The following is a 115343-nucleotide window of genomic DNA, read 5'->3' on the forward strand; positions in this document are numbered from 1 at the left end:
CATGCTGCTTTCGCTGCTGGCGCGTTCACCTTGATCAAGCAGCCAGGCGGTGTGCGCCACACCAAGGCGTACATGGTGCAAGTCGATCTCGTTGTCGGCGAGCATGAAACCGACCCCCTCGTGGCTGATCAGCGGCCCGCCGAACGCCCGTCGTGTACGCGCATGTTCGCTGGCGATGTCGTGCGCACGTTGCGCCGCCCCGAGCCAGCGCATGCAGTGGGTCAGGCGCGCTGGCACCAGGCGCACCTGCGCATAGCGAAAACCTTGGCCAACCTCACCGAGCACCTGATCACGGGGTACGAACAGGTTGTCGAGGACAATCTGTGCATGGCCACCGGGGAACGACGAGTCCAAGGTGTCGAGGGTACGTTCGATGCGAAACGCGGGGTTCGGCAGGTCAACCAGAAACATGGTCGCGCCGACGTCCTCGCCATCGACCAGGGTGCGCGCCATGATGATGCTGAATGCCGCGCCCTCGGCGCCGGTGATCAACCACTTGTCGCCGTTGATGACAAAACCGTCGTCGGTCGCCACTGCGGTGGTTTTCATCTGTGAAGGGTCTGCCCCGGCCCCCGGGTGCGGTTCGGTCATGCAGAAGCAGGAACGGGTTTCGCCCGCCACCATCGGCGCCAGCCAACGGGCCTGCTGGGCAGGTGTCGCGACCTGCTCGAGCATGTGCATGTTGCCTTCATCGGGCGCCGCGCAGTTGAGTGCCACCGGGCCAAGCATCGAGTAGCCGGCGGCCTCGAAAATCACTGCCTTGTCCTGGTGCGACAGCCCCAACCCGCCCAGGTGCTTGCTCGCCTGGGGAGTCAGCAAGCCCGCTTCACGGGCCTTTTCCACCAACACCTGGCGCAGGCTCGCCTCGGGACCGTGGGCACCCCGGCGCGTGTCGTGCTCATAGGGCATGACGACATCGCGGATAAAGGCACGGGTTTTCTCGCGCAGGGCGAGTTGCTCGGGAGACAGGGAAAAATCCATGGGATGCTCTCTTTAGAAAATCGTGTCGCTGATGATGTCGAGGGTGAAGGTGTGCAGGTCGTTGGCCAGGGTGTCGAAACCGGCATAGCGCGGGTCATCGACTTCGCCGCTGCGGTAACGCTGGTAAAGCTGCTGGAACACGACCGCCAGCTTGAACTGGGTCAGCACCCGATACGGTTTGAACTCATCCAGCGAGCGGCCCGAGAGGCTGGCGTAGGCCCGGGCGACCTGCTCGCGAGTGAGAAAACCGGGCTGCGCCGTCGGCATTTGCCCCAGCGCCTGCATACCGGCGGGATCACCGGCCTCGGTCCAGTAGCTGAGCAATGTGCCCAGGTCGAACAGCGCATCGCCACGGGTGCCCATGTCCCAGTCAAGAATGGCCACCGGTTCGTGGCTCACAGGGTCGAGGAGGATGTTGTCGAACTTGAAATCGTTGTGCAGCAGCACCGGTGTCACAGGCTTGGGGTCGGCAACCTGCGCCAGCCAGTCCATGGTTTGCCGCGCAGCGGCACTCGGCGCCCCCAGGCTGACCCGCTCGCAGCGCGCGCTCCAGCCTTCGGCCGTACGCCGGAAAAAGCCCTCCGGACGCCCCAGCTCGGCAAGATCGACAGCGTGCACGTCGATCTGATGAAGGGCTGCGAGTGTCCTGACCGCCATCTGCGACAGCTGCAGGCCCAGCGCTTGCGTCTCGGGTAGCGGTGCCAGGCTCGCCCCTCGCACCGCCACGCCATCGCGGTACTCGAGCAACTGGAACGGTGCGCCGGCGATACTCGCGTCTTCACACAGGTGATAGCTGCAAGGCGCAAGGGCAAACCCCTGCGACAGCCTCGAAAGGATGCGGTGCTCGCGGCGCATGTCATTGGCGCCGGGGGGTAACGGGCCTGCCGGCGCGCGGCGCAGCACCATCCATTGGCCATTGACCCGTAGCAGGTAGTTGAAGTTGGCCAGGCCGCCGACAAACTGCCGGGGTGCCAGGTGGGTATCGACCTCCAGACCGTGCGCCTGCAAATAATGGCAAACCGCAGGCCAGTCCAGTGGATGCGTCTCGGCCAGGGAGCGCAAGGCTGCGCCTGGCGGGTAGTTGTCAACGGCGTGCAGCAACACAGGATCAAACGCGCCAGTCACAGTGACCTCACAGTGGTAAAAGAAAAGCGATCGCGGGAATCAGCCCCCGCGATCGGCCAGGTGTCAGCCGGTTTTCCAGACCGATGCCTTGGCATCCAGCGCCGCAAGGACCTGCTCGGTGTGCGCACCGGGCTTCGGTACCTCGCCAGGTGTCACGACCTGACCGTTGAAGCGCGGGGCCACACGGGTCTGCAGCAGCTCATCACGGGTGAAGTAGGTCTCGCGTGCCAGCAGATGGGGGTGTGTGGCCGCCTCATGGGGCGCCAGCACGGGGGCGAAGCAGACGTCGGTACCTTCCAGCAGCGCGCACCAGTAGTCACGGACGCGGCTGGCGAACAGCTCGGTGAAGTGCTGACGCTGCTCGGGCCATAACCCGCGATCCCATTGGCTGGCAAAGCGGCTGTCACCCTGCAGGCCCAGCTTCTCCAGCAGCAGCGCATGGAACTGCGGCTCAATCGATCCGAGGGTGACAAAGCCGCCATCAGCGCAGCGGTAGGTGGCGTAGAACGGCGAGCTGTCGTGCATGTTGTTGCCGCGCCCATCACCCATGTAGCCGACGTTGCGGGTCGACAGCATCAGTTGCAGCATGTGCGCCGAACCATCGACGATCGCCGCATCGACCACCGCACCTTCGCCGCTTGTGCGTGCCTTGATGATCGCGCTGAGCAACCCGATGGTCAGGTAGAGCGCGCCACCGGCGATATCGCCCAGGGTGGCAAACAGCGACGAAGGCGGCGTGTCGGCCGTGCCGTTATGGAACAGCGCGCCCGAAAGCGCTGCGTAGTTGTTGTCGTGTCCGGCGGCCTGGGCCATCGGTCCCTGCTGCCCCCAGCCCGTCATCCGCCCATAGACCAGCCTGGGGTTGCGTGCCAGACACTCCTTCGGCCCCAGGCCCAGACGCTCCATCACACCGGGGCGCATGCCCTCGATCAGCGCGTCGGCATCCTCGATCAGGCGCAGCACCAGCTCACGCCCTTCAGGAGTCTTCAGGTTGGCAAGCACCGAACGCTTGCCCCGGTTTAGCAGATTGACGCGCCCATCGTCTGCGCGCTCCACGGCGATCACCTCAGCACCCAGGTCGGCCAGGTGCATGGCGGAAAACGGCCCAGGGCCGATCCCGCAGATTTCCACGATCTTGATACCTTGCAGCATGAGTAAGCTCCGGCTCTTGAAGCACAAACGTCGAGTAGCGTGGCTGCTGAATTGCTCAGGCCACATCCATCATCTGGCTGTACACCTTGAGGTGGTGGTCGTCGTCCCCGAACTGGTGACTGAGCATCAACAGGTGCTTGGCGTGGTGTGCCAGTAAATATTCCCAGGTCAGGCCGATGCCCCCGTGAAGCTGAATCCCCTCGTCCGCGATCAGGCGCCCGGCCCGCACGATCACCCGCTTGGCAGCCGCAAGCGTGCGCGTGCGTTCGGCGCTGTCGGGCGCATCGGCGGCACAAGCCGCGAGAATGGCCATGGAGGTCGCCAGGTCCAGTTCGATACGCATGTCCACCATGCGGTGCTGCAGTGCCTGAAACTTGCCGATCACCTGGCCGAACTGCTTGCGGGTCTTGAGATAGTCGAGGGTCAGCGCGCAGGCCGCTTCCATGCTGCCTACCGCTTCGGCGCATTGCGCGGCAATCGCCCGGCCTTGCTGGTAGCGCAAGGCGGCCAGGGCCTGGCCTTCGTCGCCGAGCAGGCCGGCGGCGCTGACGAAGGCGCCATCGAGGTACAGTTCGCACGCCTTGCGCCCGTCCTGGGTGGCATACGCGCGGCGTTGAACGCCAGCACTGTTGGGGTCAAGCAGGAACAGCGAGATACCGGTTTCATCACGTGCCTGGCCGCTGGTACGCGCCGAGACCAGTATCAGGCCAGCGCTTTGCCCACCGATCACCACCGATTTACGCCCCTTGAGTTTCCAGCCGCCCTGCACTTTTTCGGCGACGGTCTGCACGTCGGGCAACTGGTAATGGCTGGTGGTCTCCATGAGCGCCGCCGCCAGTTGCAGTTGCCCGCTGGCGACCTGGGGCAGCAGTTCCTGACGCTGGGCCTCGCTGCCCAACTGTTCGATCAGGCCACCGGCGAGCACCACCGAGTGCAAGTAAGGTTCAAGGCACAAACCGCGGCCGAGCTCGGTGGCAATGAGCATGAGGTCAACGCCGTTGCCACCCATGCCACCGACGCGCTCGGAAAACGGCACGGCGGTCAGGCCCAACGCTGCCAGGAGCTGCCAGAACGTCGTGCTGAACCCCGCTTCGCTTTGCCGGCTTCGCTCGCGGTGCTCGAAACCGTAGTCATCGCGCACCAGGCGCGCGACGGTGTCCTGCAGCATCTTCTGCTCTTCGCTCAGTTGAAAATCCATGGTCGCTCTCCCCTTACAGCTCAAGAATCATTTTGGCGATGATGTTTTTCTGAATTTCATTGGAACCGCCGTATACCGAGGCCTTGCGCATGTCGAGGTATTGCGTCGCCGGTGTGGTGCTGTAGTCACGGTAAAGATCGGCCTGTTCGCCATAACCCAGCTCGTCTTCAATGAACGGCATGGCATACGGCCCCAGGGCCTTGCTCATCAGGTAGGTGATGGCCTGGCGAATTTCAGTGCCCTTGATCTTCAAAAACGAGCTTTCCGGCCCGGGCACGCCACCATCACGGGCGGCGGCGACAATGCGCAGGTTGCTCATTTCGATGGCCATCAGCTGGATCTCCACTTCGGCGATCTGCACTCGGAACAGCGGGTCGTCAATCAGGGGGTCGCCGTTGTGCACCTGGCTGCTGGCGATCTGCTTGAGGCGGGCGAGCATCTGCCTGGCCTGGCCGATGCCGGCAATGCTGGTGCGCTCATGGGTCAGCAGGTATTTGGCGCAGGTCCAGCCTTCGTTCTCGCGACCGACCAGGTTCTCGACCGGTACCCGCACGTTGTCGAAAAACACTTCGTTGACTTCATGCTCCCCGTCGAGGGTGATCACCGGTCGCACACTGATGCCCGGTGTTTTCATGTCGATCAGCAAAAAGCTGATGCCCCGCTGCTGTTGCGCCTGCGGGTCGGTGCGCACCAGGCAGAACATCCAGTCGGCGTAGTGCGCCAGTGTGGTCCAGGCTTTCTGGCCATTGACCACGTACACGTCGCCGTCACGCTCGGCGCGGGTGCGCAGGCTGGCAAGGTCGGACCCTGCTCCAGGCTCCGAGTAGCCCTGGCACCACCAGTCGTCACTGTTGAGAATGCGCGGCAAAAAGCGCGCCTGCTGCTGCGGCGTCCCGAACTTGATAATCACCGGGCCGACCATGTTGACCCCGAACGGCACGATGCCGGGAGCCCCGACAGCGGCGCACTCTTCTTCAAAAATGTGCTTTTGCACCACGCCCCAGCCAGTGCCGCCATGTTCGACCGGCCAACTCGCCGCCAGCCAGCCGCGCTCATTGAGCAAGCGCATCCAGGTCACCTGGTCGTGCTTGTTGAAGCGTTTGCCATGCCGGCCCCGGGCCGCAATCGCAGCGGGCAGCTGTTCATTCAGAAAGGCACGGACTTGCTCGCGAAACATCAATTCGTCGGGGGTATAGCGGATGTCCATCTTCGGCTCCTCAATTTGAATCACAAGGGCTCAAACGCCCCGATACACAGGGGGACGCTTTTCTTCAAACGCCTTGATGGCCTCTTTATGATCGGCGCTGAAGAAGTTTTCCTTTTCCAGTGCCAGTGAGGTATCGAGGACAAGGTTGACGGTGTCGCGCAGAATCTGGTTGACCGAGGCCTTGCTCGCCTGAATGGCCAGGCGCGGGCCATCGGCCAGGCGCCGGGCCATCGCCGTCGCTACCGTGAGTGTTTCGCTGTCGGCCACCACCTGGTTGACCAGGCCGATGCGTTCGGCCTCGCTGGCGCTCAGGCTGTCGCCGGTAAACAGGTATTGCTTGGCGCGCGCCGGGCCCACCAGCAGCGGCCAGATCGCCGAGCCACCGTCACCGGCGGCAACGCCGATGCGCACATGCGGGTCGGCGAGCTTCGCTGATTCGGCGACGTAGATCATGTCGCAGAACAACGCCAGGGTTGCCCCCAGGCCCGCGGCATGGCCGTTGACGGCGGCGATGATCGGCTGCGGCAGTTCGAGCATGTCGATGATGATCTTGCGTGCTTCGCGAAACAGCTGGTCGAGGCCGCGCTGGTCGATGTCACGGAACCAGGCCAGGTCGCCCCCGGCGCAGAAGCCGCGGCCCTCGCCGGTCAGTACCACGGCATGTACAGCTCGATTGCCGGCGATCTCGGCGAAGACCCGTGAGAGCTCTTCGTGCAAACCGGCATTGATGGCGTTCATCGCCTCGGGCCGGTTCAGGCGCAGCGTCAACACGCCGCGATCAAGGTCGAAGGTGATGAACTGATAGTGTTCAGCATTCATGGGGCGATCCTTTAAATCAATGTCAGTTGGAAATCAGGCCATCACGCCGGCATCGACCACGAAGTGGCCGCCGGTGGCGTACGAGGATTTGTCGGAGGCCAGCCACAGCACCATCTCTGCCTGTTCGCGCGGCTCGCTGAAACGCCGCAGGGCTGTGCTGCGCACCAGGGCTTCGGTGGCCTTGGCGTCGAAGTGACTGTCCGGGCCGACCACCATCGGGGTATCCACGAACCCTGGGCACAGGGCGTTGATACGCACGCCGTACTTGCCGTATTCGAGCGCTGCGCTGCGGGTCAGGCCGATGACCCCGTGCTTGGAGGCGCTATAGGCGGCACCGCCCGGGGTACCCTGCAGCCCCATGATCGATGCCGTGTTGATGATCGAACCGCCACGGGCTTTCATGGCGCGCAGCTCATGCACCATGCAGTTGAAGACCCCCGTCAGGTTGATATCCAGGACGTTGAGCCAGTTTTCCAGCTCGAGGTTCTCCGTCAGGCCAACGCCGCCACTGATGCCGGCATTGTTGAAGGCGATGTCCAGCCGACCGTATCGCCCCAGCGTGGCTTCGACCAATTCGGCGCAGGCGAAGTCCTGACGGACATCGGTGCGCTGGAAGAACGCCTGGCCACCGGCTTGTCGGATTTCTTCAACCACAGCCAGGCCGGCCGCCTCGCTCATGTCGGCAACCGCCACACGAGCGCCTTCCTGGGCGAACAGCAGGGCGGTGGCCCGGCCAATGCCGGAGGCGCCGCCGGTCACGATGGCAACCTTGTCGTGCAAAAGGGTCATAGCAACGTCCATTGAAAAGTGCTGATAAGTACTGATGAGAGGTGCGGGTATGCGGCTCAGGCCGACAGCCCGCCGTCGATCACGAAGTGGCCGCCGGTGCTGTAGGAGGAGCGATCGCTGGCCAGCCACAGCACCATTTCGGCCATCTCTTCGGCGCGGCCCTGGCGGCGCAGCGCGCTTGCTTTGATTGCGCCGTTGACCATCTTTTCGTTGAAGCCGCTGTCGGGGCCTGCGGTCATCGGCGTCTCGATCAATCCCGGGCACAGCGCATTGATGCGCACGCCATACTTGCCGTATTCCAGCGCCGCGCTGCGGGTCAGGCCGATGACCCCGTGTTTCGACGCCGAGTAGGCGGCGGCCCCGTAGGTGCCGCTGATACCGGCGACCGACGCGGTGTTGATGATCGAGCCCCCCTTGGCCTTCATCGCCAGCAGCTCGTGGACCATGCAATTGAACACGCCCGTCAGGTTCACATCGAGCATGCGCTGCCAGAGCGCCAGGCCCTGGTCCTCGGTCAAGGTCGGTGCGGCGAAGATGCCGGCGTTATTGAAGGCGATATCCAGTTGTCCGTATTGCAGCAAGGTCTGCGCAACCATGGCCGCACAGCTTTCGTCGCTGCGCACGTCGACATGCTCAAAGCAGGCAATGCCACCCGCCTGCTCGATGTCGCGCACCACCTGCTTTCCTGACGACTCGCTCATGTCAGCGACCACCACCTTGGCGCCTTCGCGAGCGAACAGCATCGCTGTCGCCCGCCCTATGCCGGAAGCGCCCCCCGTCACGATTGCAACCTTGCCTTGTAGATCCGCCATAAACACTCCTGGAAACGCCCGACTGCACAACCCGGCGCACGCACCGGACACTCGGCGAAATTGATAGAGGCATCTGTCGGGCCGGCTGAGATCGGCCCTGTCGCACAAGGCTACGGTAGCGATGAAAGGGCCTCCCCCACTCTCGCCGAGTGGCTGGTGAGGGGGCTGGTGGTGCGCGCTATCGCCTTGAACTACGCAGGTTTTGAGCCGCCAGTAGCAGGGTTACCCCCCCTCCGCGTCCACTCTTTGAGGGCAGGTCCCCCCCGCAAGGCCCACCCGTAAATTGGGGGGGTGAGCCGGCCCAGCCGCCTTGGCCTCGCCCAGCGTGCGAGGCACCACCAACCCGTAAGGAGCAAGCGATGTCTAAAGCGTATGTAGTCGGGGTAGGTATGATCCCGTTCCTCAAGCCAGGTGCCAGCGGGTCCTATATAGAGATGGGGGCAGATGCCACCCGCCAGGCCCTCAAGGATGCCGGGCTGGACTATCAGCTTGTGCAGCAGGCCTATGTCGGCTACGTCTACGGCGACTCGACCTCGGGCCAGTCGGCACTCTATGAGGTCGGTCTGAGCGGTATTCCGGTAGTCAACGTCAACAACAACTGCTCTACCGGTTCCAGCGCCCTGTTCCTGGCACGCCAGGCCGTGGAGAGCGGTGCGGTGGAATGCGCCCTGGCCCTGGGGTTCGAGCAGATGCAACCGGGCGCCCTGAAGAACCAATGGGAAGACCGCCCAGGCGCCATGGGCAAATGCAGCGAAATCGCCAGCCAGTTGACCGCCGACGCCGTGGGCGTGCCGATGGCCCTGCAGATGTTCGGCGGCGCCGGTCGCGAGCACATGCAGAAATACGGCACCCAGATGAGCACCTTCGCGGCCATCCGCGCCAAGGCCAGCCGCCATGCTGCCAACAACCCGCTGGCGCTGTTTCGCAAAGTGGTCAGCACCGAAGACGTCATGAACGACCAGGTGGTCTGGCCTGGGGTGATGACCCGTCTGATGGCCTGCCCGCCGACCTGCGGCGCCGCCGCCGCGATCATCTGCAGCGAAGCCTTCGCCAAGAAGCATGGCCTGCGCACTGACGTGGTGATCCTCGCCCAGTCGATGACCACCGATAAGCCGGTCTCGTACGAGCCGGCCTCGATGATTCAAATGGTCGGCTTCGACATGGCCCAGCGTGCGGCCCGCGAAGTCTACGAGAAAGCTGGCGTTTCGCCGCAGGACATCCGCGTGGCCGAGATGCATGACTGCTTCGCCCACAACGAACTGCTCACCTACGAATCCCTTGGCCTGTGTGATGTAGGTGGAGCCGAGCGCTTCGTGCTCGATGGCGACAACACCTATGGCGGCCAGGTGGTGACCAACCCGTCCGGCGGCCTGCTCTCCAAGGGTCACCCATTGGGTGCCACGGGCCTGGCCCAGTGCTACGAGCTGACCCATCAGTTGCGCGGCAGCGCCCAGGAGCGTCAGGTCGAGGGTGTAAACCTTGCCCTCCAGCACAACCTGGGGCTGGGCGGCGCGTGCGTCGTGACCCTGTACGGTCGCGGCTGATCCCCTTATTTCCTTACCCGCCGGAGAAAATCAAATGGCAGACAAGAGTCTGATCGGCCGTTCCCTGGGCGTCAGCAGCGCCGAAGTCGAAAAAGGCCGCTTGCGCTTTTTCGCCAAGGCCATTGGCGAAACCGACCCGGTCTACACCGATGAAGCCGTGGCAAAGGCCGCGGGCTACAAATCCCTGCCCGTTCCGCCAACGTTCCTCATGTGCCTGCAAAGTGAGGGACGCGACCTGGTCGAGCAACTGAACATCTACGGTTTCGACCTGGGCCGCATCCTGCACGCCGAGCAAGGCTTCACCTACCACAAACCCGCGGTCGCCGGAGATGTGCTGACATTCGATACGCGAGTCGTCGATGTCTATGAAAAAAGAGGCGGTGCCCTGCAGTTCGTGGTCAATGAAACCCGCGTGACCAATCAGGATGGCGAGCACATTGCCGACATCCGTTCCTCCCTTGTCCAGCGCTGAGGAGCCACCGATGACTACCCTTCAATACTCGGATATCCAGGTCGGTGACGAACTTGCAGCATTGACCTTGCCGGCGGTCAACCGTACCACCCTCGCCCTCTACTGCGGGGCTTCGGGTGACCACAACCCGATCCATGTCGACATCGACTTCGCTCGCAAGGCACGCATGCCCGACGTCTTCGCCCACGGCATGTTGTCTGCCGCCTACCTCGGGCGCCTGCTGACCGCCTGGGTGCCACAGGCACAACTGCGTGACTTTTCCATGCGCTTTACCGGCATCACCCAGCTAGGCCATGTGCCGACTTGCACCGGCAGCGTTATCGAAAAATTCGAAATCGCAGGCGAGAAGCGCGTGCGTGTGCAAATCCGCTGTGCCAACCAGCATGGCGAAGAGAAGCTGGCCGGCGAAGCCGTTGTCGCCCTGGCCTGAAGACCGCTAACACTCAAACAAGAAACGAGAACAGCTCAATGAAAAAGCTCGAAGGAAAAGTAGCCCTGGTGACCGGTTCCGGTCGTGGTATCGGCCGTGAAGTGGCGCTGCAACTGGCCGCCTATGGTGCCAAAGTCGTGGTCAACGACCTCGACGCCGCACCGGCTGAAGAAGTGGTCGCAGAAATTCGCAACGCCGGCGGTGAAGCGGTTGCCTGCGTCGGTAGCGTCACGGCCGTCGACTTCGCCGAGCGTTTCGTCAAGACCGCAGTGGAAAGCTACGGTGGCATCGACATCATCATCAACAACGCCGGCTACACCTGGGACAACGTCATCCAGAAAATGACCGATGAGCAGTGGTACGCCATCATCGACTGCCACCTGACCGCGCCGTTCCGTATCTTGCGCGCCGCCCAGCCGGTCATCAGCGCCCAGGCCAAGAAAGAGGCTGCCGAAGGCCGCGAAGTGTTCCGCAAGGTGGTGAACATCTCCTCCGTCGCCGCCGCCGGCAATGCCGGTCAGACCAACTACTCTTCGGCCAAAGCCGGCATCCTGGGCATGACCAAGACCCTGGCCAAGGAATGGGGACGCCTGAAAGTCTGCGTCAATGCCGTGGCTTTCGGCTTCATCGACACCCGCCTGACCCAGGCGCTGGCAGGCAACGAAAGCAAGACCGTCAGCATCGAAGGCCGGGAAATCAAGGTCGGCGTGCAACAGGCCATGATCGACGGCGCCAGCCAGGCCATTCCGCTAGGTCGCCCGGGTACGCCTGAAGAGGCTGCCGGTTCGGTGGTCATGCTGTGCCTGCCGGAAGCCAACTACGTTTCTGGCCAGACCCTGGTCTGCGGTGGCGGCCAAGGCGCGCTCTGATCGCTGCACACCGTTCACGCTTTTCCTGCGTACATCCCCCGGGTGTGCGCAGCCACTCATAACAACAACGAGATTTCCGAGGTTTCGCCATGCTGGAGAACTACCGTTCGCCCTGGCTCGACGATGACGTCAGCCCCTTCGCCGACAGTGTCCACCGCTTTGTCACCACCCACCTGGCACCGCTTGAAGAGCAATGGCGCGAACAGCACCAGGCCGACCGTGCGTCCTGGCTTGCCGCCGGCGAGATGGGCATGATCCTCCCCGATGTTGACGTCGAATACGGCGGCTCGGGCGGTACGCCGGCGCATTTGGCGGCGGTGATGAACGAAATGGCCTACGCCGGGGTAATGGGCCTGGGCCTGGGTATCAACCACATCGTCGGCCATTACATCCTCGCAGACGGCACCGAAGCCCAGAAGCAGCACTGGTTGCCGAAGATCGCTTCGGGTGAAGTCATCTGTTCGGTGGCCATGACCGAGCCGGGCACCGGCTCCGATCTGCAAGCGGTGCGTACCCGTGCGGTGAAACAGGGCGACAGCTACATCATCAACGGCGCCAAGACCTTCATCACCAATGGCCAGACCAGCGACATGGTGGCCGTGGTTGCCAAGACCGATATCAATGCGGGCTCCAAAGGCATTTCGATTTTCCTGGTAGACACCGCACTGCCTGGCTTTCGCCGCGGCAAATGCCTGGACAAGGTAGGCCAGCAGTCGGCCGATACCTCGGAAATGTTCTTCGACGATGTCGAAGTGCCCGCTGAATGCCTGCTGGGCGGCGTCGAAGGCAAAGGTTTCTATACCTTGATGAAGCAATTGCCGTTTGAGCGCGCGCAAATTGCCATCACTGCAACGGCGACCATGGAGCGCGCGCTGGCGCTGACCATCGAGTACACCAAGGAACGCAAGGTGTTTGGCAAACCGGTGCTGGACTTCCAGAACACCCGCTTCACCCTGGCCGATGTCAAGGCCACGGTTCTGGCATCGCGTACCTTCTGCGACCACCTCATCCAGCAATGGGTGGACGGCAAGCTCGACCCGACCCTGGCCTCGATGGCTAAATTCTGGCTGACCGAACGTCAGAGCGAAGTGCTTGACCGTTGCCTGCAGTTCTTTGGCGGCTACGGCTACATGAACGAGTACCCGATTGCCCGCATGTGGGCCGACGCGCGTGTTGCGCGCATCTACGGCGGTACCAACGAGATCCAGCGCGAGCTGGTCGGCCGTTCGCTTTAAGCGCCAGCCGCCATTACTCAAAGGCACTCGCAGGAGTGCCATTGGCTATTCCAGCGTTGCGAGATCAGTGACATGAGCGAAATAGACACTCCCGCGTCAAGCGAGCCGGGCAGAACACCGCTGCATACGCGCCAGGTCACCTGTAGTGGGTACTTGCGCGACGATGGCCTGATCGACATCGATGGCCACCTGCTGGACATCAAGCACCAGGATCACGATGCCTACTACAAGCTGATTCCGGCCGGTGCCCCGGTGCATCAGATGCGCGTACGCCTGACCGCCGACCTGCAGTTCGTGATCCACAACCTCGAGGCCGTTACCGAAGATGCGCCCACCCCGTACTGCCCTCAGGTGGCTGACGTCTACAAGCGCCTTATCGGTCTGAAAATCGGTCCGGGCTTCAAAAAGCAGGTCGCACAACGAGTCGGCGGTGCCCAGGGCTGTACCCACCTGACCGAATTGCTCGGCCCCATGGCCACCACGCTGTACCAGAGCACCTTCGACCTGATCTGGAATGCCGAACGTCAACGCGCGGCCAGCGACCCGGACTACGTCATCCCCACACCCTGGGTAATCGGCACCTGTCATGCCTATCGCCAGGACGGCGAAGCGGTACGCACCCGGTGGCCGCAAGCGCTGCCCGCCAACGAGTAATCAGACACCCGCACATCCTCAGCAGCTGGCAACTGCCCTGCGCTTTCAAGAACAATAAAAGACTGGAGTGACCGATGTACATTACCCAAGGATTGCACCGCCACCTGCAACGCTGCCCGCAGGCGACCGCCATCGAAACCCAGGACCGGAGTATGACCTACGCCCAGTTCGGCGACCGCGTCGCCCGCCTCGCCGGTGCCCTGAAGAACCTCGGCGTGGCCAGCGGCGAGCGTGTGGCGATGCTCTCGCTCAACTCGCATCGTTACATCGAGTACTACCAGGCGGTGCCTTGGGCCGACGCAGTGCTCAACCCGGTCAATATCCGCTGGAGCGTGGCCGAGATCGTCTACTCACTGGATGACTCGGACACCAGCGTATTGATCGTCGACAACAACTTTATCGCGTTGGCCGGGCACATCATTGCCGCGGCCAAGACCTTGCGTACGGTGATTTACGCGGGCGACGGCGAAACGCCAGACGGCATGCTCAACTACGAAGCACTGATTGCGCAGAGCGCGCCGGTTGCCGATGCTCGGCGCCACGGCGACGCGCTGCTGGGTATTTTCTACACCGGCGGTACTACCGGGTTCCCCAAGGGCGTGATGCTCAGCCATAACAATGTCTGTGCTTCCTCCCTGGCGTTGGTGGCAGCAAATTCCTGCCGTGCTCAAGAGCGTTACCTGCACGTCATGCCCATGTTCCACCTGGCCGACTTCGCGGCAATGACCGCCCTGTTCATCAGCGGCGGCACGCACCTGTTGCTGCCCTCGTTCAATCCGCAGAACGTGCTGCAGATGATCGCCAGCCAGCGCATCAGCGAACTGTTGCTGGCGCCGACCATGATCCAGATGCTGCTGGATTGGCGCGACAATCATCCAGACGCCGCAGCGCTGGACCTGTCGTCGCTGCAGATTATCGGTTACGGCGCATCACCGATTACCCCGGCGCTGCTCAAACGCACCCGCGAAGCGTTCCCCGCCGCCGGCTTGCGCCAGGGCTACGGCATGACCGAACTGGCACCAATGGCCACCCTGCTGCTTCCGCAGTACCACAGCGAAGAACACCACCATAGCGGCAAGATGTACTCCGCCGGCCTGCCGGCCATGTGCGTGGAAGTCCGTATCGTCGATGGCGATGACGTAGAAGTGCCCCGTGGCACCGTCGGCGAGATTGTCGTGCGTGGCCCCAACGTCATGCTCGGCTACTGGAACAAACCCGAGGCCACTGCCGAAGCGATCCGTGACGGCTGGATGCATACCGGCGATGGCGGCTTTATGGATGAAGACGGCTTTGTGCACGTTTGCGACCGCCTCAAAGACATGATTGTCAGTGGTGGCGAGAACATCTACAGCGCCGAAGTGGAAACCGCGATTGCCAGCCACCCGGCAGTTGCCCAGGTGGCGGTGATTGGCATCCCGTGCAAGAAATGGGGCGAAACCGTGCATGCGGTGATCATCCGCAAAGCCGATGCCGATGTCGCCGACGTCGAAATCGTTGCCCATTGCCGCGAACGTATCGCCGGCTACAAGTGCCCGCGCAGTGTCGAGTTCCGCGACAGCCTGCCCTTGTCCAGTGTCGGCAAGGTGCTCAAGACCGACCTGCGCGCCCCCTTCTGGGAAGGCCGCAAGCGCGGCGTGGCCTGAATGCCGATCCACTCAACCACAAGGACAGTCAATCATGGGATTTCAGCGTTTGCGTCATCACGCTGCAAGGTATAAAAACCTGCTCGCCATCGCCCTGCTGGGGGCGCTGGCCATCGCGGCCCTGCCTCAGGTCAAACAGGCCAGTGCCAGCCTGACGGCGAACCAGCTGCACACCCGCATGCTCGAACGCCGCGCTGTCGAAGCGGCGATCTGGGGCATGCCACTGGCCAACTTCGACGCCATGCGCCAGGCCTACTTTCGTGATGCCGGGGCTCAGTACAACGACATCATGTACTGGTCCAGGCCATCGGACTGGAAGAACCAGACCACGACGCCGAACCACTCGACGCTCTATGTGATGCTGTTCGTCAACCTCAAGGATGGCCCGGTGGTGGTCGACATTCCGGCCACCGCCAACGCCGGCCTGTATGGCAGCTTGCTCGATGCCTGGACCATTCCGCTGATCAACGTCGGCAGCCTTGGCCAGGACAAGGGCCAGGGCGCGCGCTACGTTCTGCTGCCCCCGGGTTACCAGGGCCAGGTGCCGGACGGTTATGTGCCAGTGCACAGCACGACCTTCAACAACTACAGCCTGCTGCGCGTCATCACCAAAACCACCAGCGACGCAGACCTGGCCACTGGCGTCGACTACCTCAAATCGCTGAAGGTCTATCCGTTGGCCAGCGCCAAGGCACCTGCCGCCAACCGCTTCCTGGACATGGCCGACAAGGTGCTCGATGGCATCACCCCGTACGATGCGCGCTTCTTCGATTCGGTCGCGCGCATGGTCGCGGAAGAGCCGGTGCAACCGCGTGACCTGAGCATGATGGGCCAGCTCAAGGCCCTGGATATCGGCAAAGGCCTGAGTTTCAACCCGGACAGCCAACGCAAGCAGTTGCTCGACGCCGCTGCGGGCGAAGCCCATGCCTACCTGATGGAAGGCTATGCAGGGTCTGGCGAGGCGATCTGGAGCGAACAGCGGCAATGGCGCTCGCTGGCCAGCCGTGCAGTGTCGATGGGCACCCGGCTGAGCTTTATCGAGCCGGACAAAGGGCTGTACCTGGACGAACGCGCCTATGCCTGGTTCGCCATGTTCGCCCCCATCGTGCCGCCAGGCCCGCACGTGTACATGAAAAGCTACCAGACCGACCGGGGCGAGCGCCTCGATGGCAGCCACACCTACAAGTTGACCATCCCGGCCAATGCCCCGGCTCGCGATTTCTGGGCGGTCGATGTCTACGACGCGCAAACCGCCGGTTTCATCCGCGAAGCCAAAGTCGTCGGCCTTGACTCCTACAACGCGCAGCTGAAGAAGAACAGCGATGGCAGCATTGACCTGTACTTCGGGCCAACACCGCCGCCGGGGCAGGAACACAACTGGATCAGTACCCGACCGGGTAACCCGTTCTTCACCCTGTTCCGCATCTATGGACCGGATAAAGGCATCATCGACCGCAGTTGGGTGCTCAACGATATTCAGCAGATCGACTAGGACGTCAGTGTGAAACGGCGGGCGCCTGCCGTGGCGCTTGCCTTCAAAACAACAATAAGGAACTCCGAAATGCCAAACGCCCTGCCCTTTTCCCGTGCACTTGCCACCCTGCTGTGCCTCGCCCCGTTGTGCGCTGCCCAGGCACAAAGCCTTGAGGCACCCTATGTGTTCAACAATGGTTTTCCGACCCGCGAAACGGTCCAGCGCGTCTACGACGACGTCGACCTCAACCGCGCGCTGCAAAGCTACCGGTTCTTCTATCCCAACGTTGCCATGATGCATTTGTGGAACGCCAACCTGGCCCTGGGCCAGGTCCCCAACAAAGTATTCACGGTGCTGCAAGGCACACCGAAAAAGCGCGTCTTCACGGCAAACTCCGACACCCCTTACGCCGGCCTGATGCTCGACCTGTCCAACGGGCCGATGGTCGTGGAGTTGCCCAAAGGGCCGATCATGAGTGTGGCCAACGACCTCAACCAGCGCTGGGTCGCCGATCTCGGCCTGCCTGGCCCGGACAAGGGCCAGGGCGGCAAATTCCTGTTCCTGCCGCCGGGCTACCAGGGTTCCCTTCCCCAGGGCTACTACACGGCCACGCCGACTACCCAGCGCCTGCTGGTGATGTTGCGCGCCCTGCCCAAGGACGGGCTGGACGCTGCAATCGCCTTGATGAAATCGGTCAAGGTCTATCCCCTGCACCCGCCCGCCGACTGGCCCGCGGCCCAATGGATTGATCAGGCTGGCAAATCCAGCGATATCTCGCCGATTAGCGTCGAAAACACCTTGCAGTACTGGCGCGAACTGCACGAACTGATCAACAACGAACCGGCCCTGCCCGAGTACCGCAATTACTATGGCGAACTGGCGGCATTGGGCATCGCCAAGGGCAAACCGTTCGCACCGGATTCGCGGATGCAGGAAATCCTTATTGAGGCGGCCCAACGCGGCAACGCGCAAATGCGCGTGCAATCGTTGGCCGACCGGCGCAGCGACCGCCTGGCCTGGCCTGACCGCCAATGGGAATGGGCGGTGCTGCGTCCGGAGAACGGCAGCTTTGAAATCAATGGCCGGGTCGATCTCGAGGCGCGCGAGAAGTGGTTCTATCAGGCCATGATCGCCTCACCGGCGATGTTCCGCCGCGAACCCGGCGCCGGGTCGCTGTACTGGCTCGGCAGCCGTGATGCCCAGGGTGCGTTCCTCGATGGCAGCAAGACCTACCGCCTGAAAGTGCCGCAGCCTGTGCCGGCCAAGCTGTTCTGGTCAGTCACCGTGTACGACAGCGAGACCCGCTCCCAGATCGAAAACCCGCAGAACCAGGCCGCCCTGCGTTCGATGATCGAACTGCAGGGTTTGGCCAAGGAGGGTGTCAACGAGCTTTACTTCGGCCCTTCCGCGCCACCCGGCCATGAAAAGCAATGGATCAAGACGTCACCGGGCAAGGGCTGGTTCACCTACTTCCGGATCTATGGCCCAGAGGCCATGGCCTTCAATGGCGAGTGGAAACCGGGTGATTTCGAGGAAGTGAAGTAATACCGCCCGGCGCCGGTTCCCCCGGCGCCTGGCCCAGGCGCGTGTCGGTTGCCAGCAAGCCCGACATGTATGGACATGCCATTGCTCAATCCCTCATAGTCGCGGGTACAAATTAGCGCATTGCCAATCAAACGCGCCCCTCCTGCAGAGGGGCAACACGCACCCGTTGGCCGCCCATAAAAACGACTGTCCATGAAGCCGATTTCCTTGCTCGTTACCACCAAGTTCGCCCCCCCTCGACTTTCCAGCCAAGCGGTACCGCGCGACGCGCTGATATCCCGTTTGAATGAAGCACGCCACCACCGCCTGGTGTTGATCACCGGCAGCGCCGGTTTCGGTAAAACAACCGTGCTCACCCATTGGCGAATGGAGCTATTGAAGGACGGTGCCACGGTTTCCTGGCTGTCGCTGAACGCTGAGGATGACGCACCAGAGGTGTTCTGCGCCGGGTTGATTGGGGCGCTGCAAAAGATGGGGGTGGCGCTGGAGGACCACGTGCTGTTGCTCGACAGCAAGGATGAGGATTGGCGCCAGGCGGTGTGTGCGGTACTGATCAATGCACTGGATCGCGACAATGCTGAAAAGTACCTGATGATTGATGACTTCCATCACATCAGCAACCCGACCACTCTCTCCCTCATCCAGGCGCTGGTTGATAATGCCCCGGCGACCTTTCACCTGATGCTGGCCACCCGACAGGCCTGTCCCCTGCTATTGGGCAGGACGCGGGCGATGGGAGAACTGTGCGAAATCGACAGCAGCGAGCTTACCTTCACCTTTCGTGAGTCCTACGCGTTTCTGAAAAGCCATTTGAACGCGGCGATCGACCTTGAGACTGCACACAGTATTCACGACCTTACCAATGGCTGGCCCATCGGCTTGCAGTTGTTGGCCATCACCCTGAAAAGCAAGCCGGGCAATCAACCCGGCCAGCAGTTGCTCAGCAGCAGCAACCTTGGCGCCTACCTGTCCGAAGACGTCGTCCATGACCTGCCACCTGAACTGCTCGAGTTCATGCAGAAGCTCTCGATCCTGCGCCGTTTCAATGTGGAACTGGCTGCCCACGTCTGCGACATCGACAACGCTGCGGACATGATCGCCATGCTCGAGGCCCGCAATCTGTTCGTGCAGCCGGTGGACCTGCAGGAGCGCTATCAGTGGTACCGCTGGCACCCGATGTTCGCCGACTTCCTCGGCCAGCGCCTGGCCGAAAGCACACACGACATCCGTCAACTGCACCTGCGCGCTGCCGAGTGGTTCAACCGCGAAGCCCTCTACCCGGAAGCCATCCGCCACGCTTTGCTGAGTGAAGATTTCAGCAACGTTGTGCAGATCATTCAGGACGCATTGCCAACCGTCAGCAGCCTGAGTCATTTCGGCACCTACATGCGCTGGATCGAGCGGGTTCCGCCCGATCTGCTCGCACGGCGTCCACGCCTGATGTTGATCAGCGCCTGGATTGCCGCCATTACCGGGCATCTGGAGCGTGCCCGGGAGCTGGCCGGCACGCTCGCCTCGTCCAGGCTGTCGCTGTTGCAAGTGCGCTACATCAACTTGCTGCATGCCGTTATCGCGATCCTTGGCGAGGACGCGGAAACTGCCCTCGCCACCGTACGTACGGTCGGCGACGCCCCCTTGGGCCACCCGTTTTTCGAGTGCTTCCGAACCGGTGTCACTGTCGGGGCATTGGCATACCTGGGGCGCTATGGCGAAGCTCGCAGCGAGTTCAATGCCCCCAATGCCCGTGTAGTGCACACCCAAGACACTGAACTGGCGCTTGTCAATCGCAGTGCTTTTGCCAGCGTTGCCTGGCTCGAAGGCAACATGCTGGAAGCTGAACGCAGTTGCGCAGCCATTCTCGCGTTGGCAGAGGCCGGTTACGGACGCCGCTCGCTCAGCGCCAGTACAATCGCCACCCTCATGGCGGGAATACTGTACGAAACCGATCGCATCGACGATGCCCGCGAAATGCTGACAAAGCGCCTGAATGTCCTGCACTTCTCCGCCCCCGAGTACATGTATTGCGCCACGGTGACTTACGCGCGGCTGCAGTGTCTTCAGGAAAGCCCACAGGCTGCGTTGGAGTACCTGGTCAAGCAGCAGGCGCATTTTCGCCACATCGGTCGCGATCATGGTGTGGTGCTGGCGCTTGCCGAACAGGTCAACATCACCTTGAAGCTTGGTGACCGGCGTCATGCCTCCTCACTACAGGCCACGCTTGATGACCTGGCCACGCCTCCCCACGGCTCGGCATGCTGCCAACTGAGCATCCAGAGTGTCGCAGCGTTGTCGCGCGCGCGCCTGGCCCTCGCCAGCGACAAACCAGAACAGGCTTTGCAAGCGCTGGAAGAAGCACACCGCTTCGGCCTGCAGCTCAACCGTGGGGTCCTGCTGGTAAAAGCCGACATCCTCAGGGCACTCGCATTGAATGAGCTCAAACGCGACGCCCAGGCCCATCTCAGTCTCAGTACCGCAATCGCCTCCGGTTATCGGTTGGGGCTCATGCGCACCTTTCTCGACGAAGGTGAGGCGCTGTACGAATTGCTGCTCAACCTGGACGAACAAAAAGAAGCGGCCGTGGAAGAGTATCGGCAGCAGCTCCTGCGCCAATTGGCCATCGGTGTGCACCAGTCGCACGCCAAGACCTCCATGGATAAAAACGACAACCCCGAAGCGCTGCTACTGACCAAGCGCGAAAAGGAAATTCTCGCCCTGGTCGAACAGACCATGTCGAACAAACGTATCGCGCTCGCGCTGAACATCAGCGAGCAGACGGTCAAGTGGAACCTCAAGAACATCTTCATCAAGCTTGGCGTATCCAGTCGTTACGAAGCCATCAGTGCTGCCCGCCGGATTGCTCAATAGCGCGGCGGGCCACAGCCGTCACAGCCCCGAAACCAGATGCCCGCCATCCACAGTAATCACCGACCCGGTCATCCAGGACGATGCCTGTGTCGCCAGGAGCAACAGCGCGCCATCCAGTTCCTGCGGGGTGCCAAGGCGCTGCATCGGGATGCGCTTGATCAGCGATGCACCCTGGGGTGTATTCCAGGCCGCTTCGGTCATCTCGGTAGAGATGTAGCCGGGTGCGATGGCATTGACACGAATGCCATGGCGCGCCCACTCCAGCGCCAGGCTCTTGGTCAGGTGCACCACGGCAGCCTTGGAGGCCGAATAGGCCGCGACGCCCGGCATGACCCGCTCACCCTGGATCGAGGCGATATTGACGATGATCCCCCCCTGCTCCTGGGCTTTCCAGTGCCGCGCCACTTCGGTTGATACCAGCCAGACGCCACGCAGGTTGGTGGCCATGATCGCGTCGAACGCCTGGATCGGCTGCGTCATGGCGGCGCCGTCGTGGCCGATCCCGGCGTTGTTGACCAGCACATTCAGCGGCTTGCCTGTTGCCGCGATGGTGGCGACGGCCTGCTCGACGGAGGTCTGCGAGGCCACGTCGAGTTCGATAACGGTCACCTGCGCTGCACCGAGCGCCTGAAGTTCGACGGCAAGCGACTCCAGCCGTGACGTACGCCGCGCGCCGATCACCACCTGGGCGCCGCAACGGGCCGCCAATCGGGCGAAATGACTGCCCAGCCCAGAAGACGCGCCGGTGATCAGTATCCGTTGCCCGCTGAGCATTGCACCAAGGTTCATTGCACTTACCTCTCTTGAGTTTTTATCGGCCGGGAGGGCTCAGGGAATTACAGTGAACGCTGCCCCAGCCATTGATCGAGCGCCGGCCACATGCGCTTCTTCGCCGCAGGGCCCGCGATCAGGCTGACGTGGCCGCCCGGCAGTATCAGTTCCTGCTTGTCCGTCGACCCTACCTTGGCCACCAGCGGCCTGGCACAGGCCGGAGGCACCAGCGAGTCATGTTCGGCGATGACATGCAGCAACGGCACCGTGATCCGGGTCAGGTCGACCATCTGGTCGCCGATGCGCAAGGTCCCCTCATTCAGGCTGTTGTTCCACATCAGTTCCTTGATGACCTGGCGGTAGTACTCGCCGGGCAGCGGCAGGTGGTCGTTACCCCAGCCCACCATCATCCGGTGGTGCCTGACGTAGGCGTCGTTCCACATGTTGTCCCACAGCCGCAGTTGGCCGGCGATGCGGCTGGCCGGGCGTTGCAGGTCTATGGCCGTCATGATCATCTCGCCGGGGATGATGCCCACCGTATCGACCAGCCGATCGACCTGGAAAAAGCGTTGATTGGCGATGCCTCGGGACCAACTCATCTGCGACCAGTCCACCGGGGTGGTGAAGCACACCAGGTTCTTCAGCGGCCCCCCGGCATGCAGCGCCGCATACAGGGTCGAGAGCACGCCGCCCATGCAGTAACCGGCCAGCGTCACCTCATCGACCCCGGCGTCGGCCTGTACCCGGGCCATGCAGTCGGGAATGAAGTCGAGCACGTAATCCTCGACCCGCAACGTGCGCTCTGCCTGGGTCGGTGCGTTCCAGTCCAGCACATAGACGTCGTAGCCGCGGCCGAGAAGAAACTCGATCAGGCTCTGGCGCTCGGCCAGATCGAAGATATAGGCCTTGTTGGTGGGCGCCATGACCAACAGCAACGGCACCCGGTACACGTCGTTGCACGTGGCGTGATAGCGATACAGCGCCAGCGTACCGCGCCGGTGCAACAGCGTTCTCGGTGTCTTGCCCATCGCCGGCCCGGGTGAGCCGAGAAATTCCAGGCCCTTGAGCCGCCGCTGGATCATCCGGTCGACTTCGGTGTACAGCCGGCCCGCGAGGGATGGGACATGGTCCTGGCGAGGTTGGGTTGCAGCCATGGTTCAGTCCTCTTTGGGCGCGCGTCTGGCTGCCGGTTTCAGGGTTCGCTTCACGGTTTTCGCCGCAGCCGCCTCGGGCGGCGTTGACGGTCGACGGTTGCGCGACGGTCGGGGCACCAGCGCAGCGTTGACGGCCGATGGCAGCAGTCGGTCGAGCTTGTCTTCGATACGCTGCACAGCGGTTGCCAGCGCGTCGACTTCAGACCGACTGGGCAGCTCCAGGCGCCGCAAGGCACCGGCGAAGGAACGCTCGAACACATGCTGAACGCCCAGGGAAACCTTGGAGAACTGGTTGGCCGCCTGGGCGAACTCGGCCGACTCCTGCTTGCGGGCAGCCAGCGCGTTGATTTCACCTTCGATCAGGTTGATTGCTTCCCGCCACATCTGAAATGGATCAAGAATTCCCACGGCGATACTCCTGGTCAAGGTTGCGTTTCGGGATAGGTCTGCTGGGCGACTCGCCCGTCGAGCCGTTCGACAAGGCGGTGACGTATGAAGGCCGTGGGCACCCGCCAGGGCAGCAGCGCCCGGCGGGCGGCGCGGGCGGCCGCCGGGGACACCTGGCGCAACAGCGTGCCGCTCCAGCCCTCGCTCGCCTCCCAGGTCATCAGACTGGATGTCGCCACCCCGGCCATTGCCGCGCACAGCTTCGATGGCCGCGCGGGCACGTCGGCAATTTCCACCGTGCGGTCCGGCGCCGGTTCGCCGCCAAACGCGGTCGCCAACGATTCGCCGATGCGCTGCAAGGCATCGCGGCCAGCGCCGATGACGGCGTCGAAATTCAGGAAGCCATGGAACTGGCCCGCATAATGAAGCAGCTCCACCGGCACCCCTGCCGCGCGCAGGCGCGCGGCATAGTCCAGGCCGTCGTCACGGATCGGGTCGAAACCGGCACTGATGACCACGGCGGGCGGCAGGCCCTGCATGTCCTGGCTGCGTCGCGGCGACAGCCAGGGGTCTTGCGGATTCAGGGTTTCCAGCGAGCCGGCAACGGTCTGCTTGATCTGCGCCAGCAGGCTGTCGGTGATCATGAAGCCCTTGGCGTTTTCAACAAAGGAAGGAAACTCCTGCAGCAGGTCGGTGGCCGGATAGGCCAGCACTTGCAGGCACAGCGCCGGCCCCTTGCGCCGCAGCGCCTCCTGAGCCACGGCAGCGCAGATGTTGCCGCCTGCCGAGTCGCCACCGATGGCCAGGCGCGTGGTATCGATCCCCAGCGTAGCGCCGTTGTCGGCCACCCATTGCAACGCGGCGAGAAAGTCCTCGCGCCCTGCGGCCAGGTCATGCTCAGGCGCCAGTCGATAGCGCACCGCGATACTGATGCACCGGGCCTCATGGGTAGCGCTGCGGCAGATCGACTCGGCGGTGTCCAGGCCACCGACCACAAACCCGCCGCCATGGCACCAGAGGAACGCGGGCAGCAAGTGATCGGCATCGTCCGGCTTGAAAATGCGCAGTTCGATGGGGCCGCCGGGACCGTCGATGACCTGCTCGATCACCCTGGCGACCGGAAGTTGTTTGCTCAGGGCCAGCGCTGCCAGGCGCCAGACCTCACGCAACTGGCGCAGCGAATAATGTTCGACCGGGCGGATGCGTGTCGCCAGGTTGAGCAGGCGCAGAAACGCGCGGGCATCCTGATCGGGACGGCTCGAACGGCGCACCTGTGGCATGCCGATGATGCCATTCCAGACGCGCTGGGTTGCTTTGGAACGTTTTGTTGGGGCTGATCCCGTTGGCGCGGTCATTCAATGTTCCTCGAATGTTTGCTGCCAACAGCCTACCGATTACCACCTGCGCCTCATCCCCCCCGTGTGGATGGGTGAATACCCACCCCACTCCTGATTTTGCGCGCGATGATGATCGCGTCGTAGCGGCTGGAAACGCCGAATTTGGAGAAGATGTTCTTGAGGTTCCACTTCACCGTTTGCAAGCTCAGGTTCAAGGTCAAGGCAATGCGCTTGTTGGACATCGACTGCTCGAGCAGGTCGATGATGTCCTGCTCACGGCGGGTCAATGCCACATGCTCAGTGATCCGTTCAATCACCACCGGCGGGCTTTCGTCCGCCTCGATGGGTGGCAGTTGCGGTAGCTGAGCGCACAGCTTGCGGTAATACGCGTCCAGGACCGGGTCGTCGGCAAGGTCAAGTTGCGCCAGCATGCCCTGGAACGCTTCACCTTCATCCACCAGGGTGCGCACCAGCCCCAGGCGGTAACCGCTCGAGACGGCCAAATGCAAGGATTCCCACGCCTCGGTACCACGGTCCAGCTCATCCAGGGCAAAGGCGCGGAGCAATTCGACCTTGACCCGCCACTGCCCCCTGCCCAACTCGCCGGCATGGTGCTCGACAATATCCAGCGCCTGCAACGCCGCTTCAGGCTGGCAACGCGCCAGTGCCAGGCGCGCCTTGGACAAGGCCGCGAGGGCCATGACCTCCGCATCACAGGACGACGCCCCGCGATGGTCCTGGGCAAGCTCGTCGAGCAGCACTTGCAGGGTCTCGGCATGGCGCCAGTCGCCGCACTTCAAGCCGATGCGCAACTGCTCGTCGAGCATTCTGGCCGTGCCGCGGTCCAGCCCCAGCGTACGGAAGTGGGTTTCCTTGTCTGCCAGGTACGCCAGCGCGCTGCGTGGCGACACTTGCAGATCGAGCAGGCGTGCATGGCACAGCGCCGCACCGATCATGTAGCCGGGCGTGGAGAAGCGCAGAATGTCCAGACGATGGGCCAGCACCTCGCGCGCCTCATCGAGCCGGTCCAGTTCATACAACACCTCGGCCATGAGCGCTGCGCTGCCACAGGCGCTCACCGAGCGACGGCCGTGCAAAGACTCGGCCTGGGCCAATATCGCCGCCCCCACGCGTTCAGCCTCCAGCACCCTGCCCTCAAGCAACAACCCCGAGGTCATGGCGTTCATCCCCATCAAGGCCATTTCGTCGCTGCTGTTGCGCAGACAACGGCCGTCGGCGCCATTGAACACGCTGCGCGCCTCGCGATACCGCCCGGCCAGTGCCAGGCAGGTGATCGTCATGCCTACGCGCACCTGCTCCTGGAAGGGATGGAGGGTGGGTGCATCGTCGGGCAACTGCATCAGTGCCAGGCAGCTCGCTTCATCGTCTGCATGCAGGGCCAGTGACGCTTTCAACAGGCGCAGTTGATACGCCCACTGCGGTGACTGCGGCACGCTTTCGAGCGCGGCGATCCATGCCTGTGCCTTGCCGGTGAGCACCGTGAGTACCGCGCCCCAGATGCCCATGAGCAAGAGCGACGGGTGTCGGGTCAACACCGCCAAGGGCACGTGGTCGAGCCAGCGCATGAACTGGCTGAGATGGCTCACACGGCGGTAGGACGGCTGGACCCGCTCCAGCAATTGCACGACAACGGTAAAATCCTCGCAGTGCAAGGCATGGCGCAACGACTCCGGCACCAGGCCGGCCTGCTCGAACCAGGCCGCAGCGCGTCGGTGCAAGGGCGCGACATCGGCACCAGAGGCCTGCAGACGCTGGGTGAGAAACTCGATAAACAACGGATGCAGCCGGTACCACTGGTGAGTGCCCGGCACATCCACCGCCTGAATGAACAGATTGCGCTCCTCCACCGCCGCGATCAGTTGCGCTGCCTGCGGGGAGTCGGTGACCTGCGCGGCGACATCGACGTTGAAGCGCCTGAGGATGGAAATCTTCTGCAGGAAATCGAACAGTTGCGCCGGCAAGTCGGCTACCACATCTTCAGACAGATAGGCTCTGAGGGCGGCACTGTCAGGCAGCAGTGCGGTGCTCTTGACACCTTTCCTCGGGTTGGCCTTCAAGGCGATGGACATCAATTGCAGGCCGATCGGCCAGCCATCGGTCTGGTCGTGGATGGCATGGGCGGCGTCCAGGTCCACGCCCTGGTCCAGGTGCGCCTTGAGGAAGGCCAGTGACTCCGCAAAGTTGAACGACAGCCCGGCACAATCCACTTCGCACAACTCACCCATGGCGCGCAGACGCCCCAGCAGCAAGGGCGGCCGCGTGCGCGATGCCAGTACCACATGCAGGTGATGCGGTGCGTCGTCGATCAGCGTGTGCATCAACTGGGCGATACGCACGTCAACGGCATGCTGGAAATCATCGAGCATGACGTACAGCTCACCGCTCGTGCGCGCCAGGGCGTTGATCAACAGTGCCGCCATCGCCTTGGTGTCAATGGCTTCGGGCCCGGCCAGCAACATCAGGTCGCCATCCAGGGGCACGCCTGCCTGGCGCAAGGCCCCCATCAAGCTGACGCAAAACGACTCCAGCACGCCGTCGTCCGGCGACACCGACAGCCAGGCCGCTTGATCGCCGTTTCTGATCACTTGCTGGCGCCATTGCGCCAGCAGCGTGGTTTTGCCGAAACCGGCGCTGCCGGTGATCAGCTGCAGGCGACTGTGGCGTTCGCGCTGCAGCTTTTCCAGCAATTGTTCACGGACCACGGCCTGGTTGCCGATACGCGGAGGGGCGAATCGGGTCGTGGTCAGCAGGGCATTGGTGTTCATGTCTGCGCACTCGGTTCAGGCGTAGTGAGCACGCAGTTGGCCCAGAACGGCTATTGCAGGGAGCGTCGCCACGGATGCCGCGCGACGTGCAACAGCCTAGCCAGAATGCGGTGTTTGACCTATCCCTCGAACGAGTGAGATTGCAATGAGTAAGCCCCGGCAACCCCGGTGGCACGGGCTACCGGGGACCGGGAAGCAGCTCAGGCGATGTTGCGGCCGCGATTGGACCAGAAGGGTTCGCGCAGTTCGTTCTTGAGGATCTTGCCGACCGTGGACAGCGGCATGGCCTGGCGGAATTCGACGCTGCGCGGGCACTTGTACCCGGCAATGCGGCTGCGGCAATGGGCAACCAGTTCATCCTCGGTCGCAGCGACGTCGGGCTTGAGCACGATCACCGCGTGCACCGTCTCACCCCATTTATCGCTGGGAATGCCGATGACGGCGCTTTGCGCCACAGCCGGGTGACTGGCCAGGGCATTTTCCACTTCGGCGGAGTAAATGTTTTCACCGCCGCTGACGATCATGTCCTTGAGCCGGTCGACGATGTAGACGAAACCTTCTTCGTCCATATAGGCACCGTCACCGGTATGCATCCAGCCGTCCTTCAAGACTTCAGCGGTGGCGGCCGGGTTGTTCCAGTAACCGAGCATCACGTTCGGGCCGCGCACCACGATCTGGCCGACCGTGCCCCGTGGCACCTCCCGGTCCTCGGCGTCGACGATTTTCAGCTCGACGCAGCTGATCGCCCGCCCGGCCGAATACATCTTGCCGCTGGCCTGGTGCTCGACGCAGTGATACTCGGCATCGAGCATGGTGCCGCCGGTGGTCAGCTCGGTCATGCCGTAGCCCTGGAAGAACCGGGCGGTGGCAAAGGCATCACAGGCGCGGTTGAGCAACACCGGGGAAATGGGCGAAGCACCATAGATGATGTGCTTGATGGAACTCAGGTCCAGGGCACCCAAGTGCGCTTTGGCGTCGCGTGCATCCAGCATCATCTGGATCATGGTCGGCGCCATCATGGCATCGGTCACACCTTCCTGACTGATCAGTTCCAGGGCCGTTTCACCGCTGAAGGCCGGCAGCACGACATGGGTGCCGCCGCAGATGAGCACGGCATACATGCCGGAAAAGTCCGCCAGGTGGAACATGGGCATCGCATGCAGGAACTTCGCTTCGCTGCCGTAGAAACCCTTGCTCAGGCTGGCCAGCGCAGCAAAGGCCAGGTTGTCCTGGCTGATCATGACGCCCTTGGGAAAGCCGGTAGTGCCGCCGGTGTAGAAGATGCCCAGCAAGGCGTCGCCGCTGCGGCGCACATCGTCGACGGCCTCGGCCTCGGCCAGCAAGGCTTCGTAGTTCAGCATGCCCTCCGGCGTTTCCTGGTCGCCGGCGTAAATGACATGGCGAATGGTGGTGGCCTGGCGGGCGATCGTTGCGCCCAGGGCGCTGAAGGTGTCGTCGACAATGAGGATGGTAGAGTGCGAATCATCGAGCGAGTAGACGATCTCCAGCGCGCTCCAGCGGGTATTGACCGGGTTGAGGATACCGTCCGCCCATGGCACACCGAGGCTGTACTCGACGTAGCGCTGCGAATTGCGCGACAGCATGGCGACACATTCACCGCTGGTCAGGCCCAGCTTCTTCAGCGCGCCGGCCAGGCGGGCAACCCGCTCACCGAGCGCGGCATACGTCAGGCTGCGGCCCTGGTAGCGGATGGCCGTTGCAGTGGGACGCTGCTGCATGTGTCGGTGCAACCCTTGGGTGATGTACATCTGAGCCTCCAAATCTTGTTGTTATGAGTAAAGCAGCTGCCTCTTGTCGCGCGGCACAAACCAGGTGCAAAGCACCGCCACAGCGGTGCATTTGCGCAAAGGGGTGCCATCCCTGGCCTCCCGCAAGCCACTCTCGTGGATGAGCGCCTGCGGGGCCTGTCGCCGTTACAGCGAGCGTCCTACCAGCTCACGCTGGATTTCGTTGGCGCCGCCGTAGATGCGCGCAACGCGAGCGTCGGCGAACATCCGGGCGATCGGGTATTCGTTCATGTAACCGAAGCCGCCAAAGAATTGCAGGCAACGGTCCATGACCTCGCCCTGGCGATCGGTCAGCCAGAACTTGCCCATCGACGCCGTGGTGGTGTCCAGGGTGCCATCGACCCAGCGCTGGATGATCAGATCGCCGAAGGTGCGCGACGCGGTGACCGTGGCCTTCACATCCGCCAGGGTAAAGCGAGTGTTCTGGAAGTCCAGGATGGTCTTGCCGAACGCCTTGCGTTCCTTGGTGTATTCAACGGTCAACGCCAGGGCACGTTCCATGGCGGCAACGGCCTGGATGGAGATCTCCGCACGCTCATAAGGCAGCTGTTGCATCAACTGATAGAAGCCCAGCCCCTCGACACCACCGAGCAGGCAGTCGGCCGGCACTTCGCATTCGTCGAAGAACATCTCCGAGGTGTCTTGCCCCGGCAGGCCGATCTTGTCCAGGCACTGGCCACGGACGAAGCCCGGGGTGTTGGTGTCGACGATGAACAGCGAAATGCCTTTGGAGCCCTTGGCTTCCAGGTCGGTCTTGGCGATGACCACCACCATGTCACTGTTCTGGCCATTGCTGATGAAGGTCTTCGAGCCGTTGATGACGTACTTGTCACCCTGCTTCACCGCCCGGGTACGCACGCCTTGAAGGTCCGAGCCGGTGCCCGGCTCGGTCATGGCGATGGAGGTGATGCACTCGCCGGAAGCGATCTTCGGCAGCCACTGCCGTTTCTGCGCCTCGGTGCCGCTGGCGAGGATGTAGTGACCGACAATGTGGTTGATGCTCAGCGCGATGCTCATGACGCCGGCATAGGTCAGCTCCTCCATGGCCACGGCGTAGTGCGCCGGGGTGCCATCGGCGCCGCCGTACTCCGATGGCATGTCCGGCAGGATCATGCCCATTTCGCCGCAGGCCAGCCAGGCGGCGCGGTCGGAGCGGTGCTGTTCGCGCCACTTGTCTTCGTGGGGCAGCAGTTGCTCGCGCACGAAGCGGCGGATGCTGTCGCGGAATGCGCCGAGGTCGGCGTCCATCCACGGCGAGGTGTAGTTTTCCAGTTGCATGACCAATCTCCTCAAAGGCTCAAACGGTGCCGAGGCCGCCGCCGCAGACCAGGGTCTGGCCGGACACGTAGTCCGACTCCGGGATGCAGAACAGATACACCGCGCCAGCGGCTTCATCCGGGGTGCCCGGGCGTCCCAGCGGACACATCTGCTTGCCTGCTTCGATGGCCGCAGCCTGGATGCCGACCTTGATTTCGCGACCCTCGATGTTCACGGTCTTGCTCGCGTCGCCCGCCAGGGCCTGGGTCATGCGGGTTTCGATGTGACCGTAGGCCACCGCGTTGACATTGACCTTGTGGCGGCCCCACTCCTTGGACAGGGTCTTGGTCATGCCGAGGATGCCGGCCTTGGCCGTCGAGTAGTTGGTCTGACCTGCGTTGCCGGCAGCGGCGATGGAGGAAATGTTCACCACCTTGCGATGCACCACGCGGCCTTCGGCGGCCTCGGCCTTGGCGGCGGCGCTGATCACCGGATACGCCGCGCGCAGGATGCGGAACGGTGCGGTCAGGTGGCAGTCGATGATCGCGTACCACTGCTCGTCCGACATCTTCTGGATGACGTTGTCCCAGGTGTAACCCGCGTTGTTGACGATGATGTCGATGCCGCCATAGGTGTCGACGGCGGTCTTGACGAAGCGGTCGGCGAAATCGACAGCGGTCACGCTACCGACGCAGGCGACCGCCTGGCCACCGGCCGCACGGATCTCTGCCACCACTTCTTCGGCCGGGCCTGCGTCCAGGTCGTTGACCACGACGCGGGCGCCGTCGGCGGCCAGTTTCAATGCGACGCTGCGGCCGATGCCGCGACCCGAGCCGGTCACCAGCGCTACTTTGCCTTCAAGCTTTTTCATGTGTTCAGTACCTTTGTTTTCTTGTTTTCGATGCCCGGGGTTCAGTCGGGATTCAGCTCAACGCGACGACGGCTTCGCCCACCACTTTGTCTTCGCCGTACTGGTTGGCGCACTTGATGTGCAGGCGCACCAGGCGCTCGCCGTTCACTTCGATTTTCTCTGCCACTCGGCCCGTCAAGTGCGGGATATGGCCAATCTGGGTGATGCCGGTGAAACGCATCGCCAGCTTGCGAATGTGCGTCTGCGGCACCCAGTGGGTCAGTAGGCGGCCGAGGTAGGCGGCCGAGAGCATGCCGTGGGCGAACACATCCGGTACGCGGGCCTTGCGGGCGAAGTCGATGTCGATGTGGATCTCGTTATGGTCACCGGACGCCCCGGCATAGAGCGCCAGCATCGTGCGATTGATCGGGCGCAGCTTCAAAAGCGGCACCTCATCGCCCACCTGGACATCGCTGAACTGCAGGAAGGCTTTCTGGGCTTGTGACATGGGTATTTCCTCAGCGCTGCACGAGCGAAGAACGAAGATCGGCAATGTGCTCGCCGTCCTGGTTGGTCACGCGGGTTTCCTGCACCACAAATTGCAGCGCCCCGCCCTTCTTCTCGTACACATCGACGATGCGTGTATCGAACGTCAGAACGTCGCCGGCGAACGCCATGCGGTGATAGTTGAATTCCTGCTCGGCGTGCAGGATGCGGCCCAGGTCGAAGCCCATGATGTCTTCGACGATGGCTTGCGGGTTGCGCCCTTCGCTTTCCAGGCACAGCAGGAACGTCGGGGGTACCGGCAGCGCCTTGTAGCCGGCGGCTTTGGCCGCGGCTTCGTCGGTATAGACCGGGTCGGTCTCGCCAATGGCTTTGGCGAAGAACCGCAGGCGACCCTTCTCCACGTCACTGGTGGTGACCCCCAGGTTACGGCCGATCAGACTCTTGTCCGCCATTTCTAATGATTCCTCTCGGTAATCAGGCAATCGCGCACCGCGTGGGGTGCGCGAGCCACAGTGGGATCAGCCGCGACCGAACAGCGTCACGACACCGGCGCCGCCCAGGCCCAGGTTGTGCTGCAAGGCGTGGCGCAAACCTTCGACCTGGCGAGCACCGGCACTGCCGCGCAACTGATGGGTCAGCTCAAAGCACTGCGCCAGGCCCGTGGCGCCCAACGGGTGACCTTTGGACAGCAGGCCGCCCGACGGATTGATCACCACCTGGCCGCCGTAGGTGTTGTCGCCGTCCATGACGAACTGTTCGCCGCCGCCCACCGGGCAGAAACCCAGGCCTTCGTAGGTCAGCAGTTCGTTGTGGGCGAAGCAGTCGTGCAGCTCGCAGACGCGGATGTCCTGCGGGCCGACGCCGGCTTTTTCATAGACTTCGTTGGCCGCCTGCTGGGTCATGCCGACGCCCACCACGCTGATCATCGAAGGCGGATCGAACGCGTGCGGTTTATCGGTGGCCAGCGCCTGGGCCAGGATGGTCACATCGGTGCGCAGGCCATGCTTCTTGGCAAAGCGCTCGGAAACAATGATCGCCGCTGCGCCACCGCAGGTGGGCGGGCACGCCATCAGACGGGTCATCACGCCTTCCCAGACCACCTGGTCGGCCATCACTTCTGCGGTGGTAACCACTTTGCGGAACACCGCCAGCGAATTGTTGGCGGCATGACGGCTGGCCTTGGCACGGATGGCCGCGAAGGTCTCCATCCTGGTGCCGTACTTTTCCATGTGCTCCTTGCCCGCGCCGCCGAAGAACATCAGCGCGCCCGGCATGCCGATCCCTTCAGGGAAGGCGGCGGCGGAGGCATCGAAGCCCTTGCCCATGGTCAGGGGACGGTCGGTCCAGAAATTTTTCAGCGCGCCCGGCTGCATCTGCTCGAAGCCGAAGGCCAGTGCGCAATCGACAGCGCCGCTTTCGACGGCCTGGCGCGCCAGGTACAGCGCGGTGGAGCCGCTGGCGCAGTTGTTGTTGACGTTGATGACCGGGATCCCGGTCATGCCGACTTCGTACAGCGCAGACTGGCCGCAGGTGGAATCGCCGTAGACATAGCCGGCGTAAGCCTGCTGCACCAGGTCATAGCTCAGGCCCGCATCTTGCAGCGCCTGGCGTACTGCCTGGGCGCCCATCTCGATGTAGGAACCGCTCGCGCCAGGCTTGGCGAACTGAATCATGCCAACGCCGGCAATATAGGTTTTCTGTGACATCACGTTCTCCCCGTTGATTGATGCAAGCGGCTCGTCTCGCGGCCCGCTGCGCCATGACGTCATGGTTGCCTACCCACCCCCGGGCTGTATCCCGCTCGCTTGGAGTGGTTTGGGGTGGGGTTGGATCAGGCAATCGCCCCCGCCGCGCGCAGCTCGCCGATACGCGTATCGTCCAGCCCCAGTTCGCGAAGGATGTCGAGGGTGTGTTCGCCGTTTTTTACCCTGCGCCCTGCCGTGGCCGGGGTGCGGCTCAGCCGGGGCGCCGGTGCAGGGTGGGTAACGCCGTCGGTCTGCATGAACGTGCCGCGCGCCTGGTGGTGCGGGTGCTCGGTGGCTTCGTTGAAATCCAGCACCGGGGCGAAACAGACGTCGGTACCGTCCAGCAGCTCGCACCACTGATCCCGTGTGCGGGTGCGGAACATCGTCTCGAGCTTGCTGCGCAGGGCCGGCCATTGCTGGCGATCCCACTGGCGCTCGAACGCCGGGTCATCGATCTGGCACAGCTCCATCAGCAGCCGGTAGAACTGCGGCTCGATGGAGCCGATCGACACAAACCCGCCATCGGCGCAGACGTAGCAGCCATAGAAAGGCGCGCCGCCATCGAAGATGTTTTCTCCGCGGCCGCGCCACTCGCCACGCTGCTTGAACTCGTAATACATGGTGCTGAGCAACGCGGCGCCATCGGAAATGGCGGCGTCCACCACCTGCCCCTTGCCGGACTTCTGTGCTTCGAGCAACGCGCTGACGATACCGAAGGCGAGGAACATCGCGCCGCCGCCCATGTCACCCGCCAGGTGCAGCGGCGGGGTCGGTTCGCGGTCGGCATGACCCATGGCGTGCAGCGCACCGGTGATGGCGAGGTAGTTCAGGTCGTGGCCGGCAGCGCTGGCCAGCGGACCGCTCTGCCCCCACCCGGTCATGCGCCCGTACACCAGGCGCGGGTTGCGTTGCAGGCAGTGCTCCGGCCCCAGCCCCAGGCGTTCCATCACCCCCGGTCGAAAGCCCTCGACCAGCACATCGGCGCCCTCGATCAGCTGCAGCAGCACTTCGGTCGAGCCCGGCTTGCGCGGATCGATCGCCAGGCTGCGCCGCCCCCGACTGATCACGCTGTCATCGCCATTGAGGAAGCCCGATACCAGACGGTCGATCCGAATCACCTCGGCGCCCATATCGGCCAGTAACATGGTGGCGAACGGCGCGGGCCCGATCGCGTTCATCTCGACTACCTTCACACCTGCCAGTGGTCCTGCCATCACTTGTCTCTCTCATTGTTGGATGCATGGCTGCCTGCACGCCCAATCGGCGAGCGGCGCGCATCAGGCTAGCCAGCCCCGCAGGCGAGACAATCGCTCGAACGAGTGAAGTTCCGCCCGCCCCTGCAGGCCGCTGGCGCAAGGCAGCCTTGCCACGGGAGTTGGACATGGCAATATGCGACGGATAAGAACGACGAAAAGCCGGTTGCAGGCGCGCTTCATTCACGCAAGCACGCGACTGGCCCGCTGGAGAAATACATGCCTGACCGCCCGTCCCTGTTGGCGCGCCTGACCCTCGTACCGCCCCTGAGCGACGCGCTGGATGAACGACTTCCTGCACCTGGCACACCCGATGCCAAGCCGCTTGCTGCGCCAATCCTTGCGGAGAAATTTCGCGTACCCGCCACCGCGCCCAGTCATCTGCCCCGTGTAGAACTGCTGGATCGAATGGATAGCCCGCAGACCGCCCGACTGATTCTCGTCGAGGCCGCGGCGGGCTTCGGTAAAACCACGCTGTTGCGCCAGTATCGAGAACGTTGCCTGGCCCGCGGGCGCCAGGTGCTGTGGTTGACCCTGGATGCCGCCGACAATGAGCTGCGGCGCCTGGCCGCCCACCTGCATGTCGCATTGCAGAGCCTCGGCGCACCGGCCAGCAACGAGCGACCGAACGACTTCAGCCCCCAGGCGCTGCTGGAGAATCTCGGCGCGCTGGAGCAGCCCTTTGCGATTTTTCTCGACGACTTTGAAACCCTGGAATCGGCCCCGGCACTGGGTTTTTTCCGGCAATTGCTGGCGGCCCTGCCGCCGTGCGGGTTGCTGGTCATCGCTTCAAGAACCACACCAGATATCGCCCTGGGCCGTTTGCGCGCCCACGGGCAAATGCGCGACATCACCACCGACGCCCTGCGCATGAGCCTGGTCGAGACCACCACCTTCATCCGAGAAAAGTGCGGCCTGGCGCTTGAGGACGTCGACATTGCCACGCTGCAACAACGCACCGAAGGCTGGATCACCGCGCTTTACCTGAGCACGTTGTCATTGCGAGGGCGCACGTCCGCGGCCGACTTCGTGACCTCGCTGCGCGGCGTCAACCTGGAGCTGACGGACTACCTGGCCGAGGACATCCTCGGGCGCCAGACCGATGAATGTCGCCAGTTCCTGCTGCACAGCAGCGTCCTTGGGCGCTTCAGTGCCGCGCTGTGCGATGCGGTGACCGCGCGCAGCGACAGCCAGGCAATGATCGACGCGCTGCAACGCGCCAACCTGTTCATCCAGACGGTGGACGAACAGCATCGCTGGTTCCGCTATCACCCCCTGTTCACCGAGTTCCTGCACCGTGCACTTGAGCGCCAGCAGCCAGGCAAGGCCGCACAACTGCACGCGATGGCCGCCCGGTGGTACCTCGCGCAGCAGCAGCCGGAGGCGGCGATCGAGCATTACCTGCTGGCCGGGGATACCGACAGCGCGAGCGAACAGATCGACCGGCACCTGGACCTGTTGATCGATGCCGGTCGGCTGCGGCTGCTGTTGCGTTGGTTTGCACAGATTCCCGAACCGCGGCTGGACCGATTTCCGCGGCTGGCCCTGGCCCATGCCTGGACGCTGGTGCTCGATCGCCGCTATCAGGACGCCATGGCCCGGATCGAACGCCATCGCGCCAACCCGCAAACCGACACGATTCGCTGCCTGCTACAGGTGTTCACCGACCAGATCGATGCCGCCTATGCAACGGGCCTGGTGCAGATAGAACGCACACCGCCAGGCGACGTCCTGCAGCACGGCATGATCGCCACGACGCTGGCCTATTGCATGGTCGCCACCGGCCGCTATGAACAGGCCCGAGCGTTGTTGACGCGAATGGTCCACCCGGTTGGGCAGAACCGCTCGAGCATTGTCGACAGCATTGTCGTCTGCGTGGAATGCATCTTCGACTTGATCCAGGGACGCCTGGCAAGCGCCATCGCCCGCCTGCACGCCGCCAGCGAGGATCAGGCACAAAGGCCCGAAGGCAAGTGGGCCGGTGGCCGGCCTTCGCTGAATATCCTGCGTGCGCTGACGCGGTATGAAGTCGATGAGCTCGGCGACGCCCGGCAGTTGCTCAGTGATATCCCTGTCTATGCCCTCGACAGCGGCGGCCCGGACTCGATGATCGTCCGGCATGTCTTGCTCGCGCGCATCGCCTACCATCACGGCGAGCGTGCTGTCTGGGTGCAGCAACTGGCCGAACTGGAACAACTGGGGCGGCGCAGTGGGTCGCTGCGGATGCATTGTGCTGCGTGGCTGGAGCGCGCCCATGTGGCGATGCTTGAAAACCAACTGAGTGTCGCTGCCGTGGCCCTGCACAACGCCGATCTGGCCGGTGATTGGGACCGTCCGGACCTTTTGCTGTACAGCTGCGATACCGATACCCCGTTCATCGCTCGCCAGCGGCTGCGCATTTTCCAGGGTGAACACGACAGCGCTGCCACGGCCCTGCAAGCGGCCATCCGCGAGGCCCTGGAACGTCAGCACCACCGCCGGGCCCTGAAGCTGCGCGTGCTCTACGCCCTGGCACTGGAGGGCCTGGGCCGACACAAGGAGGCACTGGACAGCCTCACCCAAGCCCTTCAGCTGGCCAGCGACGAAGGTTTTATCCGTACCTTTCTCGATGAGGGCCCGACCCTGGCAAAACTGCTCCAGCGCTGGGCGGTGTCGTACAAGGCCCAATGCAAGAGCCTGGGCGTCGCGCCGGAGTTCCTCACGCACCTGCTGCAGTGCAGCGCCACCCAGCGTTCACAACCCCAGGCCAGTACCCAGGAGGCGGACGCTCAGCTGACCACGCGCGAGCTCCATGTCATTCGGTTGCTGGCCGCCGGCAACCGTAACCGGGCCATCGCCGAACAGATGCACTTGTCCGAGCACACGGTCAAAACCCACCTGCGCAACATCAGCGCGAAACTGGGCGCCCAGAGCCGCACGGAAGTCATCGCCATTGCCCGTGCCAAGGGGCTGCTTGATTGAGGTAGGTCAGGCCAGCACCCCCATCGCCTTGGCCAGCATCACCGCTTGCGTACGCCGTTTGACACCCAGCTTGTGGTTGATATGCACGGTGTGGGCCTTGACCGTATTGAGCGAGATGAACAGCTGATCGCTGATTTCCTGATTGGACAGACCCTGGGCGACCAGCTCCAGCACCGCGACCTCCCGGGGTGTCAGTTCCAGCCCGGGCCGCGGGGCCGCCGCAGGACCCGGCGGCGGGCTGGCCACCAGGCTCATGGGCGCAAGCGCTACCTGCACCTGAAGGGATGGCAAGCAGGATTGTGCACCGGTTCGCGCCAACGCCACGTGCACCTCATGGATCAAGCTGCCGAACCCCCTGCGTTCACAGTCCGCCAGCAACGCCACCAACCGCTCCCGCGCCGCCTCACTCTGGCCGGTGCCCTGTTCGCCCAGGGCCACCATCAGCTCGATGCGCTGGCGCAACGAAGGCGCATGCAGCGGTGGCAGTTGCACGCCCTCGCCCTGAACGTAGGCCCGGGCCGTCAGCGCCATCGGCAACATCCGCGCCCAGGCCCCTTGCCGCGCCAGCAAGCGCAGATGTTGATAGGCGATGATCGCCTGATAACAGCTTTCCTTGACCTTCGCGCACTGCATGGCGCGTGTCGCCTTGCTCAGGCAGGTCTGTGCCTGTTCAACGTCGCCACGACAGGCGTGCACTTCGGACAAGCCGATCAGCGCATGCAGGGTGTAGGGGTCGCCACTTTCCGTGCCGAACGCCAGCGCCCGCTCCAACGCGTGTTCACTGGCATCGAGATCGCCGCCCAGCAGGTGCAACTCGCCCTGCAACAGGTGCAAACGCCCCAGTAACAGGCTGTGCCGACCACTCAGCCGGGCGACCAGGCCCAAGCACTCCTGCACCAGAACCTCGGCCTCGAGCAACGCGCCGCCCAGTATCAGCTGACGAATGCGATCGGCATTGATCAGCACCTCGCTGGCCAGGCAACCCTGGTTGCGCGCCAGGGCCAGGCAGGCCTGGAGCAATCGTTCGGCCTGCTCGCGCTCGCCGGCGGCCATCGAAACCCGCGCCAGGGTGGAATAGCACAGGAACGAGGACTGCCAGTCACGCAGCTCCAGGTGCTGCAAGGCCGACTCGCAATGCTCGAACGCGCCGTCGGCGTTACCCAGCAGCCCCTGCAACGTACCCTCCAGTGCCTGCCAGTTGGCCAGAATCCTCACGTTGACCGCCGCCTTGGGCTGCGGGGAAATCCGGGTCAGGCGCGCGATACAGGCTTGCGCCTCGTCCAGGCGCCAACTGCTCAGCAACGCCCTGGCATTCATGTAGATCAGGTTTGGCGTGCACTCCAGCAGGCGCAAGGGCAAGCGCGCACGCCAATCGAGCCAGGTGAACAGGTTGCGTTCGATCAGCAGCCAGTCCAGCGTCAGGCGTTCCATGTAGCAGGCCGCCACATCCACGTAACCGATGGACAGCGCCAGCTCCACGGCCTCGTCGACAAACCCGTCATTGCAGAGCAGGCGACAAGCGCTCAAGCGCACCTGACTGACGCCCGCGGCATTCAGCTCGCCTTGCAGCGCCTGTGCCACGGCAGGAAACAGGCAATACCACTGTGCCTCGCTGTCCAGCGGCGCGAAAAACGATTGCGATTGCAGCAACCGGCGAAAGACACTCCCGGCCTCCATGTCGGGCCAGAGCTGATCGCAGAGCGTGGTGGACACCCGAGGCAAATGCGCTATTCCCAGCAACAGCCTGCGTTCATCCGCGTCGACACGCGCCAGGAGTTCGCCGCCCAGGTAATCGCGCATCCACAACGCCCCTGCCCGGTCCTGGCGGCCGTTGCCGTTGAGCAACAGGAACGTACCGGCGCACCAGCCGTGGGTCTGGTGCCACAGTGTGTCGCGCGTCGCAGCCTCGACGCTGGGGTCCAGCAAATCGACAAGCGTCTCGAACTCTTCGCGATCGAAGGCCAGTTGCCCGGCACCGAACTCAAGCAGTTCACCCTCCAGCAGCAAGCGCGCCAGCTTCCAGTTCGGCCGTTGCCGGCAACTGACCCAGAGCCGGGCTTGCCCGTGCGAGCGCAGCAGCTGGTCGATCCAGGCATCGAGCTCCGGGCAGGCGTGGGCCGGGTAATCGTCCAGCACCAGCCAGCAGGCTTCTTCGCTGTGCTCCAGCCATATCAGCAGGGTCTGGGGATCGCGAGCGTCCGCTGCCTCGACATTGAGGCTCGTTGCAAGCCGCTGGCAAAATTGCGCCAGCGTCAGTGATTGGCCTTTGAAGTCAAGCCACGCCCAGCGTTCAGGGTTGCACTGGCGCAGGCACTCATTGAGCAAGGCCGACTTTCCGTAACCCGCCGGAGCACACAGCAGGCGCAGGCGCTGCGCACTCTCAAGCAGCGCGTCGAGCAGTCTCGCCCGAGGCAGATAGACGGCAGGCAAACGGGGCAGATTGGCAACGCGAGTGCCGCCGGTAGCCGCCACCTTGCCTTGATCCCGACGCGTCATTGAAAGCAGCATGGGCGCGCAGCCCTCCTGATATCGAACATGGCCCCGTAACCCGAAGCCCTGGACAAGAATTCAGGCCATCTTCACGCGCGTTGCAGCGCTTACCCATCCGTCGTTCGAGGTATTTTCATCAAGCGCCCTGGGGGAGCTTGGCGTAAGAGGCGGGTGAAAAGCGCGTGCCAGAGCCGTGCCCACACTTGTTACCTTCAGCAACACCGCCCGTCGCAACCCGGGAAATCCTTGACCAATGAGACAGAAAAGTACGGCTCAGCCGAGCCGGATAATGCTTTCAGGTCATGCGCAAAATTACCTGATCAGGCAATTCAGGCTTTCGCTTGGCCTGCATAGGATGGCCGCTCCACAACATCCTGTAGCAGAGAAACCGCATGACAAAAACAACAAAGCGCGGCGTCTTCCAGCCAAGCCTGCTGGCCTTAGCGGTAACGGTGGCCACTGTCGCGAGCACTGAAGCTCACGCGGTTGATTTCACTATCGGGGAAATCCAGGGCTCGTTCGACTCATCGTTGTCGATCGGCGCCAGCTGGTCGACGGCCAACCCGGACAAGCAATTCATTTCCAACAACAACTCCCAGGGTGTCAGCGGAGGTGAGTCCGCCTCGCGCACCACCGACGACAACCGCCTGAACTTCAAAAAGGGTGAAACCTTCTCGAAGATCTTCAAGGGCGTGCACGACCTGGAGTTGAAGTACGGCGACAGCGGCGCCTTTGTACGCGGCAAGTATTGGTATGACTTCGAGCTGATGGACGAAAGCCGCCCGTTCTACGACATCAATGACGCGGGACGTGATCGCGCGGCCAAGTCGTCGGGCGCGATGTTCCTCGACAGCTTCGTCTACCACAACTACACCCTCGGCGATCAGGTCGGCGCCGTGCGCCTGGGCAAGCAAGTGGTCAGCTGGGGCGAAAGCACCTTCATCGGCAACTCGATCAACAGCATCAACCCGGTGGATGTCGCAGCCTTGCGCCGGCCGGGCGCGGAAGTGAAAGAAGGCCTGATACCGGTCAACCTGCTCTACGTGTCCCAGGGCCTGGCCGACAACATCACCGCCGAAGCCTTCTATCAGTTGGAGTGGGACAAATCCGTTCTCGACAACTGCGGAACGTTCTTTGGTACCGACGGCGTGCCGCAAGGCTGCAATGACCGCCTGGTGGTCGCCGGCCTTGACCTGCCGCCGGGCGTGGCCAGCAACACCGGCGGCCTGGCCGCCCTCGCCGCGGGGACCGACAATGCTTACATCCCGCGCCTCAAAGACAAGGACGCCAGTGACAGCGGCCAGTACGGCCTCGCCCTGCGCTGGTACGTGCCGGAGCTCAACGACACCGAGTTCGGCGCCTACGCGATGAACTATCACAGCCGCAGCCCGTACCTGAGCATCAACCAGATGACCAGCGCGGCGGGCGGCGTCGCCTCGGCGCGCAGCGTTCGCTACTTCATCGACTATCCCGAAGACATTCGCCTGTATGGCCTGAGCTTCCAGACCAACATCGAGGGTGTGTCGCTGGGCGGCGAAGTCAGCTACCGGCCGAACATGCCGTTGCAGCTGAACACCGCCGACCTGCTCTCCGCCGCCACCTTTGGTGCCACCTCGCCGCTGATCGGCACCGGTTTTGCCGGTCGTACCCTGGGTGCCGAGGTCAATGGCTACAAGCGCATGCCCGTGACCCAGGCACAGGTGACCGCAACGCAGTTCTTCGATCAGGTACTGGGCGCCAGCCGTCTGACCCTGGTGGGCGAAGTGGGTTACAACCACATCAACGGCCTGGGCAAGGCAGATGGTTCGGACCTGCGCTTCGGTCGCAGCCCGTCCTTCGGCTCCGGCGAGCTGCAAGGCGCCACGGGCCCGGCCACCTGCGCCGGCACTGCCGTGGGCACGCCGTCGGCCAGCAACCCGGCACAGGAATGCAACGGCCACGGCTTCTACACCAGCAACAGCTGGGGCTATCGACTGCGCGGCAAGCTGGATTACCAGAACGTGTTCGCCGGCATCAACCTGTCACCCAACCTCGCCTGGTCCCATGACGTCGAAGGTTATGGCCCCAACTTCGATGAAGGTTCCAAGGCCGTCAGCCTCGGTCTGGATGCTGACTACCTGAACACCTACACCGCCAGCCTGAGTTACACCGATTACTTCGGTGGCGATTTCAACACCAACGTCGATCGTGACTACGTCGCGCTCAGCTTCGGCGTGAACTTCTGACGCACCACTGGCCGAGGAGCCCGAACAATGAAAACAACAACCCTGCTGCGCACTGGCGCGCTGACCCTCTCGTTACTGGCCACCAGCGTCCTGGCCGCGGTTTCCCCGCAGGAAGCAGCCCAGCTGGACGGCAACCTGACACCGCTGGGCGCAGAAAAGGCCGGCAACGCCGATGGCAGCATTCCGGCCTGGACCGGTGGCCTGAAGCCTGGCGCCGCGCCCCTTGACCGGGACTTTCTCGGCGACCCGTTTGCCTCGGACAAGCCGCTGTTCGTCATCACCGCGAGCAACGCCGAGCAGTACAAGGACAAGCTGACACCGGGTCAAATGGCGATGTTCAAACGCTATCCGGACAGCTACAAGATCCCGGTGTACAAAACCCAACGCACCATCGCCAACCCTAAGGAAATCTATGAGATTGCCCGCAAAAGCGCGGTGACCACCCAGCTGATCAACGACGGCAGTGGGCTGGATCACTTCAACCAGACCCGCTACTACCCGTTCCCGATTCCAAAGAGCGGTGTCGAGGTCTACTGGAACCATACCAACCGCTATCGCGGTGGCAACATGGTGCGCCAGGCCGCCCAGGCCGCGCCTCAATCCAACGGCTCGTACTCGATTGTCGAATACAACGACGAACTGGCGTTCCCGCAACTCATGGAAGGCGTCGAAGCGGGCCGGGCCGATAACGTCCTGTATTACTACAAACAGGAAATCACCGCCCCTTCCCGCCTGGCCGGCAGCGTGGTGCTGATTCACGAGACCATCGACCAGGTCAAGGAGCCACGCCTGGCGTGGGTCTACAACGCCGGGCAGCGCCGGGTACGCCGCGCGCCGCAAATTGCCTACGACGGCCCGGGCAGCGGCTCCGACGGCATGCGCACCGCCGACAACACCGACTTGATGAACGGCTCACCGGATCGCTACGACTGGAAGCTGATCGGCAAGAAGGAGATGTACATCCCGTACAACAACTACAAGCTGCAATCGCCCAAGCTCAAGTACGACGACATCATCCGGCCAGGCCATATCAACCAGGACCTGACCCGTTATGAGCTGCACCGGGTCTGGCATGTCGAGGCCACCCTGAAGCCGGGTCAGCGTCATGTGTATGCCAAGCGCGACCTCTACTTCGACGAGGACACCTGGCAGATCGCCGAAGTCGACCACTACGACGGTCGCGGGCAACTCTGGCGTGTGGGTGAAGGCTACGGTGTCAACGACTACGAACGGGGCGCGGCAGGCTACGCGATGATGGGGATCTATGACCTGATCGCCGGTCGCTACAACGTGCTGGCCATGATCAACGAATCCAAACAGGCGCCGCTGTTCGGCAAGGCCGCCAAGATGAACGACTTCACCCCTGCCGCACTGCGCATCGCCGGCGTGCGCTGATCCCCACCCCGGCTGAGCGGGCAGTGACATTTCGCGACCGGAATGCACTGCCTGCTTTATCAGTCAGGCCGTCGTCGCAAATCCTGATGTTTCTATTGGAGGAAATCATGAGCCCATCACGTGCATGGATCGCCGCAGGCGCCTTGTTGACTTGTCTTGGCGCAACGACTGCGTATGGCAGTGCACCCGCCACTACGCTGAGCGTCGACGAGGCCCGGGCAATCGCCAAGGAGGCGTATATCTACGGATACCCCCTGGTGGACCACTATCGGGTCCAGCACTCGTACTTCGTGGACCGCAACAGCCGGGAATTCAAAGCGCCCTGGAACCAGCTGAACAACACTGCACGGGTCTACACCCCCGACGATCAGGCGATTCAGACCCCCAACGCCGATACCCCGTATTCACAGCTCGGCGCGGATCTGCGCAGTGAGCCGCTGGTGCTGACCTTGCCCAAGGTGGAAGACGGGCGTTACTTCTCGGTGCAGTTCGTCGACCAGTACACCTTCAACTTCGCCTACCTTGGCAGCCGCTCCACCGGCAATGGCGGCGGCAACTTCCTGCTCGCCGGCCCCGACTGGAAAGGCGCGACACCGCCCGGCATTCAACGGGTGATCCGCTCGGAGACTCAATTCGCCTTCGTCTTCTACCGTACCCAGCTGTTCAATCCGGCCGATATCGACAACGTCAAGCGCGTCCAGGCCGGCTACAGGGTGCAACCGCTGTCGGCATTCCTCGGCAAGCCCGCCCCGGCGGCCCCTGCGGTCGACTTCATCACGCCGTTGACCACGGCGCAGGAACGTTCGTCACTGGAGTTTTTCAAGGTGCTGAACTTCGTCCTGAGTTTTTGCCCGACCCACCCCAGTGAGCAGGCACTGATGCAGCGTTTCGCAAAACTGGGGATCGGCCCTGGCCAAACCTTCAATGCCGACGCCCTGCCCCCCGAGCTGCGCCAGGCGGTAGCGGACGGCATGGCGCAGGCCTGGAGCAACGACTTCGCCGGGTTCGAGAAACTGCGCAACGCCCGCAAGGTGTCCAGCGGCGACGTCTTCGGCACACGCGAGCATCTGAACAACAATTACCTGTACCGGATGGGTGGCACCGTTGGCGGCATCTACGGCAACTCCCAGGACGAAGCCCTGTATCCCAGCTACTACGTCGATTCGGCCGGGCAACCCCTGGATGCCGGCAAGCACCGCTATGTGCTGCGTTTCGTTCCCGGCGAGCTGCCTCCGGTCAATTCGTTCTGGTCCCTTACGCCCTACAACCTGCCGGCCCGGATGTTGATTGCCAACCCGCTTGAGCGCTACCGGATCAACTCCTCGATGCTGCCGGACCTCAAGCGCGATGCCGATGGCGGCCTGACGTTCTATGTCCAGCCCGAATCCCCCGGCAAGGACAAGGAAGCCAACTGGCTGCCGACGCCCGACGGCCCGTTCATCATCGCCATGCGCCTGTACTGGCCCAAGCCTGAAGCCCTCAGTGGCCAGTGGAAGCGTCCGGAGCTGCAACGGATCAATTGATTGACGGCGCTTTCGCCCCTCCCCATCGCACGGAGCATTGCTCATGTTCAAACCTGCAATCTGCCTGACCACGACCCTTGCGCTGCTGGCGCCCCTCCTGATTGCATCCGCCCAGGCGAACGTGCTGGTAAACCCGGACAACTTCGTCCGCGCCGAGACCGATCGCTACTTCAGCGCCGTCGTCACCCAGGATGGCTTCGGCAAGTTTCACCACCATCGCGAGCCCATGGCCATCGCGAAGCAGACCGTGGTGCGGCCCAACCGCGACACCCTGTATTCGGCGGCGATTTTCGACCTGGATGCGGGGCCCGTCACGGTCACCTTGCCGAACGCCGGCACGCGCTACATGTCCATGCAGGTGATCAACGAAGATCACTACGTGACGTCATTCGTGTACGGCCAGGGCAGTTACCGGCTGACCCGTGAACAGGCCGGTACGCGCTACGTCATTGTCGGTGTGCGCACCTTGTTCGATCCGGGCCTGGCCAAGGATATCGACCAGGTCCATGCGCTCCAGGACGCGATCAAGGTCCAGCAGGCCAGTACCGGCAGCTTCGCCGTTACGAACTGGGACCCGGTCAGCCAGAAAACCGTGCGCGACGCCCTGGTGCAACTGGGCTCGACACTGCCCGATACCCGGCACATGTTCGGCACGCGCGATCAGGTCGACCCCGTGCGGCATGTGATCGGTGCTGCGATGGCGTGGGGCGGCAACCCTGAGCAAGACACGTTTTACCTGACGGTGACGCCGCCTCGAAACGACGGCAAGACCCAGCATGTGCTCAAGGTCAAGGACGTGCCGGTCGACGCCTTCTGGTCAGTCAGTGTGTACAACGCCAAGGGTTACTTCGAGCCCAACGCCATCAATGCCTATTCGCTCAACAGCCTGACGGCCAAACGCGGCGCCGATGGCCTGGCGGCCATTCAGTTTGGCGGCTGCGATGGAACGTCCGTCAACTGCCTGCCGATCACCGAGGGCTGGAACTACACCGTGCGCCTGTACCGGCCGCACGCCGAAATACTGGACGGCGCCTGGTCGTTTCCGGTGGCGCAACCGCTGAACTGAGAGGGTTCGGCCTACCCCAAAGGAGGGGTATAAAGCCTGCAACATCGCTCTATTGTGGAGGCCTGTAACAGGCCATGCCTCAGGGCATGGCCCCCACTGAACACTGTCTGACGAGAGATGCCATGACTGACCTGCTGCTCAACGAGCGCGAGTTGCACTTTCAGCTCTACGAGCTGCTCGATACCGAGGCGCTGTTGCAACGCCCTCGCTACGCGGACCACGATCGTGGCGTGTTCGACGCCTCTCTCACCACCGCCCGGCAGATCGCCGCCGAACGCTTCGCCCCGCACAACCACAAGGGTGATGCCAACGAGCCGACGTTCGATGGCGAGCGGGTGCACATGATTCCCGAGACCAAAGTGGCCTGGGATGCCTTCGCCGAGGCCGGGTTCCTGGCCGCTCACCACGATTTCGAGGACGGCGGCCTGCAACTGCCGGAAGTCGTGCTGCGCGCCTGCATGGCGTATTTCAACGCAGCCAACATCTCCACCGTCGCCTACTCCTTCCTGAGCATCGGCGCGACCAACCTGGTGAAGGCCTTTGCCGGGCCACAGCTACGCGAGCGCTTCCTGGCGCCCATGCTCGATGGCCGTTTCAGTGGCACCATGGCCCTCACCGAGCCGGGTCAGGGTTCGGCGCTGGGCGATTTGCGCACCCTCGCCCGCCCGGCGGAAAACGGCACCTACCGCATTTTCGGCCAGAAGATGTTCATCTCCGGTGGCGACCACGAACTGACCGATAACATCGTGCACATGGTGCTGGCCCGTATCGACGGAGCGCCCGCCGGAACCAAGGGCATTTCGCTGTTCCTGGTGCCCAAGTTCCTGGTCAATGCCGACGGCACTGTGGGTGAACGCAACGACGTGGCCCTGGCCGGCTTGCTGCACAAGATGGGCTATCGCAACACCACCTCCACCGTGCTCAGCTTTGGCGAGCACGATGGCGCCGTGGGTTATCTGGTCGGCGAAGCGCACCAGGGCCTGAGCTACATGTTCCAGATGATGAACGAGGCCCGGATCGGTGTTGGCCTGGGGGCCGCCAGCCTGGCGTATCAGAGCTACATCCACGCTCTGGACTACGCGCGCCAGCGTCCACAAGGGCGCCTGCCCGGCAACAAGAACCCGGCGGCGGCGCAAGTACGCATCGTCGAGCACGCCGATGTGCGCAGGATGCTGCTGCAACAGAAGGTCTACGCCGAGGGCAGCCTGGCGCTGTGCCTGTACGCCAGCAGCCTGGTCGAAGATGCCCACACCGCCCCCACGGCGCTGGAACGCAGCAACGCCGCCGAGCTGCTCGACGTACTCACGCCGGTGGTCAAGACCTTCCCGTCGCGCTACGGCCTGCTCGCCTCCGAGATTGGCGTGCAGGTCCTGGGCGGCGCCGGTTATACCCGCGAGTACCCGCTTGAGCAGTACTACCGCGATAACCGCCTGAACCCGATCCATGAGGGCACCGAAGGCATCCAGGCGATCGACCTGCTCGGTCGCAAGCTGGGACCGCGCGGGGGCGACGGTTATCGACTGTTCATCACCGAAGTGCTGGCCACCCTGCTCGCCGCCAACAGTGACAGCCATTGCGCGCCGCTGGCGGCAAGTTTGGCCGATGCCCTGAGCGTCCTCGAGCAGGTCACCGCCAGCCTGCAAGCGCAAGTGGCGGCCGATGCCAACCTGGGCATGGCCAACGCCACGCCGTACCTGGACATTTTTGGCCGCGTGGTCGTCGGCTGGATCTGGTTGCGCAAGGCACTGCTGGCCAGCCGCGCCCTGAATGCAGGCGCCACGGGCAGCGATGTCGACTTTTACCAGGGCAAGTTGCAGGCCGCGCACTACTTCATGACCTGGGAACTGGCGGCGCTGGCGTCCCAGGCGCGCCTGCTCAGCGAGGCCAACCATGTCGCCTACTACATGCAGGACAGCTGGTTCTAAGCCCTGCATGCAAAGTCTTGTGTGGTCCTCTGTGGGGGCGGGCTCGTCCCGCGATTGCAGTGTTCCTGTCACACCGCAATCGCGGGGCAAGCCCGCTCCCACAACAAGCCCATCAGCCCTTTAACTACCTTCAGGAACGCCCATGAGCCATTTGGTCACCTACCACGTCGAAGACAACCTCGCGCTGATCGGCCTGGCCTCAAAGCCCGTCAACGCCCTCGGACAACCGCTGCGTGCGGCCCTTCTCGATGCCTGTGAGCGCGCCTCCAGCGACCCTGTCGTCAAGGCGATCATTGTGCACGGCGACAGCGGACTGTTCTGTGCCGGCGCCGATATCAGCGAGTTCGGTCTCCCCGCCTCCTTTGCCGCGCCTGCCCTGCCCGACCTTTTGCTGCGCCTGACCCGGATCGACAAACCGCTGATTGCCTGCATCGGTCGCTTCGCCCTCGGTGGCGGGCTGGAACTGGCACTGGCCTGCGGCTACCGGGTCAGCGCGGCCAGCGCCCGCCTCGGCCTGCCGGAAATCAACCTGGGGCTGCTGCCCGGCGCAGGCGGGACGCAACGCTTGCCACGCCTGATCGGTGCAGAGCCTGCCCTCGAGATGATGATTTCCGGCCAGCCGGTCAGCGCCGACCGTGCTCTGGACCTGGGCTTGGTCGACCGCCTGCTGCAGGAGAGCGACGGCCTGCTCGATGGCGCGCGCCAATTCGCCCAAGCGTTGATCCGCGAAGGCGCACCCGCGCGCCCCGCAGAGCCTTATCCAGATCCGGCCGTCGGCCTGCCCGAAGACTTTTTCGCACGCTATCGCGCCAGCCACGAACCGCGCTGGAAAAACCGCCTGGCGCCACGCCTGGTGCTGGCGGCCGTTGAGTCGGCCTGCGTGCTGCCACTGGACGCCGGCCTGCAACGCGAAGTCGCCCTGTTCAAGGAAGCCGAAGCCTCCCTGCAATCCCGGGCTCTGCGCCACGTGTTCTTTGCCGAGCGTGAAGCCGGCAAAGTGGCCGGTGTCGGCGCCTCGACCCCGCTGCGTCCGGTCAACAGGGTCGCCGTGATCGGCGCCGGGACCATGGGCGGTGGCATCGCCATGAACTTCGCCAACGTGGGCATCCCCGTCACCTTGCTGGAACTCAAGCCCGAGGCCCTTGAGCGTGGGCTGGGGCAAATCCGCAACAGCTATGCGATCAGCCTGCAACGCGGCAAGCTGACCCAGGCCGAGCTGGACCAGCGCATGGCGTTGCTCACCGGCACCCTCGACTATGCCGACATCGCCGAGTGCGACCTGGTGATCGAGGCGGTGTTTGAAAGCCTGCCGATCAAGCAGCAGGTGTTCCGCACCCTGGATGAGGTGTGCAAGCCGGGCGCGATTCTGGCCAGCAACACCTCGACCCTCGATGTCGACCTGATCGCGGCGGTCACGCGCCGGCCGCAGGATGTCATCGGCCTGCACTTCTTCAGCCCGGCCAACGTGATGCGCCTGCTCGAAGTGGTGCGCGGCAAGCTCACCGCGCCGGATGTGCTGGCAACCGCACTGAAGCTGGGCAAGACCATCGGCAAGATCCCCGTGGTCTCTGGCGTGTGCTTCGGTTTCATTGGCAATCGCATGCTCGAACCCTACTCCCGCGAGGCCCATCGCATGGTGCTGGAGGGTGCGGCGCCGGCGCAGATTGACCAGGTGCTGACGGACCTGGGCCTGGCCATGGGGGTCATGGCCATGCACGACCTGGCCGGGATCGACGTCAGCTTCCTGGTGCGCGAGTCCCGTCGTGACGCCATTGCCCATGACCCGAGCTACTGCCGGATCGCCGATGAGCTGAACGCCCTCGGGCGCTTCGGTCAGAAGACCAAGCGTGGTGCCTACATCTACGAGGGTCGCGAGCGCAAGGATGACTTCGAGGTCATCACCCTGGCTGAACGCATCGCCGGCGAACTGGACATCCCGCGCCGGCCGATCACTGCTGAGGAAATCCATGATCGCTGCCTGTTCATGCTGATCAACGAAGGCATCCAGTTGCTCGACGAAGGCATTGCCGAGCGCAGTGGCGATATCGACCTTGTGTGGATCAACGGCTACGGCTTCCCGGCCTGGCTCGGTGGCCCGCTGCACTATGCCGAGCAGATTGGCCTGGACAAGGTGCTGGCCGGTATTCTCCACTACCGCAAGGCACTCGGCGAATACGGCGAGATGTGGTTCCAGCCGGCGCCGTTGCTGGAGCGCCTGGTCGCTGCCGGCAAGACGGGTATCGAACGAATCTGAATGAGATACGGCCCCCGCCGTGGGGCCGTACGGCTAACGTATTCGAGGTGGTGTGATGGATGGACTGAACAGATTTTCCCTGACCGGCAAGACGGTGCTGGTCACCGGTGCTTCAAGCGGTATTGGTGCACATCTCGCCCGCGTGGCGAGCAAAGCGGGCGCGCGCGTGGTGCTCGGTGCCCGGCGTGTCGAGCGTTTGCAACAGCTGGCAGGCGATATCGGCGAAGCCGGTGGCGAGGCCCTGGCCGTGGCGCTGGACGTGACCGACCGGGACAGTGTCGAAGCCGCGTTCGATGCCGCCGAGGCCACGTTCGGCGTGGTTGACGTGGTGCTCAACAATGCCGGCATCGGCAATGGCCAGCGCGTCCTGGACATCAGCGAGGCGGACTGGCGCGCGATGCTGTCGACCAACCTTGACGGCGTCTGGCGCGTGGCCCAGTGCGCGGCGCAACGACTGGCCAAGGCGCAGCGCCCTGGCAGCATCGTCAACATCGCCTCGATGCTCGGCCTGCGCGTCGGCACCGGCTACAGCCATTACTGCGCGGCGAAGGCCGGCGTGGTGCAACTGAGCAAATCCCTGGCCCTGGAACTGGCGCGCTACCAGATCCGCGTCAATGCGATTGCACCGGGTTACTTCAAGACCGAGATGACCGACGGCTACTTCGACAGCGACAAAGGCCAGGCCTACATCCGCGACGTCGTGCCGATGCGGCGCCTGGGTAGCCTGGAGGAACTGGAAGGCCCCTTCCTGCTGCTGGCGAGCGAAGCCGGTGCGTTCATGACCGGCGCGGTGTTGGCGGTGGATGGTGGCCATCTGGTAGGCAGCCTGTAAGGAGAAGTGATCACAGGCAAAGAAAGTACAGAGCCGTTGGCTGACGCGGATGTAATCCCTGCATCATCCGGGTGAAAGGTGCGAAACCTTATTCTTGCATCACACCCACCGGAGTGATGAGCCATGAAATCATTGAACGCCATAGGCGCCTTGCTGATCCTGACCACTTCCTCTTTCGCAATGGCGCAGGGTAGTGCCGACCCGGTGCATGGGCCGATGATTCAGGCAAATGAACAAGCGATGCGTGCACGTGCCGTCACCCAAGGTAAACAGCCACCGGAAGTTGTGCACTATCGTTATGGAATGGAACTGGATATCGCCAAAGTCATTAACGTTACTTCGACGCGAACATACTGCGATGTCATGCCTGCACAATTAACGTACGAAGATTCAAGTGGCAATCTGAATATCCTGGAGTACCGCACGGCGGGAACCAACTGCCAGAGTCAAAACTGAGCAAGGCAAGCGTGTGATTAAAAGCAGTACATCGCTGTGATAAGACGGCGCCCTTCTGGGCGCCGTCTGTCATTTCGATTGCTAGCCTAGCGGCAACACTATCCGGAACGTCGTGCCCCGCTCTGCCGTCGATTCGACTTCAATGCGCCCCCGATGTCCGGTAACAATCTCTGCAGCAATGAACAGCCCCAACCCCAAGCCTGCTGAAGAGCCCTGTTCATTACTCGCGAACCTTGAAAAGCGACCTTCGGGATTGAAGAGAAAAGGCAGTGCGCTGGAAGGAATCGGTTCACCGAAGTTCGTCACGGCAAAATAAACGTCTGCGCGCTCCTTTTTCAGTGTTACGTAGATCGGGCGCTCCAGGTCCCCATGTTGCGCCGCATTGGCAAGAAGATTTGAAAACGCTTGGCCCATGCGCACGGGGTCGAACTCACCCAACACTTCACAGACGTCCTTGAAAATGAATTGCGCCTGGGGATACGACGCTGTCACTTCTGCCACGACCGACGCACAGACGGCGCCCAAGTCGATGGATTGCAGTTGTATCGGGATCCCTGCGCCCAGGTTGCAACGCGCCAGATCGAGCAAATCATTGACGATCTGGTTGGCACGTTGGCCGGCGGCGGCTATTTGTGATGCCAGCATTTTGTGGCGGTCATTGAGCTCGGTTGCCTGGTGCAGTAAATCAGCGCCCATTATCACCGCGGTGAGCGGGGTTCTCAGGTCATGCCCCAATACCCCGAGTAACATCTTGCGATTGGTCTCTACGGCGAGGCCATAGGCAGAAATCGACTCCACCAGTGCTTGGTCAATCGCCTCATTGAAGCGGATCATGTCCGCGACGTGATGCTCATCCTGGGCAACCGACTGGGCCAGCCATAACCTGAGTACACTGGACCGCAGCGCTCGATATTCCGAAACCATCTGATCCAGCGAAAACCCATTCAGCAGTCGCAGTACGGCGTGGGTTTGTGCGGCTGTTTCGGCTACAGACTGGGGCCCCAGGCCCTGCGACTTGTCGATTTGCTCTTGACGTGTTTGCGGCGTGCGCATGTCCAGTGCAACAGCCTTCAAAATATCCACGGCGTGGTTTCGCAACCCTGTAGCGTCCAGCACCTGCCGGGGGATTTCCACCGTTCTGGCAAAGGCTTCCCACTCCTGCAGGACTGACTCAAGATTGCCCAGGATAAAGTTTGAAAGCCGCATAGCTCACCCCTAGATCTCAACTCCTTGACGATGTTTACCAGGCTGGAAAGTGCAGCCTGCAAAACACCTTTGCCGCTTACCATCCGTCGCGCACCTTAAGCGATCTGCAAACGAACAGGCTCCACAGTATAGGAGAGCCTGGGGGGTGGTTATGTTATCTACCGTGCTGGTCGTTGAAGACGATGAAACCCTGCGAACATTGATGGCTGAAGCGATCGCTGTGCTGGGTCTGGGCGTAATCGACTGTGCAAACGCAGACGATGCCTTGGCCCTGCTGGAAAGCACCCCGGTCATCGCGCTCGTCGTCACGGACATCAACATGCCCGGAAGCATGAATGGGGTGAAGCTGGCGACGATCATCTGGCAGCGCTGGCCTGGATTGCCGGTCATTGTCACCTCCGGAAATGAGCGGGCCCAGAAAGATCAGTTCCCGCCACATGTGTCGTTTCTTGCCAAGCCCTGGAGCCTTGCCGCCTTTCACAGCGCCGTCAGGAGGTCGCTTTCCTCATGACATGGCATCGCGTCGAAATCCACAGGCAGGTATCAAATTCTGACCGGCCTCGATAGTAAAAGATCCCTGCTCGGTCGACTTACCGTGATCTGGCCACCCCTACACTGTGCCCTGCACCAACGTCTGCACCGCACTCGCGTAGTGCTCAGTCGCCCGCAGGATCATCGCGTTCTTCTCTTCAATCGTTATCAGGTCCTGGTGCTGATACGAGTCCGCCAGACCGATCAGCCTTTCGTACTGATCCGCCGGCCCCATGTGTGCGTCCCGCGTCGTGAACAGCGCGTGCCAGGCCGATAAGGCCTTTGCTCTTTCATCAACGGTCATGGCCGTCTCCACCCGGTGTTTCTCGGTAGAGCGAGTGACGATCGACTGGGTTCATTCGAGTTCACTGAATCCCACGTTACAGCGGGTGTATTGCCGACCGGAGGCGCGTTATCCGTTCAGCCCCAATTCCTTGGCCCTGGCCACTGCCTGGGTACGCCGTTCTACCCCCAGTTTGAAGTTGATCCGCTGCGCATGGGTTTTCACCGTGTGCAATGAAATGAACAGGCTCTCGGCAATCTGCTGATTGGAAAACCCCTGGGCGATCAGCTTGAGCACGTCCATTTCTCGACGACTCAACAGCGCCGCGGGCTCGCCTTCGCTGCTGGAGGCTTCACCCGCCCAACGGCTCAGCGCCGGGTTGCGCAAGGCAAAGGCGCGCTCGACGCTGGCCAGCCCCATCTGCCGGGCCTGGGCCAGGCTATCCAGGAGCATTTGCTTGGCCTGGGCAGGCTTGTTGTCGGCATGCAGCGCCTCAGCCAGGCTGAACCCCACTTCACAGGCCAACGCCCGCCGGCCTTCGCTGTGTACCTGCTGGTGCAATTGCGTCAGCTGGGCCAGCGCCGTCTCCACGGCGCCGCCGGCCAGATTGGCCTGGAGCTTGAGCAAGTACAGGCGCAGGTGAAGATCAGGCACACCATAGGGGGAATACTCCAGCGCCGACCCTGGCAATGCGCTCAGGGCTTTCTCGACTTGCACCGTGCGGCCCTGGTGCAGCCACAAGCGCCCCTTGGCTCGCAGCACAAAGCCCTGGTAGATCGACTCGCTGATCAGGTTGTACTGCATCGCGCGCTCGGCATCGGAGATCCGCGAAAAGGCCTGGGCCATATTGCCCTGAACGCCGTCCAGCTCGGCCAGGCCCAAATACCCCCAGAAGGCCGCAAGATCGCCGCAGATCTGGCATTCCTGAAGCCCGGACTGGAACGCTGTTTCTGCCTCCTGATAACGCCCAAGCTGGACCAGGATCGACGCCTGGCGCAGTTGCACGCGCCCGCGCATCGGGCTGGCTTCGGCGCCCCAGGCCTGGGTCAGCTCGGTGTACAGGCGCTTGAGCAGAGTCTCGGCGCGCAACAACTCTCCGCGAATCTCCAGCAGCTTCACGTGCGCCAGGGCCATGACACTTTCCATGGCCAGGCTGGCCTGTTCCCGTGCCTGCTTGGTGGCGTTGCGATTGAGTTCCAGCGCCTCATCCAGACGCCCTTCGATCAAGGCCAGCTCCACGAGCAAGGCCTTACTGAACAGGCGCTGGCTCCAGGCGCGCTCGGGCAGTTCGGCAACCGCTTCGGTCAACCAGGCCAGGGCTTGCCGGCCCTGGCCTCGATGGAAGGCAATGTTGCCGCACAAGGCCTTCCATTGGGCGATCAGCTCGAACTGGCGCTGGGCATCGGGCTGCGGCAAAAAACGCGTCAACTGATCGGTATAGCCTTGCGCCTCGTCGAGTCGCCCACTGAGCAGCAAGGCCCAGGCATTGAGTATCAACAGGCGTGGTGTGCTGGTCAGCAATTCAAGGGGCAGCTCGCGACGCCATTGCATCAGTTGCGCCAGGCTGCGGCCTTGCAGCAAGGCATCGCCGGTGAAGCGCTGCATCAGGCTGGCGGCCATCTCGGGTTGATCGGCCCGCACCGCATACTCCAGCGCCAGACGCACATTGTCCTGGCTCACATACCACTGACAAGCCTTGCGAAATACCGCTTTGGCCAGGGTCTCGGGCAACTCCCCGGCCAGTGCGCGCTTGACCGCTGGCTGCACCTCAAACACCTGGCCGTCAGTGCCAACGGGCTCAATGAACACCCCGCCGTTGCTCATCTGCTCAAGCAACCCCGCACCCTCGCCGACACCGAGCAAATGCTCGCACAAGCCCGCATCGAAGTACGGCAACTGCGCAAAGGTGAACAGCGCCTGTCGCCACGGCTCGGGCAGTTCGTCCAGCAGTTCCCGGCGCAGGTACTGGTACAGCAAGGCATCGGCCGACGCGAACGGTAGCGGCGCGGTCTGGGTTTTCAACGCCAGCAGGTATAAGCGAATCCCGGCGCACCAGCCCTGGGAGTCGTCGCGCAGGTCGCTGATGACCGGCCACGGCCACTGCAGCCCTTTGTGGTGCAACAGCTCGCCCAGTTCGTGTTCGTTGAAGCCCAGCTCGGCACTGCCCAGCTCGAACAGATCGCCATCGAGCAACAGGCGCGTCAGTTGCAACGCCGGCCGACGGCGACAGGCCAGCCACCAGCTGATCCGTGGGGAGGCGTTGAGGATCAGGTCATTGAGCGCCTCGTCCAGCGCCGTGTCGGGCAGGCGTGGGTAGTCGTCGATCATCAGCCACACGGCAGACGATGGAATGTCCAGGTGCTGCCTGATCTGCCCGGAGTCATCGCCCGCCATGCCGAGGGCATCGGCCAGGCGTTGCAGCAAGGCCTGGGGGCTGAGGGCCTTGCCGCGCAGGTTCACATAAAGCAAACGGGTGTCTGCCGGGCATTGCTGGGCGCACTCGCTCAACAGCGCACTCTTGCCACTGCCGACCGGGGCACAGAGCAGGCGCAACGGCAATGGGCGCTCAGCAATGCCTCGCTCAAACGCGGGCGCAATACATGGCCCGGCATCAGTCGGGGCGGGCCTGCGGTGATGGCAGAGGGGCTGTTGGGCTGGGACATTGGCACATTCAATTTATTGTTCTTTGTAGCGGCATGTTGCAGCGCTGGGCGGCTCAACGCAAACAACGAGCGAGAAAAAGGTGCTTCACGTGATTCCGTGGGCGGTGTTGGTGCTACGCCTGTGGGCTTACCCCTTCCATAAGGTGACACTGACGCCCCCGGTAGGAGCGGGCTTGCCCCGCGATTGCGACGTACACATCCAGGCGCAATCCCCAGGATTCAGGTAAAGAACCAAAAAAAAGGCAACCCTAAGGTTGCCTTAAAGACCAGCGTCGATCCCCTTTGCGGCCTGCCCGCAGGCGCAGGCGCAGGCGGTATTGGCGTGCCGGCGAGTCAGCGAACCCCCGCCTGGCGCAATGCAGCGGGTGTGTAGTTGGCAGCAACACTTTTGAAACCGAACTCGATGCTGCGTTTTTCTTCGTTCTTCAAGCCCACCACCGAGTAGCGACCCGCCACCAGGTCATACAGGGTTTCGGCGGTATAGCCCGGCACCTGCTTGTGGTAGTACTGCTGGATATGCCCTTCGCCCACACGCCACAACTGGCCCCGGCCGTCGTAGTGGTCAACTTCGGCCAGCTCCCAACTGTCTTCGTCGAAGTACATGTGGCGGGTGGCGTAGATATGGCGCTCGTTAGGCTTGAGCTTGGCCACCACCTCCCACACCCGGTGCAGTTCGTAGCGGGTCAGGTCCTGATTGATGTGGCCGGCCTTGAGTACATCCTCGTACTTTAGGTTTGGCGAGTCGAGTTTGTAGCTGTTGTACGGAATGTACATCTCCTTCTTGCCCACCAACTGCCAGTCGTAACGGTCCGGGGCACCGTTGAACATGTCGTAGTTGTCTGACGTCGCCAGTCCGTCAGCAGCCGTTGCCGGGCCATCGTAGGCCACTTGCGGGGCACGCCGCACCCGGCGCTGGCCAGCGTTGTAGAGCCAGGCCAGGCGCGGTTCCTTGACCTGGTCGATGGTCTCGTGGACCAGCAGCACACTACCGGCCAATCGCGCAGGCGCTGTAACGCGCTGGATGAAGTAGAAGAGGATATTGCCGACCTTGTCCGTGCCCTGGTCCGCCAGTTCCGCCGGGTAGGAGATCTCGTCCTCGAACTTGACGATGCTGAACGCGCCGTCGGCCTGCGGTTGCACGCGGGTCATCAGGCGCTTGATGTTGCCGCCGCGGTAGCGGGTGGTGTGGTTCCACACCACCTCCACGCCCGACTTGGGCACGGGGAAGGCGTAGTAGCGGCTGTCGTTGAAACCGGTCAAACCGTTACCGCCATCAACCCCTTCGGTATTGAGGGCGCTGATTTTGGCCGCGGCATAGATGTTCTGGGGCACCGCCGCGGTGCGGTGGGTTTTGTAGACCGGAATCTTGTAGGTGTCCGGATAGCGCGCCAGCATCGCCATCTGCCCGGCCGACAGCTTGTCCTTGTAGTTCGCGGCGTTCTGCGCCGTGATGGTGAACAACGGCTTTTCATCGGCGAACGGATCGCTCAGAAAGCCCTTGCTGTCGACGCTACCGGCGTTGGTCGGCAGGCCACCGGTCCAGGCCGGGATGCTGCCGTCGGCGTTGCCGGCCTTCTCGGCGCCAATGGGCGTCAGGGTGGTACCCAGCTTCTCGGCTTCCTGCGGCGAAACCTTGGCCATCGCCGTGCTGGCGACCATCAGGCTGAGCATCAGTGCACCGGTCGGCATCAGGTACTTGTTGTTTTTAGTCATCACGGTAGTCCTCGTTCGGTGTACTCAGAAGCTCATGCCCAGGCTAAGCGCCAGGAAATCGCGGTCTGTGGTGGTGTTGTAATCGCCGCCAAAAAAGTTGGTGTAGGAAAGGCCTGCGGTGTAGGCGTTCTTGTACTCGGCATCCAGTCCGAGGCTGACGGCCTTGGAGCCCTCGTTGAACAGGCCGTTGGGGCCATAGCCCTCGACATCGTGGGACCAGGCCACGCTCGGCTTGAGGTTTACGCCGGCAAATACGTTGGAGTAGTCCCAGATGACCCGGCCGCGATAGCCCCAGGAGGTAGTTGTGGCATAGCCTTTGTTGTTGCAGTACTTGCTCGTATTGGCTGCTGCAGGGGTGCCCGAGAAGGTCCCGGTGTTGATCGCTTCGCAAGACGGCAAGCTGCCGGTCAATACCCCGGGCAACGCACCCGGGCCGTAGACCGGATCACGGCCGTAACGTGCTTGGGCGCTGCTCTCCAGGCCACCGATGTGGGCCACACCGATTTCACCAATCAGCGTCAGGCGATCGGCGCCCATGATCTGGTCGAAGAAGTGGGTGAAGGTGGTCTGGATCTGGGTGATCTCCTTGCGGTTGTAGCCGTGCAGGGTGCTGTCCGGGATCGACGCCGGATCACCGCCCAACAGCGAATACTGGCTGAACGGGGCAAACGCAGGGTTCAAGCCGGCAATGCCGCGCACACCGGCGTACAGCACATCGGTGGTGTTGAGTTGCAAGGGGGCGTTGGGGCGGTAGCTGATCTCGCCTTGCCACGCCGTGCCGGTTGGCAAGGTGGTGGAGAAGCTCAAGCCATAGAGGCGGATGTCCTCCGGGTATTCGATAAAGTAGTTGCTGCCGCCGGCCACATTGGCAATCGCTGCCCCCGAGCGAGCAGACGCCGGAATGCCCGGCACCGCACCGGCCAGCACCGCCGCCGACTGCTGATAGGTGGACTGGCTGGCGGCCTGGGTGCTGAAAAACGGCGCGCGGCTGTGGTAGTTCATGACGTAGGCGCCGAACTCGGTGTTCAGCGGCTCGAACATATAGCGCAGCGCAGCCCCCCATTGCCCGCTGTCACGGGCATCGCGGTCGCCACCGCGCGGAATCACCACGCCCTCGGCGGTGGTCTGGTAACCCAGCAGTCCACCGAACGCCCCGAGCTCTGGCCTCAGTACAGTGAGGTTGCCACTGCAGCCGTCGGCAACCACGTCAGCTTGCGAGAAGAAGGTGCCGCAGTTGTCGATGACCGTCTGGTCCCACTCCAACTGATAGAACGCCTCGGCCGACAAGGTGTCGGTCAGGCTCTGGGACACATAGAACATGTTGACCGGAATCAGCCCTTCCTTGATTTCGGCGCCCGGACGGCGGAACGCCGAGACATCGACCGGGTTGATCGCGTTAATGCTGTTCTGGATGAACGTACTCTCGCCCCAGCTCACCACCTGCTTGCCCAAGCGCACCGAGCCTGGCTGCTCGGCGATGACGTAGTTGTGATAGACGAATGCATCGAGCAACTGCGCGCCAGCGGACTTGGCGCCCTCTTTGCGGCCATGGTCATCGATGTCTTTGAACGGGCGGTCCTCGTCTTTGAGCTCGAAGTCGTACCAGTATTTACCGCGCACGAACACGCCGGTATCACCGTACTTGAGTTCAAGGTCATGGATACCCTTGAAGATCTTCGAGAAGGTTTCACCCTGCTTGAAATTGAGGTGACCGTCATCGCTGGTTTGCGACAGCCCCGACCCGCCGTTGTGGCCGCCGATGTCACCCTGGTGCGGGCTTTGCGTCGACCAACTGGCGCCTACCGACAGCGATGAGTCGAACTGCCCCTCGATCTCCCCGACCGTGAACTCCACCGCTTGCGCCTGCCCGGCGATGCTCAGGGCGATGGTGCTGGCCAATGCACTGAGTTGGAACCGTACGCGTTTTATTGTTGTAGTCATGCGACTAATCCCTGCTGTTTACCAATCGGCGTTGAATCGGTGGCCAACGCTAATGATTCGGCAATGCGCAGGTAACAGACGAAGGAGTGAAATTGACAATCATCCCAAAGAGTGAGGATTTTCCGGGTGTCGAAAAGCACCGCTCGCCAAGGCGTGTCCGGGCCTGAACCCAGGTGGGATGACGGCCAAGAATCACTCCCCCTGTCACTCTTTTTCAGTATTGGATGACGCCAGGCGACCCCCTAAGGTGCGGGGCAGACGTATTTTGCCCCTCACGTACAGGTGAACCATGCTCTCTACCCGATCATCTCGAGCCTTCGCGATGGCAGCGGCTCTACCCTTCCTGGCGGCAACCGCCCATGCCGAACCCCAGGCCCCCAAGCCTGCCAGCGAGATCACTCGCCAGGCCAACGCCGCCGTGCTCAAGGCCCTGCCCTTCAACGACCGCCAGGACTTCGAGGACGCGCAGCGCGGGCTGATCGCCCAGCCCAAGGAACTGACCATCCGCGATGCCAGCGGCAAAGTGGTCTGGGACATGGCCACCTACCAGGGCTTCATCGGCATCGACAAGGCCGCACCCGATACGGTCAACCCGAGCCTGTGGCGCATGGCCCAATTGAACATGCAGTACGGCCTGTTCAAGGTCACCGACAAGATCTACCAGGTGCGTGGCTATGACCTGTCCAACATGACCTTCATCGAAGGCAAGACCGGCTGGATTGTCTTCGACCCCCTGCTCTCGGTAGAAACCGCCAAGGCCGCGCTGGAACTGGTGAACGAGCACCTGGGCAAACGCCCCATCGTTGCCGTGGTCTACAGCCACTCCCACGCCGACCACTTCGGTGGCACCCGCGGGATCATCAACGAGCAAGACGTCAAGGACGGCAAGGTACGCTTGATCGCCCCGCCCGACTTCGCCGAGCATGCGGTCAGTGAGAACATCGTCGCGGGCAACGCCATGTCGCGCCGCGCCGTGTACATGTACGGCGCCCTGTTGCCGCGCGGCCCACAGGGCGGCGTATCGGCGGGCCTGGGCCAGACCATCTCCAGCGGCCAGATCTCGATGATTCATCCCACCGAAACCATCACCAGCACCGGCCAGGCATTGGACGTCGATGGGGTGAAGATGGTGTTCCAACTGACACCGGGGTCTGAGGCCCCGACTGAAATGAACACCTACTTCCCGCAGTTCAAAGCCTTGTGGATGGCCGAGAACGTCACCCGCCAAATGCACAACATCTACACCTTGCGCGGCGCCGAAGTACGTGACGCCCTGCAGTGGTCACACTTCATCGAACAAAGCCGGCAACTGTACGGTGCCGATGCTGAAGTCGAATTTCAGAGCCATCATTGGCCGACCTGGGGCAAGGAGCGCATCAACCGCTTCCTGGGCAAACAGCGTGACCTGTACAAGTACGTGCACGACCAGACCGTGCGCCTGATGAACGAAGGCTACAACAGCGAAGAGATCGCCGATGCCATCAAGCTGCCGCCCGAGCTCGATCAGGAATGGTTCAACCGCGGCTACTACGGCACGCTCAAGCACAACGCCCGTGCGGTGTACCAACGCTACATGGGCTGGTACGACGCCAACCCGTCAAACCTGGACAACCTGCCCCCGGTGCCGGCGGCCAGGAAGTACGTCGAATACATGGGGGGCGAGGCTGAGTTGCTGCGCAAGGCCCGTGCGGACTTCGACAAAGGCGAGTACCGCTGGGTGGCCGAAGCACTCAAGCACGCGGTGTTTGCCGACCCCGACAACACCGCGGCGAAACACCTGCTGGCCGACACCTACGAGCAACTGGGCTACCAGGCCGAAGCCGGACCGTGGCGCTCGGTGTACCTGCAAGGCGCCTATGAACTGCGCAACGGTGTGCCACAGGGCGCTGGCATGAAGACCGCCAGCCCCGACATGATCCGCGCCATGTCCCCGGAAATGCTCTTCGACTACCTGGCCGTGCGCCTCAATGGCCCGGCAGCGGCGGGCAAGGACATCTCCCTGAACCTCAACTTCACCGACCTGGACAAGCACTACAACCTGCGGGTCCAGAACGGCGTGCTCAACTACCGGGATACACCCGCCAGCGACGCGGATGCGAGCATGACCTTGAGCATGAGTACCCTGCTGGATGTGCAGATGGGGCAAGGGACGCTGGAACAGAAGATCAAGGCCGGCGACGTGAAGTTCGTAGGTCAGCCCCAGGCCTTTGCAGACTTCATGGGGCTGCTGGATACGTTCACGTTCTGGTTCAACATTGTTACGCCGTAGGGCGTTGAAAGGCTAGGCGGGTTGATCCTGCTTCAACGTTGCATCTGGATGGGCATGACTCGAGGGCCTGTCGCGGGGCAAGCCCGCTCCTACAGCACCGGTGGGAGCAACTGTCTTCACCATGCCATTGTTCACCGCATTGGCGACTGCTACGCAGTCGATCGCAGCCTGTCGGCAGCGGCTACGGGCGGTGTAGCCGCTCTGCGATCGGCCGCGCAGCGGGCGTAGATCGTTTCCCGGACTGATCGCTGTGGGAGCGGGCTTGCCCCGCGATGGATCTTGAATCCTGCCGACAGATCCACGCCTGCCGGTGATCCTGCTTCACCATTGCGTCTGGAGTGGGTGAGTGAGAGGTTTTCACCTATTGGCCGTCGTTTGTCATTTACAACCTGAGTACATGCCTGGCAATGATGTTGCGCTGCACCTCGCTGGTTCCGCCGTAGATAGAGGTCTTGCGATAGTTGAAGTAGCGCGGCAGCACCACCCCGAGATACGAAGGCCCGGGCCGGGCGTTTGCAGGACGGCCCTGGCACTCGGCCCAGGTATCACGGATGAACGCCCAGCCTTGCGGGCCTACCGCTTCGACGGCCAGTTCACTGATCGCCTGCTTGGTTTCGGTACCGGCCAACTTGATCATGCTTGAGGCCGAACCAACTGAAGTACCGGAACTGATGCCGGAGAAAATCAGCCTTTCCGTGGCGTCTACCGCCTCGACCTGAATCTCCAGGTCGAACAGCTTGCGACGAAAGTCCGCAGCCTGAAGCAACCTGCCGCCATCGTCGGCAGATTCCTGCGCCGCAATCTCCTTCAGTGCGTTGAGCTGGTAGCGTAGGGACGGGCCATAGGCACCGCCGCGTTCAAACTCCAGCAGGTACTTGGCGCACGTCCAGCCCTGGCCCTCCTCACCCACTCGGTTGCTGACCGGAACCCGGACGTTCTCGAAGAACACCTGATTGACTTCCTGCTCGCCCGGCACGGGCCCGTCGAGCAAAGGCACACTGGTGACGGTGATACCGGGGGTGGTCATGTCCAGCAGCAGGAAAGAAATCCCGTCCTGCTTCCTACTTTCGCGGCTGGTGCGCACCAGGCAGAACATCCAGTCGGCCCACTGGGCGTGCGTGGTCCAGATTTTAGAGCCGTTGAGCACGTAGTGGTCTCCATCGCGCTCGGCCTTCATTTGCAGCGATGCCAGGTCGGAGCCTGCGCCCGGCTCCGAATAGCCTTGGCACCAGAAAATCTCCGAGGCCAGGGTCGGCGGCAGAAAGCGAGTTTTTTGCGCCTCGGTACCAAAACGCATGATGACCGGCGCCACCATCTTCAGGCCCATGGGAGATACCGGCGGGCAACCGGCGGCCGATATTTCTCGTTGGAACAGCATCCGCTGGCTCGGTGTCCACCCCGGCCCGCCATATTCGGTCGGCCAGTCCGGGGCGGCCCAGCCGCGCTGGTGCAGTTTCTTCTGCCAACGGCGCTGGCCTTCTTTATCGAGAAAGCCGTTTTTCGATTGTTTCATCATTTCCTGCAAGCCGGGATCGAAGGCTTGCGCGATCCAGGCCTGTACTTCTTTGCAAAATTGCTGCTGATCTACGCACGTTTCGTTTCCATGCTCTGCATGCGTCGCACCCGCCGCCAGCTCGCCATAACGCCGTAAATGATGATCGACCGAACCCAGTTGCTGCTCGATCACGGTGGCGCGCTTGAAGTAGTGCCCCACGGCCAGCTCCTCGGTGATACCCATGCCGCCATGAATCTGCACGGCGGCCTGGCCGACAAACTTCAGGGCCTTGCCGACTCGCACCTTGGCCGCACTGGCGGCCATGGCGCGCTCGCGTGCCGGGGCCGCCAGCTTCAAGCTCGCCACATGGGTCAGGGCCCGTGATTGCTCGATGTGAATGTGCATGTCCACCATGCGGTGCTGCAACACCTGGAGCGATCCGATCGACACACCGAATTGTTTGCGCTCGCGGGCATAAGCCAAGGTGTCGGCGAGCATTTTCTGCATGCCGCCAACGGCCTCGGCGCAGAGTGCAACCAGCGCTTCGTCGAATACGTGCTCCAACAGCAACAAACCGTCGCCAGCCTGACCGATCACGGCATCGGCCGAAACCGCCACATTGTCAAACCACACATCAGCCGCACGGCCACCATCGACCGTTGGATAGTCCTGGCAACGTACGCCTGGCGAGTGTTTGTCGATCAACAGCAAGCTGACGCCATCGAGGTCGCGCTGTTCACCCGCCGTCCGGGCTGTAACCAGCAAATGGGTAGCATTGGGCGCCGCCATCACGGCCGTTTTATGGCCGTTGAGCACATAGCCATGACCAGCGCCATCGGGGTTGGCCAAGGCACGGGTTTTGATATCGTGCAGGCAGTAACGACTTTGGCGCTCGCCATGGGCACAGGCGATCCGCACCTCGCCTGCGATGATGCGAGGAATCAAGGCCTCGGCCAGCTCGCCCCCAACCCGCTTGAGCAGACCACCGCCGATCACCACCGTGCCCAGATAAGGCTCCAGCACCAGGGCGTGACCGAACGCCTGCATCACAATCTGGTTTTCCAGCGCTCCCCCACCCAATCCGCCATAAGACTCGGGAAACGCAGCGGCCAGAATCCCCAGTTGATTGGCCAGCGTTTGCCAGCACTCCGGGCGCCAGCCCTCCGTCGAGCCGACGGCGTGCATGCGTTGCTCAAAGCTGTAGTGTTCAGCCAGATAGCGCGAGAGCAGGTCGCTCAACATCCTTTGTTCTTCACTGCGATCAAAATGCATCGGCCCATACCTGTGTTCGTTGACGACGGTTTCAGTTCACCCTGGGGTGAGACTCATGCCTGAGCGAGCGACGCATCAGCTGACACCACGACAGTAAGACTCGCGCAGATCGCGCTTAAGGATCTTGCCGGCGGCAGACAGCGGCAGGCTGTCGACGAAGGCAACGCTTTTCGGGCACTTGTAGCCGGCGATGCGTTGCCGGCAATGCTCGATGATGTCCGAGTCACTGGCATCGACACCAGGCTTGAGGACGATGATCGCGTGCACGGCCTCACCCCAGCGCTCACTCGGAACGCCGATCACCGCGCAACTCCCTACCGCCGCGTGACTGGCGAGTGCGTTCTCGACTTCCGCCGAGTAGATGTTCTCGCCACCGCTGACAATCATGTCCTTGAGACGGTCGACGATGAACAGGTAACCCTCTTCGTCCAGGTACCCGCCATCACCGGTGTTCAGCCAGCCACCTGACAAGGCGTGGGCCGATTCCTTCGGGCGATTCCAGTATCCCGACATGACGTTCGCCCCCATGACCTGGATTTCACCGACCGTGTGGCGAGGCACTTCGTTGTAGTCCTCGTCGACAATACGAACCGACACACCCATCACGGATCGTCCGGCCGAACGTATCCGGCCGCTGGCGATGCCTTCAGCGCTGTGGCTTTCCGGGCCATTGTTGGAGATGAGCGAAGTTTCGGTCATGCCGTAACCATGAATGAACGCTACGCCCGGCAGCCGCTCAAGGGTCAACTCCAACAGGGGTGCGGTAATAGGCGACGCACCGTAGGACAAGCGCCTGAGGCTGCTCAGGTCATAGCGGGCAAAGTCGGGATGGGTAATCAGCGCCTGAAGCATGGTCGGCACCAGCACCATCTCCACCACGCGTTCTCGCTCAATGGTCTGCAACACGGCCAGCACATCGAACGCAGGCAGGATGACGTGTGGCTGTCCGGCGACCAGTTGAAGGATGACGCGTCCCAGGGAGGCGATATGAAACATCGGCGCCACATGCAATACCGACGCACCCTCCCCAATCGACTGGCCCGCCAGGCGAGAGATGGCCGACGACCACAGATTCAAGTGTGTTTGAATCACGCCCTTCGGTCGGCCGGTTGTACCGCCGGTGTACATGATGGAGGCAATGTCGCCACCGCCCCGATTGAGATCTTGCATGGGCGCGTTGTCAGCGATCAGTTGCTCGAACGAGAGCATGCCTGCCGGGGTGGTACCTTCGCCCATGTGAATCATCAATGGCGGACACTTCGCCGAGGCACCGATGGCTTCGGCCATCGAGAGGTAGTTGTCATCGACAAACAGAATGCGAGTATCGCAGTCATCCAGCGAGTAGAGGATTTCCGGCACGCTCCAGCGGATGTTCACCGGATTGATCACCCCGCCGCCCCACCAGATCGAAAGCATGAGTTCTATGTAGCGGTCGGCGTTCAGAGCCAGTATGCCGACGCGGTCGTTGTCAGTCATTCCCAGGTTACGCAGGCCGCTGGCCATACTGGACACCCGCGCGTGAATCTCGCGGTAAGTACGGTGCCGTCCACGGAACGTCGTCGCGATCCGATCAGGGTGAATTTGCAAGGATCGATGCAGGCCTTGGGTCAGGTACATACTCGCCTCTGATTGCGCTTATTGTTGGATTCATCGCGTACTGACCACACGATGCTAGGCGAATGCAGAGGGCTTAATCTTGGTTCAAAGGGATGCTTGCCGGTATCGTTCAAAAGAACCAGCAGATGGGCCAGGGTGTGGATGTCACCGGCACGGGGAGTGCCGGTGTCGTGGGTCCACCACAGGAAAACGCGAACGTGGAACCCGGGTTACGACCCTTCAACCACCGCCTCAGGAAACTGCCAGGTGCCATCGAGCACCGTCGCCTGCGGCTTGTACAGTCGCACCATGTAGTTCCACCCCGGCGTGACCGGCAGGCAGTTGCTGACTTGGGGCTCGCAACCGCCGAACTGCACGGCAATGCTGCCGTCGCGTTCCCGCTTCGCGGTCAGGTTGTTCAAGGTGTAGCGGTTCTGCGCATTGGGCTCAAAGTAACCGGCCGCGTTATAGATGCTGATGGACCAGAAAGCGTCCACCGGCACGTCTTTGACCACCAGGCGGTAACGGGTGGCGCCATCGTTTCGTTTCGGCGTCACCGAGAAGTAGTAGGCATCCTGCGCAGGGTTTCCGCCCCAGGCGGATGCACTGCCGATGAGGTGGCGCACCGGATCGACTTCTTGAGGCTTGCCGAACATCCCCCGTGAATCAGGCACTGTCGCCGCCAGTGCGAGCAGTGAGGTCCGTACGGCATCCAGGCTTGCCTGTTCCCACCGCGGAACGTCGAATTTACCCGGGCCATTGTGCTGCTCCACGGCTATCTGGTCCTGAAGGGCGTGGGCGCGTTGCATGTCGTCGGCCGACGCCGGGTCGACCAGGGTGCGGACACCCAGCAGGACATAACGTGTGCCAATCGACTCGCGGCTGAACTGGTAACGACCGGGTTTGTACATCAAGGGTTGCGTGTACTGATCTTCGTTGATGGCGATCAGCGAGAAATAGCGCTGGCCGGCGTCGGGCAGCGTGACGGTGACCGGCCCGGCATCCAGGTCGAACACCGCCGATGAGTACAGGGTGTCGCGGTTCGGGCGGATCACTACCTGGGTGTCGACCGGCACCAGCGCCCGATTGTGGACGAATGTGCCGAAGCCGCCACGGGCAACGACGCGACTGAAGAATTTATCCGATTCGGCGCGCACGAAGTTGTCCGCTGTCACCGGCGTAGCCGGTGGCGACGCGGCGTTCCCGAAGCACAGCGGCGCGATCAGAATGAGCCCGAGCACAGGCGCTTTGAACATCGTCATGGTCTTGATCCTGTCGTGGTAGTTGCGAACACACATTCAATCGGCGCGCTGAATTTTCGGCGCTTGCCAACGGCCGTCGAGGGCCTCGGGTTGCGGCCAGTACAGCCGGCCGGCGATGTAGAACGGGCCATCGGGCGCCGGGAGCCAGTTGGCCTGTTTGCCCTGCTCCGGCTGTTGATGCTGGATATACAAGGTGATGCCGCCGTCCGGGTCGCGCTTGAGGTTCGCCAGTATGGGCGAGTTGATCAGGTAGCGGTTCAACGGATTGGCAACCAGCAAACGCTGGGCGTCATAAAGGGTCAACGACCAGAACGCATTGACCGGTGGCAGCTGGCCAGGGGCGAAACGCAGCGTGTAGCGGTGCTGCGACGCGTCCAGCCGCTGTCCGCCGGCGTCCAGGTAGAACGGTGGGTAGAGGGTCTCCTCCCGGTCATTGCCGTAGAGGCCGGTGACGGTGGCGCGCATGCGGTAGAGGTAGTTGTTGCCCAGGAACTCGCGACTGCCGAGAAAGCGCGAGGTAGAGACCTCCCCCCGGGCGACTTGCTGGCCCAGCGCCTCGAAGTCCTTCCAGGCATCCGCCATGCCGGCCTTGATGGCCGCGCGGATGTCCTCGGGCAAGCCACCCTCATCGAAGTTCAGCCCCGGACCGATGCCCAGGGGGGCAAAGCGCTTCATCAGCTGGACTTCCGATGGATGCACCGGGCTGAAACCGAGGACGAAGTTCAACTGCTTGAAGAAGTTCAGGCTGGTGCGCTCCGCTTCGGCGCTCAGTGGCACGAGGAAATCGACAGCAGGCGCCGGCTGTGGCGCGGGCTTTCCCAGGAACGCGGACAGTGGCTGGACCTTGTAGCCGGCCTGTATCCGCTTGACGTTTTCAAGGTCGTCGGGCCCTTCCAACTGGGTGCGATAGAACACAAAGGCAAAGCGGGTTTCGCTGCGAAATACCCGGTCGATGCCCGCGGGCACGGTGCCCTTCCAATCGGGCCCGGCGAGCAGGAAGGTCCCGCCAGCGTTGCCGGTGGTGCGGCTGCCGACGTAGCCGAAGTTGTAGGTGTAGGCGTCGACGAACTGCGCCGAGTAGTAACGCCCCGCCTCCACGGGCGGCAGGGTCAGTACCAGCGGCTCGCTGCGCAGGTCTGCCCCAAGCTGTGAGTAGGGTGTGTCGGCGTTGGGCGTTGGATAGGCTTTGTCGTCCGGGGTGTAGATGCGCGCCGTGTTATGCAGGGTGTTCCAGGGCGCCTTGAACTCCGGGTGCTGGCGGTCCTGGAAGTAGGTGTACTGCACGCGGTAGTGGTCCACCAGCGGAAAACCATAGATGTAGGCTTGTTTGGCGATCACACGGGCCTGGGCCGGTGTCAGCGCATCGGCAACCGACAACTGGGCCTGGGTGAGCATCGTCAGCACTGCAAACATGACAATGCGTTTGAGCGTGTTCCTGTTCACGAGCAACTCCTTGTAGCGGGCTGGCGAGCCGGGAGCCTGGCGCGCCTGCCCCGGCGTTGTGAACCGATGGTCCCCCACACCCGCAAAAGCACGCCCCCTCCAGTCGAGGGGGATCGGCTGTTACGCGCCAGCCAGCAAACAAGGAAAAATGGTTCTTCACGGAATTCCGGGGATTGTGACGCTTGTATTGGTGTTGCGGGCTGCGGGCTGCGGGCTTATCCATTTCATGCGGTGAGGCTGACGGCGGCGCCTGTGAGGACGCATCTTCGAGATCAACGTCCACTACCAACAGGCAGGTAGGAGCGGGCTCGGTGGGAGCGGGCTTGCCCCGCGATAGGCCCCAGAGTCATGCACATCCAGACGCAACGCTGAAGCGGGATCACCGGCAGGCATTAATCTATCGGCAAAATTCAAAATCCATCGCGGGGCAAGCCCGCTCCCACCGGCGGGGATTGCCACGGCCTGGCCCTGCTCTTGATCTTGATCTTCATACACGAACGTTCAGACGCCGCGGAGTGCGACTTCAGGAGGCCGAGTGGAGGTGCCTGTAGGGGCAGTGCGCAGCACCTTCGGCGTAGCCGAAGACGCGAGACGTAGACTTGGCGAAGCAAGTCGTAGGCCGCGTGGCCCCGGAAGGCGCCGGAGCGAGGGGACCCGGAGCGCAGCGTAGGGCCGTATGCAGGAGCGAGCGGTTTTGCCTACTTTTCCCAAGAGAAAAGTAGGCCGCCGTAAGGGCGGAAGGGGCCGGCAGCGTCGCCACATGGAATGGATAATCTCGCAAGACCAAAACCAAAACCAAGACCTGAATCACACACCCCAGAACTCAGTGAGGAGCCCAAAAAAACGCCCGAAGGATCAGTCCACCAGCCTGAGCAACTCGTCACGAATCAACCGGGGTATGGCAACCGGCGCGTTGCTGCTGCGATCCACGTACACATAGACCACGTAGCCCAGTGCGCACGCCTCGTCCTCGTCGTTGCGGAAAACCCCCAGCTCATACCGCGCGCTGCTGTTGCCCAGGTGGGTGATACGCAACCCCACCGTCACATCGTCGGGAAAGGTGATGGGCGAGAGGAAGGTGCAGCTGGACTCGACGATCAAGCCAATGACCGGGCTGTTGCCGATGTCCAGGGTGCCCTGGCCCACCAGAAAATGACTGATGGCCGAATCGAAGAACGAGTAGTAGACGATGTTCTGCACATGGCCGTAGGAATCATGGTCTGCCCAGCGGGTGCCGACGGTGTAGCTGTAGCGAAAGTCCTCGCGACGGGGACGGTAGGCCTTGCGACTCATAGTATTTCTCCGTAGAGGGCTTGTACGTCGGCCAGCGTCACCGCACGCGGATTGTTGCCGAGCAGGCGCGACTGCTTCATCGCATCCTCTGCCAGGGCCTGGATATCGTCCTCGCCGATTCCCACGTCGCGCAGCCGGGTCGGCAGCTTCAGGTTACCCGCCAGGCTCCCCAGATGATCGGTCAGGGCACGGGCCCTTTGCAGCTCACTGCCGCCCACGTCCGGCAGTACGATTGCGGCCAACTGCGCGTAGAGCGGCGCCGCCGCCTCCAGGTTGAAGCGCATCACAGCCCCCAGCAGCAGTGCGTTGGACACCCCGTGCGGCACATGGAAGCGCGCGCCGATCGGGTAGGCCAGTGCATGGACCGCCGCCACCGGCGAGTTGGCAAAGGCCATCCCGGCCAGGCAGGCCCCCAGTAACATGCTTTCCCGGGCCGCCAGGTCAGTGCCGTCGCGGCAGGCTTGATCGAGGTTGGCGCACAGCATGCGCAGGGCATCCTTGGCCAGGCAGTCGGAGAGCGGATTCTTCAGATGGCGGCTGGTGTAGGCTTCAACCGCATGGACAATGGCGTCGATACCGGTCGCGGCAGTGATGTGTGCAGGCAGCCCCAGGGTCAGCTCGGCATCCAGCACGGCCAGGTCGGGCAGCAGGGTTGACGAAATCACCACGTTCTTCTCGCCAGCGCCGGTGGTGACCACCGACACGGCCGTCACCTCCGAGCCAGTGCCGGCAGTGGTTGGCACCAGGATCAATGGCAGGCGCGTGCCCTTGCTCTGGTTGATGCCGTAGATCTGTGTCAGTTGCTCACCGCTGCGCAACAACAGCGCCGCCAGCTTGGCGGCATCCAGCGAACTGCCGCCGCCAAAACCGATGACGCAATCGGCGCCGCAGGCCCTGCCCGCTTCCACCGCCGCCAGGATCACCGACTCCGGCGGGTCGGCCAGCACCTCGGAAAATACCCGCACCGGCACGTCTGCAGCGGCAAGACCGGCCAGCACCCGGTCGAGCAACCCGGCAGCCACGACCCCGGCATCGGTCACCAGCAGCACGGAGCTGGCGCCCAGGTTGTGCACCTGCGTGGCAAGGCGGCTGGCGCCACCGCGCTCGATGATGATCGAACGGGTGGTATTGAAGACCATTGATAACATCGGACAAGACCTCTGAAAGGGTGGATTGACCACCTCCGCCTGTCGGGCGTGAGGCGCAACGCCCCTATCCTGGAGGCTTGCCCTGGTGGTCATACCCCCTCCTTTGGAGTGGCGCCACGCTATCCGGAGGCGTCCCCGGACTGCCGTCGATAAAAACAAAATAGCCCTTTGTTTTCAGTCGCTTGTCTCTTCGAGACGGGCCGCCGGAATCCGGAACTCGCGCACTCGCCCGCTCTTTATACTCGCCGTACGAACGACCTCGCCTACAACAACAATGCCAAGAGGAACTGAGCGATGAGCATCGAATGCGCGCCTATGAACGGCGCAGAAAGCCTGGTCCGCACGCTGCTGGAATCAGGCGTCGACACCTGCTTCGCCAACCCCGGCACCAGCGAAATGCACTTTGTTGCCGCCCTGGATCGTGTGCCCGGCATGCGCTGCGTACTGGGCCTGTTCGAGGGGGTCGTCACCGGGGCGGCCGATGGCTATGCGCGCATCGCCGGCAAGCCGGCGGCAACGCTGCTGCACTGCGGCCCGGGCCTGGCGAACGGCCTGGCCAATCTGCACAACGCACGGCGGGCGAACTCGCCGGTGCTCAACATCATCGGCGACCACGCCACCCATCACCGCCAGTACGACACGCCGCTGACCGCCGACGTCGAAGGCTGGGCGCGGCCGGTGTCGGTATGGACGCGCACCGTTACCGAGGCCGGCGCCGTCGGCTCCGCCGCAGCGGCGGCCCTCCAGGCAGCCTGTACCGCACCGGGCGGCGTCGCCAGCCTGATCCTGCCCTCCGACGTCAGTTGGGATGCCGGGGGCCAGGTCGCCGCGCCCTTGCCGGCGATTCCCCCGCCACGCGTGTGCCCCGATGCCGTGCTGAAGGCCGCCCGAACCTTGCGCAGCGGACGCTCTTGCCTGTTGCTGCTGGGCGGCAGCGCCCTCGCCGAGGAGGCCCTGGCCGATGCCCACCGCATCGCCGCGGCGACGGGCGCGCAGCTGCTGTGTTGCGTGCAGAATGCGCGCATCCCCCGTGGCCGTGGCCGCTTCGACATCGAGCGCATGCCCTACTTCGGTGATGCCGCGCGCGCCCGGCTTGCCGGCATCGCCGAGATCATCCTGGTCGGCGCCCCGCCGCCGGCGAATTTCTTCGCCTATCCGGGCAAGCCATCGCGGCCCTATGCCGACGATACGGCGGTCCAGGTGCTGGCGCGCCCGGAACAGGATCTGGCCGACGCCCTGCGCTGCCTCGCCGAAGAACTGGCGGCGCCGCCACTGGCGCCCCCGCAGGCGAGTGCCGACATCCGGCCCGGCAGCGGCCCGCTCAGTTCAGCAGCGGTGGCGCAATCGCTGTGCGCCCTGCTCCCGGAGCACGCCATCGTGGTCGACGAGGCCGCGACCTTCGGCCATGCGTTCTACCCGGGAACCCGGCAGGCCGCCGCCCATGACTGGCTGCAGAATACCGGCGGCGCCATTGGCCACGGTCTGCCGATGGCCGTTGGCGCCGCCGTCGCCGCCCCCGGTCGGCGGGTGATTGCCCTGCAGGCCGACGGTTCCGGCATGTACACGCCCCAGGCGCTGTGGACCCTGGCCCGCGAGTGCCTGGACGTCACCGTGGTTATTTTCGCCAACCGCAAGTACGCCATCCTCCAGCACGAACTGGCCAGCGTCGGCGCCACCGCCGGTGCGACCGCCATGAGCATGCTCGACCTGAGTAACCCGGACCTGGACTGGGTACAGCTCGCCACCGGCATGGGCGTAGACGCCGCGAAGACCGACAGCATGGAGGGCTTCAATACCCTGTTCGCCATGGCCAACCAACGCCCTGGCCCGTTCCTGATCGAGCTGGTGGTATGAAGGCCTCAACCTGACCCTGCCCGCCCAAACCACGCTTTTCGTCTGCGCAGCCCGCCGCTGCGCCCCTCCCAAGCACAACGAGCGCGCCCACCGCGCTGGACCGAACCATGAACGGGAACGACCTATGAACGACACCCTTTCGCACGCCCCGGACACCGCTTGCGCCCCTCCGCTTGCAACGCGCGTCTACGCCAAAGTGTTATGGCGCCTGATGCCCTTTCTGATGCTGGCCTTCATCGTCAACGCCATCGACCGGATAAACCTGTCGTTCGCCAAGCTGCGCATGGCCGAGGACATCGTGCTCAGCGACGCCGCCTACGGTATTGGCGCGGGGATCTTCTACCTGGGCTACATCCTTTTCGAGGTGCCCAGCAATCTGTACATGCAGCGTGTCGGCGCTCGCCGCACCCTGACCCGGATCATGTTGCTGTGGGGTGCGGTGACCGTGGCGACGGCCTTCGTCACCACGGCCAACCAACTGATCGCTGCACGCTTCCTGCTGGGGGTGGCAGAGGCCGGGTTCTTCCCCGGGATCATCCTGTACCTGACCTACTGGCTGCCGGCATCCCTGCGCGGACGCGTCACGGCCGGGCTGTTGATGTCGGGCATGGTGGCCGGCATCATCTGCGGGCCGCTGTCGGGCGTGATCATGGCCCACATGGATGGCTGGCTGGGCTTCAAGGACTGGCAAGTGCTGTTCATTCTGACCGGTGCCCCCACCCTGATACTGGGCGTGTTCGGCTGGTTCTGGCTGACGGATCGTCCCGAGCACTCCAATTGGCTGACCGACGACGAAAAGCGCCAGATCGCCCAGGCGATTTCCAGTGAGCCGGGCCCGGTCAGCAGCCATTTCGGCGGTGTGCTGCGCGAGCCGCGCCTGTACATTGCCGGGCTGGTCTACTTCTGCATCTACAGCGGCTCGAACACTGTCACCTACTGGATTCCGACGCTGATCCAGGGCTTCGGGCTGCATGACCTGAAACTGATCGGCGTGCTCGCGGCCCTGCCGTTTCTCGTCGCCCTGTGCGCCATGTACCTGCTGGGGCGCAGTTCCGACCTGCACATGGAGCGCCGCTGGCACCTGGGCCTGACCATGCTGGTGGGTGCCGGCAGCTTTGCCCTGCTGGGGATGCTGCACGGCAATGTGACGCTGGCGATCGTGCTCATGAGCCTCGGTTCGGCCGCCGCGCTGTCGGCCATCCCGCTGTTCTGGACCATCCCTCCGGCACTGCTGGACAAGGCCGGCGCCGCCGGCGGCATTGCGATCATCAGCAGCCTGGGCAACCTTGCCGGGGTGCTGAGCCAGGCTACGGTCGGGGCAATCAAGTCGGCCAGCGGCAGCCTGTATCTGGCCTTCGATGTGATGGCCGTGGTGATGGTGATCGGGGCGCTGGTCCTGCTGATCGGCATTCCCGCGCACTGCCTCAAGGAAGGGCGCGGTTGAGGAGCATCACGGCGCGCTACTCGCCGCAGTAGCGCTCCATCAGTTCGCCCATGCGGGCCAGGTACTCGCCACGGCCCAGGTGCAGGACGTGGTTGCCGGCAAACCAGTGCAGCGCGCTGCCCGGCCAGTGCCGGTGCAGCAGCCGCAGGTGGCGCGGCATCGTGACCCGGTCCCCGGCACCGCCAATGATCAGCATGCGTTCGCCGTCCAGGCACGGGGTGTAGGTCAGGGGGTTGTGCACCGCCAGCAGGCCGCGCATTTCGGCCACGCCGATGCCCTGGCTGCGCATCAGCCGCGACAGCAACAGCCCGGTGGGCTGCCACTCAAGGAACACATCGACCGGGCTGACTGCAGGCACGATCGGCACGCACCAGGCCAGCCGCGGGTCGACGGCCGCCAGCAGCGCTGCGGTATAGCCCCCCAGGGAAATGCCCGTCACACCGATCTGGCCGACACCGCGAGCCTGCAGATAATTGATGAACACCCGCAGGTCATGCACCGCATGCAGCGGCGCCTCGTTAAAGGCGACCAGGCCGTTGCCGAACAGCCCCTGGCCACTGAACCAGTTGCCCGGTTCGGCGCGCAGGCCGTGGTGCGGGTAGGTGAACAGCAGGATGTCATAGCCGCGCCGATAGAAACCGGCCAGCGACAGCGCGCGGGCATTGAGCCAGTGCGGGTCGGCGGCGAAGCCGTGGATGACGATCAGAGTCGGTCGCGGCCGGTCGCCGTGGCACCAGTGCTGGGCATGGGCGAAGGCGTTGCGCTGCATGGCCTCGAACTGCGGGCGGGCGAACGGATTGAGCGGTCGGAACGGGCTTTCAAAGCGTAACTGCAGGCGGCGGATGCCGTTGTCGGGCAACGGCCGCTGGGAAACGACGATGTCATCGGGCGGCGGCAGGAATACCCGCGAGGCGTCTGCGGCGCGGGCCAGGGGTTCGTAGAAGCGCAAGGCCTCGAACTCGCGCTGCAGGCGCCCGGGCCTGGACAGCGTCGCCAGGGCGCTGGCCGCCACGGTCGCCGACAATGAGGTGCGCATCACCCGTTCGATGGCCGCGCTGCCACGGATTTTCACCGGGTGGCGGGCATCCAGTTCGGTGCCATCGGCCTGGCGCGAGAAGTCTTCGGCCAAACGTTCCCACCAGGGCGCGGATGAACCTCCTGGCCCTGTGTCACTCACGCACTGCTCTTTACTCAACACAAAGACTCCTTCGCTGGCCGAGGACCGGCTTCGCACCGCGCCCTCCGATAACCGCCAGCATAAAGACCCGCCTACCCCGCGTTCCCCCCCATTTGCAGGGGGACGGCCCCACGGCGAATCGACCAACCTGCCTGCATCGACCTTCGTCGCATTGACGGGGCCCGTCCGAGCACGCGGTTCAGCTCCCGGGATTCAGCCAGTCCACCTCCACCACCCTGCGAGAGCTTTCACGATGAGCAAACTGAGCGGGCAAGACGCCCTGTTCCTGAACGTCGATCGTCCCCATGCCGCGTCGCACTGCACCATGATCTACATCTACGACCAGTCCACGGTCGAGGGGCAACGCCTGGGCTTTCGGCAGATCGTCCAGCATATCTGCGAGCGTCTGGACGTCTCGCCGGTGTTCAAGCGCAAGATCGTCCAGGTGCCCTTCGGCCTGGGCTACCCCTACTGGGTGGAGGATGACCTGTTCGACATCGACTTCCACGTTCGCCATTTCGCCCTCCCCAAGCCCGGCGACTGGCGCCAGTTCTGCATCATGGTGTCGCGCATCCATGCCCGCTCCGTGGATCTGTCCCGGGCGCCCTGGGAGATGTACGTGATCGAGGGCCTGGACAACATCGAAGGCATCCCCAAGGGCAGCTTCGCCATCCTCACCAAGTCTCACCATGCCGCCATGGACGGCGCCGCCGCGGCCGAACTGACCTGGGCCCTGCATGATCTGGCCGGCGCCCAGGGCAAGCCGGTTGCCGTGGTGGACAAAAAGCCCGCGCCGGCGAGCGTGCCGCTGCGCTGGCGCCCGCTGGACACCGTCAGCCGTATGCTCACCGACAACATCACCGCCTCCGCCCGCATGGCCAGGCCCCTGGTGCGGGTGCTGCCCAAGCTCACCGTGGCCAGCCTGCGCAAAGTGGCGCATACGGTGCTGGGCCGCGAAGGCGGCGCACCGCGCACCCGCTTCAACAGCAACGTGGTGTCCAGCCGGGTCTGGGATTCGGTCACACTCGAGCTGGCCGTGGTGAAACAGATCAAGAACCTGGTACCGGGCGCGACGGTCAACGATGCGGTCCTCGCTCTGGTCGGCGGGGCGATGCGTCGCTACCTGATGGCCAAGGATGAACTGCCCGAGAAGTCATGCGTGACCCTGGCACCGGTCAACACCCGCCAGGGCAATGAATCCGTCGCCGCCGGCAATACGGTGTCGATGCTCACCTTCCCATTGGGCACCGACATCGAGGACCCGCTGGCCCGCTTGCAGGCGCTGCAGGCCGCCACTTCGCAATCCAAGGCAATCCAGAATGCGGTAGGCGCGAGCGACCTGACCAACCTGCAAAAATTCGCGCCTCCGGCCACCCTGGGCCTGGCCGGGCGCCTCGCGACGCTGATGGGGATGGGCGGCAAGGGCCCGGTGGTGCTGCACAACTGCATGGTGACCAACGTCCCGGGCCCCAACGTGCCGCTCTACATGCTCGGCGCCAAGCTGGTGTACTGGTGCGGCGTGGGCCCGCTGGTGGATGGCCTGTCGCTGATCTGGAACCCCACCAGCTACTGCGACAAGATGTTCATCTCACTGACCAGCTCACCCAACGTCGTTCCCGACCAGGATTTCCTTGCGCAGTGCCTCAGGGATTCCTATGAGGAAATGCAGGCGCTGGCCAACGCCGCCGCGCAGACGCTGCCCAAGGCGGCGAAACCGCGTCGTGCCGGCCGACGCGCTGCCGCACCCACGCCCGACGACAGTCAGACGCTCTAGCCGTGAGCGCCCTGCCCGCCTGCGCAGTGCAGACGGGCAGGACGCACTCAGGAAACCGACCTGGCCTGATCCTTCCAGTACTTGTCACGCACCTGGCGGCGCAGCACCTTGCCCACCGGGCTGATCGGCAGCTCATTGACCAGCACCACCGACTTGGGCGCCTTGAAACGTCCCAGCCGGGCCTTGACGTGCTCGATCAGCGCCTCCAGCGAAGGTTGCGTACCAGCCCTGGCCACCACTTCGGCATGCACCGCCTCGCCCCATTGCGCGTGGGGAATGCCCACCACAGCCGACAGCGCCACGTCCGGATGGGCATTGAGCGCCGCCTCCACCTCGACCGCATAGACGTTGAAGCCGCCGGTGATGATCATGTCTTTCTTGCGATCGACGATGAACAGATACCCCTGCTCGTCGATGTAGCCCAGGTCACCCGACTTCCAGAAGCCCTCGGTGAACTCGGCCGCGGTCGCTTCGGGGTTGCCGTGGTAGCCGCCGATGGTGGCCCGGCTGCGCAGCCACACTTCGCCCGTGCCGCCCGCGTCGAGCTCAAAGCCGTGCTCGTCGACGATCATCACCTCGACCCCTGGCGCCACCCGGCCGGCCGACGCCAGCCGGCCCGCTTCGCTGGCCAGCAAGTGGTCGGCTTTGCCCAGGGTCGCGACCGGCTGCAGGCACTCGGTGGCGCCGTAGATCTGCACAAAGAGGTTGCCAAAGCGTTGTTGCAACTGCGCAAGCCTGCTCGGGCTCATGGGCGCAGCGCCGTAGTAGACGGTCTGCAGACTGGAGAGGTCATGATCGGTGGCGGCCGGCAGGTCCAGCAGGCGATACAACAGGGTCGGCACCAGCGAGCCGACCGTCACCCGTTCGGCCTCGATGTTGCGGCACCACAGGGCCAGGTCCGGGGCGTTCTGGGTGAGCGTGCAACCGCCGCGGAACAGGGTCGCCAACAGGCTCAACCCCGAGCCATGGCTGATCGGCGCCATGTGCAGCAGGCGGGTTGCGGCATCGAAGGCCTGCTCGCTCTCGGCATAGAACGCGTCACGGCAGGCCAGCCAGTTGTCCAGGGTGTACTGGGCGCACTTGCTCTTGCCGGTGGTGCCGCCGGTGAAGCGGTAGACCAGGACGTCCTCGCGCGTATCACTCTGTATGCCCGGGTCGTGGTCGCCGATGCCCTCCAGCAGCGCATCGAAACTGTACAGCCCCTCGCGTGGGACAGCCGGCGGGTCCATGCACACCACCGTAATGCCTGCGGCGTGCAGCCAGTCGAAGTAGCGCTCGAGCAGCAGGTTCTCCAGGAACACCACCTTGGGCCGCAGCAACTCGACCTGGGCCCTGTGCTCGTCCTGCGCGTCACGCAGGTTGGTGTAGGCCACGGCCGCCTCGCCCTTGAGCGCGGTCCAGGTGTGCAGCAGCGACAGGTTATCGTTCTCCAGCATGCACAGGTAAACGTCACCGCGCCTGAGCTGCAGCCGCTCGCGCATCATGTTGACGATTCGGTTGGTCAGCCGGTGAAGCCCGGCAAAGCTGTAGCGGCGGTTGCGCTCGATGTTGACCAGCGCCTCATGATCGCCGTAGCGAAGGGCGAGCTGGGCGAAGGTGCGTGCGAAGTTCATCTTCATCAGGGGCCTCATGCGGGTTATGAGCCCCGGCGTCATTGCCGGGACGCCACTCGTTGACGCGGCGCGCGGCGTCGCCATCGGGGTGGTAGGCATGGCAGGTGCCAATCACCCAGTGATCCGGCATCTTGAAATCCGGATCAGTCGCGGCACGCTCGCGCAGGCGCTTTTGCATCACGGGGGCCAGGGTCTGGATGGCGGTGGTTGCCATCGGCCCGAGCATTTCGGTGAGGTGGGTACAGCCCTTCAATCCGCCGACACGTTCTGCGACCCGCTGCTTGAAGCCAGGGCCGATGCGCAGCCCCACCAATGCCGCGTAGGCCCGGTTGACCTGACCGCACACCGGTGTGGGCGCCTTTTCGGTAACGGCGGTGAGCTGGCGGATTTCCATGTTCAGGTCGAGGGTCATGGTGATGCGCATGTAATGCAGCACACCATCGGCGGGAACCGTGTTGTAGACAAACTGGGTGGCGATGCCTTTGGTATCGAGCAGGCATCCTTCGATATCGAACAGGCCATCCTCGCGCTCATAACCGCTGCAGACCACCTTGCGGGTGTGCAGCAGGCGTCGCTTGGGATGACCGGAAATGGGCACTGCCATGGCCATGCACTCCAGCAAGGCGGAGCGCCGAAACGCCCCGCCGGGTTCTCAGACGTTACCCAGGCCACCGCCGCAGACCAGGACCTGGCCGCTGACGTAATCGGACTCCGGAATGCAGAACAGGTACACGGCACCGGCCGCTTCCTCGGTGTTGCCCGGACGCCCCAGCGGAATCATGCTCTTGGACTGCTCGACAATCGCCGGGCTGATGCCCACCTTGATCTCGCGACCTTCGATGTTGATGAAATGCGGATCGCCTTCCACCGGCTGCGTCTGGCGGGTTTCGATGTGGCCGAAGGCAACAGCGTTGACGGTGACCTTCATGCGTCCCCACTCCTTGGCCAGGCACTTGGTCATGCCCAACACGCCGGCCTTGGCCGTCGAGTAGTTGACCTGGCCCGGGTTGCCGCCCGCGGAGGTGGACGCGATGTTGACCACCTTGCGATTGACCACGCGACCTTCGGCGGCCTCTTTCTTGGCCATGGCGCTGATGATCGGCTGGGCAGCACGCAGGATGCGGAACGGCGCCGTGATGTGGCAGTCGATGATCGCGTACCACTGCTCGTCGCTCATCTTCTGGATCACGTTGTCCCAGGTGTAGCCGGCGTTGTTGACGATGATGTCGATGGTGCCGTAGTTGTCGACGGCGGTCTTGACGAAGCGGTCGGCGAAATCCACCGCAGTGACGCTGCCCACGCAGGCAACGGCTTCGCCGCCCAGGGCACGGATTTGCGCAATCACTTCTTCAGCGGGGCCCGCGTCCAGGTCGTTGACCACCACGCGCGCGCCGTCACTGGCCAGTTTCAGCGCGACACTGCGCCCGATGCCACGACCGGAGCCGGTGACCAGGGCAACTTTGCCTTCGAGCTTTTTCATGGGATGTTCCTTGTTCTTGTTGGGTTCAGGTCAGTGCCACGGTGGCTTCGCCGACCAGTTTTTCGTCGCCGTATTGATTGACGCAGCGAATCGCCAGGCGCGCGCGCCGTTCACCCTCGACCTCGATCAGGTCAATGACCGTGCCGTGGCAGGTGGGGACATGCCCCAGATGGGTGATGCCGGTGAAGCGCACCGCCAGGCTGCGGATCTGCTGTTGCGGCACCCAGCCGGTGAGCAGGCGGCCGAGGTAGGCCACCGAGAGCATGCCGTGGGCGAACACATCGGGCTGGCGGGCCTTGCGGGCGAAATCCAGGTCGATGTGGACCTGGTTGTGATCCCCCGACGCCCCCGCATACAGCGCCAGCGTGGTGCGATTGACAGCAGGCAGGACCAGGGGCGGCAGCTCGTAGCCGATCTGCACGTCACGCAACCGGGATAGATTCATGGCGGACTCCTCAGCGCTGCACGAGTGATGAACGGATGTCGGCGATGTGCCGACCTTCCTGGTTGGTGACGCGGGTCTGTTGCACCACGAAGGTCAGCGCCCCGCCTTTTTTCTCGTAGACATCCACCACCCGGGTATCGAAGGTGAGCACGTCGCCGGCATAGGCCAGCGCGTGATAGTCGAAACCCTGCTCGGCGTGCAGGATGCGCCCCAGGTCGAAGCCGAAAATATCCTGGACGATATGGTCGCTGTCGCGCCCCTCGGCTTCCAGGCACATCAGGAAGCTGGGCGGTACCGGCAATGAGCGGTGCCCGGCTTGTCGCGCGGCGTCTTCATCGGTGTACACCGGGTCGGTCTCGCCGATGGTCTTGGCAAAGAAACGCAAACGACCCTTCTCCACTTCGCAGTGGGTCACGCCCAATGATCGGCCGATCAAACTTTTGTCTGCCATCTCACACCGTCCTGTCCGTCAGAGAAAGGACGCGCCCGCAACGGGCGCGCCGTGCCATCAGCCGTGGCCGAACAGCGTCACGATGCCCGCGCCGCCCAACCCCAGGTTGTGCTGCAAGGCGTGGCGGATGTTTTCCACCTGGCGCTTGTCGGCGGTGCCGCGCAGCTGATGGGTCAGCTCGTAGCATTGGGCCAGGCCGGTGGCGCCCAGTGGGTGGCCTTTGGAAAGCAGGCCGCCGGACGGGTTGATCACCACTTGCCCACCATAGGTGTTGTCACCGTCCATCACGAACTTTTCGGCTTCGCCTTCAGGACAGAAACCCAGCCCCTCGTAGGTCAGCAGCTCGTTATGGGCGAAGCAGTCGTGCAGCTCGCAGATGCGGATCTCTTCCGGACCGACGCCGGCTTTCTCGTACACCTCTGTCGCTGCCTGACGAGTCATGCCGACCCCAACGATGCTGATCAGCGAAGGCGGATCGAAGGCGTGCGGCTGATCGGTCACCAGCGCCTGGGCCAGGATGCACACATCGGTACGCAGGCCGTGCTGCTTGGCGAACCGCTCGGAAACGACGATGGCCGCCGCGCCCCCGCAGGTCGGTGGGCACGCCATCAGGCGGGTCATGACGCCAGGGAAAATCACCTGGTCGGCCATGACGTCTTCGGTGGTGAGCACCTTCTTGAACACCGACAGCGGATTGTTGGCGCCATGGCGGCTGGCCTTGGCGCGAATGGCGGCGAAGGTTTCCATCTTCGTGCCGTATTTCTCCATGTGCTCCTTGCCCGCACCGCCGAAGAACTTCAGGGCGTCCGGCATTTCACGGCCTTCAGGGAAGATCGCGTCGGCCACTTCATGGCCCTTGCCGTAGGTGATCGGGCGGTCGAGCCAATGGGACTTGAGGGCACCGGGTTGCATCTGCTCGAAGCCAAACGCCAGGGCGCAGTCCACGGCGCCGCTTTCCACGGCCTGGCGCGCCAGGTAGAGCGCGGAAGAACCGCTGCCGCAGTTGTTGTTGACGTTGATCACCGGAATGCCGGTCATGCCCACTTCATACAGCGCCGACTGGCCGCTGGTGGAGTCGCCGTACACGTACCCGGCGTAGGCCTGTTGCACCTTGCGGTAGTCGAGGCCGGCATCCTGCAGTGCCTGGCGAATGGCTTGTGCGCCCATTTCGATGTAGGTACCGCTCTGGCCGGGTTTGGCAAACGGGATCATGCCGACACCGGCAACAATTACTTTCTGCGACATCACTTTCTCCAAGGTCAGTGTTCAAGGCCTGTGCTGCACGCCCAGGTTGAGAGGCGAACGCAGCCAACCGTGGGTCGATGGTCACGCACAGCGCCGCACCGCATGCCCCCCCCGGTGGAGGGGGCACGGGCGTCATCGCGACGGCATCGCGGGGAGTCGACGGGCGGGGGGTATCCCCCCCCACTGGAGGGGGAGGCACAAAGGACGGCGGCGGTAGCGTGGCGTGGCGGTACACCAGAACAACAAGATCAAAGGGGTAACCAACACGTGACTTTCGCAAGACATATGAGCTCCCGACGCCAGTGGCCCTCAACCACCTTGCCCATCGAACTGCGCCCTCACCTGCTGGCCCTGGCCGTGGGCCTTGGGACGTGCACCGGTGCCAATGCCCTCGACTTCCAGATCGGCGAGATCGAAGGGCAGTTCGATTCGTCCCTCTCCGTTGGTTCCAGTTGGGCGGTACGCGGACCGGACCCCACCTTCATCAACGCCGGCAACACCCTGGGCCTTCGCGGTGAGTCGGCTACCCGCACGGCGGATGACAACCGGCAGAACTTCAAGAAGGGCGAAACCTTCTCGAAGATCTTCAAGGGCGTGCATGACCTTGAACTCAAGTACCGTGACAGCGGCGTGTTCGTGCGCGGCAAGTACTGGTACGACTTCGAGCTCAAGGACGAACACCGCCTGTTCTATGACATCGACGACAGTGGCCGCGAAGACCTGGCCAAGTCGTCCGGCGCCGAATTCCTCGACGCATTCGTCTATCACAACTACAGCATCGGCGAGTTGCCGGGCAACGTGCGCCTGGGCAAGCAGGTGGTGAGCTGGGGCGAGAGCACCTTCATCGGCAACTCGATCAACAGCATCAACCCCATCGACGTGGCCGCCCTGCGCCGCCCCGGTGCCGAAGTGAAGGAAGGCCTGATTCCGGTCAACATGCTCTATGTCTCCCAGGGCCTGTCGGAGAACCTCACCGTCGAAGGCTTCTATCAGATCACCTGGGCCAACTCGGTGGTCGACAACTGCGGCACCTTCTTCGGTTCCGACCCCCTGCCCCAGGGCTGCAACGATCGCCTGGTGTTCGCCGGCCCCGACCTGGCGCCGGGCGTGGCCAACAACACCGCCACCGCCGCGCAGATTCTTGGCGGGCGCGTGGTGGATGATGTGTACATGCCGCGGGTCAAGGACAACGACCCACGCGACAGCGGCCAGTTCGGTATCGCCTTGCGCTGGTTCGCACCGCAGCTGCACGACACCGAGTTCGGCTTCTATGCCATGAACTACCACAGCCGCAACCCGTACCTGAGCTTCAAGCAAACCACCGTCGCGCCCATCACCGCGGCCCAGGTCGGCGCCCTGCCTGCCGCGGCGCGTCCCCTCGGCGTGGCCCAGAACCAGTTCGACCGGGTGCGTGCCGCCCGTTACTTCATCGACTACCCCGAGGACATCCGCCTGTACGGGTTGAGCTTCCAGACCACGGTGGGCGAAACCTCCGTGGGTGGCGAACTGAGCTACCGCCCCAACATGCCGCTGCAAATCAACACCGCCGACCTGAACCTGGCGGCCATTCAGTCCACCGACACCGACTTGCGCACCCAGACCTCGCCGCTGTTCACCTCTGGCGAAACGGCGCAAGCCCTGGGCGGTGACCTGCCGGGCTACAAACGCATGCCGGTGATGCAGGCGCAGGTGACTGCCACGCAGTTCTTCGACCAGGTACTGGGCGCCAGCCGCCTGACGCTGATAGGCGAAGTGGGCTACAACCGCATCAACGGCCTGGGCTCGGCCGACGGCACCGACGTGCGCTTCGGCCGCAGCCCGGTCTACGGCGCCGGCGAGTTTCCGGGCAGCCAGAACGCAAGCGTCTGCGCCACCGCCACCAACCCGCAACTGGAGTGCAACAGCCACGGCTTCTACACCACCGACTCCTGGGGTTATCGGATGCGGGCCAAGCTGGACTACACCAACGTCGTCGCCGGTATCAACCTTTCTCCGAACCTGGCCTGGTCCCACGACGTGGACGGCTGGGGGCCGAACTTCGAGGAAGGCGCCAAAGCCGTCAGCGTTGGCGTGGATGCCGACTACCTCTCCACCTACACCGCAAGCCTGAGCTACACGGACTTCTTTGGCGGCCAATTCAATACCACCACCGACCGGGACTACGTCTCGCTCAGCTTCGGCGTCAACTTCTGAGGCGCTACAGACAGAGGGTAATTCCATGAAAGCAAGCACGATCATCACCGGCGCGGGCCTGACGCTCGCCCTGCTGGCCAGCAGCGTCATGGCCGCCGTCAGCGAACAGGAAGCGGCGCAACTGGGCACGACCCTGACGCCACTGGGCGCGCAGAAGGAAGGCAACGCCGACAAGAGCATTCCCGCCTGGGACGGCGGCCTCAAGCCTGGCGCGGCAGCCGTGGACAGCAAGGGTTTCCTGGGTGACCCGTTCAAGAACGAGAAGCCGCTGTTCACCATCACCGCGGCCAATGTCCAGCAGTACAAGGACAAGCTGACCCCCGGCCAGCTCGCCATGTTCCAGCGCTATCCGGACACCTACAAAATCCCGGTCTTCCCGACCCACCGTACCGCTGCGGCGCCGGTGGGCATCTACGCGGCGGCGAAGAAAAGTGCGGTCAATGTGCAGTCGGTCAACGAAGGCACCGGCCTGAGCAACTTTTCCGACTCGCGTTACTACGCCTTCCCGATCCCCAAGAACGGCGTTGAAGTCTACTGGAACTACGTGACGCGTTTTCGCGGCGAGAACGTCGAGCGCTGGTCGGTCCAGGCGGTGCCGCAGGTCAATGGCGACTACACCATCGTCGAGACCCACGACCAGAACAGCTTCCCGCAGTACATGGATGGCGTGGACCTGCAGGCCGAGAAAAACATCCTCTATTACTACATCTTCGCCGTGAACGCGCCGGCGCGCCTGGCCGGTACGGTGTCGATGGCCCATGAAACCATCGACCAGGTCACCGAGCCGCGCAAGGCCTGGACCTACAACGCGGGCCAACGCCGTGTTCGTCGCGCGCCACAACTGGCGTACGACGCCCCGGGCCTTGCCTCGGACGGCATGCGCACGTCCGACAACGCCGACATGATGAACGGCTCTCCCGATCGCTATGACTGGAAGCTGATCGGCAAGAAGGAGATGTACATCCCGTACAACAACTACAGGCTGCAGTCGCCGAGCCTGAAGTACGCGGACATCATCAAGCCTGGTCATATCAATCAGGACCTGACCCGTTACGAGCTGCATCGTGTGTGGCATGTGCAGGCGACCTTGAAGGCCGGCCAGCGGCACATTTATGCCAAGCGCGATATGTACTTTGATGAAGACACCTGGACGCTGGCCGAGGTGGATCATTACGACGGTCGCGGGCAGTTGTGGCGGGTGGGTGAGAACTATACCTACAACAATTTCGAGAAGGGTTTGAATGCGCCGGCGGCGCAAGGGTTCTATGACTTGCTGGCCGGTCGTTACATTGTCGCGACCTTGAGCAATGAGGCGAAGCTGGCGCCGCAGTACGGGAATCGGACCAAGCTGGCGGATTTCACGCCGGCGGCGTTGCGCAATGCGGGTATTCGGTGAGGTGATTGGCGGTGATTGAGTAGACGCCCCGCTTGCGGGGCGTTTTTCGTTGGGTTGGTTTGGGATTGTGTTGGTGTTTGTGTTGTTGGTGTTGGTGTTGGTGTTGGTGTTGGTGCTGGTGCTGGTGCTGGGGGTCTATCCGTTTCATGCGGCGACGCTGCCGGCCCCTTCCGCCCTTACGGCGGCCTACTTTTCTCTGGGGAAAAGTAGGCAAAACCACTCGCTCCTGCATACGGCCCTACGCTGCGCTCCGGGTCCCCTCGCTCCGGCGCCTTCCGGGGCCACGCGGCCTACGACTTGCTTCGCCAAGTCTACGTCTCGCGTCTTCGGCTACGCCGAAGGTGCTGCGCACTGCCCCTACAGGCACCTCCACTCGGCCTCCTGAAGTCGCACTCCGCGGCGTCTGAACTTTCGTGCATGAAGATCAAGATCTAGAGCAGGGTCCCACCTGTGGGAGCGGGCTTGCCCCGCGAGAGGTCATTGCGGCTTGCTCAGATGATGTTGCCTGAACCACGACCGCTACGCGGCCGATCGCAGGCTGGCGCCAGCGGCTACGGAAGCGGGTTCTCCCCGCATTCAGCATCCTGCGCATCTCGGGGCAAGCCCGCTCCTACCGGGCGTAATCCTGTGTGGGGCTTGCCCCGCGAGAGGCTATTGCGGCTTGCTCAGATGATGTTGCCTGATCCACGACCGCTACGCGGCCGATCGCAGGCTGGCGCCAGCGGCTACGGAAGCGGGTTCTCCCCGCATTCAGCATCCTGCGCATTGCGGGCAAGCCCGCTCCTACCGGGCGTAATCCTGTGGGAGCGGGCTTGCCCCGCGAAAGGTCATTGCGACTTGCTCAGATGATGTTGCCTGAACCACGACCGCTACGCGGCCGATCGCAGGCTGGCGCCAGCGGCTACGAAGGCGGGATCTCCCCGCATTCAGCATTCTGCGCATCGCGGGGCAAGCCCGCTCCTACCGGGCGTAATCCTGTGGGAGCGGGCTTGTCCCGCGAGAGGCCATTGCGACTTGCTCAGATGATGTTGCCTGAACCACGACCGCTGCGCGGCCGATCGCAGGCTGGCGCCAGCGGCTACAAAAGCGGGCTTTCTCCGCATGAAGCATCCTGCACATCACTGGGCAGACATGGAAACGCCGGGATAGCGTATCCCGGCGTTTCCCTTACTTACTCAAAAACAACTTTGCAGCGACTCGCGTCCCATCCCTCGATCTGCCCCTGGTAACGGTCCTCGATCAGGCTCCGGCGTATCTTCAAGGTTGGCGTCAGCAGCGCATTCCCGACAGTCCAGGGCTCTGCAACGACCACCAGACACCCCAACTGCTCATGTGACTCAAACTGCGCGTTAACCTCCGCCAGGAAGACCTCAAGCTCAGTCGCCACCTTGTCGCGCCCCTCGGCCGTGGCCAACGCTGCCCGGGTATCGGGCGACACATTGAGCATCGCCAACGGCTGCGCCAGCCCCACACCCGTGACGCAGGACGCCTCGATACGCGGGTGATTGCCCAGCTTGGCCTCGATCGGCACCGGCGCCACGTACTTGCCCTTGGCCGTTTTGAACAACTCCTTGACCCGCCCGGTAATACGCAAGCGCCCCTGTTCGTCCAGTTCGCCACGGTCACCGGTGCAGAACAAACCGTCGGCGGTGTAGCTCTCGGCAGTCAGTTCAGGGCGTTTGTAGTAGCCCAGCATCTGCGCCGGGCTCTTCACCAGGATTTCGTTGTCGTTGCCGATCCGGCACTCCACCCCGGGGATCGCCGCGCCAACGTAGCCGACGCGCACCTGGCCCGGCAGGCTGAAGTGCGAGGTGCCGAAGTTCTCCGACATGCCATAGCCCTCAAGCAGCTCAAGGCCCAGCTCGCGGTACCACTCCATCACCTTGACCGGCAGCGGCGCCGAGCCGGACAGGCCGGTATGCACCTGGTCAAGCCCAAGGGCCGAGAGGATCTGCGCTTTCATCAGCTTGCCTTCCACCGGGTCGGCGAAGGCGGCGGCCTGTTTGGCAGGGTCGATCCGTTCGTTGATGCCCTGATAGAACTTGCCCCACAGGCGCGGCATCGACAGGAAGATGGTCGGACGTGCGCGGCGCAGGTCTTCGCTGAAGGTTTCCAGCCCCAGGTTGAAGAACACCCGGCAGCCGCTGTACAGCGACACCGCTTCGACCACTGCCCGTTCGGCGGTATGGGCCAGCGGCAGGTAGGACAGCAGCCGGTCGCTGCTGCTGGTGCCCTGGCCATTGGCATACATGCAGCCCGTCACCGCCGGAGCGGCGTACATCGCGCCGAAGCTGTGCATGACGCCCTTGGGGTCGCCGGTGCTGCCCGAGGTATAGATGATGGTGGCGAGATCGCCCGGGGCAGGCTCGACCACCGCGTGCAGCGGCGCCTGACGCTGGACGATGTGCGCCCAGGATTCCCCCTTGCCGCAGCCGGACATCGGCAAGTCGATCAGCGGCAAGTCGGCGGGGACCGCGGCACACACCGCGTTCCAGCCCGCCGCGTCGCCTTCCAGGCGACCGACGAACAGCAAGCGTACTTCAGCGTGCTCCAGCACGTAGCGCACCGTGTCGCTGTTGGCCGTGGTGTACAGCGGCACGCTGACGTGACCGGCCATCCAGATCGCCAGGTCGGCGATGATCCAGTGGGCCGTGTTCTTACCGTACAGGCCAATGGAGGATTTGGCCGGCAAGCCCAGGCTCTGCAAATGCGTGGCCATGCGCCGCGCCTGGTCGCCCACTTCGCGCCAGCTGTAGTCTTGCACGCTGCCATCGGGCAGGGGCTGTGTCAGGTAGATTGAATCTGGCGTGCTGTGCTCCCAGTGAAGGAAGCGATGCAACAGTGTCGAATGCTTATTGTTGTTGTACATGACAGATCCTGCATTTGAAGGGCGGTGTTCACCCGTTGAAATTATGCTGTTCCTGGTCCGTCGGGACGCCTGTTCGGCGCCCTCGTCAATCGCGTTGAAATAGGGTGATGGTTACCGTGCCGTCGCTGCCGGACTGATGCGCAAGGGCCAGTTGCGCATCGGCGACCTGGCGTTGGCCAGCGCTCCCGCGCAGCTGGTACACAAGCTCTATGCACTGGGCCAGCGCGCTCGCCGCACCCGCCTGGCCCAATGACAGCAAGCCACCGGACGGGTTGATGACCAGATTGCCGCCGAAGGTGTTGTCGCCATCTTCGACCAGTTTCTCACCATTGCCTTCCGGACAGAATCCCAGCGCCTCGTAGAGCAACAATTCGCTGACGGTGCTGGTGTCGTGCAGTTCGCAGACCGCAATCTCCTGCGGCCCCCTGCCCGCCTGCTCGTACAGATCCCGGGCGGCGGCGACGTTGACGTCGTAGTTGACGCCCGCAAAGGTCGCGCCCTGGACAAGGCCGTTGACCTGCTGCGGGGAGACGCAGGCCTGGGCGGCAACACGCACGACCGCACTGTGGCCGTGGCGCGCGGCAAACTCACTGGAACAGAGCAAGAGCGCGGCTGCTCCGGAACTGGCCCAGGCAAATTGCAGGTGGGTGAGCGGATCGGCAATCATCCGTGCCTGCAGCACCTGATCCATGGTCAACACGTCCTTGCACGCCGCCAGTGGATTGAGCGCGGCATGCTGGCGCGCCTTGACGGCGATCATGGCGAAGGTCTCCGGCCGGCTAAGGTAGCGCGCCATGTACTCGCGCGCCGTGGCGCCCAGGCGCGCCAAGCCCAGGGCGGGGGCCGGCATGGTCGGCTCCCCCTGTACCCCCAGCAGCAGAATGCTTTGTGCCTGCCCGAGGCTGATCGCCTGGCAGGCGCGCGCCAACACGGCACTGCCATCGGCGCTGTCCTGGGCAAAGAGGCTTAGCGGCACCTGCGCAAGCCCCAGCGGTTGCAGAGCACGCTGCAAGGTCGCGCCATCCACCTTGCCCGTGACGGCATACACCGCCGCCACCTGGCGCGCAGACACGCCGGCATCGGTGAGCGCCTGTCGTATCGTCGCGCCGATCAGCCCTGGCGGGTCCGGGCCCAGCACGGCGGGACTGAAGGGCGACATACCTACGCCAATCACATTGACGCAACGTTGCATCGTGCTCTCCTGAAATAGAAAAACTGCCGCTTCCGTTCATGGAAGCGGCAGGTGGCCAGGGACTCAGGCCGGCACGGACTCGAACAATTCGACCGCACCATTTTTCAACACGACAACGTCACGCTCCACGGCACGCATCTCGACGATGATGCGCGTCGACGACTCACGCCACATGCGGGTTTCCAGGGTGTCGCCCGGCATCACGATGGAAGCGAAGCGCGCGCGTACGCTCTTGAACAGGCGCGAGTCGTTTCCGCAGAAGGCCTTGATCACATGGCGGCCGAGGTAGCCGAAGGTGCACAAGCCATGCAGGAACGGTTTCTCGTAGCCGGCGTTGGCGGCGTAGTCCGGATCGATGTGCATCGGGTTCCAGTCGCCGCACAGGCGATAGAGCAGCGCCTGGTTGACCTCGGTCTTGTCGGCCAGTACCGCGTCGGGTTCACGCTGCGGCGCCACGTTGATTTCTTCGCTTGGCACACGCTGCAGGCCCGCACCCGGCACACCCGGATAGAAACCGGTCACTTCGTTGTAGAACAGCGGCGTGCCGTGTTCGTCGGTGGTCTCGATGGCCAGGATGGTCACGGTGCTCTTGCCTTTGTCGATGGCCGACTTCAGGCGCATGGTGTGCTTGAGCTTGGCCTTGGGCGGCAATGGGCGATACATCACGGTGTACTGCTCGCCATGCAGGCCTTTGGCGAACGGCACGTTCAGCCCTTCGAGCTGCGGCTCGCCGGACTTGGCCGCCCGCAGGAACACTTCGGTGGCCGGCAACACGGCCATGGTCGGCAGCACACGGAACTCGTCGCCGAGGAACTCGTTGACGTACTTCAGTTCGTCGCGGTCCAGCGGGTCCTTGGCGGCGCCGACGGCCAGTGCATAGAGCGCGGCATCGTTCTGGTCGTATTCGGTTTCCAGAAGGGACACCGCTTTGCCCGCCACTTCCATGTCAACGAAGGCGTTGCCACCCTTGGTCGGCGACTCCATGCGTACAAACAGCTCCTTGAGGCCCTCGGCACCGTCGGTGTGGTGTGCGCTGTGCTCATCGAACTGGGTGATGCGTGACCAGTTGTCGCGAACCAGCTCCGGGCTCAGGGTATCGGTGTGCAGGAAACGGCCGTGGGAACGCTCCCAACGGTATTTCGCATGGAAGCCGCCACCGACCTCGAACAGGCCGCCGGTGTCTGCGCATTCCTCGCTGCACAGCCAACCGACCAGGGGCGCACAGTCTTCAACCTTGATCTTGTCGTGCAGCTCCTGGGGGAACAGGCCGCTGGCGATCACCATGCGCGACGCGGCGACCGGGGCAATGGTGTTGACGCGAATGTTCTTGCTCGCGCCTTCGATGGCCAGCGAATTGGCAAAACCGATCAGGCCGGACTTGGCCGTGGAGTAGTTGCACTGGCCGAAGTTGCCGAAAATGCCGGCGCCGGAGGCGGTCATGATGATGCGGCCGTAGCCCTTCTCACGCATGATCGGCCACACGGCGTGGGTCAGGCGGAAGGCACCCTTGACGTGAACGTCCTGGATCAGGTCCCACTGCGCTTCGGTCATCTTGTGGAACGAACTGTCGCGCAGGACCCCGGCGTTGTTGATCAGGATGTCGACGGTGCCGAACACCTCGAGCGCGGTGGCGACGATTTTCTCGCCTTCGGTCACCGAGTTGTAGTCGGCGACAGCTTCACCCCCCAGGGCGCGGATTTCCGCGACCACGGCATCGGCCGCGGAACTGGAGGTACCCAGGCCTTCGGTGCTGACACCCAGGTCATTGACCACGACCTTGGCACCCCGGGAACCCAGCAGCAAGGCGTGGGCGCGTCCCAGGCCGTTGCCGGCGCCGGTGACAATGGCAACTTTGCCGTCAAAGCGAATTTCTTGAGACACGTTTGCTCTCCTATGATCGCGCTCACAACGTGCGAGCGATGATTTCCTTCATGATTTCGTTGGTACCGCCCCAGATCCGGTTGCCCCGGGTATCCAGGTACAGCCTGGCAATCGGGTATTCGGTCATGTAGCCATTGCCGCCATGCAACTGCAGGCACGCATCGACCACCCGGCTGCTGAGCTCGGCGGTCCAGTACTTGGCCACGGCGGCCACTTCGGGCGTCAGTTCACCGCGCAGCAACAGCTCCATGCAGCTGTCGACCCACGAGCGGCCGATCTGGATTTCGGTCTTGAGTTGCGCCAGGGTGAAACGCGAGTTCTGGAAATCCAGCACCGGTTTGCCGAAGACCTTGCGCGTCCGGGTGTAGTCGAGGGTGTGGTCCAGCGCTGCCTCGGCCTGGGCCTGAAAGCCCGCTGCGCCGATGATGCGTTCCCACGCCAGGTCGTGCATCAGCTGATAGAACCCCTGCCCGGGCACACCCCCGAGGACGTTCTGCGCCGGCACCCGGCAATCGTCGAAGAACAGCATGCTGGTGTCCTGGGCGTGCAGGCCGATCTTTTCCAGCGGTTTGGAGCGGCTGAAGCCTTCGCGCTCTTTCTCGACGATGATCAGCGAGATGTCCTGGGCGCCCTTGCCGCTGTTGCCGGTCTTGCAGACCACAATGGCCAGGTCGCAGGACGAGCCGTTGGAGATGAAGGTCTTGGAGCCGTTCAGTACGTACGCGTCGCCATCGAGCGTCGCCCGGGTACGCACCGCCTGCAGGTCCGAGCCGGTGTTGGGTTCGGTCATGGCGATGGCGCCCACGGCTTCGCCGGCAATCATGCGCGGCAGCCAGGTCTGCTTCTGCTCTTGCGTGCCGTAGTTGAGGATGTAGAACGCCACCAGCCCGTGTACGCCGAAGCCCATCAGGCCCGAGGCGCCGATGCGCATGAATTCTTCGGAAAACACCAGGTCGAACAAGCGGTCGGCACCGGGGCCGCCATATTCCTCCGGCATCGAAGGCAGCAGCATTCCCAGTTCACCGGCCTTGCGCCAGACCTCGCGGGGAACGCACTTGTCTTTTTCCCATTGGGCGTGGAAAGGCGCGACGTCCTGCTCCATGAAGCGGCGGCAGGCACGTCGAAATTCGTCATGTTCAGTGCTGAACAATGTGCGGGGGATCAGGTATTCCATGGGTATTCCTCTGCAACCAGGATCAGAGCGTGCGCCCGACCAGATCTTTCATGATGTCGTTGGCACCGCCGGCGATGCGCAGGACGCGGTGATCGAGGTAGTGACGGGCAACCGGGTACTCGAGCATGTAGCCGTTGCCGCCGTGCAGCTGCACGCACTCATCCACCACCTTGGTGTACAGGTCCGAGCACCACAATTTGGCCGAGGCGGCGGCCTCGGGGCTGAGCGTGCGGGCCAGGCACTGCTCCATGCAGCGGTCGACGTAGTTCTGCGACACCGCCAGTTGCATCTTCAGGTCGGCCAATTTGAAGCGGGTGTTCTGGAAGGCAAAGATCGGCTGGCCGAAGACCGTGCGATCCTTGGTGTACTCGAGCGTGCTTTGCAGCACGGCCTCGGCGCCGGCGACGCTGCTGATCGCGATGGACAGGCGCTCCCAGGCCAGCTCCTTCATCAACTGGATAAAGCCCTGCCCCGCCACGCCGCCCAGCAGGTTTTCCTTCGGTACCCGGACGTTGTCGAAAAACAGCATGGTGGTGTCCTGGGCATGCAGGCCGACCTTGCGCAACGGCTGGGAGCGGCTGAAGCCGGCGCGGTCGGCTTCGACCAGGATCAGCGAGATGTCCTGGGCGCCCTTGCCGGTGTTGCCGGTCTTGGCGACCACCACCACGACATCGCAGTTGCTGCCGTTGGAAATGAACGTCTTGGCGCCATTGAGGACATAGTCATCACCCTCGAGCACGGCGCGGGTCTTGACGGCCTGCAAGTCGGAGCCGGTATCGGGCTCGGTCATGGCCACCGCGCCAATGGCCTCGCCTGCCGCCATCTTCGGCAGCCAGGTCTGCTTTTGCAGTTCACTGCCGAAATTCACCAGGTAGCCGGCGACGATGTCATGCACCCCGAAACCGATCAGCCCCGACGCCAGGCCGGCGCGGTAGATTTCCTCAGTGGCGACCATCGAAAAACGCCGATCCAGGCCCAGCCCGCCATAGGCTTGTGGCGTGGTGGCATTGAGCATGCCCAGCGCGCCGGCCTTCTCCCAGACAGCGCGTGGGACCCGGTGATCGGTTTCCCACTGTTCAAGGCAGGGAGCACACTCCTGAGCCAGGAAGCGTCGCACACTGCTGCGAAACTCCTCGTGCTCGTGGTCAAAAAGGCTACGCGCAATCATGGGTGGTTCTCTCCTACAGTCGTCGGTTTGCCACCTTTGAAGGGGCTCTGAAACGATCATAGGAGGCTGTATCGAAGATCCGCCCCCTCGGGGAGGGGGGGATTGAGAGAGGCCGCAGCGTGGCCGGTCGTGGGTGCGTGCCGTTGCCACGGGTTTTGTGCGGCCGGCACCGTGCTGCTGGCTCGATGCCCCCCCTTTCAGGGTTGGCATGCCGGCGCACGAACCACCTTAGACTGCGTCGGCGAAACACCAGCCAGCCAGGTCACCGGCGCGTCCACGCAACGCCCCGCCCTGGTTGTTCTGGTGTTTTGCGCTTATTCGATCAGCCCAGTGGAAACGGGCCCTGTGGGAGCAGGCCAGTGGGAGCGGGCTTGCCCCGCGAGGCGGTGCAGCAGTCAGATCGCTATCGCGGGACAAGCCCGCTCCTACCGCGGTGTTCCGTTCTTGCGCACCGCGTCATAGCGAAACAATTCCGGTGGGAGCGGGTTTGCCCCGCGATGCGATGTAGCAGTCAGATCGCTATCGCGGGGCAAGCCCGCTCCTACAGTGGTGGTTTGCGTTTATTCGATCAGGTTGTTCTTGCGGGCCCAGGACACTGCGTCATAGCGGCTGGAAACGCCCAGCTTGGCGTAGATGTTTTTCAGGTTCCACTTCACCGTTTCCAGCGAAATGTTCAGGGTCAGGGCCACGCGTTTGTTGGCCATCGCCTGGCTGATCAATTGCAAGATGGCCAGTTCCCGAGGCGTCAGCATGGCCGATGGGCCATTGGCCGAGGATTCGCTGGAGCGACCGCTACTTGCTGACCCGAAGCGCTCCAGCAACCGCCCCAGGTAGGCCTCGTCTTCGCTGCCCAGCGGCTTGCCGGCAAGCGCCGCAAGCATCTTGCGCAGCACTTCGCCTTCGTCGAGGAAGGTCCGCACCAGCCCCAGCCGACGCCCCAGGGACAAGGCTGCGAGCACGTGGGCCTGGGCCTGCTCCGGCTGCAGCAGGTCGGCATGGGCACAGGCTTCGAGCAGCTGGCCGGTGACCTGCAATTGCCCGCGGCTGAAGCGCTTGGCGTAGGCACTGAGAATCGCCAGTTCCTCGAGCGCCTTGTCCGGGTAGTTGGTGGCCAGCAGCAAGCGCGCCTGCGCCAGTGCCGCGATGGCCGGAATCTCGGCTTGAAAGCCTTGGGACTGTTGGTGCTGCGCGGCGATCGTTTGCAGCTTGGCAACCTTGTCGGCGGCGTGGGCCTTGTCGTTCTCCAGCAAGGCTATGCGCGCCTGCTCGGCCAGGCAGTGGGCCAGGGCGCGATCCTGGCCGATGGTGCGAAAGTGGCGCTCCTGGCGCTCCAGAAACGCCATGGCCACCGACGCGCTGTCCTGCAGCAGGTCCAGGCGTGCCCGGCAGATCGTGGCGCGCAGCATGGTGTCGGGCATGGCCCACTGCAGCAGGCCATTGCGGTTGGCGAGAACTTCCCGCGCCTCGTCGATACGGTCCAGCTCACGGTAGACCTCGGCCAGCGTGGCAGCCCCCAGGTAGGCACTGGCGGCGCGGTGTCCATGCACCGTCACGGCGCGCGCCAGTTGTACCGAGCCGATGCGCTCGGCTTCATGTATCTGCCCGGCCTGCAAGTAACACAGGGTGCGCGCGCCTTCGGCCACCAAGGCCATTTCAGCATCGCGCTCGGCTTCGGGGATGGGGTTTTCATCCAGGCACTGCAAGGCTTCGTCGATCCTTCCTGCCGCCAGGTAGGCGATGGCCAGCAGCGCCGGTGCGCCGAAACGCGTGACCGAATAATCGTCCGACAGCGCCTGGAAATCCTTGAGCAGGCCAATGATCGGCTCGGAGCGATCGCGCTGGACCTCGATCGCCGCCTGCACCAGCGGCAGTCGATAGGCAACGTCGGCCTGCTGCGCAGCCCCGCTGCGGTGAAATTGCTCAAGCCAGGCTTCTGCCTTGGCCGGACGGGCCGTGAGCGCGTAGGCCAGGCAGCCGAGGAAGAACAGCCGCGGCCGCGAGAACAGGATGTCCTGCGGCAACCGGTCAAGCAGGCGCAGCAGCGGGCTCAGCTGGCTCAGGCTCCAGGTGGCCGGGGCCGCCCGCTCGATCAGCTCGGCGGCATAGCTGAGGTCGCCCGCCAGGGTTGCGTGGCGTACCGCCTCGGCCAGCAGCTTGCGTTCGGCGAACCAGCGCGCGGCGTGGTTGTGCAATTGGGTTTGGGCGGCACTGTCGCGACGCGCCAGGCGCGTGGCGAGGAAATCGCCGAACAGCGCGTGGAAGCGGTACCACGGCTGGCGATCATCGGCCTCGACGCGAAAGATCAGCAGGTTTTCTTCATCCAGGCGCTTGAGCATCGTCCCTGCCGCAGGATCACCGGTGATGGCCTGCGCCAGGGAGGCGTTGAAACGCCGGCAGATGCTCACGCTCTCCATGAACGAGGCCAGCTCCGGCGGCAGGTGCGCCATCACATCCTCGGCCAGGTAGCTCTGCAAGTCGTCGGAGCGCCAGCCCATGTCGCGCAGGGCGCCACGGGACTGCGGATCGCTGCGCAGCAGAATGATCACCAGTTGCAGGGTGGCCGGCCAGCCGCTGGTGAGTTCGTGGATCTGATGCAGTTCCTCCGGGGTGAGCTTCATCGCCGGCAGGCTCTGTTCGAGGAAGGCGCGCGATTCGGCCAGGTCGAACGGCAATGCGGCGCAGTCAAGCTCCACCAATTGCCCGCCCAGGCGCAGGCGGCTGAAGCTCAGCGGCGGGCCGACACGGGAGGAGATAACGAAATGCAGGTTTTCGGGGCTGTGATCCAGCAGCTTCTGCATCAGCTGATGGGCCCGCGGGTCGGTGACATGCTGGTAGTCGTCGATGACCAGGAACAGTTCCTTGTTGATGGCGCCCGCCCCTTCGACGATGGCCGCCACCACCTGGTCAAAGAACTCCGCGCGGGCACTTTCCAGGGGGATACCGCTGTCCAGGCCAATACCCAGGCGCTGCAGCGCGCCGCGCAGGTAGGCGAAGAAAATCGACACATGCTTGTCATCGGCGCTCAGCGCAAGCCAGGCGACTTCGGCCCCGGAGCGCATCATCACCTGCCGCCACTGGGCCAGCAGCGTGGTCTTGCCAAAACCCGGGCTGCCGGTAATCAGCCCTACGCGGCATTGGCTCATGCCGCGCAGGTCCTCCAGCAGGCGTTCGCGCAGGATGGTCTGGGTGCCAATGCGCGGTGGCGCGAACTTTGTCGATACGAGCAGTTTGTCGGTATGCATGTCCTGCCGGGTCTCCCATCCTGCCGAATCCGATGAAACAACGGGTCGGCGCTGCACGATCCGGATCGGCGAGGTGTGGCCATGTTCTGGCGATGGTCGGATTATTTACCCGAATACAGGTAAATGTCAGCACGTGTCATCACCGCGAGCAGGTTGCCGCTTGCCTCGGTATCCGTTTTTGGCACAGATGGTGGCGGGGAAACCCGGCGGGCCACCCCCCTCAATGGAGGGGGGCCACCCAGGGTCAGGCGTCAGAGGGTGCGCGCCACCAGCTCGCGCATGATGTCGTTGGCGCCGCCGTAAATGCGGTTGACGCGGCTGTCGAGGTAGTGACGGGCCACCGGGTACTCCAGCATGTAGCCGTTACCGCCATGCAGCTGCACGCACTGGTCAACCACTTTGGAATACAGCTCGGTGCACCAGAGCTTGGCTGCCGCCGCAGCCTCCGGGCTCAATTCACCCTGCAGGATCAGCTCCATGCAGCGGTCGGTGTAGGTCTGCCCGATGACGATTTCGGTCTTGAGGTCGGCCAGCTTGAACCGCGAGTTCTGGAATTCGATGATCGGTGTGCCGAATGCCTTGCGATCACGGGTGTAGGCAATGGTGTGCTCCAGCACCGCCTGGCTTGCGGCAATGGCCAAAATGCCAATGCTCAGGCGCTCCCAGGCCAGCTCCTTCATCAGCTGGTAGAAGCCCTGGCCAGGTTCGCCCCCCAGGATGTTGGCCTTGGGCACCCGTACGTCCTGGAAGAACAGCATGGTGGTGTCCTGGGCATGCATGCCGACCTTGCGCAGCGGTTTGGACTTGGTCACGCCGACACGGTCGGCTTCCACCAGGATCAGCGAGATATCCCGGGAGCCCTTGCCGGTGTTACCGGTCTTGGCGATCACCACAATGATGTCGCTGTTGGTGCCGTTGGAAATGAACGTCTTGGCGCCGTTGATCACGTACTCGTCACCGTCGAGCACGGCGCGGGTCTTGACCGCTTGCAGGTCCGAGCCGGTATCGGGCTCGGTCATGGCCACCGCTGAGATGACCTCGCCGCTGGCCATTTTCGGCAGCCATTGCTGCTTCTGTGCCTCGGTGCCGAAATTGATCAGGTAACCGGCACAGATATCGTGCACGTTGAAGCCGTTCAGGCCCGAAAGCCCCGCACGGGCCACCTCCTCCACAGCGATCATGGAAAAACGCCGGTCCAGGCCCAGGCCGCCATAGGCCTCGGCAGTGGTGGCGTTGAGCATGCCCAGCTCACCGGCGCGCTGCCAGATCTGGCGAGGTACCCGATGGTCCTGCTCCCACTGGTCATGGAACGGCGCACATTCTTCTGCGAGAAAACGCCGTACCGTATTGCGAAACGCTTCAAGCTCATGATCAAAGAGAGTACGCGGGATCATTCAATTGCCTCCGGAAAGATGGGTTCTGGCGGTGCACGCCTTGTCACCACCTTAGGGTGGCTTGCGCTCGCCCCGCCCCCTCGAAGTGGGTAGGCCGCCTCAGTTGTGTGACGCACGTCTTTGGCGGCGGCTACCTCAGAGCGCGTCGACGGACTTGAGCGTAGCCATGTCGATCACGAAGCGGTACTTCACGTCATTGTTTTGCAGGCGGGTAAACGCCTGGTTGATGTCCTCGATGTCGATCATTTCGCAGCTAGGCAGCACCTGATGCTCGGCGCAGAAGTCCAGCAACTCCTGGGTCTGGGCCAGGCCACCGATCAACGAACCTGAAATCGAGCGGTTATTGATGGCCAGCAAGGCACCGTGAATCGGCTCCAGGGGCTCCAGGGCGCCGACCAGCACGAGTTTGCCGTTGCGCGCCAGCAGCATCAGGTAAGGGTTGACGTTGTGGGTGCGCGGGATGGTGTCGACCACAATGTCGAAACTGCTGGCGGCGGTTTTCATCGCCTGGGGGTCGGTAGACAGCAGTACATGGTGCGCACCCAGCGCCAGGGCATCGTCGACCTTGCCGGGCGATGTGGTGATCACCGTGACCCGGGCCCCCAGCGCGACGGCCAGCTTGACCGCCATGTGCCCGAGCCCGCCGAGCCCGACGACCGCCAGGCGCGTGCCCTCCTTCACACCGTACTCACGCATCGGTGCCCACACCGTGATGCCCGCGCACAACAGCGGCCCGGTAAAACGCGGGTCCAGTGCCGGCGGCACTCGCAGCACAAACCGCTCGTTCACGACGATGTGCTGGGCATAGCCGCCGCGGGTCACTTCGCCGCTGATGCGGTCCAGGCCGTTATAGGTGGGGGTCATGCCCTGGGTGCAATGGGCTTGCTGATGCTGCTCGCAGGCTTCACATTGCTGGCAGCTGTCGACCATGCAACCGACGGCGACCCGATCGCCCACCCGGTAACGGCTGACGACCGGGCCCACGGCGCTGACCCGACCGACGATTTCGTGGCCCGGCACACAGGGAAAGCGCGTGCTTTTCCAGTCGTTGTGCACGTAATGCAGATCGGAATGGCAGACGCCGCAGTAGTCGATGTCGATGGCAACATCGTCGGCGCGCAGGGCCCGGCGCTCGAATTGCAGGGGTTGGAGTGGCGCGTTGGCTTCATGGACGCCATAGCCGATACAGGTAGTCATACAGAAGTTCTCCAAAGGTGAATGACCGTAGGAGCGGGCTTGCCCCGCGAAAGCGTGCGAATGGTCAACATTGATGTTGAACATGCTGGCCTCTTCGCGGGGCAAGCCCGCTCCTACAGGGTCCGGGGTTGTGGGTTAGATCGAGGGGCGCAGCCAGGGCGCGGCGCTGGTATGCGGGGCGGCGATCTGGCTGGAGATCCACTTGCCCATGCGCCGCATCGGCTCGATGGAGTCCTGAGGGGCGGCAAACTTCATGGCCGCGGCGTAGCCCAGCGAGACGATGCGCTGGGCGCCATACAGCGGCAGTACATCCTTGAGCTGATCCTTGATGCTTTCCGGATAGACGCCGACGGTCTGGGTGTAGGCATCCACCGCCGCCATCATTTCGCTCAAGTCATCGACCGGCACCAGGTTGGCGGTGCGGTCATCCAGGCTGGCGCTGAAGGACACCGGCTCAGGCAACTGCGAACAGATGATGGCGCCCTCGCCGTCCTTGCCGCCGATGACCTTGTACCAGTCGTCATCCAGGCGCAGCGCATCGACGTGGGCCTTGAGGCCCTGGTCGTAACGCTTGGGCGCGGTGCTGAGGGTATTGGGCAGGCCGATCATGGCGTCATAGACGTAGCGGCCGAAGGTGTTGAGCTTTTCCAGGCCCTGCTCGTCGGTGCCGCTCTGTACGTACACCACCCGGGCACAGACACAGCCCTTCTGGTTGATCGCGCCGATATCGGCGGCCAGGCGTACCGCCGCTTCGCGCATGGTTTCCTCGCTGTCGAAGGTGGCCTGGCCGATGATGCTGGCGCTGCGCTTGGGATCGAGGGAAATCAGCTCCAGGCCGGGCTGGACGTAACGGGTCACGTGCTTCATCGAGGCGAAACCGCCCCAAGCGACGATTTTCTCCAGGTTCTGCGGCTGGTACAGGCGCTGCTCGAACGCCTCGTCACCGCCCTTCCAGTAGGCCACCGAGAGGTGTTTGGTGATCGGGTGATCGGGGGCCATGTCGACCATGGTGCGGGCAATGGCCAGTGCGGTGAACGGGTCGTTGGACGGCGCCTTGATGATCGCATCGCTGCGCAGGACCATGTTGCGGATGATCGTCCACAGCGACAGCGACACCGCATTGCCGGCGACGATGTGCAGGGTCCGGGCGCCAAAGCAACGCACTTCCAGCTCGGTACCATCGCGCAGCTGTTGCGACACCCAGCCTTCCAGGTACTTGATGCCGACGGTGGTTTCGGCCATCTCGGTGATGAGCTCACGGGACAGCAGGTGCTGCAGCCCCATGTACGAGCCCTTGACGATGGTCGGCGTGGTGGGCGCGGTCAGGTACGACAGCTCGCAGGCTTCCTGCAGGTAGGGGTTCTTGTCCAGCGCCAGGCGCTCGCCGAGGGCGACGGCGTAGTCGAGAATGTCGTCGAAGCTCAAGGTGTACAGGTCGGCGAGCCTGGCCGGGTTGCCCAGCGGCAATTGGTCGATGTACCGGGTCGCGTCCGGGGTGAGGAAGCTCAGGTCGCCACCGCGGCCACCCACTTCAATCAGGTTGTCGGTAATTACCTGGCCACGGATGATCATTGGCGCAATAGGGTGGGTCATGGCTCAGGCCTCCAGGGTGTTGAGGAAGTCCATCGCTTCGCGATGGGACTGTTCGGATGCAGCGCAGGTGATCTTGTCGTCCCCGCCGTTCTTTTCGCTGTAGCGCTGGATGGCCCCGACCGCGTAGCGGCTGTGGCGTCCGCAACCGCAGGGCTGGTCCCACTCGATGGTGACTTCGTCGCCGCTGATAAAGCCGCCCCAGTGGATTTCGGCCCCCAGGTCGAAGAACGCGGCACGGCCTGTCTGGCGCCCCTGCCGTGGCAGCGGCTTGCTGGTGTCGGGGTCGAGCAGGAATGGGATCGCGGTGTGCGAGAAGTGGTAGTTGCCGTTTTCACAGCGCATGGCCGAGCCACTGACCACTTCCGACATGGCATAGGACTCGTGCAGGGTCTTAACGCCAATGAAGCGCATGACGTCTTCGCGCCAGTTCTCCGGCGGCACCACGCCCTTGGCGCCGCCGGTGGTGACGATGTAGGAATCGGCATCGAACACGCCTTCCAGGCCACGTTCCAGCCCGGCCTTGGCCATGTTGTGCAGCAGGTTCCAGGTACCGCCGATGTACACGCGCTTGCCCTTCAGGCGGGTGGCGATGTCATCGAAGAAGGCCGCCAGGTGCTGGGGCATCTCGGCCTGTTGCTGGTCGAAGGTCTTTTTCTTGGCCAGCAGTTCAGGCGCGATCACCAGGCGATCCAGCGTGCCATTGGCGTGCGCCGCGCGCAGCCTTGCGCCCAGGCGCAGTACGTCGCTGGAGAGGGTCGTTGGATAGGCCGGATGAAAGTGCGAGGGATCGGGCAGCAGCACCCGAACCAGCGAGCCGATACCGCGCAGGTGGCTCAGGTAGCCTTTGCGGTAGTACGGGTAGGCGGTGTGCAGGTCCGGGTCCGGGGTATCGGCGCCGGTCATGTTCCAGGCGTACAGCTTGCGCACCTGGGAGGCCTTGTCGAACTCACGGACACTGCACGGCAGGAACGACAGCGTCCCGGAGGTGCCCGAGGTGTGGCACAGGCACAGTTCAGGGATTGCGCTGTCCATGGTCTCGAACCAGTCGTCCAGGCCCTTGCAGGCGCTGACATCGACGGCGGCGATCTTTTCCGCCAGTTCCGGGGTGACCAGCTTGCCCAGCCATTTGTTGATGGCGGCGAAGTTGTTCTTTTCCAGCAGCGATGGCGGATAGGACTTGAACATCGTGTGCTCGAACAGCAGCGGCACCACGTCATCCAGCGTCTCGATGTGCTCGATGCCTTCGGCGTCTGCCAGCTTTTTGAGCACCGCGATACGGTCGCGCATTTGCGCAAACCGACGTTTCAAGCCAGCCAGTTGCAGTTCGTCGATCTGCGCCAAGGGCATGTGCTTCCAGTTCTGCAGGTTATGCCCGACCAAGGCCACTGGGTCGGTGAGCAGCAGCTCGACCTGCGCTTGTGTTGTTGTTTTCACTGGACCGTCTCCTGGAATGTGCTCGATCGCGCCTGGGCCGGATGCCGGTGTGGGTGGCGCGATCACCTGGCCGTCGATGGGTAACGGCCTTGTTGGCACCGCCAGTTTAGGGCCCTTGGCGGCAAAACCATTTCCGGATTCCGCCCCCTGAAACTCAACACTAATCCATTGGTTTTATTGGCTATTTTTGCTTTTGACGGATCACACCAGGGCGCTATTCCGCATCCGCCGTGGTCAGCAGTGCATGGAGCATGCGCGCCAGCATCCGCACGGTGTCGTCCTGCAGCAGGTAGTCCGGTCTTTCGATCAGTAGCGCACGGGGTAGCGCGGTGACGGCCTGGTAGGCGAGAAACCCCGCCTTGTCGCGATCGCGCACCAGCACCTGGTCGGAGAAGCGTTGCACCAGTGCAGGAATCACCATCGAAATCCAGAAGCGCTCCGGCTTGACGATCTCCAGGCGCACCAGTTCGCCGTAGTAGGCAGCCTTGATGCTCAATTGCGAGTCGATCTGCAACCAGCGGTGCAAGGCTGCAAGCCCGGTGCGCAAGACCATTTCGATGCCGTCATACAGGGTTGCCGACGCCGGCAGCGCATGGATGCTGGCGATCATCTGCAGGCGCCCATCGGCGCGGTAGTCGTCGAAAATGGCGCCGATCAGCGATTCGATGGTGGGGAAATACTCGTAGATGGAACTGATCGCCACGCCCGAATAGTCGGAAAGTCGATAGATCGACAGCGCCTCGCGCCCTTCCCGCTCGAGGATCTCCCGCCCGGCGGTTTTCAAGGCATCGACCAGGGCCACCGAGCGTGCCTGCTTCGGTTGCTTGCGCGGCCTGGCCGGCAGTTCCACCAGCACGTTGTCGGGGCCGCGCAGCTCATCGGTACGGGCCATGGCTCAGGGCGTCACAATATTGAAGGTCGGCTGGAAGCTGGCCAGCATGCCGAGCATCGCCTTGAAGCGTTGTGCATCCCCTTCGAGCTTGATATCCCCCTGCTTGAACGCCGTCGGGAAATCCAGCTGGCGCAGGCTGATGCGGTCCATCACATCCTTGCTCATGGTCACCGTGGCATCGGCCTGGGCATGACTGGCGCGCTCGCGGTAGGTCAATACACCGTTGCGCAGGGTCAGGGCAAAGTGCTGGTCGAGGTCACTGAAGTTCCAGTTCACGGTCATGTCGTGGCCCTGGGCCTTGTCCGAGTCCATGCGCACGGCCAGCACATCCATGAACATTGCCGGGGTCGCCGCCCGGATCAGGTCGGAGGTGGCCTGGGGCGCCTGCTGTGGCTGGACCTGACGCAACTCCTGGGCACCGGTCAGGTACATGTTGCGCCAGATCGCCGACTCGCTGCGGTAACCCAGCTGCTCCAGCGCATCGGCCTGGGCCTGGCGGGCGCGCGGGTTGCCGGGCTCGGCGAACACCAGGTGGTTGCCCAGCTGCGCCGCCCAGCGGTAATCGCCTCTGTCCATCGCCGCCTGCATCTGCGCCAGCACCTTGTCGGCCCCGCCCATCGCTTGCACATAGTGCTTGCCGGCCTCGACCGGGGGCAGCGGATCGAGGTTGGCCGGGTTGGCGTCATAGAACCCCAGGTAGCGTTGATACACCGCCCGGCTGTTGAAGCTCAGGGTGCCGTAGTAGCCCCGGGCGTACCATTTCTGGTCAAGCTGGCCGGGCAGCTTCTTCATCGCGTCGGCGATTTCCAGCGGGGTCATGCCCTGGTTCAGCAGGTGCAAGGTGCGGTTGTTGATGAAGGCGTACATGTCGCGCTGGTCGGCCAGCAGGGTGCGGATGCCTTCACTGCCCCAGGTCGGCCAGTTGTGCTGGGCGAACATCACCTGGGCCTTGTCGCCATAGCGAACCAGACTGTCGTCGAGGAACTGCCCCCAGGCCTTGGCATCGCGCACTTGCGCGCCACGCGGGGTCAGCACGTTGTGCATCGACATCACCGCGTTTTCAGACATGCACAGCGCCTGCATCTGCGGCAGGTACACGTTCATTTCCGCCGGTGCCTCGGTGCCCGGGGTGAGCTGGAACTCGAACTGCACGCCGGCAATCACCTGTTTTTGCAGCGGTTGCACAATCAGATCGGTCGGTGCAATCAGGCTGATGGTACCGCCCACCCCGGCGGCCTTGCCGATGCCGGTATCCACTTGTCCGTGCTCGTTCCTGGGCACGGCCCCGCCGCTCTGGTACGCGCCGCGGCGGAACATGGCCGTGCCTGCCAGCACGTTTTCCTGGATCGCGTGCTCCATGAAGCCTTCCGGGGCGTAGATGCGCACCTTCCCCGCCTTGACCTCGGCCTCGTCGACCACACCGCGTACCCCACCGAAGTGGTCCACATGGCTATGGCTATAGATCACCGCCACCACCGGCTTGCGCGGGCGGTGCTGGTAATACAGCTCAAGGCCGGCCTTCGCCGTCTCGGTCATGTACAGCGGGTCGATGATGATCAGGCCGTCGTCACCTTCGATGACGGTCATGTTCGCCAGGTCAATGCCGCGAACCTGGTAGATCTTCTCGGTGACCTGGAACAGACCGGCATTGGCATTCAGCTGCGCCATGCGCCACAGGCTGGGATTGACCGAGTCCGGGGCGTCCTGCTGGTTGAGAAAGTCGTACTGGTGGGTGTTCCACACCGGCTTGCCCGCGGCATTTTTGATCTCGCCTTCGAAGGCGGCCACCAGCCCGCGGCGGGCGGCCTCGAAGTCGGCGCGATCCTGGAACGGCAGTTGATCGAGCACGGCGTGGTTGAGGGCTGCGGTGCTCGGGCTCGCGGCCTTGACATGGGTGCTTTCACCGTCCTGCGCCCAGGCCGGGCCGCCAGCCAGGGTGATGGCCGTGACAAGAACCGCCAGGGAATTGCGCATATCGACTCCTTTTATGTGGAACCTGTCCACTGATGATGTGCTGGCAAGCCTTGCTCGCCCTGTTGAACAGGCTATGCGCACGGCTGCCCACCCTCCCCCCTCTCTTCGGGGGGAGTTGCCTGGGCGCTGCGTCGATAGCATCTGGCTCATGAGTGCACACGATTGCACAGGTTTGAACAACGGCCGGAGCGAACCCCATGAAGCACCCCAGCACTGCCCAGGATTGCGCTGCCCAGCCAGGCTGTGCGCCTGTGGTGCGTGTCACCGCCAGGGACCTGGCACAGCGCATCGGGGTCGCCACCTCCACGGTCACCCGTGCCTTCGATGCGCAGTCGCGCATCTCGGCCGGCCTGCGCGCACGCATCCTGGCCATGGCCGACGAGCTGGGCTACCGGCCCAATGCCATCGCCCGCTCCTTGAACCTGCGCAAGACCGGCATCGTCGCGGTGGTGGTCGGCGACATGGCCAACCCCTTCTACCCCGCGCTGCTTGAAGAATTCTCCCGACAATTGCGCCAGACAGGGCGGCAACTGCTGCTCTTCGTGGTGCCGCCCGGCAGCGATGCCGACGACCTGATGCCGCAACTGCTGCAGTACCAGGTCGACGCCATTGCCGTGACGGCGGCCAAGCTGTCTTCACACATGGCCCGGCTGTGCGCCCGCCAGGGTGTCGCCGTGGTGTTCATCAACCGCCGGGTGCAGGACGAGACGGTCTGGTCGGTGTGCTGCGACAACGAGCGCATGGCGGCCGAAGTGGCCGACTATCTGCTGGGACAGCGGCGCCAGGCCTGCGCCTTCGTGTCCGGCGATTCGAGCATCTCCACCACGGCAGACCGCCTGCGCGGCTTCGAGCGCGGGCTGGCCGCGCAGGGTCAACGCTTGGTCGCCTGCGTCGAAGGTGGATACACCTATGAAGGCGGACGCGAGGCGGCGGCCCAGCTGTTCGGCGCCGGCAAAGCCGGCATCGATGCGGTGTTCTGCGCCAACGACGTCATGGCCCTGGGCGTACTCGGCTACCTGCGCATGAACACGTCCTTGCGCGTGCCCGAGGACGTCGCGGTGGTCGGTTTCGACGACATCCGCGCGGCGGCCTGGCCGGAAAACGGCCTGACCACCGTGCACCAGCCCCTGAGCCAGATGATCGCCTGCGCCATCGGCCTGCTCAGCGAAGGGCGCCCCGCCACCGGCCTTGCCCCGGCGCTGCACGAGGTGCCGGGGCGACTGATCATTCGCTCCACGGCCTGACCGGGCAACCCCTGCAATCTCACAACGACAACAACAAGGAGACAGCCATGAACGCCACAGCGTCCTGCAACGATCGTGCGATGTATCGAAAAATCACCTGGCGCATCATGCCGATGTTGCTGGTGGCCTATGTCGTGGCGTTTCTCGACCGGATCAACATCGGCTACGCCCAATTGCAGATGAAGGAAACCCTGGCCTTCAGCGATGCGGTCTATGCCCTGGGTGCGGGGGTGTTCTTCATTGGCTACCTGCTGTTCGAGGTGCCCAGCAACCTGATGCTGGAGAGAATCGGCGTGCGCAAGACACTGCTGCGCATCATGGTCTGCTGGGGCATCGTCGCCATGGCCATGATGTTCGTGCAGACGCCCACACAGTTCTACGTGCTGCGTTTTCTGCTCGGCGCCTTCGAGGCCGGCTTCACCCCCGGCGCGCTGCTTTACCTGACCTTCTGGTACCCACCGGCCCGGCGCGCGGGGATGATCGGCATATTCCTGCTCGGGGCGATCTTTGCCAGCCTGATCGCCGGGCCGCTGTCCGGCGCCATCATGACCTTTCTCGATGGGCTTTATGGCTGGCATGGCTGGCAGTGGCTGTTCCTGGTCCAGGGCCTGCCCGCACCGCTGCTGGGGCTGCTGGCCTGGCGCGTGCTGGTCGACCGTCCCGAGCAGGCGAGCTGGCTGAGCGACGCAGAAAAGGCCCGGCTGCGCCAGCAGCTGGACGCCGAACGCCAGTCCTCGACCAAGGCCGGCCATGCCTCCCTGCGCGACCTGCTGGGCGATGCCAAGGTCTGGGCGTTGGCGCTGGTCTATGTGTTGATGGTGGCGGGCACCTATGCCATGGCCTTCTGGATTCCGACCCTGATCAAAAGCTGGGGCGTCACCGATCTCATGGACCTCGGCCTGTACGCCACCCTGCCGCAGCTGTGCGCCATGGTCGGGGTGATCCTGCTCGGGCGCAGTTCGGACCGCTACCGCGAACGCCGCTGGCACTTCACCGCCGGCGCCCTGCTGGCCGCCTGCGGTCTGTCGGTGATCGCCCTGGGCCAGGGCCAGCTCGGTATCTCGCTGGTCGGCCTGTGCCTGGCCATGTCGGGTATTGCCGCTGTGCCGCCGGTGTTCTTCGCCCTGCTTTCCGAATACCTGCCCCGCGCTTCGGTGGCGGTGGGCATCGCCCTGGTCAGCAGCATCGGCAACCTGGGCGGGGCAATCATTCCCTCGCTGACCAGCGCCATCAATACCGCCAGCGGCGGCACGACCTACAGCCTGCTGTTGGTGGTGGGCCTGTACCTGCTGGCCAGTCTGATCATTGTGCTGGCGTCCCGCCGGCCGGCAGCGGTTCTCCAATCCGCCTGAAGCACTCTTCCCTGAAACCCAAAGGACAGATCCCGTGATCCAACAACTCAAGAAAGGTCAATCGGCCCAGGCCAAGGCCAGCAATCAAGCCCAGGTGCGCGCCACCGTGGAAGGCATCCTCGCCGACATCGAGCAACGCGGTGACGCCGCGGTGCGCGAGTACTCCGAGAAATTCGACAACTGGGCGCCGCAAGACATGCGCCTGAGCCAGGAACAGATCGACGCGTGCATCGCCAGCCTGTCCCCGCAGACGCTCGACGACATCAAGTTCGCCCAGGCCCAGATTCGCCGCTTCGCCCAGATCCAGAAAGAGTCGATGCACGATGTCGAGGTCGAAACGCTGCCGGGCGTGGTGCTGGGCCATCGCAACATTCCGGTCAACTCGGTAGGTTGCTATATCCCCGGCGGCAAGTACCCGCTGATTGCCAGCGCCCACATGAGCGTGCTCACCGCCAAGGTTGCCGGCGTCAAGCGCGTGATCGCCAGCGCACCGCCGTTCGAGGGCCGGCCGTGCCCCGAAATCGTTGCCGCCATGCACCTGGCCGGCGCGGACGAGATCTACTGCCTGGGCGGCGTTCAGGCCGTGGCTGCCATGGCCATCGGCACCCAGAGCATCGCCGGGGTCGACATGATCGTCGGCCCGGGCAATGCCTATGTCGCCGAGGCCAAGCGCCAGCTGTTCGGCCGCGTGGGAATCGACCTGTTCGCCGGCCCGACCGAAACCCTGGTGATCTGCGATGACAGCGTGGATGCCGAACTGGTCGCCGTCGACTTGCTCGGCCAGGCCGAACACGGCCCCACCTCCCCGGCCTATTGCGTGACCACCAGCAAGAAGATCGCCGAAGAACTGCCGGCCGCGATCGACCGGGTGCTGTCGCGCCTGGACACCGCGCCGGTGGCCAGCGTGGCCTGGAACGACTTCGGCGAGATCTACCTGTGCGACAGCGACGAAGAAGCCCTGGAAGTCGCCGAGCGCCTGTGTTCCGAACACGTGCAGGTCATGACCACCGACCCTGCCTGGTACCACGATCGCATGACCCGCTACGGCGCCCTGTTCCTGGGCCACCGCACCAATGTCAGCTATGGCGACAAGGTCATCGGCACCAACCACACGCTGCCGACCATGGGCGCTGGGCGCTACACCGGCGGGCTGTGGGTCGGCAAGTTCATCAAGACCCACACCTACCAGCGCGTACTGACCGATCAGGCCAGCGTGATGATTGGCGAGTACTGCTCCCGGCTGTGCGGCTACGAGCATATGTCCGGCCACAAGGAGCAGGCGGATATCCGCGTGCGCCGTTTCAAGCAGGAGGCCTGAAGCATGGGCAAGCCCGTACCGCATGCACGTGACGACTACCGCTACCTGCGCGACATCACCACCCGCTGGATGGACAACGACGTCTACGGTCACGTCAACAACGTCATCTACTACAGCTGGTTCGACACCGTGGTCAACGGCTGGCTGCTGGAGCAGCAGTTGCTCGACTTCGAGCAGTGCCCCACGGTCGGCCTGGTGGTCGACACCCATTGCAGCTACTTCTCCTCCATCGCCTTCCCCGACCTGGTGCGCGCCGGCCTGCGCGTGGCGTCACTGGGCACCTCAAGCGTGCGCTACGAGGTCGGGCTGTTCGCCAACGACAACAACCAGGCCTCGGCCCAGGGCCACTTCGTGCATGTCTACGTCGACCGCGAGACCCGCCGCCCGGTGCCGCTGCCCGCGCAACTGCGCCGTGCGCTGGAACACCTTGAGGTAGCACCATGAACGACTTCAACGGCCGCGTGGCCGTGATCACCGGCGCCGCCTCCGGCCTGGGCAAGGCCTTTGCCGAAAAGGCTGCCGCGCTGGGCATGAAACTGGTGCTGGCCGACATCCAGGCCGAGGCGCTTGATGCCGTTGTCGCCGAGCTGCGAGCCCGCGGTGCTTCGGTGACAGGCCTGCGCACCGACGTTTCGCAGTCCGCCCAGGTGCAGGCCCTGGCCGACGCGGCACTGGCGCAGTTCGGTGCCGTACACCTGCTGTTCAACAATGCCGGGGTACTCGCCGGCGGCCTGGTGTGGGAGAACAGCGAAAAGGACTGGGACTGGCTGCTGGGTGTGAACGTGCGCAGCGTAATCCATGGCGTACGCATCTTCACCCCGCTGATGCTGGCCGCCGCTGCGCAGGACCCGGACTACGAAGGGCATATCATCAACACCGCCTCCATGGCCGGGTTGCTCAACGCACCGACCCTGGGCGCCTACAACCTCACCAAACAGGCGGTGGTGTCGCTCAGCGAGACGCTCTACCACGACCTCACCCTGGTGACCGCGCAGGTGCATTGTTCGGTGTTGTGCCCGTTCTTCGTGCCGACCGGCATCAGCCTAAGCGCCCGCAACCGTCCCAGTGAGTTGGCCAACAGCGACGCACCGACACGTTCCCAGGCAGTGGCCCAGGCGCAGAACCAGGAGGCCACCGGCGCGGCCAAGGTCAGCAGCGAGCAGATCGCCGAGCTGACCTTCGCGGCGATCAGTCAGCGCCGCTTCTACATCTATTCGCACCCCCACGCCATGTCGTCTGTGCGCGAGCGTTTCGACGCGATTGTCGAGCAACGCAACCCACCCGACCCCTATGCGAGCAAACCCGCGTTGCGGGCTCAGTTGGTCGAGCGTTTACGCGCCTGACGCCCCTGGCCCGGCATTCACATTCAAGATGAGGAGACCGTTCATGATCGAGTGCATCAAGCGACTGGCCCTGGCTGGCATGGCCGTCGCCGCGCTGGCCGCACCGCTGGCACAGGCCCAGCCGGCCAAACCCAATATCCTGGTGATCTGGGGCGACGACATCGGCTGGCAGAACGTGAGTGCCTATGGCATGGGCACCATGGGCTACACCACGCCCAACATCGACCAGATCGGCATGCAAGGCATCCGCTTTACCGATCACTACGGGCAACCGTCCTGCACGGCCGGCCGCGCGGCGTTCATTACCGGGCAGTACCCGATTCGCTCCGGGCTGACCACCGTGGGCCTGCCGGGCGACAAGCTCGGCTTGCAGGCCGCCTCGCCGAGCCTGGCCGAGGTGTTGAAACAGGCCGGTTACCGCACCGGCCAGTTTGGCAAGAACCACCTGGGCGACAACAACCCCAACCTGCCGACGGTGCACGGCTTCGATGAATTCTTCGGCAACCTGTACCACCTCAACACCGAGGAGCAGAGTGAGTACACCGATTACCAGAACTTCGCCAAACAGTACCCCGGCGGCCCCAAGGCCTACGCCGAGAAATTCGCCACCCGGGGTGTGCTGCACAGCTTTGCCAGCGAAAGGGACGATCCAACGGTCGACCCACGTTTCGGCGTGGTCGGCAAGCAGACCATCAAGGACAGCGGCCCGCTGACCACCCAGCGGATGGAAGATTTCGACGGCGCGGAGGTGATCCCCCATGCGCTGGACTTCATGCGCAGGGCAAAAAGCGCCGACAAGCCGTTCTTCGTCTGGCTCAACACCAGCCGCATGCACCTGTACACCCATCTCAACGAAAAATGGCAACACGCCGCCGCCCAGTACACCCACGAGGACGACACCCAGGGCAGCGGCATGATGCAGCACGACCACGACATCGGTCAGGTGCTCGATTTCCTCAAGGCGAACGGCCTGGATGAAAACACCATCGTCTGGTACTCCACCGACAATGGTCCGGAGCACTCCTCCTGGCCGCACGGTGCGACGACACCGTTTCGCGGCGAGAAGATGACCACCTACGAAGGTGGCGTGCGCGTGCCGTCCCTGTTGCGCTGGCCCGGCACCGTCAAGCCTGGCCAGATCAAGAACGGCATCCAGGCGCACCAGGACATGTTCACCACCCTGGCCGCGGCGGCGGGCGTGCCGGATGTGGTCGAGCGCATGAAAGTGGAAAAAAAGCAGTACATCGACGGCATCAACAACCTCGACTACTGGACCGGCAAGGCCCCGCAAAGCGCGCGGACCAGCCTGCTCTACTACATAGAGAGCAAACTGACCGCCGTACGCATGGGCCCCTGGAAGCTGCACTTCTCGACCAAGGAAGACTACTACGCCCCGATCAAGCCGCTGTTCGCGCCGCTGATGTTCAACCTGCGCAGCGACCCGTTCGAGAGCTATGACAGCAACGATTCCTACGGCCACATGATCCAGAAATCGTCGTGGATCTCCGCGCCGATGAGCGAACTGATCGCGGCGCACCTCAAATCCCTGGCCCAGTACCCGCCGGTGCAGACGGCCAAGTCGTTCGACCGCTCGAACCTGGTGCAGGACTTTCTCAAGAGCCAGCAAAAACCGGCCCCCTGAGTACAGAAGCGGGCTCGATCTGTAGGAGCGGGCTCGGTGGGAGCGGGCTTGCCCCGCGATGAGTGTCCTGAGCCATGCACATCCAGGCGCAACAGCGAAGCGGGATTACTGGCTGGCATGGGTCTTTCGGCAAGATTCAAGATCCATCGCGGGGCAAGCCCGCTCCTACATTTCGAGCTCGGTGGGAGCGGGCTTGCCCCGCGATGAGTGCCCTGAGTCATGCACATCCAGGCGCAACAGCGAAGCGGGATCACCGGCAGGCATGGGTCTTTCGGCACGATTCAAGATCCATCGCGGGGCAAGCCCGCTCCTACATTTCGAGCTCGGTGGGAGCGGGCTTGCCCCGCGATGAGGCCCTGAGTCATGCATATCCAGGCGCAACCGCGAAGCGGGATCACCGGCAGGCATGGGTCTTTCGGCAAGATTCAAGATCCATCGCGGGGCAAGCCCGCTCCCACATTTCGGGCTCGGTGGGAGCGGGCTTGCCCCGCGACGAGGCCCTGAGTCATGCACATCCAGGCGCAACAGCAAAGCGGGATCACCGGCAGGCATGGGTCTTTCGGCAAGATTCAAGATCCATCGCGGGGCAAGCCCGCTCCTACAGATTGGGCTCGGAAGGGGCCGGCGGCCTCACCACATCAAATGGATAAGCCCACAACACCAACCCAACCCAACCCAACCCAACCAAAAATCATCACCCCCGAAATTCCCAGAAGAACCTTTCCCAAACAGGGCCAAATCTTCCAGCAACCAGGAGCACCACCATGAAAGAAGCCGTCATCCTTTCCACCGCCCGTACACCCATCGGCAAAGCCTTTCGCGGCGCCTTCAACATCACCACCGCACCGACCCTGGCCAGCTTCGCGATACGCGCCGCAGTCGAACGCGCCGGCATCGAAGCCAGTGAAATCGACGACCTGGTGATGGGCACCGGCATGCCGGCAGGCACCGCCGGCTGGAACCTGGGCCGCATGAGCGCCCTGGCCTCCGGCCTGCCGCTGAGCGTCAGCGGCCAGACCCTCGACCGCCAATGCGCGTCAGGGCTGATGGCCATCGCCACCGCCGCCAAGCAAATCATGGTCGACGGCATGCACGTGACCCTGGGCGCGGGCCAGGAACACATCAGCCTGGTACAGAACCGCCACATGGAATGGGTCGGCAGCCAGCACGACGACAGCGTCCTGCGCAATGTGCCGCAGGCCTACATGCCAATGCTGCACACAGCGGAACTGGTCGCCAAACGCTACGGCATCAGCCGCGAAGCCCAGGACCTCTACAGCCTGCAATCGCAACAGCGCACCGCTGCTGCCCAGCAGGCAGGTGTGTTCAGCCATGAAATCGTCCCGGTCAGCGTGACCCGGCAGGTGGTCGACAAGGCCAGTGGCGCGGTCAGCCATGAACAGGTCAGCCTGAGTCTCGACGAAGGCAACCGCCCACAGACCCAGCTTGAA

General features: G+C 63.5%; 84 protein-coding genes and 1 pseudogene (2 of these 85 only partly in view). 33 read left to right on the forward strand and 52 right to left on the reverse strand.

Annotated features, from left to right (window positions below; all coding sequences use genetic code 11):
* From U9R80_RS14185 to U9R80_RS14220, 8 genes are all read right to left on the reverse strand, one after another.
* On the reverse strand, nucleotides 1–981 hold the 5' portion of the coding sequence (locus U9R80_RS14185) for an acyl-CoA dehydrogenase family protein (RefSeq protein ID WP_301837644.1). It extends 195 nt beyond the left edge of the window; only the first 981 of its 1176 coding nucleotides appear in the window; its start codon is at nucleotides 979–981; the stop codon falls past the left edge of the window.
* Nucleotides 982–993: 12 nt separating this feature from the next.
* Complete coding sequence (locus U9R80_RS14190; protein ID WP_324802988.1) at nucleotides 994–2082, reverse strand: phosphotransferase family protein; 1089 nt, start codon at nucleotides 2080–2082, stop codon at nucleotides 994–996.
* 87 nt (nucleotides 2083–2169) lie between these two features.
* The gene (locus tag U9R80_RS14195; RefSeq protein WP_301837642.1) at nucleotides 2170–3258 is read right to left on the reverse strand and encodes a CaiB/BaiF CoA transferase family protein; all 1089 of its coding nucleotides are present in this window, start codon (nucleotides 3256–3258) and stop codon (nucleotides 2170–2172) included.
* 55 nt (nucleotides 3259–3313) lie between these two features.
* Nucleotides 3314–4456: an acyl-CoA dehydrogenase family protein gene (locus U9R80_RS14200; protein ID WP_301837641.1), complete on the reverse strand. Its 1143-nt coding sequence runs from the start codon at nucleotides 4454–4456 to the stop codon at nucleotides 3314–3316.
* Between the two features lie 13 nt (nucleotides 4457–4469).
* The gene (locus U9R80_RS14205; RefSeq protein ID WP_301837640.1) at nucleotides 4470–5663 is read right to left on the reverse strand and encodes an acyl-CoA dehydrogenase family protein; all 1194 of its coding nucleotides are present in this window, start codon (nucleotides 5661–5663) and stop codon (nucleotides 4470–4472) included.
* Between the two features lie 30 nt (nucleotides 5664–5693).
* On the reverse strand, nucleotides 5694–6482 hold the full coding sequence (locus U9R80_RS14210; RefSeq protein WP_301837639.1) for an enoyl-CoA hydratase/isomerase family protein: 789 nt from the start codon (nucleotides 6480–6482) through the stop codon (nucleotides 5694–5696).
* Nucleotides 6483–6515: 33 nt separating this feature from the next.
* Complete coding sequence (locus U9R80_RS14215; RefSeq protein ID WP_301837638.1) at nucleotides 6516–7271, reverse strand: SDR family NAD(P)-dependent oxidoreductase; 756 nt, start codon at nucleotides 7269–7271, stop codon at nucleotides 6516–6518.
* A 56-nt stretch (nucleotides 7272–7327) separates the two neighbouring features.
* On the reverse strand, nucleotides 7328–8083 hold the full coding sequence (locus U9R80_RS14220; RefSeq protein ID WP_301837637.1) for an SDR family NAD(P)-dependent oxidoreductase: 756 nt from the start codon (nucleotides 8081–8083) through the stop codon (nucleotides 7328–7330).
* Nucleotides 8084–8442: 359 nt separating this feature from the next.
* Between U9R80_RS14220 and U9R80_RS14225 the strand changes: the two genes are divergently transcribed.
* The 10 genes from U9R80_RS14225 (at nucleotide 8443) to U9R80_RS14270 (ending at nucleotide 20814) form a co-directional block, all read left to right on the forward strand.
* Nucleotides 8443–9627, forward strand: a complete 1185-nt coding sequence (locus U9R80_RS14225) for a lipid-transfer protein (RefSeq protein WP_301837636.1) — start codon at nucleotides 8443–8445, stop codon at nucleotides 9625–9627.
* Between the two features lie 34 nt (nucleotides 9628–9661).
* On the forward strand, nucleotides 9662–10099 hold the full coding sequence (locus U9R80_RS14230) for a MaoC family dehydratase N-terminal domain-containing protein (protein ID WP_301837635.1): 438 nt from the start codon (nucleotides 9662–9664) through the stop codon (nucleotides 10097–10099).
* A 10-nt stretch (nucleotides 10100–10109) separates the two neighbouring features.
* Nucleotides 10110–10529 carry a MaoC family dehydratase gene (locus tag U9R80_RS14235; protein WP_301837634.1) on the forward strand — a complete coding sequence of 140 codons (420 nt, stop codon included), beginning with the start codon at nucleotides 10110–10112 and terminating at the stop codon, nucleotides 10527–10529.
* A gap of 38 nt (nucleotides 10530–10567) precedes the next feature.
* Nucleotides 10568–11398 (forward strand): SDR family NAD(P)-dependent oxidoreductase, encoded by an 831-nt coding sequence (locus U9R80_RS14240; protein WP_301837633.1) that lies wholly within the window; start codon nucleotides 10568–10570, stop codon nucleotides 11396–11398.
* An 89-nt stretch (nucleotides 11399–11487) separates the two neighbouring features.
* Nucleotides 11488–12633, forward strand: coding sequence for an acyl-CoA dehydrogenase family protein (locus U9R80_RS14245; protein WP_301837632.1), 1146 nt, complete (start codon nucleotides 11488–11490; stop codon nucleotides 12631–12633).
* A 72-nt stretch (nucleotides 12634–12705) separates the two neighbouring features.
* Entirely contained in the window at nucleotides 12706–13287 is a 582-nt protein-coding gene (locus U9R80_RS14250) for a DUF2889 domain-containing protein (RefSeq protein WP_301837631.1), read from the forward strand.
* Between the two features lie 74 nt (nucleotides 13288–13361).
* The gene (locus U9R80_RS14255; RefSeq protein WP_301837630.1) at nucleotides 13362–14930 is read left to right on the forward strand and encodes a long-chain-fatty-acid--CoA ligase; all 1569 of its coding nucleotides are present in this window, start codon (nucleotides 13362–13364) and stop codon (nucleotides 14928–14930) included.
* Between the two features lie 34 nt (nucleotides 14931–14964).
* Nucleotides 14965–16422 carry a DUF1254 domain-containing protein gene (locus U9R80_RS14260; protein WP_301837629.1) on the forward strand — a complete coding sequence of 486 codons (1458 nt, stop codon included), beginning with the start codon at nucleotides 14965–14967 and terminating at the stop codon, nucleotides 16420–16422.
* A 69-nt stretch (nucleotides 16423–16491) separates the two neighbouring features.
* Nucleotides 16492–17949, forward strand: a complete 1458-nt coding sequence (locus U9R80_RS14265; RefSeq protein WP_301837628.1) for a DUF1254 domain-containing protein — start codon at nucleotides 16492–16494, stop codon at nucleotides 17947–17949.
* A 282-nt stretch (nucleotides 17950–18231) separates the two neighbouring features.
* On the forward strand, nucleotides 18232–20814 hold the full coding sequence (locus U9R80_RS14270) for a LuxR C-terminal-related transcriptional regulator (RefSeq protein ID WP_324802998.1): 2583 nt from the start codon (nucleotides 18232–18234) through the stop codon (nucleotides 20812–20814).
* Nucleotides 20815–20832: 18 nt separating this feature from the next.
* Here U9R80_RS14270 and U9R80_RS14275 read toward each other — a convergent pair whose 3' ends face one another.
* The 12 genes from U9R80_RS14275 to U9R80_RS14330 form a co-directional block, all read right to left on the reverse strand.
* On the reverse strand, nucleotides 20833–21603 hold the full coding sequence (locus U9R80_RS14275; RefSeq protein WP_301837626.1) for an SDR family NAD(P)-dependent oxidoreductase: 771 nt from the start codon (nucleotides 21601–21603) through the stop codon (nucleotides 20833–20835).
* A gap of 47 nt (nucleotides 21604–21650) precedes the next feature.
* Complete coding sequence (locus tag U9R80_RS14280; RefSeq protein WP_301837625.1) at nucleotides 21651–22739, reverse strand: alpha/beta fold hydrolase; 1089 nt, start codon at nucleotides 22737–22739, stop codon at nucleotides 21651–21653.
* Nucleotides 22740–22742: 3 nt separating this feature from the next.
* On the reverse strand, nucleotides 22743–23123 hold the full coding sequence (locus U9R80_RS14285) for a phasin family protein (protein WP_324803002.1): 381 nt from the start codon (nucleotides 23121–23123) through the stop codon (nucleotides 22743–22745).
* Between the two features lie 38 nt (nucleotides 23124–23161).
* Nucleotides 23162–24481, reverse strand: coding sequence for an alpha/beta hydrolase (locus U9R80_RS14290; protein ID WP_301837623.1), 1320 nt, complete (start codon nucleotides 24479–24481; stop codon nucleotides 23162–23164).
* A gap of 53 nt (nucleotides 24482–24534) precedes the next feature.
* Nucleotides 24535–27249, reverse strand: coding sequence for a LuxR C-terminal-related transcriptional regulator (locus tag U9R80_RS14295; RefSeq protein WP_301837622.1), 2715 nt, complete (start codon nucleotides 27247–27249; stop codon nucleotides 24535–24537).
* Between the two features lie 200 nt (nucleotides 27250–27449).
* On the reverse strand, nucleotides 27450–29018 hold the full coding sequence (locus U9R80_RS14300; protein ID WP_301837621.1) for a long-chain-fatty-acid--CoA ligase: 1569 nt from the start codon (nucleotides 29016–29018) through the stop codon (nucleotides 27450–27452).
* Between the two features lie 165 nt (nucleotides 29019–29183).
* Nucleotides 29184–30335 carry an acyl-CoA dehydrogenase family protein gene (locus U9R80_RS14305; protein WP_301837620.1) on the reverse strand — a complete coding sequence of 384 codons (1152 nt, stop codon included), beginning with the start codon at nucleotides 30333–30335 and terminating at the stop codon, nucleotides 29184–29186.
* Between the two features lie 19 nt (nucleotides 30336–30354).
* Nucleotides 30355–31185: an SDR family NAD(P)-dependent oxidoreductase gene (locus tag U9R80_RS14310; protein WP_301837619.1), complete on the reverse strand. Its 831-nt coding sequence runs from the start codon at nucleotides 31183–31185 to the stop codon at nucleotides 30355–30357.
* Between the two features lie 52 nt (nucleotides 31186–31237).
* Nucleotides 31238–31672, reverse strand: a complete 435-nt coding sequence (locus U9R80_RS14315) for a MaoC family dehydratase (RefSeq protein ID WP_301837618.1) — start codon at nucleotides 31670–31672, stop codon at nucleotides 31238–31240.
* A 10-nt stretch (nucleotides 31673–31682) separates the two neighbouring features.
* The gene (locus U9R80_RS14320; protein ID WP_301837617.1) at nucleotides 31683–32123 is read right to left on the reverse strand and encodes a MaoC family dehydratase N-terminal domain-containing protein; all 441 of its coding nucleotides are present in this window, start codon (nucleotides 32121–32123) and stop codon (nucleotides 31683–31685) included.
* Between the two features lie 66 nt (nucleotides 32124–32189).
* Entirely contained in the window at nucleotides 32190–33377 is a 1188-nt protein-coding gene (locus U9R80_RS14325) for a lipid-transfer protein (RefSeq protein WP_301837616.1), read from the reverse strand.
* Between the two features lie 125 nt (nucleotides 33378–33502).
* The gene (locus U9R80_RS14330) at nucleotides 33503–34630 is read right to left on the reverse strand and encodes a CaiB/BaiF CoA transferase family protein (protein ID WP_301837614.1); all 1128 of its coding nucleotides are present in this window, start codon (nucleotides 34628–34630) and stop codon (nucleotides 33503–33505) included.
* A gap of 258 nt (nucleotides 34631–34888) precedes the next feature.
* Between U9R80_RS14330 and U9R80_RS14335 the strand changes: the two genes are divergently transcribed.
* Nucleotides 34889–37630 (forward strand): LuxR C-terminal-related transcriptional regulator, encoded by a 2742-nt coding sequence (locus U9R80_RS14335; RefSeq protein ID WP_301837613.1) that lies wholly within the window; start codon nucleotides 34889–34891, stop codon nucleotides 37628–37630.
* A 6-nt stretch (nucleotides 37631–37636) separates the two neighbouring features.
* Here U9R80_RS14335 and U9R80_RS14340 read toward each other — a convergent pair whose 3' ends face one another.
* The gene (locus U9R80_RS14340; protein WP_301837612.1) at nucleotides 37637–40138 is read right to left on the reverse strand and encodes a helix-turn-helix transcriptional regulator; all 2502 of its coding nucleotides are present in this window, start codon (nucleotides 40136–40138) and stop codon (nucleotides 37637–37639) included.
* A gap of 374 nt (nucleotides 40139–40512) precedes the next feature.
* On the opposite strand from U9R80_RS14340, the gene U9R80_RS14345 reads away from it, so the two are divergent.
* From U9R80_RS14345 to U9R80_RS14380, 8 genes are all read left to right on the forward strand, one after another.
* Nucleotides 40513–42345 carry a DUF1302 domain-containing protein gene (locus U9R80_RS14345; protein WP_301837611.1) on the forward strand — a complete coding sequence of 611 codons (1833 nt, stop codon included), beginning with the start codon at nucleotides 40513–40515 and terminating at the stop codon, nucleotides 42343–42345.
* A 27-nt stretch (nucleotides 42346–42372) separates the two neighbouring features.
* Entirely contained in the window at nucleotides 42373–43740 is a 1368-nt protein-coding gene (locus tag U9R80_RS14350) for a DUF1329 domain-containing protein (protein ID WP_301837610.1), read from the forward strand.
* A gap of 107 nt (nucleotides 43741–43847) precedes the next feature.
* Entirely contained in the window at nucleotides 43848–45263 is a 1416-nt protein-coding gene (locus tag U9R80_RS14355) for a DUF1254 domain-containing protein (protein WP_301837609.1), read from the forward strand.
* Between the two features lie 43 nt (nucleotides 45264–45306).
* A complete protein-coding gene (locus U9R80_RS14360; protein WP_301837608.1) occupies nucleotides 45307–46329 on the forward strand; it encodes a DUF1254 domain-containing protein in 1023 nt (340 codons plus the stop codon).
* Between the two features lie 122 nt (nucleotides 46330–46451).
* Nucleotides 46452–48254 carry an acyl-CoA dehydrogenase gene (locus tag U9R80_RS14365; RefSeq protein WP_301837607.1) on the forward strand — a complete coding sequence of 601 codons (1803 nt, stop codon included), beginning with the start codon at nucleotides 46452–46454 and terminating at the stop codon, nucleotides 48252–48254.
* 142 nt (nucleotides 48255–48396) lie between these two features.
* Complete coding sequence (locus U9R80_RS14370) at nucleotides 48397–50508, forward strand: 3-hydroxyacyl-CoA dehydrogenase NAD-binding domain-containing protein (RefSeq protein ID WP_301837606.1); 2112 nt, start codon at nucleotides 48397–48399, stop codon at nucleotides 50506–50508.
* Between the two features lie 55 nt (nucleotides 50509–50563).
* Nucleotides 50564–51340 carry an SDR family NAD(P)-dependent oxidoreductase gene (locus U9R80_RS14375; RefSeq protein WP_301837605.1) on the forward strand — a complete coding sequence of 259 codons (777 nt, stop codon included), beginning with the start codon at nucleotides 50564–50566 and terminating at the stop codon, nucleotides 51338–51340.
* A 123-nt stretch (nucleotides 51341–51463) separates the two neighbouring features.
* On the forward strand, nucleotides 51464–51796 hold the full coding sequence (locus tag U9R80_RS14380) for a DUF2790 domain-containing protein (protein ID WP_301837604.1): 333 nt from the start codon (nucleotides 51464–51466) through the stop codon (nucleotides 51794–51796).
* 81 nt (nucleotides 51797–51877) lie between these two features.
* Here the strand turns inward: U9R80_RS14380 and U9R80_RS14385 are convergent, their stop codons facing one another.
* Nucleotides 51878–53002, reverse strand: coding sequence for a sensor histidine kinase (locus U9R80_RS14385; RefSeq protein WP_301837603.1), 1125 nt, complete (start codon nucleotides 53000–53002; stop codon nucleotides 51878–51880).
* A gap of 151 nt (nucleotides 53003–53153) precedes the next feature.
* On the opposite strand from U9R80_RS14385, the gene U9R80_RS14390 reads away from it, so the two are divergent.
* On the forward strand, nucleotides 53154–53513 hold the full coding sequence (locus tag U9R80_RS14390; RefSeq protein ID WP_301837602.1) for a response regulator: 360 nt from the start codon (nucleotides 53154–53156) through the stop codon (nucleotides 53511–53513).
* 99 nt (nucleotides 53514–53612) lie between these two features.
* On the opposite strand, the gene U9R80_RS14395 is transcribed toward U9R80_RS14390, so the two are convergent.
* From U9R80_RS14395 to U9R80_RS14410, 4 genes are all read right to left on the reverse strand, one after another.
* The gene (locus U9R80_RS14395; RefSeq protein ID WP_301837601.1) at nucleotides 53613–53837 is read right to left on the reverse strand and encodes a hypothetical protein; all 225 of its coding nucleotides are present in this window, start codon (nucleotides 53835–53837) and stop codon (nucleotides 53613–53615) included.
* Between the two features lie 108 nt (nucleotides 53838–53945).
* The gene (locus tag U9R80_RS14400; RefSeq protein WP_301837600.1) at nucleotides 53946–56375 is read right to left on the reverse strand and encodes a LuxR C-terminal-related transcriptional regulator; all 2430 of its coding nucleotides are present in this window, start codon (nucleotides 56373–56375) and stop codon (nucleotides 53946–53948) included.
* A 437-nt stretch (nucleotides 56376–56812) separates the two neighbouring features.
* Nucleotides 56813–58192 carry a DUF1329 domain-containing protein gene (locus U9R80_RS14405; RefSeq protein ID WP_301837599.1) on the reverse strand — a complete coding sequence of 460 codons (1380 nt, stop codon included), beginning with the start codon at nucleotides 58190–58192 and terminating at the stop codon, nucleotides 56813–56815.
* 24 nt (nucleotides 58193–58216) lie between these two features.
* A complete protein-coding gene (locus tag U9R80_RS14410) occupies nucleotides 58217–60133 on the reverse strand; it encodes a DUF1302 domain-containing protein (RefSeq protein WP_301837598.1) in 1917 nt (638 codons plus the stop codon).
* A 322-nt stretch (nucleotides 60134–60455) separates the two neighbouring features.
* Between U9R80_RS14410 and U9R80_RS14415 the strand changes: the two genes are divergently transcribed.
* The gene (locus U9R80_RS14415) at nucleotides 60456–62402 is read left to right on the forward strand and encodes an alkyl/aryl-sulfatase (RefSeq protein ID WP_301837597.1); all 1947 of its coding nucleotides are present in this window, start codon (nucleotides 60456–60458) and stop codon (nucleotides 62400–62402) included.
* A 382-nt stretch (nucleotides 62403–62784) separates the two neighbouring features.
* On the opposite strand, the gene U9R80_RS14420 is transcribed toward U9R80_RS14415, so the two are convergent.
* From U9R80_RS14420 to U9R80_RS14445, 6 genes are all read right to left on the reverse strand, one after another.
* On the reverse strand, nucleotides 62785–65169 hold the full coding sequence (locus U9R80_RS14420) for an acyl-CoA dehydrogenase family protein (RefSeq protein ID WP_301837596.1): 2385 nt from the start codon (nucleotides 65167–65169) through the stop codon (nucleotides 62785–62787).
* Between the two features lie 75 nt (nucleotides 65170–65244).
* A complete protein-coding gene (locus U9R80_RS14425; RefSeq protein WP_301837595.1) occupies nucleotides 65245–66786 on the reverse strand; it encodes an acyl-CoA synthetase in 1542 nt (513 codons plus the stop codon).
* A gap of 209 nt (nucleotides 66787–66995) precedes the next feature.
* A complete protein-coding gene (locus tag U9R80_RS14430) occupies nucleotides 66996–68027 on the reverse strand; it encodes a DUF1214 domain-containing protein (protein ID WP_301837594.1) in 1032 nt (343 codons plus the stop codon).
* Between the two features lie 36 nt (nucleotides 68028–68063).
* Nucleotides 68064–69470, reverse strand: a complete 1407-nt coding sequence (locus U9R80_RS14435) for a DUF1254 domain-containing protein (RefSeq protein WP_301837593.1) — start codon at nucleotides 69468–69470, stop codon at nucleotides 68064–68066.
* A gap of 855 nt (nucleotides 69471–70325) precedes the next feature.
* Nucleotides 70326–70763, reverse strand: a complete 438-nt coding sequence (locus U9R80_RS14440) for an acyl-CoA thioesterase (protein ID WP_301837592.1) — start codon at nucleotides 70761–70763, stop codon at nucleotides 70326–70328.
* Nucleotides 70760–71911, reverse strand: coding sequence for an iron-containing alcohol dehydrogenase (locus tag U9R80_RS14445; protein ID WP_301837591.1), 1152 nt, complete (start codon nucleotides 71909–71911; stop codon nucleotides 70760–70762). Before U9R80_RS14445 ends, U9R80_RS14440 begins: the two co-directional genes overlap by 4 nt.
* A 294-nt stretch (nucleotides 71912–72205) precedes the next feature.
* Between U9R80_RS14445 and U9R80_RS14450 the strand changes: the two genes are divergently transcribed.
* The gene (locus U9R80_RS14450; protein ID WP_301837590.1) at nucleotides 72206–73765 is read left to right on the forward strand and encodes an acetolactate synthase large subunit; all 1560 of its coding nucleotides are present in this window, start codon (nucleotides 72206–72208) and stop codon (nucleotides 73763–73765) included.
* A 124-nt stretch (nucleotides 73766–73889) separates the two neighbouring features.
* On the forward strand, nucleotides 73890–75209 hold the full coding sequence (locus U9R80_RS14455; protein WP_301837589.1) for an MFS transporter: 1320 nt from the start codon (nucleotides 73890–73892) through the stop codon (nucleotides 75207–75209).
* A 16-nt stretch (nucleotides 75210–75225) separates the two neighbouring features.
* Here U9R80_RS14455 and U9R80_RS14460 read toward each other — a convergent pair whose 3' ends face one another.
* Nucleotides 75226–76338, reverse strand: a complete 1113-nt coding sequence (locus tag U9R80_RS14460; protein ID WP_301837588.1) for an alpha/beta hydrolase family protein — start codon at nucleotides 76336–76338, stop codon at nucleotides 75226–75228.
* Between the two features lie 301 nt (nucleotides 76339–76639).
* Here U9R80_RS14460 and U9R80_RS14465 point away from each other — a divergent pair, with 301 nt between their 5' ends.
* Complete coding sequence (locus U9R80_RS14465; protein WP_301837587.1) at nucleotides 76640–78160, forward strand: wax ester/triacylglycerol synthase family O-acyltransferase; 1521 nt, start codon at nucleotides 76640–76642, stop codon at nucleotides 78158–78160.
* Nucleotides 78161–78207: 47 nt separating this feature from the next.
* Here U9R80_RS14465 and U9R80_RS14470 read toward each other — a convergent pair whose 3' ends face one another.
* Genes U9R80_RS14470 through U9R80_RS14495 form a run of 6 tightly spaced genes read right to left on the reverse strand, consistent with a single transcriptional unit; the run spans nucleotide 78208 to nucleotide 83394 of the window.
* Entirely contained in the window at nucleotides 78208–79779 is a 1572-nt protein-coding gene (locus U9R80_RS14470; protein ID WP_301837586.1) for a class I adenylate-forming enzyme family protein, read from the reverse strand.
* A complete protein-coding gene (locus tag U9R80_RS14475) occupies nucleotides 79721–80377 on the reverse strand; it encodes a DUF2889 domain-containing protein (RefSeq protein WP_301837585.1) in 657 nt (218 codons plus the stop codon). The genes U9R80_RS14470 and U9R80_RS14475 overlap by 59 nt, the downstream gene beginning before the upstream one ends.
* Nucleotides 80378–80425: 48 nt before the next feature.
* Nucleotides 80426–81253 (reverse strand): SDR family NAD(P)-dependent oxidoreductase, encoded by an 828-nt coding sequence (locus U9R80_RS14480; RefSeq protein ID WP_301837584.1) that lies wholly within the window; start codon nucleotides 81251–81253, stop codon nucleotides 80426–80428.
* A gap of 25 nt (nucleotides 81254–81278) precedes the next feature.
* Nucleotides 81279–81698, reverse strand: a complete 420-nt coding sequence (locus tag U9R80_RS14485; RefSeq protein ID WP_301837583.1) for a MaoC/PaaZ C-terminal domain-containing protein — start codon at nucleotides 81696–81698, stop codon at nucleotides 81279–81281.
* A gap of 10 nt (nucleotides 81699–81708) precedes the next feature.
* Complete coding sequence (locus U9R80_RS14490; RefSeq protein ID WP_301837582.1) at nucleotides 81709–82149, reverse strand: MaoC family dehydratase N-terminal domain-containing protein; 441 nt, start codon at nucleotides 82147–82149, stop codon at nucleotides 81709–81711.
* Nucleotides 82150–82206: 57 nt separating this feature from the next.
* Nucleotides 82207–83394 (reverse strand): lipid-transfer protein, encoded by a 1188-nt coding sequence (locus U9R80_RS14495; RefSeq protein ID WP_301837581.1) that lies wholly within the window; start codon nucleotides 83392–83394, stop codon nucleotides 82207–82209.
* Between the two features lie 285 nt (nucleotides 83395–83679).
* Here U9R80_RS14495 and U9R80_RS14500 point away from each other — a divergent pair, with 285 nt between their 5' ends.
* Entirely contained in the window at nucleotides 83680–85587 is a 1908-nt protein-coding gene (locus U9R80_RS14500) for a DUF1302 domain-containing protein (protein WP_301837580.1), read from the forward strand.
* A gap of 25 nt (nucleotides 85588–85612) precedes the next feature.
* Nucleotides 85613–86983, forward strand: a complete 1371-nt coding sequence (locus U9R80_RS14505) for a DUF1329 domain-containing protein (RefSeq protein WP_301837579.1) — start codon at nucleotides 85613–85615, stop codon at nucleotides 86981–86983.
* Nucleotides 86984–88154: 1171 nt separating this feature from the next.
* On the opposite strand, the gene U9R80_RS14510 is transcribed toward U9R80_RS14505, so the two are convergent.
* The 13 genes and pseudogenes from U9R80_RS14510 to U9R80_RS14570 all read right to left on the reverse strand — a co-directional run bounded on the left by U9R80_RS14510 (nucleotide 88155) and on the right by U9R80_RS14570 (nucleotide 106993).
* A complete protein-coding gene (locus U9R80_RS14510; protein ID WP_301837578.1) occupies nucleotides 88155–89852 on the reverse strand; it encodes an AMP-binding protein in 1698 nt (565 codons plus the stop codon).
* Nucleotides 89853–89937: 85 nt separating this feature from the next.
* On the reverse strand, nucleotides 89938–91044 hold the full coding sequence (locus U9R80_RS14515) for a thiolase C-terminal domain-containing protein (protein ID WP_301837577.1): 1107 nt from the start codon (nucleotides 91042–91044) through the stop codon (nucleotides 89938–89940).
* Nucleotides 91045–91107: 63 nt separating this feature from the next.
* Nucleotides 91108–92028, reverse strand: coding sequence for a MaoC/PaaZ C-terminal domain-containing protein (locus U9R80_RS14520; RefSeq protein WP_324805227.1), 921 nt, complete (start codon nucleotides 92026–92028; stop codon nucleotides 91108–91110).
* Nucleotides 92023–92925: pseudogene (locus tag U9R80_RS14525) on the reverse strand (SDR family oxidoreductase); the annotation flags it as partial. The pseudogene U9R80_RS14525 and the gene U9R80_RS14520, both read right to left, overlap by 6 nt.
* 22 nt (nucleotides 92926–92947) lie before the next feature.
* Entirely contained in the window at nucleotides 92948–94090 is a 1143-nt protein-coding gene (locus U9R80_RS14530; RefSeq protein ID WP_301837990.1) for an acyl-CoA dehydrogenase family protein, read from the reverse strand.
* 31 nt (nucleotides 94091–94121) lie between these two features.
* On the reverse strand, nucleotides 94122–95267 hold the full coding sequence (locus U9R80_RS14535; protein WP_301837575.1) for an acyl-CoA dehydrogenase family protein: 1146 nt from the start codon (nucleotides 95265–95267) through the stop codon (nucleotides 94122–94124).
* A gap of 560 nt (nucleotides 95268–95827) precedes the next feature.
* The gene (locus U9R80_RS14540) at nucleotides 95828–98509 is read right to left on the reverse strand and encodes a LuxR C-terminal-related transcriptional regulator (RefSeq protein WP_301837574.1); all 2682 of its coding nucleotides are present in this window, start codon (nucleotides 98507–98509) and stop codon (nucleotides 95828–95830) included.
* Between the two features lie 251 nt (nucleotides 98510–98760).
* The gene (locus U9R80_RS14545) at nucleotides 98761–99903 is read right to left on the reverse strand and encodes an acyl-CoA dehydrogenase family protein (RefSeq protein ID WP_301837573.1); all 1143 of its coding nucleotides are present in this window, start codon (nucleotides 99901–99903) and stop codon (nucleotides 98761–98763) included.
* A 135-nt stretch (nucleotides 99904–100038) separates the two neighbouring features.
* Nucleotides 100039–101100 carry an NAD(P)-dependent alcohol dehydrogenase gene (locus U9R80_RS14550; RefSeq protein WP_301837572.1) on the reverse strand — a complete coding sequence of 354 codons (1062 nt, stop codon included), beginning with the start codon at nucleotides 101098–101100 and terminating at the stop codon, nucleotides 100039–100041.
* A 135-nt stretch (nucleotides 101101–101235) separates the two neighbouring features.
* The gene (locus U9R80_RS14555; protein ID WP_301837571.1) at nucleotides 101236–102693 is read right to left on the reverse strand and encodes an acyl-CoA reductase; all 1458 of its coding nucleotides are present in this window, start codon (nucleotides 102691–102693) and stop codon (nucleotides 101236–101238) included.
* Between the two features lie 3 nt (nucleotides 102694–102696).
* A complete protein-coding gene (locus U9R80_RS14560) occupies nucleotides 102697–104040 on the reverse strand; it encodes a hypothetical protein (RefSeq protein WP_442964976.1) in 1344 nt (447 codons plus the stop codon).
* Nucleotides 104041–104341: 301 nt separating this feature from the next.
* Nucleotides 104342–105019, reverse strand: a complete 678-nt coding sequence (locus U9R80_RS14565; protein WP_301837569.1) for a TetR/AcrR family transcriptional regulator — start codon at nucleotides 105017–105019, stop codon at nucleotides 104342–104344.
* 3 nt (nucleotides 105020–105022) lie between these two features.
* Nucleotides 105023–106993 carry an alkyl/aryl-sulfatase gene (locus U9R80_RS14570; RefSeq protein WP_301837568.1) on the reverse strand — a complete coding sequence of 657 codons (1971 nt, stop codon included), beginning with the start codon at nucleotides 106991–106993 and terminating at the stop codon, nucleotides 105023–105025.
* A 197-nt stretch (nucleotides 106994–107190) separates the two neighbouring features.
* Here U9R80_RS14570 and U9R80_RS14575 point away from each other — a divergent pair, with 197 nt between their 5' ends.
* The 7 genes from U9R80_RS14575 to U9R80_RS14605 all read left to right on the forward strand — a co-directional run.
* Nucleotides 107191–108237 carry a LacI family DNA-binding transcriptional regulator gene (locus U9R80_RS14575; RefSeq protein ID WP_301837567.1) on the forward strand — a complete coding sequence of 349 codons (1047 nt, stop codon included), beginning with the start codon at nucleotides 107191–107193 and terminating at the stop codon, nucleotides 108235–108237.
* A gap of 47 nt (nucleotides 108238–108284) precedes the next feature.
* Nucleotides 108285–109589 (forward strand): MFS transporter, encoded by a 1305-nt coding sequence (locus U9R80_RS14580; protein ID WP_301837566.1) that lies wholly within the window; start codon nucleotides 108285–108287, stop codon nucleotides 109587–109589.
* A gap of 34 nt (nucleotides 109590–109623) precedes the next feature.
* Nucleotides 109624–110907 carry a histidinol dehydrogenase gene (gene hisD / locus U9R80_RS14585; protein ID WP_301837565.1) on the forward strand — a complete coding sequence of 428 codons (1284 nt, stop codon included), beginning with the start codon at nucleotides 109624–109626 and terminating at the stop codon, nucleotides 110905–110907.
* A gap of 3 nt (nucleotides 110908–110910) precedes the next feature.
* Nucleotides 110911–111351 (forward strand): acyl-CoA thioesterase, encoded by a 441-nt coding sequence (locus U9R80_RS14590; protein WP_301837564.1) that lies wholly within the window; start codon nucleotides 110911–110913, stop codon nucleotides 111349–111351.
* Nucleotides 111348–112250 (forward strand): SDR family oxidoreductase, encoded by a 903-nt coding sequence (locus U9R80_RS14595; RefSeq protein ID WP_301837563.1) that lies wholly within the window; start codon nucleotides 111348–111350, stop codon nucleotides 112248–112250. The genes U9R80_RS14590 and U9R80_RS14595 overlap by 4 nt, the downstream gene beginning before the upstream one ends.
* A 43-nt stretch (nucleotides 112251–112293) precedes the next feature.
* Nucleotides 112294–113892: an arylsulfatase gene (locus tag U9R80_RS14600; RefSeq protein WP_301837562.1), complete on the forward strand. Its 1599-nt coding sequence runs from the start codon at nucleotides 112294–112296 to the stop codon at nucleotides 113890–113892.
* Nucleotides 113893–114656: 764 nt separating this feature from the next.
* On the forward strand, nucleotides 114657–115343 hold the 5' portion of the coding sequence (locus tag U9R80_RS14605; protein ID WP_301837561.1) for an acetyl-CoA C-acyltransferase. Its footprint extends 498 nt past the window's final position; 687 of the gene's 1185 nt are visible here — the first part of the coding sequence; the start codon lies at nucleotides 114657–114659; its stop codon lies beyond the right edge, outside the window.

It is taken from the genome of Pseudomonas sp. JQ170C (assembly GCF_035581345.1).
Taxonomy (GTDB): domain Bacteria; phylum Pseudomonadota; class Gammaproteobacteria; order Pseudomonadales; family Pseudomonadaceae; genus Aquipseudomonas.

Bases quoted from the DNA above. Each gene is read 5' to 3' on its own strand.
- U9R80_RS14195 (WP_301837642.1), bottom strand. From the start codon at position 3,258: ATGCTGCAAGGTATCAAGATCGTGGAAATCTGCGGGATCGGCCCTGGG.
- U9R80_RS14200 (WP_301837641.1), bottom strand. From the start codon at position 4,456: ATGGATTTTCAACTGAGCGAAGAGCAGAAGATGCTGCAGGACACCGTC.
- U9R80_RS14205 (WP_301837640.1), bottom strand. From the start codon at position 5,663: ATGGACATCCGCTATACCCCCGACGAATTGATGTTTCGCGAGCAAGTC.
- U9R80_RS14210 (WP_301837639.1), bottom strand. From the start codon at position 6,482: ATGAATGCTGAACACTATCAGTTCATCACCTTCGACCTTGATCGCGGC.
- U9R80_RS14215 (WP_301837638.1), bottom strand. From the start codon at position 7,271: ATGACCCTTTTGCACGACAAGGTTGCCATCGTGACCGGCGGCGCCTCC.
- U9R80_RS14220 (WP_301837637.1), bottom strand. From the start codon at position 8,083: ATGGCGGATCTACAAGGCAAGGTTGCAATCGTGACGGGGGGCGCTTCC.
- U9R80_RS14225 (WP_301837636.1), top strand. From the start codon at position 8,443: ATGTCTAAAGCGTATGTAGTCGGGGTAGGTATGATCCCGTTCCTCAAG.
- U9R80_RS14230 (WP_301837635.1), top strand. From the start codon at position 9,662: ATGGCAGACAAGAGTCTGATCGGCCGTTCCCTGGGCGTCAGCAGCGCC.
- U9R80_RS14235 (WP_301837634.1), top strand. From the start codon at position 10,110: ATGACTACCCTTCAATACTCGGATATCCAGGTCGGTGACGAACTTGCA.
- U9R80_RS14240 (WP_301837633.1), top strand. From the start codon at position 10,568: ATGAAAAAGCTCGAAGGAAAAGTAGCCCTGGTGACCGGTTCCGGTCGT.
- U9R80_RS14245 (WP_301837632.1), top strand. From the start codon at position 11,488: ATGCTGGAGAACTACCGTTCGCCCTGGCTCGACGATGACGTCAGCCCC.
- U9R80_RS14250 (WP_301837631.1), top strand. From the start codon at position 12,706: ATGAGCGAAATAGACACTCCCGCGTCAAGCGAGCCGGGCAGAACACCG.
- U9R80_RS14255 (WP_301837630.1), top strand. From the start codon at position 13,362: ATGTACATTACCCAAGGATTGCACCGCCACCTGCAACGCTGCCCGCAG.
- U9R80_RS14260 (WP_301837629.1), top strand. From the start codon at position 14,965: ATGGGATTTCAGCGTTTGCGTCATCACGCTGCAAGGTATAAAAACCTG.
- U9R80_RS14265 (WP_301837628.1), top strand. From the start codon at position 16,492: ATGCCAAACGCCCTGCCCTTTTCCCGTGCACTTGCCACCCTGCTGTGC.
- U9R80_RS14275 (WP_301837626.1), bottom strand. From the start codon at position 21,603: ATGAACCTTGGTGCAATGCTCAGCGGGCAACGGATACTGATCACCGGC.
- U9R80_RS14280 (WP_301837625.1), bottom strand. From the start codon at position 22,739: ATGGCTGCAACCCAACCTCGCCAGGACCATGTCCCATCCCTCGCGGGC.
- U9R80_RS14285 (WP_324803002.1), bottom strand. From the start codon at position 23,123: ATGTGGCGGGAAGCAATCAACCTGATCGAAGGTGAAATCAACGCGCTG.
- U9R80_RS14290 (WP_301837623.1), bottom strand. From the start codon at position 24,481: ATGACCGCGCCAACGGGATCAGCCCCAACAAAACGTTCCAAAGCAACC.
- U9R80_RS14295 (WP_301837622.1), bottom strand. From the start codon at position 27,249: ATGAACACCAATGCCCTGCTGACCACGACCCGATTCGCCCCTCCGCGT.
- U9R80_RS14300 (WP_301837621.1), bottom strand. From the start codon at position 29,018: ATGTACATCACCCAAGGGTTGCACCGACACATGCAGCAGCGTCCCACT.
- U9R80_RS14305 (WP_301837620.1), bottom strand. From the start codon at position 30,335: ATGCAACTGGAAAACTACACCTCGCCGTGGATGGACGCCGACCTCGGC.
- U9R80_RS14310 (WP_301837619.1), bottom strand. From the start codon at position 31,185: ATGAAAAAGCTTGAAGGCAAAGTAGCGCTGGTGACCGGCTCGGGTCGC.
- U9R80_RS14315 (WP_301837618.1), bottom strand. From the start codon at position 31,672: ATGTCACAAGCCCAGAAAGCCTTCCTGCAGTTCAGCGATGTCCAGGTG.
- U9R80_RS14320 (WP_301837617.1), bottom strand. From the start codon at position 32,123: ATGGCGGACAAGAGTCTGATCGGCCGTAACCTGGGGGTCACCACCAGT.
- U9R80_RS14325 (WP_301837616.1), bottom strand. From the start codon at position 33,377: ATGTCACAGAAAACCTATATTGCCGGCGTTGGCATGATTCAGTTCGCC.
- U9R80_RS14330 (WP_301837614.1), bottom strand. From the start codon at position 34,630: ATGGCAGGACCACTGGCAGGTGTGAAGGTAGTCGAGATGAACGCGATC.
- U9R80_RS14335 (WP_301837613.1), top strand. From the start codon at position 34,889: ATGCCTGACCGCCCGTCCCTGTTGGCGCGCCTGACCCTCGTACCGCCC.
- U9R80_RS14340 (WP_301837612.1), bottom strand. From the start codon at position 40,138: ATGCTGCTTTCAATGACGCGTCGGGATCAAGGCAAGGTGGCGGCTACC.
- U9R80_RS14345 (WP_301837611.1), top strand. From the start codon at position 40,513: ATGACAAAAACAACAAAGCGCGGCGTCTTCCAGCCAAGCCTGCTGGCC.
- U9R80_RS14350 (WP_301837610.1), top strand. From the start codon at position 42,373: ATGAAAACAACAACCCTGCTGCGCACTGGCGCGCTGACCCTCTCGTTA.
- U9R80_RS14355 (WP_301837609.1), top strand. From the start codon at position 43,848: ATGAGCCCATCACGTGCATGGATCGCCGCAGGCGCCTTGTTGACTTGT.
- U9R80_RS14360 (WP_301837608.1), top strand. From the start codon at position 45,307: ATGTTCAAACCTGCAATCTGCCTGACCACGACCCTTGCGCTGCTGGCG.
- U9R80_RS14365 (WP_301837607.1), top strand. From the start codon at position 46,452: ATGACTGACCTGCTGCTCAACGAGCGCGAGTTGCACTTTCAGCTCTAC.
- U9R80_RS14370 (WP_301837606.1), top strand. From the start codon at position 48,397: ATGAGCCATTTGGTCACCTACCACGTCGAAGACAACCTCGCGCTGATC.
- U9R80_RS14375 (WP_301837605.1), top strand. From the start codon at position 50,564: ATGGATGGACTGAACAGATTTTCCCTGACCGGCAAGACGGTGCTGGTC.
- U9R80_RS14380 (WP_301837604.1), top strand. From the start codon at position 51,464: ATGAAATCATTGAACGCCATAGGCGCCTTGCTGATCCTGACCACTTCC.
- U9R80_RS14385 (WP_301837603.1), bottom strand. From the start codon at position 53,002: ATGCGGCTTTCAAACTTTATCCTGGGCAATCTTGAGTCAGTCCTGCAG.
- U9R80_RS14390 (WP_301837602.1), top strand. From the start codon at position 53,154: ATGTTATCTACCGTGCTGGTCGTTGAAGACGATGAAACCCTGCGAACA.
- U9R80_RS14395 (WP_301837601.1), bottom strand. From the start codon at position 53,837: ATGACCGTTGATGAAAGAGCAAAGGCCTTATCGGCCTGGCACGCGCTG.
- U9R80_RS14405 (WP_301837599.1), bottom strand. From the start codon at position 58,192: ATGACTAAAAACAACAAGTACCTGATGCCGACCGGTGCACTGATGCTC.
- U9R80_RS14410 (WP_301837598.1), bottom strand. From the start codon at position 60,133: ATGACTACAACAATAAAACGCGTACGGTTCCAACTCAGTGCATTGGCC.
- U9R80_RS14415 (WP_301837597.1), top strand. From the start codon at position 60,456: ATGGCAGCGGCTCTACCCTTCCTGGCGGCAACCGCCCATGCCGAACCC.
- U9R80_RS14420 (WP_301837596.1), bottom strand. From the start codon at position 65,169: ATGCATTTTGATCGCAGTGAAGAACAAAGGATGTTGAGCGACCTGCTC.
- U9R80_RS14425 (WP_301837595.1), bottom strand. From the start codon at position 66,786: ATGTACCTGACCCAAGGCCTGCATCGATCCTTGCAAATTCACCCTGAT.
- U9R80_RS14430 (WP_301837594.1), bottom strand. From the start codon at position 68,027: ATGACGATGTTCAAAGCGCCTGTGCTCGGGCTCATTCTGATCGCGCCG.
- U9R80_RS14440 (WP_301837592.1), bottom strand. From the start codon at position 70,763: ATGAGTCGCAAGGCCTACCGTCCCCGTCGCGAGGACTTTCGCTACAGC.
- U9R80_RS14445 (WP_301837591.1), bottom strand. From the start codon at position 71,911: ATGTTATCAATGGTCTTCAATACCACCCGTTCGATCATCATCGAGCGC.
- U9R80_RS14450 (WP_301837590.1), top strand. From the start codon at position 72,206: ATGAGCATCGAATGCGCGCCTATGAACGGCGCAGAAAGCCTGGTCCGC.
- U9R80_RS14455 (WP_301837589.1), top strand. From the start codon at position 73,890: ATGAACGACACCCTTTCGCACGCCCCGGACACCGCTTGCGCCCCTCCG.
- U9R80_RS14465 (WP_301837587.1), top strand. From the start codon at position 76,640: ATGAGCAAACTGAGCGGGCAAGACGCCCTGTTCCTGAACGTCGATCGT.
- U9R80_RS14470 (WP_301837586.1), bottom strand. From the start codon at position 79,779: ATGAAGATGAACTTCGCACGCACCTTCGCCCAGCTCGCCCTTCGCTAC.
- U9R80_RS14475 (WP_301837585.1), bottom strand. From the start codon at position 80,377: ATGGCAGTGCCCATTTCCGGTCATCCCAAGCGACGCCTGCTGCACACC.
- U9R80_RS14480 (WP_301837584.1), bottom strand. From the start codon at position 81,253: ATGAAAAAGCTCGAAGGCAAAGTTGCCCTGGTCACCGGCTCCGGTCGT.
- U9R80_RS14485 (WP_301837583.1), bottom strand. From the start codon at position 81,698: ATGAATCTATCCCGGTTGCGTGACGTGCAGATCGGCTACGAGCTGCCG.
- U9R80_RS14490 (WP_301837582.1), bottom strand. From the start codon at position 82,149: ATGGCAGACAAAAGTTTGATCGGCCGATCATTGGGCGTGACCCACTGC.
- U9R80_RS14495 (WP_301837581.1), bottom strand. From the start codon at position 83,394: ATGTCGCAGAAAGTAATTGTTGCCGGTGTCGGCATGATCCCGTTTGCC.
- U9R80_RS14500 (WP_301837580.1), top strand. From the start codon at position 83,680: ATGAGCTCCCGACGCCAGTGGCCCTCAACCACCTTGCCCATCGAACTG.
- U9R80_RS14505 (WP_301837579.1), top strand. From the start codon at position 85,613: ATGAAAGCAAGCACGATCATCACCGGCGCGGGCCTGACGCTCGCCCTG.
- U9R80_RS14510 (WP_301837578.1), bottom strand. From the start codon at position 89,852: ATGTACAACAACAATAAGCATTCGACACTGTTGCATCGCTTCCTTCAC.
- U9R80_RS14515 (WP_301837577.1), bottom strand. From the start codon at position 91,044: ATGCAACGTTGCGTCAATGTGATTGGCGTAGGTATGTCGCCCTTCAGT.
- U9R80_RS14520 (WP_324805227.1), bottom strand. From the start codon at position 92,028: ATGGAGTCGCCGACCAAGGGTGGCAACGCCTTCGTTGACATGGAAGTG.
- U9R80_RS14535 (WP_301837575.1), bottom strand. From the start codon at position 95,267: ATGATTGCGCGTAGCCTTTTTGACCACGAGCACGAGGAGTTTCGCAGC.
- U9R80_RS14540 (WP_301837574.1), bottom strand. From the start codon at position 98,509: ATGCATACCGACAAACTGCTCGTATCGACAAAGTTCGCGCCACCGCGC.
- U9R80_RS14545 (WP_301837573.1), bottom strand. From the start codon at position 99,903: ATGATCCCGCGTACTCTCTTTGATCATGAGCTTGAAGCGTTTCGCAAT.
- U9R80_RS14550 (WP_301837572.1), bottom strand. From the start codon at position 101,100: ATGACTACCTGTATCGGCTATGGCGTCCATGAAGCCAACGCGCCACTC.
- U9R80_RS14555 (WP_301837571.1), bottom strand. From the start codon at position 102,693: ATGACCCACCCTATTGCGCCAATGATCATCCGTGGCCAGGTAATTACC.
- U9R80_RS14560 (WP_442964976.1), bottom strand. From the start codon at position 104,040: ATGCCCTTGGCGCAGATCGACGAACTGCAACTGGCTGGCTTGAAACGT.
- U9R80_RS14565 (WP_301837569.1), bottom strand. From the start codon at position 105,019: ATGGCCCGTACCGATGAGCTGCGCGGCCCCGACAACGTGCTGGTGGAA.
- U9R80_RS14570 (WP_301837568.1), bottom strand. From the start codon at position 106,993: ATGCGCAATTCCCTGGCGGTTCTTGTCACGGCCATCACCCTGGCTGGC.
- U9R80_RS14575 (WP_301837567.1), top strand. From the start codon at position 107,191: ATGAAGCACCCCAGCACTGCCCAGGATTGCGCTGCCCAGCCAGGCTGT.
- U9R80_RS14580 (WP_301837566.1), top strand. From the start codon at position 108,285: ATGAACGCCACAGCGTCCTGCAACGATCGTGCGATGTATCGAAAAATC.
- U9R80_RS14590 (WP_301837564.1), top strand. From the start codon at position 110,911: ATGGGCAAGCCCGTACCGCATGCACGTGACGACTACCGCTACCTGCGC.
- U9R80_RS14595 (WP_301837563.1), top strand. From the start codon at position 111,348: ATGAACGACTTCAACGGCCGCGTGGCCGTGATCACCGGCGCCGCCTCC.
- U9R80_RS14600 (WP_301837562.1), top strand. From the start codon at position 112,294: ATGATCGAGTGCATCAAGCGACTGGCCCTGGCTGGCATGGCCGTCGCC.